This is a genomic window from Parabacteroides sp. KHUB-02 (assembly GCF_056640955.1).
The window spans coordinates 633,876-749,218 of sequence record NZ_JBWQEV010000001.1 but is presented as its reverse complement, the minus strand read 5'-3'; the positions used below and the strand labels follow the sequence as shown (position 1 = coordinate 749,218).

Below are 115,343 nucleotides of genomic sequence, written 5' to 3'. Positions count from 1 at the left end.
GCCTGCCGGGTGTAGGCTCGGTACAGGTGATGGGAGCCGGAAACTATAGCATGCGTATCTGGCTAGACCCGGAGGCGATGCGTATCCGTAACTTGACGCCGGACATGGTCTATCAAGCCATATCCACGCAAAACGCCCAAGTGTCCGCCGGCTACGTAGGCCAACCGATTCTACGGGCGGATAACCCCTATCAATATACCTTGACCGTGAAAGGACGGTTGACGACACCGGATGAGTTCGGCAATATTGTCCTTAAGACCGGGCAAGGTGGCAAGATCCTGCGATTGAAGGATATCGCCCGCATAGAGTTGGGCAGCTCCTCTTACAACGTGGTCTCTAAATTAAGCGGACAGCCGACTGCTGCGATAGCGATCTACCAGTTGCCGGGCTCCAACTCCTTGGATGTATCGAAGGTGGTAAAGGCCAAGATGAAAGAATTAGGCAGTTCCTTACCCGAAGGCGTGGAATACAAAGTGACCTTGGATACGACAGAGGTGATCGACGCCTCCATCCATGAGGTGCTTATCACATTCTTGGAGACAACCTTGCTGGTGGTCTTGGTTATCTTCTTATTCTTACAGAATTTCCGGGCGGTAGTCATCCCGTTCATTACGATTCCGGTCTCATTGATCGGTACGCTGGCGGTCATGGCGGCTTTAGGCTTCTCCATTAATACGTTGACCTTATTCGGCTTGATTCTGGCGATAGCGGTGGTGGTAGACGACGCCATCGTGGTGGTAGAGAACTCCACCCGGCTCCTCGATACCGGGAAATATACGGCCCACGAGGCGGTATCGAAGGCCATGGATGAGATCGTAGGGCCTATCGTGGGCGTGGTATTGGTATTATTGGCGGTATTTATCCCGACAACGTTTATCAGCGGTATCTCCGGGCAGCTCTATAAGCAATTCGCCTTGACAATCGCCGCCGCTACCGTATTAAGCGGATTTAACTCGCTTACGCTTACGCCCTCGCTTTGCGCCCTTTTCTTGGAGAAGAATACGGAAGAACCAAAATTCTTCCTCTTCAAAGGATTCAATAAGGTATACGGAAAGACTCAGAAGATGTACGACTCGATCGTGGAGCGGATGCTGAAACGACCGGGAGCGGCGATGATCGTTTACGGTATCATCACGGCGGTAGCGGTTATCTTGTTTATGCGCTGGCCGACAACCTTTATACCCGAAGAGGATGACGGCTATTTCCTAATCGTATCCCAATTACCCCCGGCGGCGAGCTTGAACCGGACGGAGGCGGTCACCAAGCAGATCGACGAGATCCTAAAGACATACCCCGAGGTGAAATCATTCATCAGCGTTAGCGGATTCTCCGTGATGGGTGGAGGGGAGCAATCCAATACGGCCACCTTCTTCGTGATCCTAAAGAACTGGAACGAACGTAAAGGTAAGGAGCATACGGCAGAGGCCGTGACCAACCGTTTCAACCGGGAGGCATCGGCTATCCAAGAAGCGCAGGTATTCGGTATGGTACCGCCAGCTATCCCGGGGTTGGGCGCTTCGGGCGGCTTGCAACTGCAATTGGAGGATCGTAAGAACCTAGGTCCGACGGAGATGCAGCATGCCGTGGAGACATTGCTGGCCAGCTACCGCTCGAAACCGCAATTGCTGAACCTTTCTTGTATGTATCAGGCCAATACCCCGCAGTATCTACTGAAGATAGACCGGGATAAGGTGCAGATGCTCGGTCTTCAGTTGAATCAAGTATTCTCCACGCTCAGCTATTATATGGGAGCGGCGTACGTGAACGATTTCGTGGAGTTCGGACGTATTTACCAAGTTAAGATCGAGGCGAACGGAGAGGCGCAGAAAGTGATCGATGATGTACTCCGTTTGAGTCTGGCGAATAGTAAAGGAGAGATGGTACCCTTCTCCTCTTTTATCGAATTAGACGAGCAATTGGGATTAGACCAGATCAACCTATATAATATGTATTCATCGGCGGCTATTACTTGTATCGCCAACCCGAAATATAGTTCCGGAGAAGCGATCCTAGCGATGGAGGAGCTGATACAGGAACAATTAGGTGATAATTTTGGATATGAATGGACCTCGGTCGCTTATCAAGAGACGAAAGCAGGATCTACGACGGTGATTATTTTCGCCATGGCGTTGCTAGTCGCTTTCTTGGTTCTCTCGGCTCAATATGAGAGCTGGACAAGTCCGTTGGCGGCTATCATGGGTTTGCCGATCGCCTTGTTGGGAGCTATTATCGGCTGCTGGGTGATGGGGGTTCCGGTAAGCGTATATACCCAGATCGGTATTATCTTATTGATCGCCTTGTCCGCCAAGAATGGTATCTTGATCGTAGAGTTCGCCCGGGATTTCCGAAAGGAAGGTAATCCGATACGGGATTCCGCCTTGGAAGCCGGACACGTTCGTTTACGTCCGATCCTGATGACCTCGTTCGCCTTTGTATTGGGTGTCATGCCTTTGCTTTTCGCTACCGGAGCGGGAGCGGCCAGCCGTATATCCTTAGGTGCGGCGGTAGTATTCGGTATGGCTATCAATACGATATTCGCCACGATGTTCATCCCTAACTTCTATGAACTGATGCAGACCATCCAAGAGAAATGGCTGGATAAAGGAAAGAAGACGGATGTTACGCCTAAACAATAGAAAGTTTCCAATCCTCTAATGAGGCAAAAAGAGAATAGCCATGGGTTTAGCCATGGCTATTCTTTTTTACTCCCTTCAAATACATTATTATATATTCTATGATTGGAATTAGGCGATTCCCAACAACTCTACCTCAAATATTAATGTGGAGAAAGCAGGGATCGGACCCGAGGCACGATTACCATAACCAAAATTGTAAGGGATATAGATTATCCATCTATCCCCTACCCGCATTTCTTGAAGAGCCAATTGCCAGCCTTCAATCACTTGGTTCAAGCGAAAGGCTTCCGGGCAACCCCGTTTCCATGAGTTATCAAATTCCCTTCCGTTAATCAACGTTCCTTTATAATGTACGGAAACGACGCTTTCCCGATTAGGAGAGACTTTGCCTGTACCCGCTTGTATTACCTTATATAATATACCACACGGTAATGTCCGGATTCCCTCTTCCGAAGCGATCTCGTCCAAATACAATAGATTCTTCTCTTTGTACTCCTCTTTTCTACTCATATATATTACATTATCTTACATTTAGCTCCGCAAATGTAGCAAATAGAAATAGAAACGCAATGGCATGGTAACACAATAGACATGCCAAACGTTCAAATACTATCATTATATGAATCTGATTCCCGCTTTTTTTATCATAGATCAAGAAAACATAGGAATCCGCAAAAAACATGCTATAAAACATACCACGTATGGAATAACGCCGTATATTTGTGTCGTAAAACATAATTGTAAAGCAAATATGGTAAAGAGATTGTTTAAACGTTACATCGATTTGCTAGGGTTTCAACCTTGGACAATTTGGGTTTACCGCATGTGGTAAACCTCACGATGAAAAAGAGGAAGGTTTAGGTTAAGGTTATCAGAAGTCCGGGATTAGGTTAGTAATAGGTTAAAAGGTTAAAGGTTTAGGTTTTCAATTCATTCGTTACTCGGACTTCAAAAGTTATGTGAGATTTAGAACGTGTCGAAAGGCACAGATTTATTAATTAAAAAGAAAATGAGCTATGAAAAGTTTTATTAGACATTTTTTGGATAGCTGCTTGAGATCACTCGCTGCTATCGGTCAGTCGGAGTTAACGAAATGGGGTTACAATAAATAAGTAACACCCCATTTTACCGGGAAGGTGAACATTTGATTTTTTCAAACCATACCGCGGTTGCTTGGCATCTTGCCAGACAACCGCTTTTTTGTATCCATACCTTTTAAACAAGGTATCTTAGTTTCATAGAGAAAGTATCCTAAGTTCATTGGCGAAGTATCTTAGGTGTATGGGGCGATGAAACTAAGATACTTTTATAACTCATGCGCCTATCCCCACTGAGTTTCTACTACCCGTCTATATATTTATAGATATTAACTATTTGACAACTGTCTAACAACATCTTATTTTTGTCAAGAAGTTAAAAACAATTGTTGTTTCTAAACAGTTTTATTTAAAGATTACTTTATCTAAAATTCTTTATTGCGACATAAAAACTAAAGTTATGGAAGACAAAAAACTAACTGCCGCCAACGGGCGCCCTGTTGCGGACAATCAGAACGTACAAACAGTGGGGCCACGTGGCCCGATGGTATTACAAGACCCTTGGTTCATTGAGAAGCTAGCGCACTTCGACCGTGAAGTGATCCCAGAAAGACGCATGCACGCCAAAGGTTCCGGCGCATTCGGTACCTTTACCGTTACACATGATATCACAAAGTATACGAAAGCGGCTATTTTCAGCGAGGTAGGCAAGAAAACTGACTGCTTTGTCCGTTTCTCCACCGTAGCCGGAGAGCGCGGAGCAGCCGACGCAGAGCGTGATATCCGTGGATTCGCCATGAAATTCTACACAGAGGAGGGTAACTGGGACTTGGTAGGCAACAACACCCCCGTATTCTTCTTGCGTGATCCCCTAAAGTTCCCGGACTTGAATCATGCGGTCAAACGTGACCCGAAAACGAATCTACGAAGCGAGGATAACAACTGGGATTTCTGGACTTTGCTTCCCGAGGCCCTGCATCAAGTAACGATTACGATGAGTTCTCGCGGCATTCCTTACTCTTATCGACATATGCATGGTTTCGGTAGCCATACGTACAGTTTTATCAACAATAAGAACGAACGTATCTGGGTGAAGTTCCATCTCAGAACCCTGCAAGGTATCAAGAACTTGAGTGACGAGGAAGCGGCTGCGATCATCGCCAAGGATCGTGAATCCCATCAGCGTGATTTGTTCGAGAGTATCGAGCGTGGGGACTTCCCGAAATGGAAATTCCAGATCCAATTGATGACTGAGGAGCAAGCCGAGACCTATCCGATCAACCCGTTCGACCTCACGAAAGTATGGCCGCATAAGGACTTCCCGTTAATGGATGTCGGTATCCTCGAGTTGAACCGTAATCCGGAGAATTATTTCCAAGACGTGGAGCAAGCCGCATTCAACCCGATGAATACTGTCGAAGGTATCGGCTTCTCCCCAGACAAGATGTTACAAGGTCGTCTATTCTCTTATGGCGACGCCCAGCGTTACCGCCTTGGCGTGAACCTAGAGCAGATCCCGGTGAACAAGCCCCGCTGTCCGTTCCATGCCTATCACCGTGACGGAGCGATGCGTGTAGACGGAAACTATGGAGCCGCAAAGGGTTACGAACCTAACAGCTTCGGCGAATGGAAAGACTCTCCCGAGAAGAAGGAACCGCCTTTGAAAGTACACGGGGATGTTTATAATTACAACGAGCGTGAGTATGATGATGATTATTACAGCCAACCGGGTGCCTTATTCCGTTTGATGCCGCCGGAAGAGCAACAGTTGTTATTCGGAAATACCGCCCGTGCGATGGGTAACGCCCAACTGTTCATCAAGCAACGCCACGTACGCAATTGCTACAAGGCAGACCCTGCTTACGGTAAGGGAGTAGCTGAAGCTCTAGGAATCAGCTTGGAAGAGGCCTTGAAAGAAGACCGATAAAGTAGTAAGGCTACGATAGAAAGCGATAAAAGAGGGATAACCCCAGTAATCCTATGGATGAACAGGTTATCTCATTCTTTTTTAGTAGGATAAGAGAGGATATGCCATGAGACCCCGATACTGATAAGCCCTAACAAAGCTTTCACCCACCAATAGCCGACTAGCAAAAGGGAAGTAATGATCGTAGATAGCCACATGATAGCGATCGTGATAATCTTGGAACGCAAAGGAATAGCCTTATCTTCCACAAAGCCCTTAATATGCGGCCCGAAATAACGATTGCTCATCACCCGGTTATAAAGTCTCTCCGAGCTACGGACATAAAACCAACAAGTCAGTAACCAAAAAGGAGTGGTCGGGAGCAAAGGGACAAAGATGCCGATCGCTCCCAATATGAGAAAAAACGTTCCTAACGTAATGTATATGATACGTCTCGTCCCGTTCATCAGCCAACCGTATATTCTGCGATTTGCTTGAAACCGTTCAAGAAGTCCGTTATATTCATCCGTTTCTTTCCGGCAAGTTGCAAGGAATGCAATCGAAGGAAACCATCCTTCACGGCCACATCGATATACGATTTATGATCTGTATGGATAGAACCTACCGGGAAGTTATGCGTTGCCGGACGCTTCTCCGTCTGGTAAACCTTCAAGACCATACGTTTGCCATCCGCTGAGATCAATTCCGTCCAAGCGGCAGGATAAGGAGAAAGCCCACGGACGAAATCATAGATCTTCTTCACCGGTTGGTTCCAGTCGATATGACAGGTATCCTTGAATATCTTCGGGGCCGGACGCAACTCGGCGGCATCCTTATAGAACTCCTCTTGAGGGATAGCGTCTGTTTTTCCATCCAACAGTAAGTCCACGGTCTCGGTAACCAACCCCGCCCCCATCGCCATCAAGGCATCGTGAACGGTTTCTACATCGTCGGTATCAGCGATCGGCAGATGTTTCTGACGGATGATCTTACCCGTATCAATCTCATGCGTAAGAAAGAAAGTAGTCACGCCGGTCTCCGTATCACCATTGATAACCGCCCAGTTGATCGGAGCGGCGCCCCGGTATTGCGGAAGCAAGGAGGCATGCAGATTAAAAGTTCCCAGACGGGGCATATTCCAGACCACCTCCGGCAACATACGAAACGCCACCACGATCTGCAAATCCGCCCGCAAGGCACGCAGTTCCTCTAAAAATGCCTCGTCCTTCAATTTCTCTGGCTGCAAGACCGGAAGACCCACCGATACGGCATATTGCTTCACAGCGCTCGGCTGAAGCACGCTACCATGACGGCCCATTGGCTTATCCGGCATCGTAATGACACCTACCACATTATATCCACCTTCTACCAAGGCACGCAGGCTCTCCACGGCGAAATCGGGAGTGCCCATATATACGATTCGTAAATCCTCTTTCTTCATATACAATAAATTGGATCTGTTTTTAACAAGTTAGTCCCCGGAAAAGTTATCGACCAATACCTCCCGATAGGAATTAAATATCTTCGATTTCGACATAAAGCCGATATAATGGCCATTCTCATCGACCACCGGAAGATTCCACGCTTTCGTATCATCAAACGTCTGCATGATCTGATCCATCGGCGTGTTGATTACGATCTTGGCCGGGGCGGAAACCATGAACTTCGATACATGGAAACGATTATACAACTCCGGACGGAACATGATATTCCGGATATTATCCAGCAAGACGATACCCAGCAACACGCCCCGCTCGTCCACGACAGGAAAGGTGTTACGTCCACTTCGGGAAATGACCTTTACCATATCGCCCAACGTCATCTCTGGAGACACCATCTGGAAATCTTTCTCGATCACGCTATCCGCCCGTAGCAAGGTAAGCACCGCCCTATCCTTATGGTGCGTCAACAACTCGCCTTTCTGCGCCAAACGCATGGAGTAGATGCTATGAGGCTCGAACATAAGGATCGTGATATAGGAACTGATCGAGACGATCATCAAGGGGAGGAACAAATCATACCCACCCGTCAGCTCGGCGATCAAGAAAACACCGGTCAAAGGAGCGTGCATCACCCCGGACATAATGCCCGCCATACCCAGCAAAGCGAAATTCTTCTCTGAGATATACATCGTGAACGGGAAATAATTAGACGTATGCGCAAAGATAAAACCGGCGATACAGCCCAGATACAAACTAGGAGCGAAGATACCACCGCAACCCCCTCCGGCATTCGTGGCGCTGGAAGCGAATACCTTCGTAAGCAAGATCAAGGTCAAGAAGATCAAGACCCCGAAATACGTATCGTTCAGATCGTAAAACAAACTCTTGTCCATGATATGCGAGAACTGCCCGTTCAGCAACGAGCCGATCGTATCATAGCCCTCACCATATAGCGGGGGGAACAAGAATATCAAGATACTCAGCATCACGCCGCCCAACATGAACTTCTTCCAATACGTACCCAACTTCCGGTACATCCCTTCCACCTTGTTCATCACACGGGTAAAATAAAGGGATACCAATCCGCAAAAAACACCCAGCAAGAGCACGTAAGGAATACGCTCGATCTCGAATGCCTCAGTCTGAGAGAACTTAAACATCGCCTCGGTACCGGTAAAGATATAAGACATCGTAGCCGCCGTCACCGACGAGATCAGCAAAGGAAGCACGGAAGTCATCGTAAGGTCCAGCATCAATACCTCGATCACGAACACCAACCCGGCGATAGGCGCCTTGAAGATACCGGCGATCGCTCCGGCGGCACCACATCCCACGAGCAACATCAACGTCTTCTGCTCCATCCTGAACACCCGTCCCAGATTAGAACCGATAGCCGCCCCTGTCAATACGATAGGAGCCTCCGCCCCGACCGATCCACCAAAGCCGATCGTCACGGAACTGGCTACGATAGACGTCCATGTATTATGCGGCTTGATACGGCTCTTTCGTTGCGAGATGGCATACAAGATCTTCGTCACCCCATGGCCGATATCGTCACGCACGATATATTTCACGAACAAGCCGGCCAACAAGATACCGATCACCGGATAAAGCAAATAGAGATAGTTCACGCCGTCAGCACTGAAATTACCCGTCAATACATGTTGTATGAAATGGATCAATTGTTTCAATATGATAGCGGCCGCAGCTGTGCAAATTCCCACGATAAAGCTGATAATAAGGATAAAATGCTTCTCCTTGATGCGCTTTTCCCGCCATAACAACAATCTATAGAATAACCCTTCGTTAGCCATTTTAAATACCTTTACCTGTAAACACTGTTTTAACTGTATAAATGAGAATCGTTATGTCCAGAATCAAGGACATATTCTCATAGTATAATATATCATATTCCAAGCGCTCGATCATCTCATCCACGCTGCCGGCATATCCATATTTCACCATACCCAACGAGGTGATTCCCGGACGTACATTATGCAGCAGATAGTAGAAGGGGGCTTTCCTCACGATCCGCTCGATGAAATATTTACGTTCCGGACGGGGGCCAACTAGCGACATATCCCCTTTCAGCACGTTCCAAAACTGCGGTAACTCGTCCAAGCGGTATTTCCGCATCACCCGTCCGAAGGGAGTGATACGGGAATCGTCCTCGGAAGAGAGCAACGGACCTTCTTCCTCGGCGTTCGTATACATCGTACGAAACTTATAGATCATGAAAGGCTCGCCCATGTATCCGATCCGTTCCTGACTGAAAAACACCGGGCCGGGGGAATCCCGCTTCACCCGCCAAGCGATATACAGGAACAAGGGAGATAAGAGCACCAAGAAAATCAGAGATAACATCTTATCCATAAAGAGCTTTACATTCTGCTCGATGGGCAAGAAGTTGTTATCCGTCACGTCCACCAGCGGAACGCCCTTTATCGCCTTGATCTTTACTTGCGATAATGAACTGGATTTATCCGCCAATATCTTGATCGGCCGTTTATAGCAATATAACGAATACAGGATATCCATCAAACGGCTATTATCCACCGTCTCCAAGGCGACAACCAGCTCATCCACCTTTTTCTCCTCTACGATCACCGGCAAAGATTCCAGCCTACCGATCACACGATCTCCGGTGACCCCGCCCTTTTTCTCCGTACCATCGGAGACAAAACCGACGATATTATAACCCAACCCATACAGGTCGTCGGCAATACACGCCGCCTTCTTCCCCGCCCCAATCATCAATACGTTCAACGCCCATTCCCTGCACTTTATCTTCCGTAACCCGGCCTGCGTAATCAATAACCGGGGAATATACGTCAAGACAAACTGCAATCCCCATAAAGAGAAAAACATATCATAATACACATGATAGGAACGGGGCAAGTCATTCAGCACCAAGGCAAAAAACAAGATCACGACACCGATCGACACGCTCCCAAGGGTAGAGAACAACTCAGTAAGCCTCGACTTACCGAACGGTTTATTATAATAACCGGAAAACCAATATAATACGAACCAAAAAAACGGGATCAATAGCTGCCCCTTCAACGAGGGGATATGCAGCAAAAAGGCCCCGACGGTATCAAACCCTTCATACACCGCCACCTCCTCATAGCGTATCAGGTTAAATAATAACCAGACTACCGACGACGCTATAAAATCCGAGACAATATATTTTCCGGCTTGTACGCTTTTCTTCATCCTTATCTAATTACCTGCACAAGCCCACCGGCTCCTAGCTTGATAATGCCGGACGGAGCGGCCTTGCTCATATCGTCCTGACGATAACTCACGATATAATCCACACCCTCCTTGATCACCTCCGATACCTCGCTGAAATTAGCGGGAGAAGGCTCGCCGCTTACGTTGGCGGAAGTAGAGACCAAGGGTTTACGGAAGCGCTCGCACAATTTCTTGGAGAACTCCTCGTTCGTGATGCGGATACCCACGCTACCATCGGCTCCCAATAGATTTGTCGCCAAGTTCTTGGCACTTGAGTAAATGATGGTCAACGGCTTATCAGACACGCTAATCAAATCCCAAGCGATATCGGGAACATCCGACACGTACCTATCCAATTTAGCCTCGCTGTCCATCAAGACCAACATAGCCTTATTGTCTGCCCTTCGCTTTAGCTCGTACACTCTTTGTACGGCTTTTTCATTGGTAGCGTCGCAACCAATTCCCCAGATAGTGTCTGTAGGATAAAGTATTATGCCGCCTGCGGCCATTACTTCGCAAGCTTTTTTAATATCTTCCGTCATTGTATTTTATAATATTTAGGCAAATGTACGAATCATTCTCCTACTTCAAAAAAATAATAACAAAAAAACTATTTTCTTTAAGCCATACCGGATATACCATATTTAATTTCTAACTTTACGGGTTGAAATATATTGCGGAAATCTCGCCTTTGTCATACGGTAGATTAAGGATGACAAGGTATCCGTAGTATCAGGCAAGCAAAAAAGAAAAAAACAATATATAATGATTAACAAATGGAACTTTCAAACCCCATCAGAAGAAGAGTTACATAAGAGAGACCAATTGGTGGCTGAATTAGGATTCAGCCCGGTGATCTGTCTCTTGCTCGTTCAACGAGGTATCACTTCGATCGAAGAGGCGAAGAAATTCTTTAAACCCAGCTTGAACGATTTGCACGACCCGTTCCTTATGCCGGATATGGATAAGGCGGTGAGGCGCTTGAACAAAGCCTTGGGGAATAAAGAAAAGATTTTGATCTACGGCGATTACGACGTGGATGGAACGACAGCGGTATCGCTCGTCTTCAAGTATTTAAGACCTTACTCGTCTACCTTGGATTTCTATATCCCGGACCGGTACGACGAGGGGTACGGTATCTCTTACAAGGGTATCGATTATGCCGCCGAGAACGGCGTGTCGCTGGTTATCTCGCTGGATTGCGGTATCAAAGCGATCGAGAAGATCGAGTACGCCAAGGAGAAAGGTATCGACTTTATTATTTGCGACCACCATATGCCGGACGCCACTTTGCCGGACGCTGTCGCCGTATTGGATGCCAAGCGCTCGGATTCTATCTATCCGTATGAGCATTTATCGGGTTGCGGAGTGGGATTCAAGTTCATGCAGGCGTTCGCCAAGAGTAATAATTTCCCGTTCTCGGATCTGGAGAAGTTGTTGGAACTGACGGCGGTCAGTATCGCCTCGGATATCGTCCCGATTACGGGAGAGAACCGCATCCTCGCCTATTACGGGCTGAAGCAATTGAACAGCAACCCCAGCCTCGGGCTGAAAGGGATCATCGATATCTGCGGATTGACCGGAAAGGAGATCACGATCAGTGATATCGTATTCAAGATCGGTCCCCGTATCAACGCTTCCGGCCGTATGATGAACGGGAAGGAGGCGGTGGAACTGCTACTGTCCAAAGATAGCGCCAGTGCCCGGGAGAAGAGCGAGAGCATCAACCAATATAATGAGGAACGCCGGGAATTGGACAAGAAGATCACCGACGAGGCGAACGCTGTCATCGACGAAGTAGAGAACATGGATGACCGGAAGGCGATCGTGGTGTATAACCCGGGATGGCACAAAGGCGTGATCGGTATCGTAGCGTCCCGTTTGACCGAGAAGTATTACCGTCCGGCGGTCGTTCTTACCAAATCGTCCGAGTTGATCACCGGATCGGCACGTTCCGTAACGGGTTTCGATATTTACAAGGCGATAGAGAGTTGCCGGGATTTATTGGAGAATTTCGGAGGACATACCTACGCCGCCGGGCTTTCCCTTCGGGAGGAGAACCTAGAGGCATTCACCGAGCGTTTCTTGAAGATCGCATCCGAGGAGATCATACCGGAACAGATGATCCCACAGATCGATATCGACGCTATCTTGGATTTGAAAGAGATCAACCAGAAGTTCGTGAACGACCTAAAGAAGATGAGCCCGTTCGGACCGGACAACCAGAAGCCTGTATTCTGCTCGCTTGGCGTAAAGGACTACGGCACCAGTAAGCTCGTGGGTAAGGAACTGGAGCATCTCAAGCTGGAATTGATCGACGGAAACTCAAGCATCCCCATGCACGCCATCGCTTTCGGCATGCACAGGCACAACGACCATATCAAGGGTATGAAGCCTTTCAACATCTGCTACACGGTGGAGGAGAACACCTACAACGGCAACACCTCTATCCAGCTGATGATCAAAGACATCAAACCCGACGATATATGAGGAGGACAGGTGGACGTCTACCATAAGATATTAGAGAAGTATTGGGGATACCCTGCTTTTCGCCCCTTGCAGGAGGATATTATCCATTCCGTCTGTGCCGGAAAAGATACGCTTGGGCTGATGCCTACAGGTGGTGGTAAATCCATCACCTTTCAGGTGCCGGCCTTGGCGATGGAAGGGATTTGCATCGTCGTCACTCCCTTGATCGCCTTGATGAAAGACCAAGTGGAGAACTTACGCCGGGTCGGCATCAAGGCTACGGCTATTTATTCGGGCATGAGCCGGCAAGAGATTATCACGCAACTGGAGAATTGCATCTTCGGAGGGTATAAGTTTTTGTATGTCTCCCCGGAGCGGCTTAGTACGGATATTTTCCGGATCAAGATGGAGGCCATGCAAGTTTGTCTGCTAGTGATCGACGAGAGTCACTGTATCTCGCAATGGGGATATGATTTCCGTCCTTCTTACCTCAATATCGCTGAGATCCGGGACTTATTGCCGCGTGTTCCGGTATTGGCCTTGACCGCCACGGCTACCCCGGAAGTGGTGAATGACATACAAGAGCGTCTGCGGTTCAAGGAGAAGAACGTATTTCAAAAGAGCTTCGCCCGCAAAAATCTGGCTTATATTGTCCGGAAGACGGAAGATAAGTTAAATACACTCGTTTATATATTGGGAAAAGTTCCGGGTACGGCCATCGTATATGTCCGCAATCGGAAACGCACCAAGGAGATCGCCGTCATGCTGCAACAGGCGGGTATCTCCGCCGATTTCTTCCATGCCGGATTAAACCGTGACGAGAAAGAACTGCGTCAGGCCCGTTGGAAAAACAACGAGTGCCGGGTAATCGTATCGACCAACGCTTTTGGTATGGGTATCGATAAGCCGGACGTACGATTGGTCGTGCATATGGATATGCCGGGATCGTTGGAGGAATATTATCAAGAGGCCGGACGCGGGGGGCGTGATGAGAAGAAAGCCTTCGCCGTGGCTCTTTGTTCCTCCACGGATAGCGCCAAGCTAAAGAAACGGCTGGCGGATGAGTTTCCGGACAAGGAGTTTATCTACCGGGTCTATGAGGCGTTGGGTAATTATTACCAGATCGCCGTAGGGTACGGGCTAGACACGGTACACGATTTCTCGTTAACGGATTTTTGTTCCGCTTATAAGTTCTCTTTATTGCAAGCGCATCATGCCTTGAAGATCCTTGGGCTATCGGGCTATATCGAGTATACGGAGGAGGTGGACAACGCTTCCCGCCTGATGTTCACGGCTACCCGTGACGAGCTTTACAGGTATTTAAGTGAGAACAAGCGAACGGATGAGGTGATTCAGACGATCTTGCGTTCTTACACCGGGTTATTTGCGGATTATGTTTATATAGATGAGAGCGTAATCGCTACCCGTGCGAGAGTAACGCCTCACGAGGTGTATGAGACCTTGGTAGGTTTATCCAGATACCGGATCGTAAACTACATCCCGCATAAGAAAACCCCGTTGATTATCTATACCCAGACCCGGGAGGAACAGCGGTATCTTTCCATACCCCGCTCGGCGTATGAGGAACGCAAGGAGCGTTTCGGGAAACGGATCGAGAAGGTGCTGGAATATATCAACGAGGAGCGGGTATGCCGTAGCCGCATGCTCCTATCCTATTTCGGCGAGGAAGATTCCGCCCCTTGTGGCTGTTGCGACGTATGCTTATCGAAGCATGAATCACAGCTTATGAATTGGGAATTCAGCGCTATCCGGGAAAGTCTCGTAAAGGTATTGGCCGAGGAATCCCCTATCCCCGTGAAAGAGCTTATTGAGAAATTACCTTTCCCTCAAGAGAAAAGCCTCACGGCCATCCGCTTTCTGGCGGATCAAGATCCCCGATTCACATTAAGCGACGGCTATCTATCGCACGAGGATTCAGCAAAATAGCACGATGCCCATCGTAAGCTCCTTAGAATGCCCATTGTTAGCTTGCTAGAATGCCCATCATAAGGAGCTTACAATGGGCATTCTAATAAACCAAGTATCACCGCTTATAATTACTCCGATTAGATACTTGTTTTTCCGTCGGGAAATCAGTGGGAACCTTTTGGGTTACCTTGCCGGTAGCGGCCCATTCCGCACCTCTTAACAAGGTGATCTGGAAGCCGGCGCATTGCATAGCCGGACAATTCTCTACCGTTTCCCCCGCATGCCCTAGCATCGTATGGAATATACGGGCATTCCCATAATCAACCGTAAAGATCAACGGCTCCTCACGACCGGAGCCTCCGGTCTCCTTGTCCGAATAAGCGGTATACAAGCAATCCTTTATATTTCCCGGGCCACGCATACGATCATATAACTCATCCTGCGCATGTTTCCATTTATTCGGCAGCCCCTTCATGATCGGATGCTCATGGTTCCGGGCATTCAGCACATACTCATGTTGCTTGCCATGAGAGCCACCCACGCCCGCCGAGCTATCCTTTATCAACTTACCATCGCTCCAATATACATAGGGTCCCGCTTTCTCATCCCGGTTCTCCCAACCGCCCAAGGCACAAATCTTATTGTATTCCGGCCAGTTCACGAAGGCGTTATCAGCGGCATGATAGATCACGACACCACCACCTCCTTGCACATATTCCAAGAAACGACGGTTTGTCTCTTCCGGCCAAGCATCCCCATTATAATCCAGCACCACCAGCTCGTAAGGACTAAAATCCAAGACAAAGCCGGACATATCCTTCCCCGCCTCCGGAGAGACCGCAAAATCCACGGAGAAGCGTCCCGAGTTCTCCAATATCTGTTTAAGCACCACATGGCTCACCTGCCAATTATGGTTATTCTGCCCCGTTATTAATAACGTCTTGATCGGCTTACGGGCCGACATGCCACATACAACCAGTAAAGCGGCCAAAAGGAAAACGATCTTCCTACAAAATACATGTCTCATGGTATGAATAAGATTTAAGTAAACTATAAATTATCCGTCTTTATTTAATAACAAAGGGAAGCGGCACCGAATAGCCCCGGATTCTCCAGCTTAGAGAAACGTATCTTCAAGTTCTTGATAGAGTTCGGATAAGCGAAATCCTTCAAGTCCTCATACATGCTCTCCTCAAACAACTCATGGGCGGAGGTCACCGAGCCTCCGAAGACGATCATCTCCGGATCTACCGTCAATACCACGATCTTGATAGCGGCGGCCACATGTACGCCCAACTGCCGATAAGCCTCCAGCGCCTGCTCGTCCTTCCGCATCGCACGGGTGTACATCTCCTTCCCATCCACGCCCCATACGTTCATGAAATAGGAACCGCTACAGAAATATTCCAAGATCTGTCCTTGGTAGGGAATCATGCCAAACTCTCCCGAGCCACAATTAGCGTCGGCCAGCAGCTTGCCTTTCTGGATAATTCCACCCCCCAAGCCTGTACCCAAGGTGAGGCCCACGAAGTTATCAACCGTCTTTCCGTCGCCAAAGATACGCTCACCCAAAGCGAAGCAATTCGCGTCGTTATCCACATAAACCGGCACGGAGAAGCGAGCCTCCAAGATCTCCTTCAAATGTACCTCTTCCCAATGCGGGATATTCACTACGTTATATACGATCCCCTTCTCACGATCCACCACGCTCGGCACACCGATACCGATAGCTACCACGCCCTCGTCCCACACGGAACGGATCACCTCTATCAAAGCCTCCAATGTCTCCACGCAATCCGCAGCGTCCTGGGGAGTCGGGGCGTTCCCCTGAGCCACTAATCGATCCCCTGCGATACGGCCGGCACGCATATTCGTCCCCCCTAAATCCACTCCGATATAAGCGTTTTTCTTCTCTACACTCATTCTTTCCACGATATTAAATTAGATTATACTCCCACAAAGCTAACAAAAAAGGCAATGCTACGAATAACATTGCCTTTTAAACTGGTAAATTTAATACATCTATGCTTTTTATTTTCCCCGGCGTCAACTCCATCCAGCACGTATACCGACATCGCCTCACGCCTACGTTCGCATAGGCCAACGTCGATATACGTGTGAGGCAATGCCGGTATACGTGTAAGACGGCACCATTATAACTACCGCATCAAGCGAAGAACAAGATCAATAATTGCGCCGTAAGCACCCGCAAAAACATGGTCAATGGGTATACCGTTGCGTAACCTACGGAAGGAGCGTCGTTTCCAGCCGTAGCGTTCGAGTAAGCCAAAGCGGGCGGATCCGTCGTACTACCGGCGATCAAGCCCATTAAGGTGAAATAATTGATCTTATAGAAATAGCGGCCTACACAACCGATGATCAGTAAAGGAACCGTCGTGATAATGAAACCGTAACCGATCCAAGCGAATCCACCGTTGTTCACGATCGTATCCACAAAACCATCGCCGGCGCTGATACCCACGCAAGCGAGGAAGAGGGTGATACCGATCTCACGCAACATCAAGTTAGCGCTCTGGGTCGTATAGGTAACCAGCTTATAACGGTAACCAAAACGGCTAATCAAGATAGCCACGATCAGCGGACCTCCCGCCAAACCTAACTTAACCGGTTGCGGAATGCCCGGGAACGTGATAGGAATACTACCCAAGACAATACCGAGGGCAATGCCGATAAAGATCGTGATCAAATTCGGCTCGTTCAAGCGTTTCATGGAGTTACCCAATACCTTCTCCACATTGGAGACAGCGGTTTCGGTACCCACCACATTCACACGATCACCCACTTGCAACGTCAGGCCCGGCGTAGCGACCAAGTCCACGCCCGCACGGTTGATACGGGTGATATTGATGCCATATAATTTACGCAGTTTCAACTGCCCCAGCTTCTTGCCGTTCAACTCCGGTTTCGTGATCAAGATACGGCGGTTGATAAACTGGCTCTCCATACGAATCCATTGCTTGCGCTCCATATCGATCTCCTCGCCGATGAATGTCTTTACGGACTCGGCATCTTGATCAGTCGTGATCACGAAAATCTTATCATCCTCATTCAAGATCGTACCGGCGGAAGCGATCTCGATCTGCTTGTTATCATTACGCCATACACGGGAAATCACGAAATCCAGATGATCCATCAAACCGGATAACTCCCCTACCGTCTTACCGAAAACCGCAGGGTTCTTTACGACCAGCGAGATCGGTTTCGCCTCATTCGTATGCGAGGCATCCTCCTTATTCAAATCGTCATTCTCCTTATCGAAATTCACACGGAATACGTAACGTACGAAAATGATCGAAAGAATAATACCGATCACGCCCAGCGGATAAGCCACGGCGTAACCCAAGGCGATCGTATTATCAGAAACCCCGTACATATCGGAATAAGCCTGCTGAGCCGCACCTAATCCGGGGGTATTCGTCACCGCCCCCGATAAAATACCCACCATCGTAGGCATCGGAATACCTGTCACGAAATGCAATACCAAAGCCGTAGCCACGCCAAGGAAGACAATTCCACAGGCAAGCATATTCAACGTGATTCCACCCTGCCTAAAAGACGAGAAGAAACCCGGCCCGACTTGCATACCTACCGAATAAACAAATAAGATCAATCCAAATTCCTTAAAGAAATGAATCACATTGTGGTTAACCGTAAACCCCAAATGCCCTAAAATAATACCTACAAACAACACCAAGGTAATCCCAAGCGAAATCCCAAACACCTTTATCTTTCCCAACTGAATGCCGGCGGCAATCACGAAAGATAGTAAAAGGATAGAATGCCCGATACCTTCTCCCCATAATAAGTCGTTTATCCAATCCATGCTAAAATCTTTAAAAATCTTATTACCTATTAATAAAGACGCGAAGTTAGGCATTTACTTTGTGTTTTACAACATAACACCTATATTTACCTTCCAAATTAAAATTACATGAAAAAGATATATTACATTTTATCAGCACTGTTCCTTTGCGTGGTAGCCACCTCGGCGCAAGAAGCTGGAAAAACGGTAGTTATTAAAACCAATGTAGGTACTATGAAGGCCATCCTGTACGATGATGTGCCTAATCACACCCGTACTTTTATCGAACGGGCGAAACGGGGAGATTTCAACGGGACCTTATTCACCCGTGTCCTGCCGGAGTTTATGATCCAAGGAGGAGCCCCGGATTCCAAGAATGCTCCCGCCGGTGCCAAATGCGGCTTTGGCGATCCCTCCGCCGAGATCCTGCCCGAGATCAACGAGAAATATTTCCATAAGAAAGGAGCCTTGGCCGCTCCCCGCCAACCGGACGATGTCAACCCGCAAAAGAAATCGGACATGTCGCAATTTTTTATCGTGCAGGGGAAGGTCTATAGGGAAACCGAACTGGATACGTTAGAGCGTACCGCCAACTATCCGGCCCGGCAAAAGGCCCTGAAGGAGTTTTACGCGCCGGTCCGTGCCGAGTTGAATATGATAAAGATGAGTAACAAACGGGAATACCAGAAGCGATTGAGAATGATCAACGCCCAGATAGACTCCGTTATTCAAGCAACTCCCGGGCATTTGCTATTTACGGATGAGCAACGGAAGGCTTATACCACCGTAGGCGGTTGCCATCATCTAGACGGCACCTATACGATCTTCGGGGAGCTGACGGAGGGGTTCGACGTTCTGGATCAGATCGCTACCCAGCCGAAAGACCAGAATGACCGTCCGAAGAAAGACATCCGCATCCAAAGTATAACGATCGAATAATTCACCACTCCTATGTTAAAGAGAGATTTCATCATGGTACAGATCGAGGAACTGGGCAAAGTGATCGCCCAGATCATCTTCAATCGTAATTCCAACGATGGGGCACGCAAGAACCCCGAGTTAATCCAATCCGTCTACACATCCTTAAAACTGGATAACGATTTCTTGCTGAACACGCCTATCGACGGCATCCGCACTTATCTGGACGGTGATGATTCGTGCGGCCTCCAACGCATGGAGCTAGCGACCAAGACCTTGCTGGAAGAAAGTTTCCTTTTGCCGGAGGCGCAAGGTAAAAAACTCCGGGCAAGAGCGAAAGAGCTATTGGAATATATCCAACGCAACGACACTACGTTCTCATTGGAACGAGTGGCGTTGCTGGAAGAGATAAATAACTATTGAACAGATTGCGGATCGGTGGTAGGGCCTTCCACGACTAGAAGGCCATTCTCATCGATTCGCATTTTATCGATGAATACGACCCGCTCATCCCCTGTCTTCTGGGTACGCCCGTGGTAAACGCAATACATTTGTTTTCCGTCCTTCGACCAAGTAACGCTATTATGTCCGGTACCCGTGACGATACCGCCTTTTTCCACGTTCTTCTCCAGCACCGGATTATTAGAAGCCTTCTCAAACGGTCCTAACGGATGTTCGGACACGGCATATCCCACCGCATAATTTGCCCCGCCAAAATAATTAGCGGAATACATCATATAATACAAGCCGTTGTGACGTAGCATGAAAGAGCCTTCCGTCCAACGACGTCCGACCTCCCCTTTGGTAACCGAGCGACTTTCCCATTCACTTTGCGCATCATCCAATTTTACGGGTGGACGCAGCAGAAGTACGGGTTCCCCAATTACGTGCGTAAGATCCGGAGCGACCTCCACCCCGTAAATCCAGCTTTCCTCAACGAAGTCGAACATGCCTTTCTTCTTTGCCTCATCGGCGATCTCGCTTTCTACCGGATGCTTATAGCAACAACGGGAATAATAGAGATAGGTACGGCCATCCTCATCCTCGATCAAGTTTCCGTCGATTACAGGATATCCCGGATCGAACAAAGGAGCATCGGCCAATTCCTTAAATGGTCCGGTCGGCTTATCCGACACAGCTACGCCGATACGGAAATTTTCCTCCTCGTTGGTCGGATTCTTCCGCCAATCCGCGCTGAAGAACATATAGAACTTCCCGTCACGCTCGTACACTTCCGGCGCCCAGAAATTAGCGATTGCCCAAGAATCGGGCGTATTGCCCCGATAAACCTGCCCTTCCAACTTCCAATGGATCAAATCATCGGAAGAATAGGCGCAAAAACCGTCTACAGCCCCGGCACCGGTACCATACATATAATAACGTCCGTCCGAGGCCAACAATACGTATGGATCGCCAAACTGGACCGACAAAGGATTACTGTACGTTAACTCGGGCTCTTCCGCGGCAGACTTCTTTCCCGTACAACCCGCATTCAAACACATAAGAACTCCCAGACAAAGGGATATTCCTATTTTCATACCACTTTTCATTTTTCTTATTTATTGGATTCTAAATTATACACTCCTTCCGCACAACGTTCCCCGTCGATGGCGGCGGATACGATTCCTCCCGCATACCCCGCTCCCTCACCGCAAGGGAAAAGACCTTTTACCGTGACGTGTTGATAGGTATCCCGATCACGGAGGATACGAACCGGAGCGGATGTACGGGTCTCTACGCCGATCATGGTTGCCTCGTTGGTCAAGAAGCCTCTAGAGACCTTACCGAAATAACGGAAACCTTCCCGCAGGCGACTGGTCACAAATTCCGGCATCCAAAAATGCAACGGAGAGGCCAGCAGACCCGGCGTATACGAGGAAACCGGTAAATCGAAAGAGTTCTTCTTCCGCATGAAATCATCCATGCGCTGGGCGGGTGCCGTTTGCTTCATGCCTCCGTTTAGCCAGCAGACCTCTTCCAGACGTTCTTGAAAGGCCATCAACGCTAATGGGGAATCCGCATCTACCTTCTCGCCATTCCGAAGATAAAGCTCCTCCTGCCCTACCAGTTCGGAATAATCTTCCGGACGGATCTCTACCACCATCCCTGAGTTAGACCAGCGGGAACCCCGGTTGGAAGGCGACATTCCATTTACCACGACCTGCTTAGGTCCGCTCGCCGCAGGAACTACGAAACCTCCCGGACACATACAGAAGGAATAGACGCCCCGGTTATTCGCTTGCGTCACAAAACTATACTCTGCCGCAGGAAGATATTTTCCACGACCTTCTTTCCGATGATACTGGATTTGGTCGATCAATTCCTGAGGATGTTCCAGACGAACACCGACCGCGATCCCTTTCGCCTCGATCTGGATCTGGCGTTCGTATAAATAGTTATAGACATCACGGGCCGAATGGCCGGTAGCTAAGATAACAGGCCCGTAAAAGCTCTTTCCCGTATTCGTCTCGATGCCGATCACCTCGTTCTCTTTCATGATAAAAGCATCCATACGGGTCTCGAAATGTACCTCACCTCCGCATCGCTTGATTTGCTCCCGGATATTCTCGATCACACGGGGGAGCTTATCGGTTCCGATATGCGGATGGGCATCCGCCAAGATAGAGGGACTTGCCCCAAACTGGCAAAAGATATTCAGTATCTTATCTACCGAACCTCTTTTCTTGCTACGGGTATACAGCTTTCCATCAGAATAAGCGCCGGCACCGCCCTCACCAAAACTATAATTTGATTCTCCGTTCACCTTATGCTCACGACTGATCAAGGCGATATCTTTCTTGCGTTCCCGCACGTCCTTACCTCGCTCGACGATGATGGGGCGCAAACCTAACTCTATCAAGCGCAAGGCGGCGAACAGACCTCCCGGACCGGCTCCTACGACGATCACAGGTTTCCCTGCCGAGACATCTTTATACTCTATCGATTGATATTCCGGCTCGCTAGGCATCTCGTTCATGAAAACACGCAGTTTCACGTTGACAAATATCGTTCGCTGGCGTGCGTCTATCGAACGTTTCAATACACGTACGGCCCGGATATTTTTCGGAGCCTCACCCGTCTCACGGGCTACTACTTGCCTTAGCGATTGCTCATTAACAGCCTCTTCCGGCAATATCCTGAGTTGTAATTCTTTTATCATTGTTTATTATATATTAACCGAATAGTTGCCGAAAGGCTTCCTCCACTTTCTTTACCTGTACGATTTGAATCTTGCTCTTCGCCGTATCGAAACCTTTTAGATTATTATGCGGAATGATAATCCGGGAGAAACCCAGCTTCTCCGCCTCCAAGATACGTTGCTCAATACGGTTGACCGGACGGATCTCTCCGGACAAGCCTACCTCTCCGGCCATACAAACACCCGGCTCGATGCTGATATCCAAGCTAGAGGAAAGGATGGAGCTAATTACCGCCAAATCGATAGCCGGATCATTCACTTTCAAACCTCCGGCGATATTCAGGAAAACATCTTTCTGGATCAACTTAAAACCCGCCCTTTTCTCCAATACCGCCAATAACATATTCATTCGGCGTAAATCGAATCCGGTGGCGCTACGTTGCGGCGTACCGTAAACCGCCGAGCTGACCAAGGCTTGCGTCTCGATCAAGAAAGGACGTACCCCCTCGATAGCGGCGGCGATGGCGACACCGCTCAGTCCCTCATGATTCTGGGTTAATAATAACTCGGATGGATTGCTGACCTCACGAAGCCCGTTCTGGCGCATCTCGTAAATCCCTAGTTCCGCCGTACTGCCGAAACGGTTCTTGATGCTCCGCAAGATACGATACATATAATGCTGATCGCCTTCAAACTGCAACACCGTATCCACGATATGCTCCAATACCTTCGGACCGGCGATACTGCCTTCCTTATTGATATGGCCGATCAATAAGACCGGGACACCGCTTTCCTTGGCGTATTTCAAGATAGCGGCGCTACACTCGCGTACTTGGGAAACACTGCCGGGGGAAGATTCCACGACTTCCGTAAAGATGGTTTGTATGGAATCTATGATCATCAAGTCCGGCTGGATATTGGCCGCTTGCGTAAAAATCTGTTCCAGATGTGTCTCGCATAAGATGAAACAGTTCGGATTATCATGCGATAATCGGTCCGCCCGGAGTTTCAACTGGCGACTGCTCTCCTCGCCCGAGACATATAGGGTTTTCAAGCCTGTCAAGCCCAACACGGTTTGCAAGACCAAGGTAGATTTTCCGATTCCCGGCTCTCCCCCGATCAAGACCAAAGAGCCTTTCACCAAGCCTCCGCCGAGGACCCTGTTTAATTCATCATCTTTTAAATCGATACGGGCCTCCTCTTCCGTCGTTATATCACGCAATAACACCGGACGGATCTTATTGCCCTCCATAATACCGGGAACTGGCCGCTTCACGGCAGGCTCCTTTGTTACGATCTCCTCTACATAGGTGTTCCACTCCCCACAATTCGGGCATTTACCCAGCCATTTCGGGGAATCAGCGCCACAGTTAGAGCAGACATATACGGTTTTTGTTTTCGCCATTCTATCTTGAATTTGGCGTAAAGATACAAAAAACTACTTTTCCCCTACTACAACGATCTTCTTTCCGATACCGCAGCCCTTCTTAATTTCCGGACGACCTTTCTCCTTATACAAGAATCCGCGGAACATGCCGCCACTGTTATAAGGCATGGCGATATTTCCTAGTTTATCCACGGCGATCAAGCCGCCGTTGCCGGCGTTCGTATTCAATTCCGTATGGATGATATAATCCGCCGCTTTCTCTACGCTTTCCTTAAGGTATTTATAGCGGGCACACACATCGAACGCTACCGCATGACGGATAAAATACTCGCCATGCCCCGTACAGGAGACAGCGCAACTGTTATTATCCGCATACGTTCCCGCCCCGATCACGGGCGAATCACCGATACGCCCCCAACGTTTCTTGAACATACCGCCGGTACTGGTCCCGGCCGTTAAGTTTCCTTGTTTATCCAGAACGACACAGCCTACCGTACCGTTCTTCTTACTTTCTTGCTTTAACTTCTCGATCCACCCCATCGTCTTGGGCGTAGCGAAATACATATTGTCTTCTACCATTTCCAAGCCTTGTTCCTTGGCGAACTCCTCGGCACCAGCTCCGCTCAGCATGACATGCGGAGATTTTGCCTTTACGGCATAGGCGGCATTGATCGGATGCTTCACGTGTTTTAAGCCAGCTACAGCGCCTGCGCTTAAATCCTTGCCTTCCATGATGGAAGCGTCCAACTCAAAAGTTCCCTCCGCCGTACAGGTAGCACCAATTCCGGCGTTAAACAACGGATTTCCCTCGAAGTAATTGATTACGGCCATCACCGCTTCCGGCCCCTCGCCTCCCGCAGAAAGGACCTTATCTCCAATCATTAAAGCGGAGTCCAATGCGGCGTAATATTGAGCCGACTTAACCGGATCTTCCTCCAATCCGGCCATCGCCCCCGCACCACCATGTACCACGATTACATACTCCCGGTCTTGCGCAAAAGCAATGGATGACACCATCAAAGCCGTCAAGGCTATCATTTGTTTTAACATGCTATTATATTTAATCATTTATACAATGTTCAAAAATAGAACAAATATCTGAATTATCTTAGAGACATAGACTTATTTCCCGATTTTTATCCGTACATTTACCTCGAACGGTAATCTCTTAAATAATAACATTATGGAAGAATACATCGATTCTATCATAAGAGTGGGAAAGATATTGATCGGAAGCATAATGGTAGTGTTCGTACTCTGGTACATCGTAAAGGATATTGTCAAGGCTTATGGGAAAGATTCGCATGAGCCGGATTAAAAAAAGTGCCATGGCGATATGACCACGGCACTTCTCTTCATTATATCATAGAGAGCTATTTCATTCGTTCGTATACCATACCGGTCCCGGCTGGCTACCCATGACGAACTCCAATGTCGCCCCGCTCATGATTTGCTCGTGGGTGATATAACTCTTATCATAAGGTTGTCCGTTCAGCTTCACGGATTGGATATAAATATTCTCCGCAGAGACCTCGGGAGCCAAAACCGTAAAGGTCTTGCCATTACCTACATGCATCTTCACTTCCGGGAACAACGGGGAGCCGATCTCATATTGGCCACTGATCGGATCAACCGGGTAGAATCCCATGGCGCTAAACACAAACCAAGCGGACATCTGCCCACAGTCCTCATTACCGCAAATACCGTCCGGGGCATTCAGATACAAATCATGTAATACCTGAGCCACGTATTTCTGAGTCTTCCAAGGCTGGCCGACCTTATTATATAAGTAGATCACATGATGGCTCGGCTCATTTCCATGCGCATATTGACCGATCATGCCTGTACTAAAGATAGGCAATTCCTCATCCGATTTGGGGACATAGGTAAACATACTATCCAATTTCTCGGCGAAACGTTCCTTACTTCCTACCAATCCGATCAAACCGTCCAGATCTTGCGGCACGGACCAGAAATATTGCCAACCATTGCTCTCGCAAATATCTTCCGTATAATCATCGGGGCTGAAATTAGCGGCAAAGTTTCCTTTCTCATCACGAGGCTGCATAAAGGAAGTTGCCGGATTGTACACATTATGATAATTCTGTGAACGTTTAAAGAATTTGTCGGCGATCTCTTTCTTACCCATCTTCTCGGCCATCTTAGCGATGCAATAATCATCGTAGGCATACTCCAAAGTCTTCGATAAAGACCAGTTCTCCCATTTTTTCGGATCGCTATAAGCCGGTACGTAGCCCAACTTCTTATAATCGCCGATACCCCGATAGTCATCCCGGTTGGCTGTCGCTATACAAGCCTCCAGCGCTTTCTCGGCATTGAAATCACCGATACCTTTCAGATAAGCGTCTACGATAACGGGCACCGCATGATAACCGATCATCATATTCGTTTCCCAGCCATAAAGGTTCCATAAAGGCAAAGCCCCGTTCTGCTCATAGAACTTCAAGAAACCCTTGATCATATCATTCGCCCGTTCCGGCTCCGTATACGTAAACAACGGATGGGAGGCACGGTAGGTATCCCATAAAGAGAAAGTAGAGTAATTCGTCCATCCGTCCGCTTTATGGATTTGCTGATCCGGGCCGTAATAAGAACCATCCACGTCGCTATAGATCGTCGGGGCGATCATGGAATGATACAAGGCCGTATAGAATTTCACCATATCGTCCGTATTCCGGCTCTTCACCTCAATCTTGGAAAGCTGTCGGTTCCAATTTGCGCTAGCCTGCGCTTGATAGTAATCGAAATCATCCTTCGGGGCTTCCGCACGCAAATTCTTTCCCGCTCCCTCCATGCTGACGCCAGAGATTCCGGTCGTGACAAGGATTTCCTCATCCTTCTTCGTATTGAAATCGAAACGGGCCACATAGGCCGTACCGATCCAACCTTTTTCCTTGGTCACGATAGAAGTCGTATCCATATGACAAGCCACGAAAGGCTTAGAGAAACGGGTCTCGAAATAAACATGCTGCAAGGGAGACCAGCCTTGGGATAGGCGGTATCCACGGATCGTCGTAGAGTCTACCACCTCGATCTTGGAATCCAAGGTAAAGTCCCAATTCATCGCCTTCTTCAAGTTCAAGAATACCGAAGCCTCGGCCTCCGGGAAGGTATACCGCTGGATACCGCAACGCTCGGTAGCCGTAAGCTCCACGTTAATGTTATAATCCTTCAGCAATACCCGGTAATATCCTGCGGAAGCCGCCTCGTCATTATGCGAGAACGTGGAGTAAATGCCTAACGGCGCAGGGGCCTCTTTATAAGGACGGGTCACGGGCATAAAAGAGATATCGTATAAATCGCCTGCCCCCGTACCGGAAAGGTGCGTATGGCTAAAGCCGGCGATCGTCGTATCCGGATAGAAATACCCCGAGATGCGATCCCAACCCGGCAAACCGTTATCCGGGCTCAATTGTACCATACCAAAAGGAACTTGGGCTCCCGGGTAGGTATTGCCGGTAAAATCCGTACCGATCATGGGGTTCACATACTGCGAGTAATCCGCCTCCTGTTTCTTTTCAGGCGTGCAGGCCACGAGTGCCAGCAAAGAGACCGCCAATATAGACATGTGCTTCATGTTATGCAATTCGTTTTGAGTTTGAGCAAACATACATAAATTATTTCGAAAGAGAAACAGTTTACGGGGAAAACTTTCTATTTTCATCGGGGTGAAAATCTTTTTTCATTATGATGAGAATCTTTTTTCATCAAGGAGAAAATCTTTTTTCATCAAGACGAGAATTCGGTGGAATCCTTTAACTTTGTACAAAAACTACGATAACATGGAAGATAAAACATCAACACTTCGTTTGATCTATCCCCAATGGCAAGGTGGGATCGTGAATCATTGGATGCCCGACCTTCCTGCGGACGACGCTTCCAGAGGGTATTACCTTGGTGCTCAATTACTCAATATCCTCGCTCCCCCAAGTCCCCAGAAAACCGTGGAAGTACCCATCTCACTAGATATAAACGATAGGGAAACGGATCTAGGGGTCAGCGCCCGTAAGATTATTCTGAAACAAACAAAAGCGGCCCTTGAATTATTACATGAAAACACTCCGGAAAAGATCGTCACTTTAGGGGGCGAATGTTCGGTGAGTGTCGTGCCCTTCACCTATCTGGCCGCTAAATACCCGGATGATATCGCAATTGTCTGGATAGACGCGCATCCGGATATAAACTTGCCGTATGACGAGTATAAGGGATATCATGCGATGGCCCTTACGGCCTGTCTAGGGATGGGTGATGAGGAGATTCTTCAATTATTACCGGGAAAGTTCAAGATCTCGAATAGTTTAATCGTAGGTTTACGCTCGTGGGACGAGGGTATGAAGGAACGGCAGAAAGAATTAGGTATAAAAGGTTTATCTCCGGAAGAAGTGGCGGCTGATAGCTCGCTTATCCTCGAATGGCTGAAAGGGACAGGTGCTTCCAAGGTTGTCATCCATTTCGATATGGATGTCATTGATCCGGCGGATATGATAGCCGGGGTCGGCGTAGAACCGAACGGGATGAAAATAAACGAGGTAGTACGTGTCATCAATGACATTGCGTCCGAATACGATCTAGTAGGGCTTACCGTCGCCGAACCTATGCCACGGATAGCGATTAAGCTTAGGAATATGTTGAGTCAATTACCACTGTTAAAAGCTTAAGTAATCAGATTGCCGTTCCGGTATTCTGATGGTGAGACTTTCAGCAATCGTTGCACGTAACGGCTGAAAAAGGACAAAGAAGAGAAATTCATATTGTCTGAGATTTCTTTCAATGTCAGGTTCTTGTCTGAAAGCAAGTGGGTAATCCGGGAGATGGTGAAACGGTCTATCCAGTAATTAGCTGTAAATCCGCTTGCTTTCTTACAAACTTCCGTAAGGTATTTAGGCGTAATGCAGAGCCGTGAAGCGTAATAGGATACTTCCCTGTGGTTTCGATAATCCCCCGCTTTTAGCAGATTTATAAATCGCTCCATCAACACGGCATTTTGTTCCGATACAGAAGGAGATTCATAAATTCGTGCATGGAAATCGTAAAGGTCGAGCACGAAAGTTTTAGCCAAACAACCGATTAGTTCGTCATGAAAACGATGCGTATGGTCCGTCAACCGCCTGCGGATAAGTTCAATATCTTCCATAAATATCCGCTGTTCTCGCTCTGTAAGCGACATGATCGGGTTACGGAGTAGTGTCAACTTTCCTATCACGTCATAATCATTTCGAGGGATATTCTTGAATGAAAAACTGTTCGAGATATAAAGTACCGTTACCTGAAAATCGTCGCTTATCTCTATCTTAGATATAAGTTCATTATGAGTAAATATAACGCAATCCCCTTTCCTCATCCGAAACCATTCGCCCGTCATCAGGAATGAAGCTTCACCCTCACGACAAAGCGCATGTGTACAATACCGGTCAAAACTCCCGGAAATCATATCATCGAGGTTGTCAGCAAATAGGATATCCGTATTCATAATCAGTTCTCTTGTTTACAGAGTAAAGATACAGAAAAACACGATATAAAAATAAAATCGAGACTCAACAACCGAAAAAAATGAAAATAGCACCGACTTTTATTTATCGTCATATCCGCTTATCAGACATAACTTTGCGACCACAATTTAAAATAACATTACGATGAACAAAACAGTAAAATTGAACAACGGCGTAGAAATGCCGATCTTGGGTTATGGTGTATATCAAATAGCCCCCGAGGAATGTGAACGTTGCGTATTGGATGCTATCAGCGTAGGCTATCGCTCCATCGACACGGCACAAGCGTACTATAACGAGGAAGGTGTAGGCAAAGCCATAAGTAAATGTGGCATACCTCGCGATGAATTGTTCATCACCACAAAAATATGGGTGACCAACGCCGGAGAGGAAAAGGCGAAAGCCTCCATCGATGAGTCTCTGCGCAAATTACAGACCGAATATATTGATCTTCTGCTCATTCACCAGCCTTTTGGCGACTATTATGGAACATATCGTGCCATGGAAGAGGCTTACCGTGCAGGAAAAGCCCGGGCCATCGGCGTAAGTAACTTTTACCCGGACCGTTTTATCGACCTAGCGGAACATGTAAAAATAAAACCCGCAGTGAATCAAGTGGAAACACACGTCTTCAATCAGCAAGTGAAAGCAGAGGAAATCATGCGGGAATATGGTACACAAATCATGTCATGGGCCTCTTTCGCAGAAGGGCGCAATAACTTTTTCACGAACGGGATATTGACGGGAATCGGACAGAAATATAATAAATCCGTGGCGCAAGTCGCCTTGCGCTTCCTCATCCAACGCAACATAGTCGTTATCCCCAAATCCACGCATAAAGAACGGATGGCAGAGAACTTCGACGTATTCAGTTTTGAACTTTCGGAACAGGACATGAATGAAATCGCGAAGTTAGACAAAGCCCAAAGCCTGTTTTTCTCACATTATGATCCGGAATTAGTACGGTTCATATTGAGCCTAGAGAAAAACAGATAAGCAAGGCCTACACAAAAAGAGGCGTAATCCGTTATGGATCACGCCTCTTTTATATTACATTATTATAACTTTCGGGATTTATTCCTCATTATTATCTTCCTCATCCTCATTCTCCTCGTCTTCTTCCTTCGGGGCTTTTTTCACGAAGAACGCACTCAACTCATACAAACCGTAGAGCGGTAAGAATACGATACTTAACGTAAACGGATCACTACTTGGAGTGATGAACGCCGCACCAACTAACAAGCCGACAACAGCATGCCGTCTGTACTTATGAAAGAACGAGCGGTTTAGCAACCCTATCTGAGATAATAGCCAAGATACCAATGGCATCTCAAATACGATTCCCATCACGAATATCAACATCAAGAAGTTATCCATGTAAGAATCAAGGGATACCTGTTCCGTAATGGCGGCACTCAACTCGTAAGTCGCCAAGAAACGTAGTGTCATCGGGAACACCAAGAAATAACCCACTGAGCATCCGATAAAGAACATTATCGTTCCGAACAAGAATACCCAACGTACATTTTTCTTCTCATTCTCGTAGAGAGCCGGACTTACGAACTTCCAGATCTCCCACATCAAATAGGGGAAAGTCAATAATAACGCCAGCCAGAAAGAACTTGTCATATGCGTGAAGAACTGGGAAGCCAGTTTGATATTGACAATGTTCACATGGAACGTATCATTACAAAAGTCCGGGAGAAAAGAAAAATGAGAACTAATCTTACACATTTCCCGATAGACGATGAAATCGGAGCTACACGGGGCCATCACGACATTATCGAACAGCCACGGCATTACCGAGAACCCGGCTATAGCAAAAACAAAGAGCGCTAAAACAGAACGAAATAAAGTCCAACGAAGTTCTTCTAGGTGATCCCAGAATGACATTTCTTCTTGTTGCATCTTCCTTTACTTCTTTTCCGTATCGTCTAATTTGATATCGTCTTCCAAACCTTTTACACCGTCCTTGAAATTCTTCACACCCTTACCGATACCTTTCATCAGCTCAGGAATTTTCTTTCCACCGAAAAGTAACAACACAACAATGGCGATGATCACGATCTCGCCAGTACCTAAGTTTCCTAAAAATAGTAATTCATTCATGATATTATAATATTAGTCATTAATATTCTCGTTTCTATGGGGGCAAAGATACAATTTGTAATGAATAGTAGCCTCATTATTCCAAATTTATTACCTTTGCACCGTCTTAAAAAACTGAAATTAGAAAAAAATTAGAAAGATGAAAGCGTACGTATTTCCCGGTCAGGGGGCACAGTTCGTAGGTATGGGCAAAGACCTCTACGATAATAATCCTCTTGCTAGAGAGATGTTTGAGAAGGCTAACGAGATCCTTGGTTTCCGTATCACGGATTTAATGTTTGCCGGAACAGACGAGGATCTGAGACAAACCAAGGTTACTCAACCAGCGATCTTCTTACACTCTGTTATTCTCGCGAAAACATTAGGTGATCAATTCCAACCGGATATGACCGCAGGTCACTCATTAGGAGAATTCTCTGCCTTGGTAGCTGCCGGAGCATTGTCTTTCGAGGACGGCTTGGTATTAGTTTCCAAACGTGCCATGGCTATGCAAAAGGCTTGCGAGGCAACTCCCTCTACAATGGCCGCCGTATTAGCCTTGCCGGACGCGACGGTTGAGGAAATTTGCGCAAGCATCAAGGACGAGGTAGTGGTTTGCGCTAACTATAATTGCCCGGGCCAATTGGTAATCTCCGGTTCTATCCCCGGTATCGATCAGGCTTGCGAGAAGTTATTGGCCGCAGGCGCTAAGCGTGCCTTGAAGTTGAAAGTAGGTGGAGCATTCCATTCTCCATTGATGGAACCGGCTCGTACGGAGTTGGCTGCCGCTATCGAGGCTACGACGATCAATAAACCTTCTTGCCCGGTTTACCAGAACGTAAGCACGAAAGCCGAGACTTGCCCGGAAACAATTAAGGCTAACTTGATCGCACAGTTAACCGCCCCGGTACGTTGGACCCAAAGCGTACAAAACATGATTGCCGACGGTGCCACTCATTTCATCGAGTTAGGCCCGGGTGCCGTTCTTCAGGGATTGGTTAAAAAGATTAATAAGGAAATGACTACGGAAGGTATGCAATAATTTACCTTTCAATGTAATAGGATAAAAGTCCGAAAAGGATGGAGGGTGATTTCCCTCGTCTTTTCCGGACTTTTTTATATACGATGATGATTCGAAAAGATCTTGAATGCTAAACTAATCAAAGGCCAACGTTGTTTTATACTATAAACACAATTCAGAATATAGAAAATGGAAACAGTACAACAGAAAAATAGGATTATCCTACTTTGGCCGGATGGAGCGCCCACTAGTAATGGATTGGCCGGCGTAGAATTGGAAGATGCCCCGAATGCCATATCCAATATATCGAATCCTTCCTTATTGGTTTATCCGGCGACGAAGCCAAATGGCAAGGCGATCTTGATGTGTCCGGGTGGCGGACTTTCCAAGATTTCGATCGGACATGAGGGGCGTGATATGGCCGCATGGTTTAATGCGCAAGGTATTACTTATGCCGTATTGAAATACCGGATGCCGAACGGACATAGGGAAGTCCCTCTGGACGATGTTCGCCAAGGTCTCCGCATCCTCCGTAATTACTCGGAAGAGTGGAAGATTACGAAGGTCGGTGTCATGGGTGCCTCCATTGGCGGTTATATCGCCGGGCATGCCGCAATATTCGGGGTAGACGACGCACGTCCGGATTTCCAAATACTCCTTTATCCGGTTATAAGTATGCTACCTCATTTAACGCACCTTAAATCGAGGGAACGGCTATTAGGAGCGAATCCCACGCATGAGGAAGAGGAAGCTTTCTCTCTGGAATTACACGTAAACTCACTGACACCTCCCGCTTTTATAGCGTTGGCTTCGGATGACGAGGCGATTAGCCCGGAGAATAGCGTGCTTTATTATCTTGCTTTACTAAAGAACAAGGTGTCCGCCTCCTTGCATATTTACCCAAAGGGCGGCCATAGTTTTGGGTTCCGGGACAACTTCGTATACAAACGTCAATGGACTGACGAACTGGAGAAATGGCTAAGCACGATTGAATAAATCTCAAAAAAACGGTGCCACACAAGTAAATGCGTGACACCGAAAAAGTATATATAAAACAGACCAAGTAGGTTCGCTATTTAGCGTTCCACCAAAGTGGAGTAGTCGTCAAGTCCGGGCCGCCCAAAAGCTGGAGAGCTTGCGCATAACCCGCTTGATTATTCGTTTGGATATTCGCCGGATAACGATAACGTTTCGGGTAGAAATCCCAACGGCATTCCTTAGAGGTAGCGACCGTCAAAGGAACTTGATTCAATGGGTTGTAATCCTTCTCTACCGCTTGGTTCTCGAAGAAAGGAAGACCTAAACGACGATGATCGCTCCAAGCCTCTTCCGGCAACCAAGGAACTTGCGCTATATATTTCTGGGTGATAATCTTCGTCAGAGCGTCATTATTATAAGCGCCATTCCGGTAGATCGAGTTATGGGGATATTCATACGTACGGCTTTTTACCTCCTTCGTATATGGGTCCGTATAACGGATCGTATACGATTTCGCCTCTGTCGTATGGTCGAAAGCGACGGAAGTACCTACACGGTTGTATTTCTGAGACGATAGGTAATCGCCGACTTGACTCAATAAGCCATGATACTCAAAACTAGCCGTAACACCAGACTCATAATTGGATTTAGCCGTTCCCGGAACTTTCCAGCCTTTCACCGCAGCCTCCGCCAATAAGAAGTAACTTTCCCACGGGCCGAAGAAGACACGCTTATTGGTGCTCATTCGATATTGTTTCGATATAGAGGGATAATTATAATTCTTACCTGTCAGCTCACTTACCAGACCGGCTTTCACGTCCCATTCTCCGGCGACCCAAGTGCCCCACGTATATTTCGGATCGATCGTCAACATATTCTGGGTATTATCCGCCGGATTCTTCAAGTGAACCGGCTTCACCTCGCTGGCCGCACCGATATAATCGGAATAAACCACACCATCATCCCAGCCCACTACACTAAACAACTTCGGGGCACGGGGATCTACATATTGAGGTATACCGTCGAAATAGAAACCGGCGCACGGATCATTCGTCGTCAGCGGGAAGTGCTGGTTCAAATATAAACCTTGATAATCGTATGGATTCTTCAAATGGCTTTTTAAGGAGTCCGGCAACGGAAATTCCTGTCCACCCAAACCAACTACCAAGTTCTTAAACGTCACGGACATCGCCTGCCCATTCCAAGGACGAGACATCACGCTCGTCAGCTCATCCCAACCCTCTTTCTCCTGCACGGAAGCGATATCGGTTGGCTCGGAAATAAATGTCTTAGAGGCGGCATCCTCAAATTCCGCTTTCGCTAAGACAGGATCGACAGCCGAGATACGCATCGCCAAACGCATACGCAAGGAGTTGGCGTACTTCTTCCATTTCGCAACATTTCCCGCATAGAAAGCATCCTCGTTAGCCATAGCGGACATATCCAAGGAGGGGTCCAACGCAGACTCAGCTTCCCGTAACTCTTTCAATATAAATTGATAGATAGCCTCTACACTATCGTACTCAGCCGGTACACCGGAGAAAGCGGCTAACGCTGGGATCGGCCCGAAACCGTCAGCGACTTCCGAGTTCAAGTAAGCACGCCAGATACGGGACATCTGGATTACGTTCTTATAATAGGGATAGGTATCCGCCTCCCCATTGGCAACCATCCGCTCTCCCAGCTGGATCGCTTTGGTCACTTGATTCAGCCAACCTACGGCGTAATCATTACTCAAGTAGATCGTACTATAATCATTGTTATCCGTACCGATCGTAAAACCACTTCCCCTATTGAAACGGGAAGCACGGTCCCAGTACAAGATAAAGATACGCTCGGCTATCTCTGGGTTCATCTGGTTTCCCATGATAGAGGCATTCAGGAACCATTGGGGCTTCACCTTATCCTCTCCCACAAGATTCGGGTCCTCATTGATCTCCTGAAAGTCATTACAGGAAGAAAGAAGAGCGGCCACCGATACCAGTCCGGTAAAAAGTATATTTCTTGTTTTCATCTTCATCATTTTTATCGTAATTCAAATTATCATGTATTCCATTAGAATCCCACGGTTACATTAAACGTATAGGAACGACTGGTCGGCGCGGCTCCATTCTCGAATCCGGTAGCGTTGGTATTCGTGGCGGCAACGGACTCGGGGTCGATACCCGGCAAGTTATAATGGATCATCCAAACATTGTTACAAGTAGCGGATAGACGTACACGCTGGAAAGGCGTTTTCTTCAACATCTGTCGATTGAACTCGTAGCCAAAGGTGATATTACGCAAACGGACATTGGTGGCGCTATAGGTATAAACCTCTGGTAAACCATAATTTCCGGTAGACCCAATACGCTCCCAATAGTTCTGGGGAGTGACGGCGACCGTATTCTCCGCATAACCACTGCCCTGTTGAACCACGGTATTCGGTACCACGAATTCGGCACGATCACCATTCACCACTGTTCCGGCGGCGTTACCCCGGGTATACAGGTTGGAGGCTGTCGCCGAATAGATGCTACCACCGATACGGAAGTCTATCAAGAAGCTCAGGTTAAAACCTTTATAAGAGAAATTATTGGTCCAACCCATCATCCAATCCGGACTCTGGTTTCCTACTTTCGACTTCTCGGTAGAGATCAAAGGCAAACCATCATCACCTACGACGATCTTTCCATAGTGAGGACTATTCTCATCGGTCACACGCATAAAGGTCTGCCCGTAGATCTCACCATAATAACCACCTACCGGAGCTACGATCTGGATAGCGTCGAACGTCTTTATATCATATAGATTCACGCCCTCGTATAATTCTTTGATCTTATTCCGGTTCAAGGAGAACTGCGCCGTAGAGCTCCAGCTCAATCCGGCGGGATTGTCTAGAATCGTACCGTTCAAGGAGATCTCCAAACCCTCGTTCTGAATGTTACCCGCGTTAATCTTACGGGAAGCATAGCCGGAGAACGGATCCATCGGTAAATCTAGTAACTGGCGGGTAGCGTTGGACTTATACCAAGCGGCATCCAAACCTAACCGGTTATTGAAGAAACGGATATCGAAACCGGCTTCCCATGACTTAATCAACTCACTACGTACGTCCGAGTCATAAAGTACCTTACCCGGTTTCGCCGTCGTATTCCCGTTGGGGTCCTTGCCTACAGAGTAGAAGTTATATAATTGATACGGGTCCAAGTCGTTACCTACCTCAGCGAAGGAGGCACGTACCTTAGCGAAAGAGAACCAATCCGGCATGCTTCCGCCAATCTTCGGCAACATATCAGAGATCACCGCGGAGAAGCTGACAGACGGATAGAAATAAGAGCGGTTGGCTTTCGACATCGTAGACGACCAATCGTTACGTGCCGTAACATCCAAGAACAGATAACCATCCCAGTTCAACTGCAACGACCCGTACAAGGAATTCATACGACGGCGGATCAACTCGGAAGTGACTGTTGGCTTATTCACGCCATTATTCAGCGAGAACAAGTTCGGTACCAACAACTCTCCGGCAGAAGCGTTCATCTTATTACGCTGCTGGAGCATCAAGTTACCACCGAAAGTAACGAAGCCTCCCAGCCGATCGATCAAGTTATCCTTCCGGGCCGTAGCCAAGAAACTGAAGTTATTCTCATAGAAGGTCTCCGATCCCTCGGTATACAGACCTCTCGGACTGGTATTACCACCGGCATATACTTTCTCGCTCTTCGTCGTGGTATAATAATCCGTACCACCTCTCAACTCAATATCGAACCAATCGGTCGGGGCATATTTCAAGGAGATATTTCCTAACAAACGGTTACGGGTATCCTCGTTCTGGCGATAACGGGTCACCCAATAAGGGTTCTCCTGCGGATTCTTGGAGGCGTCATACCAAATCATATTGCCTTGCTCATCCACGTCATCCTCAAACTCACGGATATTCAAGGAACGAGGCAGGTTATAGATCGTATTGAAAGCGTTCGAGGGATTCACGCCCTGAATCGGGCGGTTATGTGCGTTTTGATTGATATAATTCACCTTGGCATCTACTTTCCACTTTTCCGCCTCATCTAGGAAAGTAGTGGCACGCAAGGTAATATTCGTCTTGTTTAGTTTTGAGCGTGGGGTGATGCTAGCATCGTCGGAACGGTTTACGGAGGCGAATACCGCCGTACCCTTTATGTTCTGCTGGAAGCTGACACCCTCGTTAAAGGAGGTTCCGGTACGGAAAAAAGCGTCGATATTATCATATGTATGCAGAGGGATTTGGTTGCCTCTCCAATCGGTTACCATTTGTCCCGTGGCTTTCGGTCCCCAGCTAAGGCGGGATTGGTTATCGTAAACGCCCACGGAGCCTTGTCCGAAGTCGTTCTGTAAATCAGGTTTCAGGAAAATCGTCTCGGCGGTGATACCGGCGTTGATCGTAATACCGAGTCCCTCGTTCTTACGTCCGGACTTGGTAGTGATCAAGATCACGCCGTTACCGGCACGTGAGCCATAAAGGGCGGCGGCGGAAGCACCCTTCAATACCGTCATGGACTCGATATCTTCCGGGTTGATATCCGAAAGACCGTTACCCATATCCGCTCCGGAGTTACCCCATACATCATCCACGCCACCGGTGAAGTTATCCATCGGGGTACCGTCTACGACAATCAAGGGCTGGTTGCTACCCGTCAATGAGTTATTACCACGAAGTACGATCTTAGAAGACCCTCCTACGCCATTGCTTGAACGAACGATCTGCAAACCGGAAACCTTACCGGAAAGGGAGTTCGCCAAGTTCGGCTCACGGGAGGCCAAGAGGTCATCCCCTTTCAACTCCTGCATGGCATAACCCAAGGCTTTCTTATCCCGTTTCATACCCAAGGCGGTCACCACCACCTCATCGAGTTTCTGGGTATCTTCCACGAGTTTAACCGTAATCTCGGACTGGCCGGTATACGGGATGTCTTGCGAGGTATAACCGATAAACGATATCTGTATGATATCCCCTTTCTTCACGTTATCCAAAGTAAAATGCCCGTCCAAGTCGGTCATAGTACCATTGGTAGTTCCTTTCACGATTACGGACGCCCCGGTAACGGGTCCTAAGGCATCCTCAACTATTCCCGACACCTTTGCGTTTTGCTGTGAAATGTCAACCTTCGGAATCCCGGGCATAGGCGTGGCGTATAAGTTTCCCGAGAACCCAAGCGCCCCTACCAACAGGATTAAGCTGACTGGTCTGAATCTTTTCAACATAACTACTGTTTTTTGTTTATTTTGATAGACAATGTTTTAGTTTTTGCGTCAACGAATGTCATTTATCCTGTATAAACATAAAAAGGGCAGATATGTTTTGAGTTTAACATATACAAGAGTAACCGGAGAGAGATGAGTATCACTCCGGTATCTCAGTAAACCAGGAAGGTCGTGAGTTTAGTGACAAGTGATTTTAGGAATGGACAATATATATATACTGCGTTGCCCCAATAATATATACTGCGTTGGTCAAGTAAGATATACTACGTTTATTAGAATGCCCATCATAAGCACCTTTCGACCGCAGTCGGCAGGGGCTTACGATGGGCATTGTTAGATGCTTATAATAGCGGTCGGCACAAATACACAAAAACAGGGGCTTTTGACACACCCTCTTTCATATAAATCAATGTTTAGCCCACCATAGCGGAGTAGAAATTAAATCAGCTCCACCCAATAGCTCAACAGCTTTCATATAACTATCCTTACTATTGATTTCCATATTCGCTGGATAGCGCAGACGTTCTTGATAGAATTCCCACTTACATTCCTTACAGTTAGCACGAGTAAGAGGCAACTCGTTACTAGAAACGTTATAATCTATCTCAACAGCTTGATTCTCAAAGAAAGGCAAACCTAAACGACGATGATCAGACCATGCCTCTAAAGGTAACCAAGGAACCTGTGCCAAGTATTTTTGCGAGATTATCTTTGTCAGCTTATCATTATTGACCGTACCATTCTTATAAATAGAATTTTTCGGATAAGTATAAGTAGTAGTCTTTTTCTCACCAGTATAACCATCTACATATTCAGCCGTATAAGACTTTGCTTCCGCCGTATGATCAAAAGCGACAGAAGTACCTACACGGTTATATTCCGTAGAACTCAAATAATCATTTAAGAACTCAGATACACCGTGATATTCAAAGCTAGCTGCTATACCAGCCTCATAATGAGATTTCGCACTACCAGACACGTTCCAACCATACAACGCAGCTTCAGCCAATAAGAACTCCGTCTCCCACGGCCCAAACCATACACGCTTATTCGTACTTTCACGATATATCTTGGATAAAGAAGGATAAGTCTTACTTGCTCCTGTCAATTCGCTGGTTAGCGCTGAGTATTTATCCCATTTTCCAGCAACCCAAGTATTCCAAGTATATTTCACGTTCAACTCCAAATATGTCTTATTGTTATCCTCAACATTTCCAGTAGCAGGATCCGCTAAACGAGCCTTATCAGCCAAACCGATATTAGAGAAATAAACAGTACCATCATCATATCCCGGAATATGAAACAACTTAGTAGCACGAGGATCAATCTTTGAAGGAAGAGCATCAAAGAAATAGCCTGCAGCCGGATCATTCGTAGAAACCGGTAAGTGTTTTTCTAATCGAAGGCCTAGATAATTACGAGCATCTTTCAATACCACATCCTCTTTTATCGCCGCAGGAACTTGGAAATCGATTCCTCCTAGGCCAATCATCATATTATTAATGGTGACCGAAATGGGTTGGGCATTCCAAGGACGAGACATCACACCATCAAGATCAGTCCAACCGCCTTTTTCTTGCACCTGAGCAATTTCATCTTGCGTAGTAATAAAATTATTCGTCGAAGCGGCATCCTCAAAAGCAGCCTTTGCTTTAGCTTGATCTACAGCAGATAAACGCATAGCGTAGCGCAAGCGTAATGAGTTCGCATACTTTATCCATTTAGAGGCATCACCATCATAGAAAGCATCCGTTTTCTCTGATGTAATAGCGCTCATATCCGCATTTACATCTATCTTGCCAGCGGCATCTTTCAATTCAGAAATAATAAAATCATAAATATCTTCTATACTCTTATATTCTACGATACCATCAAAAGCGTTTGCCGGAGGCACAGGACCAAAGTTATCAGCCAATTCAGAGATGACATAAGCCCGCCAAATACGAGACATCTGTAGCAAATTGTTCTCATAAGGATACTCCGGATTGGCGGCACGTTCCGTACCAATTTTCACGGCCATATTAACATTGTTCAGCCATCCCACTCCATAATCAACGCCAAAGTAGTCCGTATTATAATCATTATAATTCGCACCTGTAGCTAAACCACTACGACGTTCAAAACGAGCCGCACTTTTCCATTGATACACGAACACACGCTCTGCGATATGCGGGTTCTGCTGTGCCCCCATGATTGATTTATTCAGTAGATAAGATACTTTGATCGCACTTTCATCTACGGCATTCGGGTCTTTATTTATTTCCTCAAAGTCGTTACATGCAGTAAATAAAACGGCTAATGAAGCTAACCCTATTATTGTTCTTTTTAATGTTTTCATACTTAAAATCATCTTTCTTATTAGAAACCAACTGTTACATTAAATGTGAAAGAGCGAGAAGTCGGAGCTGCCCCATTCTCAAAACCAGTAGCATTGGAATTTGTAGCCGAAATAGATTCCGGATCAATACCTTCCAAATGATTTACAATCATCCAAACGTTATTCGCCACGAATGATACACGTACTTTCTGTAATGGGGTTTTCTCTAACCATTTTTTCTCAAAATCATAACCAACGGTAATATTACGTAGACGAATATTAGTAGCATCATATAAAAATGCCTCACCCACACCGATATTACCTCCGGCAGCACGTCCCCAGTACAATTCAGGAGTAACAGCATTAGAATTTGCCGTATAACCACCATTTCCATCAGAAGTCACTGAATTCGGAACTACAAATTCCTCACGGGTTCCATTTATAACGGTACCTGCGGCATTACCTGCCTTGTACAAATTAGCAGTGGTCGCTGAGTAAATATTTCCACCAATACGAGCATCAATCAAAAAGCTCAAAGAAATATTTTTATAAGAGAACGAGTTAGTCCATCCCAACATACAATCAGGCTGTTGATTCCCCAGATAATAATCATCTGAAGTAACTAATGGTAAACCTTGAGCATCTACAATAATTTTACCAGCATGTTCCCCACTTTCAACACGTTGGAATTTTTTACCATAAATATCGCCATAATAACTACCCGTACGGGCTACAATCTTTAAATCATCAAAAGTCTTGATGCCATATTCATTTACTCCTTCATACAAATCTATGATTTTATTTTTATTGAAGGAAGCATTCAATGTTGTTTCCCAATTTAAGCCTCTAGGATTCTGCAAAATAGTACCATAAAGCATTAATTCCACACCTGAATTTTGAATATTACCTGCATTGATCTTACGTTTGGAATAACCAGAAAATGGATCCATTGCCAAATCTAGCAATTGGCGGGTAGCATTAGATTTGTACCAAGCCGCATCAATACCTAATCGATTATTGAAAAACTTCAAATCAATACCGGCTTCCCAAGATTTAATCAACTCTGAACGTACAGAAGAATCATATAAAGTAGTTCCTAGAGCTGCAGTTGGGTTACCATTTGGATCTTTATCAACCTTGAATACAGTATACAATTGATATGGATCAAGGTCATTACCTACTTCCGCATAAGAAGCACGAACCTTAGCGAAACTCATCCATTCCGGCATTGTACCGCCAACCTTTTCCACCATATCTGAAATAACACCAGATAAGCTAACCGAAGGATAAAAATAAGATTGGTTTTCTTTACTCATAGTGGAAGACCAGTCATTACGAGCCGTAATATCCATAAACAGCCAGCCATCCCAGTTCATTTGCAAAGAACCGTAAATAGAATTCATCTTGCGCTGTACATCCTCAGATGTATGCGTCATATTATTCTTGTCAGCGGCATTAGACATCGCAAATAGATTCGGGATCAATAAATCACCCGTACCAGCCTCTAATTTCTTACGGCGTTGCATCATCAAGTTTCCACCCACGGTCACAAAACCACCAAACTTGCTAAAAAGGTTATCTTTCTTAAAGGTAGTCAAGAAACTATAGTTGTTCTCATAAAAAGTCTCCGACTTCTCAGAGTAACGCCCTTTCGGATTCACATTACCACCAGAATATACCTTATTTGTAGTCGTAGTCGTATAATAGTCCGTACCGCCTTTTAGCTCGAGGTTCCACCAGTCCGTTATCTTATAAGAAAGAGAAATTGTACCTAACAAACGATTACGAGAGTCTTGATTCGTTCTATAATCTTTAATCCAATACGGATTTTCTTGGGGAGTACTCTCGGTATCCCACCAAATCATATTTCCATTTTCGTCCAAACAGTTCTCCAGATCCCTAATATCCAGCGATCGTGGTAAATTATAGATCGTACTAAAGGCATTCGATTGGTTAATACCTTGGATTGGACGATTCTTTGCGTTATTATTTAAATAGTTGGCTTTTGCATCTAATTTCCATCTTTTATCCGGACCGAACTCGCTTGTTCCACGCAAAGTAAGAGACGTTTTATTTAATGATGCACCCGGAACGATGCCCTTATCATCAGAGCGATTAATTGAGGCGAATACCGCCGTCCCATCATAGCTCTGCTGAAAAGATACACCTTCATTGAATGAAGTTCCTTTCTGGAAATAAGCATCTATATTATCATAAGTATACATCTGGACTTTCTGCCCATCCCAGCGATCAATTGTTACGGAACCATCGGCAACAGGCCCCCAGCTTGAACGGTCTTTCACATTATATATGCCATTTGTACCCTGACCATACGTATTCTGTAATTCTGGTTTCAAAAACATGCTTTCCACTGTAACTCCGGCATTTACAGTAATACCTAATCCACTTTGCTTTTTACCCGATTTCGTCGTAATCAAAATTACGCCATTACCTGCACGAGAACCATATAACGCGGCGGCTGAAGCTCCTTTCAACACGTTCATGGATTCGATATCTTCCGGGTTGATATCTGACAAACCATTACCCATATCCACGCCGCTATTACCCCAAGCATCATCAACTCCTCCAGTAAAGTTATCCATTGGAATACCATCGACAACAATCAACGGCTGATTAGATCCAGTTAATGAATTATTACCACGCAATACAATTTTTGAAGAACCGCCAGGGCCACTACTAGAACGAACTACCTGCAAACCCGATACTTTACCAGATAACGCATTCGCAATATTACTTTCCCGTGCATTTACAAGTTCGTCTCCTTTCAATTCTTGCGTAGCATATCCCAACGCTTTCTTCTCACGCTTGATACCCAAGGCCGTAACCACGACCTCATCCAATTTCTGGGTGTCTTCCGCTAATTTGATAACGCCTACCGGCTTACCGGTATACGTAAGCTCCATGGTGGAGTAACCAATGAATGAGATTTGGATTACATCACCATTCTTGACGCCATCCAAGGTGAAATTACCGTCCATATCGGTAATCGTTCCATTAGACGTTCCTTTCACGACAACAGACGCTCCGGTCACTGGGCCGAAATCATCTTCCACTGTACCTGTTACTTTCCCGTTTTGCTGGGAGATAGAGGTACCTTGCTCAACAGGTGCGATGTTGGCATACATGCTTCCCGAGAAGCATAACGCACCCGCACATAGAATTAAGCTGACAGGTTTAAAGTTTTTCAACATAACTGATGGTTTTATTGATAAATAATTAGACAATGTCTTGGCGAAACATTTGTCTTTTAAAATTATTCACATACATACACTCACTCCTGAGTTCTAGCGTAATTAAGTTCAAATAAAAAATGGGCTAACTATCGGAGTCCTACATGAACTTTTCTTAAGTAGAAGTTGTTTTATTTAGTTGGCGCCAAAATACCTAGCACATTTTATATCGGAGGCAAAGATATGAAATATTCATTACATTGTGTTATTATAATTAAATAAATCCTCCCTTATTTTTTATGTTTTACAATATAAAATTAGAAATATAAACGATTTTAAGTTAAAATCGACTTGAGTTCATGTAGAACTAAGTATCTGCGGTAAGATATGAAATTACAGTAATTCAAGCGTTTTTTCAGAATATAAAAGCAAGCCAGCTTCATCGGCAAAGTAAGTTAATTAAAATGCCAAAGTAAGTTAACTTACTTCGCCGATGAAGTTAACTTACTTTTATTAGATATCTTCTATTGAAAAAGACGTATAATCTCTAAAAATCTTTCTCATTCGCCATATACCACATATTAAGGAACGAGGCCTTCGTGATATTCACCACCTTGTCCCAATTAATCCGGTCGGCATGGTCGCTCGGTTGATGGTAATCCGGATGCCCGTCGGTATGATACCAGATAATAGGGATACCTATCTTAGCGAAGGAACCGTTATCACTCCCTCCTACCGGGTTATCCCACGGACGATAATCCGGTGCCAGATTCAAGTTGTATTTCTTGATATCGTTCTTCAGCCAATCGCCGAAAGCAGGGTGCGCCTCTGTATAGAAATAAACCACATGGGTAGGCTTCGCCTCGTTATTGTTACGGCCGATCATATCGAAATTCAAATATCCTTTCACGTTCTTTATCTCTGGAAAAGACTGAACGAAGGCTTTCGATCCGAGAAGCCCTTTCTCCTCACCGTCCCAGAAAGCGAATATAACGGTTCGCTCCGGTTGCTGGCCCGTGGCAAGGAAAGCCCTCGCTATCTGCAAAACGGCAGAGACTCCGGAGGCGTTATCGTCCGCCCCGTTATAGATCTGGTCGCCATCCAGCATCGGGTCGATACCCAGATGGTCATAGTGAGCGCCGACAATCACGATCTCGTTCGGGTTCTTGCCCTCTATCTTACCCAAGATATTATTCAAGGAAAGTTTCTGGAAAACACCGGTTTGCTTGATAGCCGCTATGGAATCCGGCTGCACCTGCCAGCGGGCCCCTCTCTTCTGGCGTTCCATATGGTAAGCCTCAAACGGATGGTAATAAGAGTCTCCTACAGGGTCGATACCCAATGATTTCAGGTTCGCCACGATATAATCGCCCGCTATACGGCCTCCACGGAAACCGGCCTCACGGCCCTCCAGATCATCATCGGCCAAGAAACCGATATGCGCCTCGGCGGTCGATCTATTTATCACGTCCAAACCTTTCTTCTCCGGACTTTCCGCCCAAAGAGCCGTACTTAATGCCAGCGACATTAAGAGTAATCCTGCTTTTTTCATCGTTTTTGTGTTCAAATGATTATTGTTTTAGCTTTTTCATCCACAAATATAAGTAATTTCCCTGATACGCGAAGGAGGAGGAAAGGAAAGGGCACAAAAAAAAGGCTCACCCGGCCGTATCGCCAAAGGTAATCCTCATTTCCTATCTCTCACCATTCCGTTTTGAACGGAGGTAAGAGATGACATCTAATTTATTTCTTACTTTAATTCTTTACTTAAAAAAGACGCGGTCTTTTAGTTCTTATCCGCATCTACACTCATTTCGCTCATAAGGCGACGGATCTCAGCGTTTAATCGCTGACTCATGGCACCATTGCCAGCTGACTGGTAACGATCTGCTTGATAACGCAACATCGCTAAAGCACGAAGGCTTTTCTCATTTTCTCTCATCATCATAATCTTTTTGTTTTACGCTTCCCACGCTTGGAAAGCCGTTAATAAATAATCCTAAAACGATCTTTCTTTCTTAATTCGTTACAAAGATAACCATTTTATCCGAAACAATGTTGTAGAACATAATAAAATATTTCATTTTTTCGATTATTTATGAATTGTGCAAATAAGTCTAAATACGCCGGGGATTACTCCACCGGCGTTAATTCACCTGTAACAGAGTCTATTACAAACCCTCTTACCGTTATATCCGACGGAATCAGCGGATGATTCCGAATTTGCTCCACGGTCTCGTGCACGGAAGCCTCGGAGGTCTCGAATCCCCGCAACCACGACTCGAAGTTTATACCGCAATATCGGATCATATCTATTCGTTCCTGCGGAATTCCCCGCTCTTTCATCTTTTCGATCATCTCGGAGCTATTCATGTGCTTGGCTCCGCAATCGGTATGCCCGATTATCATTACCTCTACAACCCCAAGCTCGTAAATCGCCACCATCAAGCTCCGGATAACGCTTCCGAAGGGGTGGGATATGATCGCCCCCGCGTTCTTTATAATTTTCACGTCTCCATTCTTGATGCCCAAGGAGGCGGGTAGCAACTCGGTCAGCCGGGTATCCATGCAAGACACGATGGCGATCTTCTTATCGGGATATTTATTCGTGATATACTTCTCATACCCCTTGTTCTTTACGAACTCACGATTATAGCTTACCAATTCATCAATCATAGCGTTTGTGATTTAGCGTTATTAAACTGTTTATTTATATAACATCGAAATGTCTTAAAGCGTTCATGACACCATCGTCATCTACGGAGTCGGTCACGTAATCCGCCGCCTCTTTCACCTCGTCGCCGGCGTTACCCATGGCTACCCCGATCCCGGCGTGGCGAAGCATGGCCATATCGTTGCCTCCATCGCCAAAAGCCATCGTCTCGTGGAGCGAGATCCCGTAATACTCGATGATCTTATCGATCCCTACCGCCTTACTGCTCCCCCGCGGCACGACATCCGCAAATAGCGGGTTCCAGCGAGTAGCCTCGCAATGCGGCAAGACGGACATGATACGTTCTTCATGGCCGGGAGAGAAAAAGGCTATCAGCTGGTATACTTCCTTACCCCCGTTGCCACGCAAAGGACGCAAGGGAGGATGAGGGAAGTCTAGCATGTCGTAAAGCTGTCGCACAGAATCATCCACGTAGTTCTGGTAAATCCCATCTTCCTCCACCAAGGCGCACGGGAACGCCTCCTCATTCTCTTGATAGCGGATCAACGCCTCTATATCCCCCGACGGGATATTATGTTTATAGATAACCTTATCTTTTCCGGCCAAGCAATATCCTCCGTTCAAGGTAACATAGCCATCGAACTCTTGCGTCCCGAGGTTATTGATAGATTGCAACTGGCGGCCGGTAGCGATGAAAACCTTGATTCCCTTTTCTCGCAACAGGTCCAAGGCCCGGACCGTGGAGTCCGGTAGTTTATGCGTCTTGAAACTTACCAACGTACCGTCAATGTCAAAAAATACTGCCTTAATCATACTTATACCTATTATCTTCTTTTAATGACAAAGATACACTTTATTTGTTACATTTGTATTTTCATTTCCTTCATCAAATAATAGATATAGTTTTTTATGGAATACAGACAACTAGGAGGTTCCGGATTATACGTTCCGGCACTTTGTTTAGGTACGGCTACTTTTGGTGGCACGAATGGTTTTGAAGGTTGGGGACATACCGAGGTGGAAGAGGCTACCCGTATGGTCAATCTTTGCTTGGACGCCGGGGTGAATCTATTCGATACGGCGGATGTCTACTCCAACGGTCTTTCCGAGGAAATCTTGGGAAAGGCGATCCACGGATTGAGGAATCGCCTCTTGATCTCCACGAAGGCGACTTTCAACCTAAGCCCGGAGAGCCGTAACGCCATCGGTTCTTCCCGTTTCCATCTGATACAGGCGTGCGAGGCGAGCCTGAGACGATTGAACACGGATCATATCGACATTTATCATATGCACGGTTTCGACGCGAATACCCCGGTAGAGGAGACACTCCGAGCCTTGGACGACTTGGTGACGAGCGGGAAGGTCCGTTATATCGCTTGCTCGAACTTCTCCGGCTGGCATTTAATGAAGTCGCTTTCCGTATCGGAGCGGTATGGATGGAGCCGGTACGTGGCCCAACAGGTTTATTACTCCTTGTTGAACCGGGATTTTGAGTGGGAACTTATGCCGCTAGGCATCGACCAGAAGGTGGGCGCCATTATCTGGAGCCCTTTATCCGCCGGACGTCTGGGCGGGAAGTACCGCCGGAATAACCCGATCCCGACGGATGGGCGTGTCGCTCGCGGAGGAAGCCCGATACCCGACGAGGCTACTTCTTACGAACGCCTATACGACATCGTGGAGGTATTGGAACAGGTAGCCGAGGAGACCGGGCATAGCGTAGCCCAATGCGCCTTGAACTGGTTATTGCAACGGCCTACCGTAAGCAGCCTTATCATAGGAGCCCGCACGGAAGAGCAGCTAAGGCAGAACCTAGAGGCCGTAGGCTGGAACCTCAGCCCGGAGCAGGTGAAGCGCCTCGATATGGCAAGCCAGACGACCCCGATCTACCCGTATTGGCATCAAGCGCAGTTCCCGGAATTGAATTCTCAATTGAGATTCTAGACGGACGCTGGCGAAAGCGTATACACCTCGGGATGCGGATAGCACGAAAGTCCGCATCCCCTACCCCCCCATTTTCATTCCCTTAAACGTATCTTGGTTAAGACGTTTTTTATACTTTTGTAGTCTGTTACCAACTAAATCTATCGTATGAAGAAACATTTTCTACTTTTCTTGCTTTGTCTAGCCACGAACGCCAGCCTGACGGCCCAAGAGACCCTTCGGGAGAATAACGGGGAACCTACACTCGTGGAACGATTATCGAACGGAGAGATCAAGATCAATAGCGCCGAGATGAACTTCCAGCTTTTCACCTCGGCCAACGCTGAGTTTGTCGGGAACGAGCTAGACGGCATGAACTTCAAGCTGAACCGTGTCCGGCTGGAGATCAAGGGGGATGTAGGCAAGTGGCTGGGGTATCATTACCGGCAGTCGTTCAACAAATACTCCGATCCCTATTCGCTCGACAACCTCTCCTCCTCGCTCGAGCTGGCTTACGTGAACCTAAAGGCACGGCATAATCTCAATTTCACGATCGGCAAGCAGTTCGTTAATTTCGGGGGATACGAGTATTACGTCAATTCCATCCGGGTACGAGAGTTTAGCGAGTTCAATAATTTACTGACCGCCTACCAAGCCGGTATCTCGGGCAACTGGCAAGTCAACCCGGACCACGAGCTTTGTTTCCAGATCGTGAATAACCGCAACGGTAACGATGAGGACATCTACCCTACCGGACTTCCCGAGGGTACTGCCAAGGCCAAGATACCCTTCATGTACACGGTCAACTGGAATAGCTATTATCTGGACAAGACCTTGCAACTGCGTTATGCCACCGCCGTCGGACAGCAGACCCGCAAGCGCTATTCCTACTATTTCACCTGTGGCAATACCTATGAGAAAGGCCCGTTGCTAACGTACCTCGACGTTATGTACACCCGCCAAGGGATCGACCAACATGGGGTCGTCAGCCGTCTGCCCGGCACGCCTCACACCGCCATGAACACCGAATACCTATCGATTATCGGCGACGTGGATTACCGTGTCCACCCCCAATGGAACGTTTACGTGAAAGGGGCGTACGAGACCGCCCGGGTGTATAAGAGCAACGGTGATTTCCGGAAAGGGATGTACCGCCGTTCGTGGAACGCGCAGAGTAGCGTGGAATTCTTCCCCTTCAAGCAACTCGACCTTTTCGTATTCGTCCTATACACCTACCGGGGCGTTATCCTAGAGAAAGCCGCCACGCGAATGGGAGCCATAGAGCCGGATACACACCGCATATCGCTGGGGCTGGTCTATTCGATCCCGGTCTTCTGACAAACCGCGCATGCGGTAGTACAAGCTTGTAGATACGTTAGTACATACTTGCAGATACGTTCGTGCAAACGTGTAGATACGTTAGTACGGATTTGTAGATACGGTAGCGCGGGCTGACACATAAGGAAGTACAGGCCGACACATACGGTAGTACAGGTCCGTATTGCCTTATGTGCAGCTTCCCCCATCCACCCCATAAAAAAAGCGGTGCCTTCCGTTTCCGGAGACACCGCCCTCATTCTATACTAAAGACCTGTTATATTAAGCCTCTACATCCCAATTCTCGGCAGCCATACGTTTGTAGCTACGCAGACGCCATTTAGCGTTCTCCTCGGCGGCGGCAAACAACTCAGCGGCCTCAGCCGGATATTGTTTAGCTACGGAAGCGAAACGAACCTCACCCTTCAAGAAGTCTTGGAACTTGCTCCAATCCGGCTCCTTGCTATCCAAGGTGAACGGATTCTTGCCCTCTGCCTCCAAAGCCGGGTTGTAACGCCACAAGTGCCAGTAACCGCATGCTACGGCTTCTTTCTCCTCAGCTTGCGACTTACCCATACCCTTCTTCAAACCGTGGTTGATACAAGGAGCGTAGGCGATGATCAATGAAGGACCGTCGTAAGCCTCGGCCTCGCGGATCGCCTTCAATGTCTGGGCTTGGTCGGCACCCATAGCGATCTGAGCCACATATACGTAACCGTAAGTAGTAGCCATCAAGCCAAGGTCTTTCTTACGTACCCTCTTACCGGAAGCGGCGAACTTAGCGATAGCGCCCACCGGAGTAGCCTTCGAGGACTGACCACCCGTGTTAGAGTAAACCTCCGTATCCAATACCAAGATATTTACGTTCTTGCCGGAAGCGATCACGTGATCCAAACCACCGTAACCGATATCGTAAGAAGCGCCGTCACCACCGATAATCCATTGAGAACGTTTTACCAAGAAGTGAGACAATTCCTTGATCTGAGCGCAAACCGGACAACCCTCCTTGATGCCTTGCTCAACGAATGCCATTACCTGCGGAGCCAATTCCTTCGTCTTCTCGGCATCGTTCTGGTTAGCGATCCAAGCGGCAGCTATCTCCTTGGCCTCAGCCGGAGCATGCTCGCCCACGGTGATCTGTTGCAACAAGCCTTCCAAACGTTTACGCATCTTCTCGTTCGCCAATTCCATACCCAAGCCGAACTCGCAGAAGTCCTCGAACAAAGAGTTTGCCCAAGCAGGACCTTGACCCTTCTCGTTCGTTGTATAAGGAGTGGAAGGAACAGAACCGGAGTAGATAGAAGAACATCCGGTAGCGTTAGCCACCATCTCGCGGTCGCCGAACAACTGGGTGATCAACTTCACGTACGGAGTCTCGCCACAACCGGAGCAAGCGCCTGAGAATTCAAACAACGGAGTAGCGAACTGTGAGTTCTTCACGTTAGACTTCACGTCTACCAAGTTTTGCTTAGAAGAAACGTTAGCCACGCAGTAGTTCCAGTTATCGGCCTCAGCCAACTGGCCTTCCAGCGGAACCATAGACAAAGCCTTGTTGCCCTTGAATCCCGGACAGATATCGGCGCAGTTACCGCAACCCAGACAGTCGAGAACGTCTACCTGCATACGGAACTTCATACCCTTCATAGCGGCCGGAGCCTTCACGTCCAACATAGCGAAGCTAGCGCCCTTCTGCTCCTCATCGTTCAATACGAACGGACGGATAGAAGCGTGAGGACAAACGTAAGCGCATTGGTTACACTGGATACAGTTCGCCTCATTCCAAACCGGAACGAAAGCGGCCACGCCACGTTTCTCGTATTTAGCGGTTCCTTGCGCCCAAGTACCATCCTCGATGCCCTTGAATGCGGAAACCTTCAATAAGTCGCCATCCTGAGCGTTGATCGGACGAACTACCTCGTTGATGAAAGCGGGATCGTTGTTTACGACAGCCTCATCATCCGGAAGGTTAGCCCAAGCGGGATCAACCGTCAATTGGTTGTACTCGCCACCACGGTCTACAGCCGCATAGTTCTTGTTAACTACGTCCTCTCCCTTCTTACCGTAAGACTTAACGATGAATTTCTTCATCTGCTCGATAGCCAAGTCTACAGGGATAACACCCGTGATACGGAAGAAAGCGGACTGAAGGATCGTATTGGTACGGTTACCTAAACCGATCTCCAAAGCGATCTGTGTAGCGTTGATATAATATACAGTGATATTCTTCTGAGCGAAGTAACGTTTTACCTTATTAGGCAAGTGCTTAGCCAACTCCTCAGCGCCCCAAACGGTATTCAACAAGAAGGTACCGTTCTCACGCAAACCACGAGTCACGTCGTACATGCGCAAATAAGCCTGAACGTGGCAAGCCACGAAGTTCGGGGTATTCACCAAATAAGTAGAACGGATCGGATGATCACCGAAACGTAAGTGAGAACAAGTGAAACCACCGGATTTCTTAGAGTCGTAAGAGAAATAAGCCTGACAGTATTTATCCGTGTTATCACCGATAATCTTCACCGAGTTCTTGTTAGCGCCTACCGTACCGTCGGCACCCAAACCGTAGAACTTAGCCTCGAACATACCCTCACCGCCCAAGGCGATCTCTTCCTTCTGAGGCAGAGAAGTGAAAGTAACGTCATCCACGATACCGATCGTGAACTGGTTCTTCGGCATCGGCAACGCCAAGTTCTCGAATACGGACAGGATCTGAGCCGGAGTCGTATCCTTAGAACCCAGACCATAACGGCCACCTACGATAACCGGAGCATCCTCCTGACCATAGAAGCAGTCTTTTACGTCCAGATACAACGGCTCACCGTTAGCACCCGGCTCTTTCGTGCGATCCAATACGGCGATACGCTTAGCGGTCTTAGGCACGGCAGCCAAGAAATGCTTAGCGGAGAACGGACGATACAAGTGAACGGATACCAAACCTACCTTCTCGCCCTTAGCGATCAAGTGATCGATAGCCTCACGAGCGGCCTCCGTAACAGAACCCATGGCGATGATCACGCGCTCAGCGTCCTCAGCTCCGTAATAATCGAACAAACCGTATTTACGGCCTGTGATCTTGGAAACCTCGTTCATATATTCTTCTACGATAGCGGGAACCGCCTCGTAGTACGTGTTGGAAGATTCTCTGTGTTGGAAGAAATGATCCGGGTTCTCGGCCATACCGCGAGCGACCGGTCTCTCCGGGTTCAAGGCACGGGCACGGAACTCAGCCAAGGCCTTCTGGTCGATAAGCGGAGCCAAGTCCTCATTCTCCAAAGCCTCGATCTTCTGGATCTCGTGAGAGGTACGGAAACCGTCGAAGAAGTTCACGAACGGCACACGAGACTTGATCGTAGCCAAGTGAGCGACACCGGCCAAGTCCATAACCTCCTGTACGGAACCCTCAGCCAACATGGCGAAACCTGTCTGACGGGCAGACATCACGTCTTGATGGTCACCGAAGATACACAACGCATGAGAAGCCAATGTACGAGCGGATACGTGGAAAACGCAAGGAAGCAATTCACCGGCGATCTTGTACATATTAGGGATCATAAGCAACAAACCTTGAGAAGCAGTGTAGGTTGTTGTCAAGGCACCAGCTTGCAATGAACCGTGAACAGCACCTGCGGCACCACCCTCTGATTGCATTTCCTGTACCATTACAGTCTCGCCGAAAATATTCTTACGTCCGGCTGCAGCCCATTCATCTACATATTCAGCCATTGTAGACGACGGAGTGATGGGGTAAATCGCGGCTACCTCGCTGAACATATACGAGATATGAGCAGCGGCCTGATTACCATCACAGGTTAAAAATTTCTTCTGTTTTGTCATAGACCTATAAAACTATTAGTATTAAAAAAGATTCTTACTTAATATAGAAAACCGAACAACCAAAGCGGGATCATGTTCCCCTCCCCGATCTCGGTCTTATCGACAGCATAGTACATATCCGGATTGTTCTTCACTTTCATGCTTTCCTCGATCCGGAAATTATACATCGTATTCACCAGAAAGTGGGCGTTCTTGTTTCCTTCATTCAGCTTATTGTCTTTCAATAGTTGGTTATAAAAGAACGACTCACGCACTGCCCCGGCATTTACCTCCATCGGACGGATGGGGTACATCAGGTTCGAGTTATACATATATACCTTGGAGGGTTTCTTCGGAAAGGATTCGCCCACCGGATACAGCATATTCATCAAACGGGCATCTGTCAAATACTTGATATAGTTCATCACGGTGGCCCGGGATGTCTCAATATCCTTGCTCAACTGACTCACGTTTGGGGTACAAGGAGCGCTCGTAGCCAATAAGTAGAGTAGTTTGCGTAGCTTTGGCAGGTAGCTTTGTTCGATTTGTTTTATGTATAACACGTCCACCTCTAGCATCATGTTCATGGTCTTCAGCAGGTTCTCGGAGAAGTTGCGCTTTTCCAAGAAGAACGGATAAAAACCATGATGTAGATAATCTTGGAAATAAGCCATCGGCCTTACGACCGAGCAAATACGTTTGGCGATTTCCTGATGATTCTCTAATACCTCATCGAACGTGTACGCGGGAAACTGGTTCCCCGACATCAAGTTCAAGAACTCACGGAACGAGAACCCCCTGAGGTTATACGATACCACCTTGCCGGACAGGTCCGGATTCTCCTCTTTCAGACGCATCACCGACGAGCCGGAGAAAACGATCTTCAAGTCCTCGAAATTATCATAGCAATACCGCAACTCTCTCGACCAGTTGGAATACTTAAATACTTGGTCTATCAACAACACCTTTCCGCCTTTAGCCCGAAACTCGGCGGCGAAATCAACGAGTGTACGCTCCGTAAAATAGAAATGATTTAAATTAATGTATAAGCATTCCTTATTATCGGCACCAAAATATTCACGGGCATAGTCTAACAAGAAAGTGGTCTTTCCGACTCCTCGCGAACCTTTAACACCGATCAACCGATCCTCCCAATTGATCTCATCCATCAATCCCCTTCGTACCGGAGAATACAGATGCTCTACCAGATATTTATGTGTTTTAAAGAATGCTTCCACCTACATAATTGGTAATTGAAAATTTGGAATTACCGATGCAAAGATAAACATCTTTTCTCATTTGCAATGCGGAGATTGCAATTTTATTGCAAAAAGTAAAGTTCAAACTAACAATTGCCTATCAACGTATTCTGTCTCGTAAAGACGGAGCGCACTCCAGTCCTTACGAAACAAAAGATATTATTCAATGATCGAGATCCATCCGTAAGTATCCGGCTCGTCGCCATACTGGATGGCACGTAGCTTATGATATAGTTTCTCGCAAACAGGACCCGGTTTGCCGTCTTTGGCGATAACAAAAGATTTGTTCTCATCCAAATCGTCGATTTGTGAGATCGGGGCGATAACCGCAGCGGTACCACACTCGGCAGCCTCGTCGAACGTAGCGATCTCCTCGAAAGGAACCGGACGACGCTCTACCGTCAAGCCCATATCCTCGGCCAATTGCTGCAAGCTCTTGTTCGTGATCGAAGGCAAGATCGAGTGGGATTGCGGAGTGATATAGCTATTGCCACGGATTCCGAAGAAGTTAGCCGGACCGCACTCATCCAGATATTTCTTTTCTTTCGGATCCAGATACAATACGGCGGCGTATCCCTTGGAATGAGCGATCTCGCCAGCTACCAAGCTAGCGGCATAGTTACCACCCACCTTGATCGTACCTGTCCCGTTAGGAGCCGCACGGTCGTACTCACGAAGCACGCACACCTTCGAGGGCTGGAATCCACCCTTGAAATACGGACCTACCGGAGTGACAAATATCATAAACATATATTCGGGAGCCGGCTTCACACCCACCTGAGCGCCCAAGCCGATCATCAACGGACGAATATATAAAGCGGCACCGCTCTCATAAGGAGGAACAAAACGCTCGTTCAATTTCACGACCTTACGTACAGCTTCCTCGAACATCTCTACAGGCAACTCAGCCATCTTGATACCCCGGCTGGAAGATTGCATACGTTTAGCGTTCTCATCCATACGGAATACACGGATCTTACCGTCTTTTCCACGGAAGGCCTTCAAACCCTCGAAAGACTCTTGTCCGTAATGCAAGCAAGTAGCGGCCATGTGAATATTGATAATCTCGGATGAAGAAACTTCCAACTCACCCCATTTGCCGTCACGATAGTAGCATCTTACATTGTAGTCTGTCTTGATATAACCAAATCCCAGCTCAGACCAATTTAAATTTTCCATATCTATACAATTTGCTGTAATTAGTTTAAAATTAACAAATTACACTGTTAATAATATCGCTCAAAAGCAAAAACGCCCATAGCCGTCGCTATGGGAGATTTTGTGTACCGCAAATATACGCTAATTTATATATAGTTCGGCCTATAAACTAAAAAAAGCAAACGGAAGGCCACGGCTTTTTCATTTAACATTTCGTTAAAGTGGGGTTTCTTGTAAATTTTAACATGCGCTTTTGTTTTCGGTGGAAGGATTCCGGAAAACTCGTACGACCTTTCCGGAAAACACGTACGACTTTTTCCAAAAACATGTACGTGTTTTCGCAGAAAGATTATCCTGTTTTTTAAATACTGATTATCAGATTCTTATACACAATTTTCTCTCGTAAACTTATTGTGCGGAATTTCACTTGAGATTCATGCATTCCGGCCTGCCGAAACGGATGGGTAAATGAAAGAGCCGTGGCATGGATATATACAAATAGCGGATTAAAATCTATGTTACCAAGATTTTTGCTACATTCGCGTCAAAAATAATTAAAATATGAAAGTCATTGATCTGATAAGGCATAGTAAGAGTACCGCTTTTTCTTTCGAGATATTACCGCCGCTGAAAGGTAACAGTATCCAGAAGGTGTATAATGTAATTGACAAGTTGAAGGAATTCGACCCTAAATACATAAATATCACCTCCCACCATAGCGAGTTCGTCTATAAAACCTTACCAGACGGAAGTTTCCAGAAAGTAAACATCCGTAAACGTCCGGGCTCCGTAGCGATCGCTTCGGCTATCCAGAATAAATACGGTATTCCTGCCGTACCCCATATTATATGTAAAGGCTTTACGAAAGACGAGACGGAATACGCTTTGATCGATTTGAACTTCCTTGGCGTAAACAACCTCTTAATATTAAGGGGAGATATAAAGACCTTAGAGGCCTCCCAGCAAAACCCGGAGTTATACCACGATCACGCGACTGATTTACAGCAGCAGGTAAATCATTTCAACGAAGGTATCGCGTTAGACGGTTCCAAGATAGACGGTATAGAGACTCCCTTCTCGTACGGCATGGCTTGCTATCCGGAGAAGCACGAGGAAGCGCCCAATATGGAATCTGATATCTATTACTTAAAGGAGAAAGTAAAAAATGGCGCTGAATATCTGGTAACCCAAATGTTCTTCGATAATGAAAAATATTATGCGTTCGTGGATCGTTGCCGTGCGGAAGGCATCACGGTTCCCATCATCCCCGGTATCAAACCGATCGTTTTCAAGAACCAATTAACGGTTCTTCCGAAGATATTCCGTGCAGATATCCCGGAGCCTTTCGCAACAGAATTACGTAAATGTAAAGATGATGCGGAAGCGAAAGAGGTGGGTGTGGAATGGTGTATACAGCAGTGCAAGGATCTGATCGTTCATGGTGTACCGAGCTTACATTTCTACACAATGATGGCCTCGGATAGCGTTTACAAAATAGCGAAAGAAATTTATTGAAATACAATAGGGGTTTTTGTACGCTGAGTTGTCTAATAGAAGTACACGATTGAACAATCATGTACTAAGTATGGTTATTTTTAAAATTCTAAGGTAATGAAATACATATTCTTTATTGGACTTGACTTGGTATTGTATCCGTTCTTAGTTTTACTCTACATATGTCAATTGATATTTACAAAACCTCGCGCTTTTTGATATCTGAATACTTTTCCGTAACTTCGTTCATTATTCTATAGAAAAGGAAATATCTCATGTATTTTAAAGATATCATCGGGCAAGAGGAAGTGAAGGAACGGTTGAGACAATCGGCTCGGACGGGGATCGTACCCCATGCACAGTTATTCACAGAGCAAGGGGGAGCCGGGGCGTTTCCGCTGGCTTTGGCTTACGCCCGTTATCTGAATTGTACGAACCGGACGGACACGGACGCTTGTGGACGTTGCCCGTCATGCCTCAAATATGACGAATTGGCACATCCCGATTTACATTTTGTATTCCCGATCGTAGCCAAGAAAGAGAAAAAGAAAGAGGTCTGCGATGATTATCTCAGTGAATGGCGTGGGTTCCTCAAAGAACATCCCTATTTCAATATGGATGAATGGCTGGATTATATCGAGGCCGGAAACTCACAAGCCATCATCTATTCCAAGGAAAGCGATGAGATTATCCATAAACTGAGCCTAAAGATTTATGAGGCGGAATATCGTATCTTGATAGTTTGGTTGCCGGAGAAACTGCATCCTACTTGTGCCAATAAGCTTCTGAAAATCATAGAGGAGCCTCCTATGAGAACGGTTATTCTTATGGTATCCGAGACACCGGACCTTATCCTCGGGACCATCCAATCCCGTGCGCAACGTATCCACATCCGTCCCATTGAGACCGATGCGATCATGAATGCCATGGTATCCCGTTTCGGGCTTTCGCCCGACGACGCTAAACACGTCGCTCACCTCTCCTCCGGAAGTTTTATCAAGGCGATGGAGGCGATTAGCTTGGGCGAGGAAAATAAATTCTTTCTGGAGCAATTCAAGGCCATGATGCGAAACTCATGGGCACGAAACGTAAAAGGCATGAAAGCGATGGCGGACGTCATGGCAGGGATCGGACGGGAACGACAGAAAAACTTCCTCTCCTATTGTCAGCATTTGATCCGGGAGAACTTCATGTACCGGTTCCAATCGCCGGAACTTAATTATATGAATCTGGACGAGGCTAGCTTCTCCGTTAAGTTCTCCCCTTTCGTCAACGAGCGAAACGTGATCGATTTGATGGAAGAATTGGCGAAAGCGGAACGCCATATCACACAGAACGTGAATGCCAAGATGGTCTTTTTTGATTTATCCTTACGAATTACCGTACTAATCAAAAGATAAGTCTTCAGATTTTCTTGTTACGCCAATTTCCTTTCCATAGATAGAAGAAAGAAGAAAGGATCATGATATTATATACATACTCCGTAGTCCAGCAAACCGCCACGTCCGCACGCAACCATACGGCGACATACAATATATATAATACGTACACGAATATGCTAGCCATATCGATTTCCAGCGCACGGCGGGTATTGCCTGTCCCCGATACGCTAAAGAAATAAATAAAACCGGGAACAGCGAAGAGATAAGAAGACAGCATCACCCACAACGAGGAGATCGAGCTAGCGATCAAGTCCGGGTTATCCGTATAAATACGCAATACGGTAGACGGGAACATAGCGATCAAGATACCGATCGGTAGCACGAACGCATAGCATAGCCCGATCATCCTCCGGCAAAGCGGAAGCACCCGGTCCGACTCCCCGGCACCGATCAAGTTACTTACCAGCGAGCTGTTCGTGGAGGCGAAAGCATTCACGAACATAAACAGGAACGAGGAGATGCTACGTACCACATTCGTAATCGCCAACGGCCGCTCACCCAGATGCTCCATAGCGATAAAGAAGATAAACCATCCTCCAAAAGCGATCCCATGCTGGATCATCACCCAGATAGAGACACTAAGTATTTGTCCCAGCATCCTAAAATCCACTCTCGTAAAACGGAACAGACCATATTTTTTATAATCTATCTTCTTCCAAGTATAAATCACGAAGAACAATACGGAAACAGCTTCCGAGATCGAGGAAGCGATAGCGGCACCCGCTATCCCCAAAGCGGGGAACCCGAACTTACCGAATATCAAGATATAGTTCAAGACCACGTTGGTAAGCACCATCACCACCGAATTGGCCGTCAAGATCTTCGTATTCGTCGTACTCACGTAAAACGCACGGAACATCACCGCTATAAAAGAGAAGAAGAACCCGTACACCCGCCAGTCCAGATAGCTCATCGTCGCTCGATACACCTCTTCCGAACCGATCATCCGGTGGAGCAGATGGGGCGTAAGCAGATTAGAGGCCGTAAACAACACCGCCGCCAGCAAAAAAAGGAATAGCCCGCCTTGCGTGAAAACCTCGCCGATCCGTTTATACTCCCCCTCACCGTTACGACGTGCCATCAGCACCTGAGCGCCTACACTGAAACCAAAGCCCAGCATATAAATCACAAGATAATAGACTCCTGCCAAGGCGGAGGCACCTAGCTCGACCTCGCCGACACGTCCCAGATAAGCGGTATCCGTCAATCCGATCATATGCTCCATGAGCAAGCTGATTAATACCGGATACGTGATCTTTAGAATTTGTTTGTTCGTATATCGCATGATGAATCTTAAATAAAAGGGAGGCAAAGGTAGTAATAAGATGCCAGTCACACAATATTACCCCATGCGATCCGTTTCTTATCATATTACATTATTATACGAAGAGATATGGTTACAAAACTCATCATGGCCTGTATTTTGTCCGCTACGCTATTGAGCTGCAACGGGCAAAACACAAATACGATCAACTACGCTACCGTCGAACCCCTGCATATCAATCGTTTTGACAAGGATTTATTCCGGCTGATCGATACGGAAGATACCACCTTGCAACCCGAACTAATCAAACAATACCCGGAAATGCTGGATATCATCGGGAAAGGCATATTAAACCTGCAAACCATCGAGACTCCCGGCTTCTTCGAGAAAATGCGGAATTATTACTCGGAGCCTACCTTGAAAGGCTTGTATCGTGACGCTATCACCCAATATGATTCCGTGGAGGATATCGAGAAATCCTTGGGATACGGATTCGCCTATCTAAAGGAGAATTTCCCCTCGATGCAGATCCCTGCTATCTATATGCATGTATCCGGTTTCAACCAGAACGTATTGGTAGGCGATAGCCTGCTTTCCCTTTCCATCGATAAGTATATGGGAAAGGACTATCCCTTGTACCAAGATTTCTTCTATGACTCCCAGAAATTGAAAATGCAACGTGGACTCGTAGTCCCGGATTATCTGGCGGGGTGGCTCATGTCCGAATATCCTTTCGCGGGAAAAGAGAACGTATTGCTGGACCGGATGATTTACGAGGGAAAAATCAAATACCTGCTCTCGCAAGCCCTAGGCGTTCCCGATGCCGCCGAGCTAATGGGATACACCGAACAGGCCTACAACTGGTGCAAGGACAACGAAGGAACAATCTGGAAAGCAATCATCGAGCGCAAGCATCTTTATACCCCGGATCAACTGACAACTTCCCAGTATTTCGAGGATACCCCGGCCATTTTCCCCGAGAACGACGCTCCCGGGAATATCGGGACTTGGATAGGCTGGCAGATCATCAACCAGTACATGAAGGAGACGGGATCTACCCCGGAGGCGTTGATGCAAAACAACGACGCCCAAGAAATCCTAACCGCCTCAAAGTACAAACCCCTATAAACAGGAAAACCGCCCTATTCTCACGAACAAGACGGATAACCTAATCTAACTTAATTCTAATACCATGAAAAACACTATATCTTAATAACAAGGCTTTTTAAAAAAGGTTCAATGGAATGAGATTTTAAACCTCTTATTTACCTTGGTTGTTGTAACAGGAAACGAAAACAAGGTGAGTCCGATGGATAATGATCTCTTAGATATAACAAAATTGAGGCGCTGGCGGATCTGGAAATTGAAACTTATTGACGCCAGACTTTATTTTGTAAGCATTTTCGTGGGATTGCTGACCGGGTTGGTAGCGGTACCTTATCACTATCTGCTCCAGCAGTTATTCAATAGCCGGAAACTTTTTTTCGACGGTCATTACCCTTGGTATTTCCATGTCTTGTTCTTCTTCACGCTATGGGGTATATTGCTTTGCGTGAATTGGATGGTCAAGAAGATGCCGCTGATTACCGGTGGGGGCATTCCCCAGACACGGGCGGTTATCAATGGCAGGATCACTTATAAAAACCCATTGACACAATTAATCGCCAAGTTCACGGGAGGGATATTAGCGATCAGCGCCGGCCTGTCCCTTGGTCGTGAGGGGCCGTGCGTACAGATCGGATCTTACGTGGGGAATATCATTTCCAAATGGGGACACGTATTGGCTGGAGAGCGCAAGCAACTTTTGGCCGCCGGCGCAGGTGCCGGATTGGCCGCCGCTTTCGCCGCTCCCCTCGCTTCCTCACTTTTGGTGATCGAGTCCATCGAACGGTTCGACGCTCCCAAGACCGCCATTACCACCTTGCTGGCAGGGGTCGTGGCGGGAGGCGTAGCGAGCTTGATTTTCCCCTTCAACCCCTACTCGCAGATTAGCGCTATTGCCCCGCAGGCTACTTTTATAGATCAACTGAAGTTGTTCTTATTTCTGGCCGTGGTTATTTCCGTCTTCGGGAAAATTTACTCGATGTTTACCCTTTGGTGCAAGGATTTCTTTACCAGACTGAAGCATCCTCCTTATATGAAGATGTTGTACCTGCTTATCATAGCGTATACGATCTCATTGACGGAGATCGACTTGACAGGAGGAGGCGAGCAATTCCTTATCATGCAAGCGATGCATGGATATCACCCCGTTTTATGGATAGCGGCGATGATGCTCATCCACTTGATATTCACGTCTCTCTCTTTCTCCTCCGGACTGCCGGGAGGGAATTTCATCCCTACACTAGTTACCGGGGGATTGTTCGGGCAGATCATCGCCTTATTATTGGTGAAGTATGGTTTCATTGAAACGGAGAGCATCAGCTATATCATGTTAATCAGCATGGTAGGTTTCTTGGTGGCGGTAGTCCGGACACCGCTGACGGGTATCGTCTTGATTACGGAGATAACCGGGCATCTGGACGTATTCTACCCCTCTATCATTGTCGGCGGGCTTACGTATTACTTCACGGAAATGCTACAGATAAAACCTTTTAACGTGGTTCTCTACGACGAGATGATCTCGACTCCAGCCTTCCGTACCGAAGGGCGTTCCAGCCTGTTCGTAGAGATCATGACAGGTGCCTATTTCGACGGGAAGGAGGTAGATCACCTCACCCTCCCCCAACGTTGTATCATCAAGACTATTCACCGGGATCGCAAGGACTTGGCTCCCGCCGGACAGACTCTTATCCCCGGTGATCAAGTAGAAATCGAGATCGATTCGCAGGATATCGAGAAGCTGTATGAGCCGCTGATTAGCATGGCGAACATCTATTAATCGCAGACCTGCCAATCGCCTCGAAAAGAAATGCCACACCAAGAATCCCCCGGTGTGGCACATCAACAAAACGCTACATTATCAGAAGTTATATTGAGCGGAAACATTAAGTCGGTTGGCGTGGCGGGTCATATCGTTGAAATCGGTACGCCAGCCTCTCAAGTACTCGGCGCCGACTTGCAGATTAGCGTTCACGTTCCAGAAAATGTTGGCTACCAAGTATTGACCGTAGCGGTATTGATCCGACGGGGTAACCGGGTAATCATTCTCGCTGTATAAACGAGTCTGGCTATAGGTGCTGGAGACGAATACCTTCGGCGTGATATTATACTGCAAGCCAGCGTACCAACCCATCATCGGAAGCACTTGCATCTTGCCTTTGGCCTCGGGGTCCGGAACCAGATCCACGTCCAGATTACTGATATCATTCAAGAACTGGCTGATCCCCCGGCCGTAAGTAGCCTGACCGTAGAAGTTCAGCTTGCTCGTCACATTGAACGTAGAGGCGGCAAACACGCCCCATCCGGCCTTAGACTCGGCCCGTTGCGCCACCAAGTTCTCGTACGTCATATTACGTACGATACCAGCTACACGGATATGGCTGCTCTTATTCCAAGCGTATTGGATATAGGCAGGGAAGTTCGGCATACGTTGGTTACTGATATTCACGCTTTGGTTCGTGATGCCATCCACCACTGGCATCTCGATACCTACACCCGCTTTCCATCCCTTACCGAAAGCACGCTCATAGCGTAACAGGGTGGCACGGCTGAAAACCTGTCCGGCAGGCCCCGCATAATCGATCGAGGGCGGAAGAGCGGCCAGATCCATGAAGGTACTATAATCGTAACCCATCGTGAAACCAAGGAAAGACACATAGGCGTTCTGAAGCTCGAAGACCTTGCTGCCTCCCCGGAAGTTACCCGCCGTATACACGACAAAATCCCCGAGGTGTTTGGTACGACCCACTAATTTCAAGAATATCGTACTGGTAGTAGCGTCCATCTGGAACTGGTTACGGACGTAGTTCTGCCCACCATTCGGGATCATGGACGGATAGAAATCGACATCATCCGAAATCCCGCCGAAATCATACTCCGCCGTAGCCTTCACGTAACCGCCGATACCCAAGGCGAAACGTCCCTTACGATCGGTCAATACGAAGCGGGGGGCTTTCGGGTCGTGGAAACGAGGGCTCTGCGTCTCATTCATTATCCTCACGATTTCATCACCTGCCTTGTCTTGGCTGACAAGGACTATCGAATTTGGCACGTCATCCTCGATGACCACCTTTTGAGCCTTAGCGGGAGCCGATAAGAATCCCATACCTAGCAGTAATACTGCCCCTTGTACAAATAGTCTCATAAATGTGTTTTGTTTAGATTAATTACCTACCTTGAACAAGGCTATAAAGAAAAGGTTCTGATTTTAACAACCCTACGAGCACTTTTTCCACCCTATTGCCCGTTCAAAAAATATTCATATATTTGCGGAATATATTACTTGGGATGAGAAGATTTTTATTGTTCATACTCGCTGTTTTTTACCTCGGGGTTTCCTCCGGGTTTGCGCTGAATTACCATTATTGTATGGGTAAGTTGGCGGAGGTGAGTTTGCAGTATCTTGACACTTGCCCCAGTTGTGGTGAGGCGGGCACGTCCCATAAGTGCTGCTCTACCGAGACGGAATATGTTAAGTTATCCGTCGATCAGGATGTGGCGAATACGCTCGTGCAATTGTCCGCTCCTGTCGCTGTAGTTTTGTTGTTCGATCTACTCGACTCCTATAAGATCGCCGGGCGAGACGAGACAACACGTTCCAATCCCTTTATTAATCCACCCAAGGAGAATAGCGCTATCCCGTTATTCGTCCATCATTGTACTTTTTTGATTTAGCGTATAGGCTTCCTTTTTAAAAGGCGATTTACGTCTGTTTACGCACGAGTACCGGCGTAATCTATTGCGAGTACTGGAGTAATCCACCGCAAGTACTGGAGTAATCCATTGCAAATACTGGAGTAATCCATTGCGAGTACTGGCGTAAAGCATCACGAGTACTCATGTGATCGCTTGCCTTCAAAGACGAACAAATAAGCGTTCTCATATGTTTTCAAATCATAAAAGCTCATTCAAATGTTAAACAGAATCATTTGTTACTTCCTTGAGAACAGGGTGGTAACCTTACTTTTACTAGTGCTGATTATCGTATGGGGCATCTCCACGTCCCCCTTCAATTGGCACGGGGGGATCATTCCCCGGAATCCGATTCCGGTAGACGCCATCCCCGATATCGGCGATAACCAGCAGATCGTGGCCACGGAATGGATGGGCCGCTCGCCGAAGGATATACAGGACCAGATCACTTATCCGCTGACCACCTCTCTTTTAGGTATCCCGGGAGTGAAGACGATCCGTAGTTCCTCCATGTTCGGGATGTCCTTCATATACATTATCTTCGATGACGATATAGAGTTCTACTGGAGCCGTTCCCGTATATTGGAGAAGCTGAACTCCCTGCCTCCGGGAACCTTGCCGGAAGGCGTACAGCCTACCTTGGGACCGGACGCTACCGCCCTCGGGCAGATCTATTGGTATACGCTGGAAGGACGGGACCCCAAGACCGGTAAACCTACCGGAGGCTGGAACGCCGAGGAGTTGCGTACGATACAGGATTTCTACGTCAAGTACACCTTATCCTCCGCCGAGGGGGTATCCGAGGTTGCCTCGGCGGGCGGTTTCGTGAAGGAGTACCAGATCGAGTTGAACCCGGATGCCATGTACGCCTTCAACGTCTCCGTGATGGATATCATGAGCGCCATCAAGAAGAGCAACCTCGATATCGGCGCCGAGACAATGGAGATCAATAAGGTGGAGTACCTGATCCGGGGCTTGGGGTATATCAAGAATGTAAAGGATATAGAGAATGCTGTCATCACCGTGCGGGAAGGCGTGCCGGTTCGCATATCGGACGTGGCGTTCGTGAATATCGGTCCGGGAACCCGACGGGGAGGGCTGGACAAGGAGGGTGTGGAGGCCGTGGGCGGAGTGGTCGTAGCCCGCTATGGCTCCAACCCCTTGGAGGTTATCAATAACGTAAAGGCGAAGATCAAGGAGATGGAACCGGGATTGCCCCAGAAGGTACTGGCGGACGGGACGGTCTCCAAGGTAACCGTCGTGCCGTTCTACGACCGTACGGGGCTTATCAAGGAGACGATCGGGACGTTGGAGACCGCCCTCTCCCACGAGATATTGATCTGCGTGATCGTTATCATCGTGCTGGTGCTCAACCTAAGGGCCTCTATCGTTATCGCCAGCATGTTACCGATAGCGGTGCTCGCCACGTTCATCATCATGCGTTATACGGGGATAGCGGCGAATATCGTGGCTTTATCGGGTATAGCGATCGCCATTGGCGTGATGGTGGATGTAGGGGTCGTCTTCGTGGAAAGTATCATCCGTTACCGGGAGATGCCCGAGAACAGGCATATACAGGGGGGAAAGGCGTTTGTCAACCTTATTTATAAGGCGGTAAGCGAGGTGTCCGGGGCGATCAGCACGGCGATGATCACGACGATCGTCAGCTTCCTCCCCGTCTTCACCATGGAGGCGCAGGAAGGGAAGATGTTCTCGCCCTTGGCCTACACCAAGACGTATGCTTTGGCTTCCGCCTTCGTGCTGGGATTGATCTTGCTTCCTTCCCTATCGTATTGGTTGTTCTCGATAAAGATCCATTCAAGGCAGATACGGAAAATACTGAATTACCTGTTGATCGTGGCCGGAATCGCCTTACTTATTATCTATGGCAGTATTCCCGCTATCGGGCTAACGGCAGTCGGGTTGAATAATCTATTGTCCGGGTATTGGAAGAAGCCTCAGATGAGCACTTATATCAATATCGGTATCACCCTCTTTGTCTCGATCTATTACCTGTCCGAGGAATGGTTGCCGATGGGGCCGCAAAAAGGGATGCTCGCCAATATCCTGTTCGTGGCGGGTTGCGTAGCCATCATCCTAAGCATCCTGTGGCTGCTCGTTATGTATTATGAGAGGATATTGCGCTGGTGCTTGGATAACCGCTGGAAATTCATGTTGATTCCGGGAGCTACCATCGTATTCGGTTTCTGGATATGGAGAGGCATCGGACAGGAGTTTATGCCTAGCCTGAACGAAGGTTCTTTCCTACTGATGCCGACTAGCATGCCGCATTCCGGTATCGAGCAAAACCTTGATTATATAGAGGCGCTCGACAAACGGCTGGCCTCTATCCCCGAGGTGGAGACCGCCATCGGTAAATGGGGCCGTGTAAACTCCGCCCTCGATCCAGCGCCGGTACAGATGTTCGAGAATACGATCAACTACCGTCCGGAATATATCCTGAATGAGGACGGGAAAAGGGAACGTTTCAAGGTAAACCGGCAAGGGGAGTATCTCCTAAAAGATGGAGGCGTATATAACCCCAAAGACGGTTTCCGGCTGATTCCCTCAGACAGCCTGATCCCAGACGCTAAAGGCGATTACTTCCGCCAATGGCGACCGGAGATCAAGAACACGAACGATATCTGGCAACAGATCGTGAACGTCACCCATCTTCCGGGATTGACTTCCGCCCCGAAGCTGCAGCCTATCGAGGCCCGTCTCGTCATGTTATCCACCGGTATGCGTGCCCCGATGGGTATCAAGGTGTATGGCCCGGATCTGGAGACGATCGAGAAAGCCGGAAAGGCGATCGAGAAGGCATTGAAAGAGGTACCCTCCGTTATCCCCTCTTCCGTATTTTACGACCGTGCGGTAGGCGCCCCTTATCTGGAGATCGAACTGAACCGTGAGAATATGGCCCGTTACGGCGTAAACGTGGAGGACTTGCAAGAGATATTAAGTGCCGCTGTCGGTGGCATGGTACTGACCCGCACCGTGGAAGGCAGGGAACGTTTCCCGGTGCGCCTACGCTACGCTCGTGAGCTTCGAGATAATCCAGAGGCGCTAGGTATGATCCTCGTACCGACCGCCACTGGGGCGCAAGTCCCGCTTAAAGAGCTTGCCGATATCAACTATACCCGTGGAGCGCAGATGATCCAAAGCGAGAACACTTTCTTGGTAGGCTACGTCATCTTCGACAAACTGGCGGGGAAGGCGGAAGTGGATGTCGTGAAAGAGGCTTCCCGCATCCTTGAGCAACAAATAAAGGAGGGAGGGTTGAACCTTGATCCCGGCGTATCCTATAAGTTCGCCGGCAATTACGAGCAGCAGGAGCGTGCCACCAGCCGGCTGATGATCGTCGTTCCCCTCGCCTTGTTGATCGTCCTGCTGGTTCTATACTTTCAATTCAAGACGGTCACTGCCTCACTGATCCATTTCTCCGGGGTGTTCGTGGCCTTCGCCGGAGGTTTTATCTTGCTATGGCTTTACGGACAGGATTGGTTCATGAACTTCTCCATCGCCGGAGAGAATATGCGGGATCTTTTCCAGATGCACACGATCAATCTGAGCGTGGCAGTCTGGGTCGGTTTCATCGCCTTGTTCGGTGTGGCTACGGATGATGGGGTATTGATGGGAACCTACATCCATCATGTATTCCTCGAGCGAGACCCCCGCACCAAGCACGATATCCGGGAAGCGGTAGTAGCCGCCGGACTGAAACGGGTACGCCCTGCGGCCATGACTACAGCCACTACCCTGATCGCTTTGCTCCCCGTACTTACCTCTACCGGTAAGGGGGCGGATATCATGGTACCGATGGCTATCCCTACGTTCGGAGGAATGCTGATCCAGAGTATGACCATGTTTGTCGTTCCCGTCCTGCAATGCTGGTGGCGGGAGAACGCTATAAAGAAAGAACAAAAGAATAAAATTCAAGAGGAGGTAACGACTTATGAGATATAAAAGAATCAGATCAATCATCATGGCAGGTGTACTGGGGATGCTAAACGTCCTTTTCGCTTACTCCCAGCCGGCCGATAGTTTAGGCTATTATCTGGAACTGGCGGCACGTAACAATCCGCAGATCAACGCCGACTTCTCCCTGTATAAGGCATCTTTGGAGAAAGTCCCGCAAGCCGGAGCCTATCCGGACCCGGAACTGGAGATCGGTTTCTTCCTGAAACCGATGGAGATCTTGTCCGGAAAGCAAATAGCGGATTTCACCTTGATGCAAATGTTCCCTTGGTTCGGTACCCGGAAGGCGGCCCGCAACGAGGCGACCGAGATGGCCCGGATGGCTTACGAACAATTCCGTAACAGTCGCAACAACCTGTATTACGAGGTGAAGAGTCAATGGTACCAGCTTTGCAATATCAGCGAGCAATATAAAAATACGCAGGCGAACCTTCGTCTGCTAGACCAGTTGGAACAGTTGGCATTGAACCGCTTCTCCGCTCCGTCGGCGAAGGCGGGCGGTTCCTCCGTCCTACCCTCCCCCGTATCTTCTGCTCCATCGACTCCTCCCGCCGTATCCGGTGGAGGTATGTCGGGTATGGGAGGCAGTAGCATGGGAAGCCCTACGGTACAAAGCACGGGAGCATCCGGTAGTACGATGTCCGGAATGTCCGGCGGTAGCCCTATGGGTGGAGGCTCTATGGGAAGTGGCAACTCTATGGGCGGAATGTCGGACGTACTGCGAATCCAGATGGAGAAGGTAGAACTGGAGAATACGCTAGCCTCCTTGTTATCGCAACGGAAAACGGCCGAGGCTGCTTTTAATACGTTGCTCAATCAGTCGCTAGCTACCCCGATTTCCGTCCCCGACTCGTTGGAACGGCTTCCTCTCTCATGGAGTGAGTCGATGGCTCTTGACAACGTCATCTCCAACAACCCCATGCTTACCATGCTGGAGGCGGAAGGAAACGCTTACCGAGCCAAGGCGGAGATGGACAAGAAAATGAGTTACCCCATGCTAGGTATCGGCCTCCAGTATTCCTTGATCGGGAAGAAACCAGAGGATATGTCTATGGGCTCTATGTCCGGTATGAACGGAAAGGATATGTTCATGCCCATGCTAAAGATCAGCCTTCCTATCTTCCGTAAGAAATATAACGCACAGCAACGGGAAAGCAAGCATTATTGGAAATCCAGCGAGTTGAAGTACGAGAACACGATGAACCAACTGCAAGCCGAGTATATCCGTATTACCCAGCAATTGGAAGATGCCGCACGGAAAATCGATTTGTACCAGAAACAATACGATCTATCGTTGGCCACCTACCAACTGATCGTCCGGGAATTCTCGACAGGAAGTACGACCTTGACCGACGTGATCCAAGTGGAGCGACAAATGTTGGACTATCACTTGAAGAAAAGCGAAGCGATAGCGGAATATAATACCCAAATCGCCGGAATCGAGAAATTAATATCCACCTCTGTAAACGAATAAGAAAATGAAAAATATAAATGAAACCGTAAAATCCAAGTACCTGATATATATCCTGTTCCTAGCGGGCGGCCTCTTGTTGGGCTGGCTTCTGTTCCATAACTCCGATACCGACAGCCATACGTCACAAGCGAGCGAGACCGGCACGGAAGTTCACGACCCTACGCATGGCCACGACCTCCAACAGAACGAGGCCGGCGAGTGGACTTGTTCCATGCATCCCCAAATTCGCCAAGACAAGCCGGGTAAATGCCCTATCTGCGCCATGGATTTGATCCCCGTACGTAAGAGCTCCTTCTCCGACAAGGCCATCGATCCCAACGCCATTCAGCTTTCGGAAGAAGCAGCAGCCTTAGCGGACGTACAAACCTCCAAGGTATCCCGCCAGAATCCGGTCAAGCAAGTCCGTTTATACGGCAAGATCGTACCGGACGAGCGTAGCCTGCAATCTCAAACAGCCCATGTAAGCGGACGCATCGAGAGCTTGAACGTTGATTTCACGGGTGAGACGGTGCGTGCCGGACAGACCCTCGCTACCCTCTACTCCCCAGAGCTTTTCACCGCCCAGCAAGAATTGTTGGAAGCGATCCGCATGGGACAATCTCAATTGATACAGGCCGCCCGTGAAAAACTATATTTATGGAAGATGACAGATGCCCAGATCGCCGCTATCGAGAAGTCCGGCTCTATCTCCCCGGTTGTAGAGATCAAGTCGAACACGAGCGGTATCGTCCTGTCCAAGCGGGTAAGCCAAGGTGATTATGTATCCCAAGGAGCTATCCTTTTCGACGTGGCGAACCTCACGAAGGTATGGGCCTTGTTCGACGCTTTCGAGGTGGATCTCCCTTTCCTTAGCAAAGGTGATCCGGTGGAATTTACCTTGCAAGCGCTACCCGGCAAGAAGTTCTCGGGTAAGATCTCTTTCATCGACCCGATCTTGAACACGACGACCCGTACCGCCAAGGTCCGTGTAGAGGTACCGAACGCCTCTTTGGAGCTCAAGCCCGAGATGTACGCCACGGCAAACGTAAGCGCCCCGCTCCGCAACTATAAGAACGAGATCGTCGTACCGCAAACCGCTGTGCTCTGGACGGGTAAACGTGCTATCGTGTACGTAAAGCAACCGGATACGAATACCCCCGCTTTCTTGATGCGTGAGGTGGAGCTAAGCCCTTCCCTTGGTAACTCTTATGTTATCTTGAATGGCTTGCGAGAAGGTGAGGAAATCGTAACCAACGGAGTCTTCGCCATAGACGCCAGCGCACAGCTGGAGGGAAAAACTTCCATGATGAATAACGGCGACGAGCCCGCCAAGCCTATGACTGGGCATGAGGGGCATATGATGCATGCGCAAAGCGCCACGGGGGTAGCCTCCGAGCATGCCATGTTCGGTGTCAAAGGCTCTTGCAATATGTGCAAGGAACGTATCGAGAAAGCGGCAAAAGGGGTAAATGGTGTGTTATCCGCTCATTGGGACAAAATTATATAGAAAAATCGAGTTTTTCTACACCGGCACAATAAAAACCGAGGCCAGCGCGCAAATTCTGCTTCATACTTCGTTTAATTGTTACGAATGTCCTATATTTAAGGAGTGTAATAAAAAATTTCAAATATGGACAAAGACAGAATTGTGGCCGGCCTTGATGTCCACAAAGATACAATTTATCTCTGTGTGATTGATAATACCGAGGTCGTTATTTTTGCAAAAGTTTATGGTACATTGACTCCTGATTTAGAACTTATGTGTTCCGAGATGGTTTCTCATGGGGTGACAGAGGCAGCAATGGAAAGCACTTCGACCTATTGGGTCCCTGTGTGGAATGCCTTGTGCGAGAGCATGTCTCTCAAATTGGTAAATCCTTATTTTATAAAGCAGCTTCCCGGTCGCAAGAGTGATGTGAAGGATGCCCACTGGATAGCGGAATGCTTGTTGAAGAATCTGATTCGTGGAAGTTTTGTGCCGGATAAGAGAGTGCAGGACATGCGCAAGTATAACCGTCGCATCTTCGACCTGAATGAAGACCTGACGTATAACAGCAATAAACAGGACGCTGCTTTACAGCGATGTGGTTTTCGGTTAAGTAACTATGTATCCCGAGTCAATGGAAAAAGCTATCAGAAATGCGTCCGTGCAATAATAACCGGGATAACCGACCCTGAGGAGCTGGTGAAACTCATTCATGGAAAAACTCTACGGAAATACGGACGCAACATCATAAAGGATGCCGTAACGGGTGACTTTCATCAGGCAGACATCTGTTTGTTAAAGCAATACGCAGAGCTTATAGAGGTAATCGAGCGACAAATCGAAGAATGCAGGAATGCTCTCATTGCCATGTGCCAGGAACACTTCCCGAAACAATTCAAACGTCTACAGAGTATCCCCGGTGTTAAAGAACGCGCCGCTTCGGCTATAATTGCGGAGACCGGGGCTGATATGAAATCGTTTGAAAAAGCAACAAACCTTGTGGGATGGTGTGGATTGAAACCACGTAATGATATAAGCAACAATAAAGTCAAAAGCAACAGGACGACGCATGGGAACCGATTCCTGCGTCAGATATTGATTGAAATATCCTGGGTCGCATCAAGAACCCGAAACTGCTTTTTCTCAAATTTCAGCTACGTGCAATGCACCCAACGCCATAAGAACAAGATGAAGATACAAGTGGCCATCGCCCGAAAGCTATTGGTTGCAGTATGGCACATGCTGACAAAAGACGAGGATTTTATAGATGTTTACCTCAAGCGGCTTGAAAAGCAGGCGGAATGGCAAAATGATATTCAAGCATTAGAATCGTTATTGGTCGGATAGACCTTTCCGATATACCTCTATCGACAACATAATTATCTTTGTGCTGCCACATGAGCGCGTTTACAAAATTATTGTATCCATAGAGGGATTGGACACCGGCGTAGTCCTTTCAGGCTGAAGAGGAAAGTAACAAACTTTACTAGTTCAGACGACAAAATACTTGTCGCCTTAGGCGTTTTGTGGGAAAATGTACGGACTATAAGTATAATTAATTAGATACAAGTAAGTTACATACGAATAGAAGAGCGGGGGATTTTTCTTTTTAGAGGAAAGATACCCAGATGATCCATCTCCAGTACGATCCCCAAAAGACCTCCACGAAAGCGATCAGCAAGGCGATCGCTAAAGTAGGCCATGACACGGATATGGATAAGGCGGATAAAGCCGTATATGATAAGCTACCGGCTTGTTGCCACTATAGATAAAGTATTGGACACTCGGAGGTGTGTCAAAAGTGTGAACATGGCACGCAGATAACGCTGATTGAGCAGATGACCGCAGATTTATGATATGAAAATCAATATATTATCTGCGCAAATCTGCTAAATCTGCGTGCCATAATACCAACTTTTAACACACCCTCCTTATTAGTAAAGATTCCAACGAAAAGAAGCGACTGCTTTAGCGGGAACCTCGTAGGTAAACAAACGTTCGCCGCTGTTTACCGTTATATTTTTAGTCCCGTCCGTATTATTTAGTAATACGAGCGCTTCCGTTCCATCTAAATTCTCGAAGGCGGAATACATAATCCCATCAGCCGTATACCCTTTAGAGCCGATCCGTACTGCCCCCGGTTTCACCACAGAGGATAAATGACCGATAATATAATAATGAGAATTCCGGGTAATCGTCTTATAATCCGAGCGATCGATATCCACGGCACCATAACAAGTCTGGCAACCACCCTCTCGGTTCGGTCCCCGCTCGTTGTCCAGCATCAAGTTCCATACGATAACTGCCTTACACCAGTTATTCACCGTACCCAAGGCCGTCTCCTCCATATCTTCCATCAAGCGTTTCTCTAAGTTACGTCCATCATTCCACATGCCGATAGAAGTTTCCGTAAATATTAATTCTTTATCGGGGAACTTGCCGTTTACGTTATTCAACTCTTCCCGGTCGCCCCCGTAATTATGGTAAGCGGCACCTGTCAGGAAAGAAGCGGCATTCTCATCCTCGTAGATTTTCATCGGATAGCCTTGCTGCTCCAACATATTATCGTAATTGTAATTATGGTCGAAAGCGTAGATCTTCGTCTTGAGGCCAGTCTCTTTCAGTTTAGGGCCTAGAGCGTCACGCACGAAAGAGAGTTGCTCCTCCCATCCCATAAATAAGGAAGCGGAATTTCCTCGGTTCAAAGGTTCGTTTTGGGGAGTTATCGCCTCGATAGGAATCCCCTCGGCCTCCATCGCCTGTATCCATTTCACGAAATAGGTAGCGTAATCTTGATAATAGGCGGGATTCAGCTGTCCGCTAGTCCACGACTCGAACGGGCGCAAATCCTTTAAGTTATCCACCTTCATCCATCTTGGACAAGTCCAAGGCGATCCCAAGATTTTTATAGAAGGGCTGATCGCCAAGATCTCCTTCAAGATCGGTATCACATACTCCTTCTCCTCGCTCTGCAAGGCGAAATTCTCGACACCCTTCGTGTCACAACAAGTATACTCACTTAAAGAAAAGTCCGAGCAGCCAATCGAGATACGGATATAGCTATACCCCATCCCCTCCGTATCAGAGAAAGTCTCTTTCAGGAAAGCTGTCCGATCCTCGGGAGCCATCCGCATCAAGTTATAGCAGGTAGAGCCTGTCACGGCGGCGCCAAAGCCATCCATCGTCTGATAGCGCACCGAAGGGTCTATCGTTATCACGGAAGGCGAGGCGGCTTGTTTGTCCCCCAAGGCGATCTCACTTCTCACGAAATCTTTCGCACGATCGTTTGTCGTGACATACACCGTTACATTGTCCGAGGTCTTCGCTCCAGAACATGCGTTCAAGCAAATCAAGACCATTAATAAAGAAAAGAGAACCATACGTATTAAATTAAATAGTTTATCGAATTACCGGGTTTCTGAACCTTTCAAGATCGCATTCACGTGATTCTTTAAGATGTGGAAGGCAGGAGCGGCCATCGATCCATGATCATATCCGTCCAACTCATAGATATAAGTATTCTTATGTCCGGCCACTTTCATCATACGCCAAAAATAGGCGTTCTCCTCATAGCGGCCCAGCATCTCCATCTCCCGGTCGCCCGAGACGATAATCAATGGAGGAGCGTCAGGACGTACGTAAAACAAAGGGGCGAACTCGTCGATACTCGGTTGGGTATCTTTTATCCCCTTCGCCTGCCGATAAGCGAAATGGCTGATCGCATGACCGCTGAAAGGGATTAATGCGGCGATGGAATCAGCATCTATCCGGTACTTAGTCAACCACTTCTTATCCAGTCCGACCATATTTGTTAAATAACCTCCAGCGGAATGACCTGAGACAAAGATTTTACGCCTATCCCCACCATACTTCTCAATTTCGCTGAATGTCCAAGCGACAGCGGCGGCGGCATCATCGATACAATCGCTCAACGTGGCTTTGGGTAGCAGACGGTAATTTACGGCGATAACGGCTAATCCGCAGTTCTTCAATTCCTTCGGGATGAATTTGCTACCTCCCGACAAGCCGCCTCCGTGAAACCAGACTACCGTAGGGAAGTCTTTTGCGTTCTCGGGATAATAAAGATCCAATTTACAACGTTCCACCGCATATGGATTTTTCGATTGGGTATAAGAGATATCTCTGACTATTTTATAGTCTTGATCTTGCGCCGCAAGGATATTACAGATAAACAGACTAAATAGAAATAAATAGATTTTCTTCATGATATTAGATAATAGATTTAATACATCAAATTTAATATAAAAAAAGGAGTCACCCCTTACGGACTGACTCCTCTCCATCGGCTATCGCCTTCTTCAAGACGGCGGCTACCTACTCTTCCACTGTTACGCAGTACCATCGGCGTGACGAGGCTTAACTTCTCTGTTCGGAATGGGAAGAGGTGGATCCCTCGTGCTATAGCCACCTTAATTTCATTATCAAGATTTTGACCGGACATCAATCCGAAGAGACCAGCTTCGCCTTATCGCCTTAAAATATATCAACCCTCACGTGAGGAAAGTCCCGGGCTATTAGTACCACTCGGCTCGGACGTCGCCGCCCTTACACCTGTGGCCTATCAAGGTCATCGTCTATAACCACCCTTCAGGGAGATCTAATCTTGAGGCCGGCTTCGTACTTAGATGCTTTCAGCACTTATCCGATCCGTACTTAGATACCCGGCGGTGCCCCTGGCGGGACAACCGGTAAACCAGTGGTACGTCCGACACGGTCCTCTCGTACTAGTGTCAGAGCCCCTCAAATCTCCTGCGCCCACGATAGATAGAGACCGAACTGTCTCACGACGTTCTGAACCCAGCTCGCGTGCCACTTTAATGGGCGAACAGCCCAACCCTTGGGACCTTCTCCAGCCCCAGGATGTGACGAGCCGACATCGAGGTGCCAAACCATTCCGTCGATATGAGCTCTTGGGAATGATCAGCCTGTTATCCCCGGAGTACCTTTTATCCTTTGAGCGATGGCCCTTCCATGCGGAACCACCGGATCACTATGCTCTAGTTTCCTACCTGATCGAGTTGTATCTCTCCCAGTCAAGCGCCCTTATGCCATTACACTCTACGACCGGTTACCAATCGGTCTGAGGGCACCTTTAGAAGCCTCCGTTACGCTTTTGGAGGCGACCACCCCAGTCAAACTACCCACCATACAGTGTCCTCCCGTCCGGGAGTTAGAACTCAAACAACCGAAGGGCCGTATTTCAACGGCGGCTCCAAGGATACTGGCGTACCCCCTTCAAAGCCTCCGGCCTATCCTACACATCGTCTGCCCAAATTCAATGTAAAGCTATAGTAAAGGTTCACGGGGTCTTTTCGTCCCATCGCGGGTAATCGGCATCTTCACCGATACTACAATTTCACCGAGCTCACGGTTGAGACAGTGTCCAGATCATTACACCATTCGTGCAGGTCGGAACTTACCCGACAAGGAATTTCGCTACCTTAGGACCGTTATAGTTACGGCCGCCGTTTACTGGGGCTTCAATTCAACGCTTCTCTCGCGATGACATCTCCTCTTAACCTTCCAGCACCGGGCAGGTGTCAGGCTGTATACGTCATGTTTCCATTTAGCACAGCCATGTGTTTTTGTTAAACAGTTGCCTGGACCTATTCTCTGCGCCTCGCCTTACGACGAGGACCCTTTATCCCGAAGTTACAGGGTCAATTTGCCTAGTTCCTTAACCGTGAGTCACTCGAGCGCCTCAGTATTCTCAACCCGACCACGTGTGTCCGTTTACGGTACGGGTGCCGCATGGATAAGTTTAGCGGATTTTCTTGGGAGCATGGTTACGTCCATATTACGTTGCGCAAGCGCTCCGTATACTCTCAGGTTCGACTCTCCCCGCGGATTTGCCTACGGGAATCAATATCTACACCCTTCAACCGGCTATTCCGTCAGCCGGCAGGACTGTCACTTCTCCGTCTCCACGTCACTCCATGAGGCAGTATGGGAATATTAACCCATTCTTCCATCGGCGTCGCCGTTCGGCTTTGCCTTAGGTCCCGACTCACCCTGATCCGATTAGCGTTGATCAGGAAACCTTGGTCTTTCGGCGGGGGGGTTTCTCGCCCCCCTTATCGTTACTCATACCTACATTTGCTTTTCCATGCGCTCCAACAAGGGTCATCCCTCATCTTCGACGCCGCATGGAATGCTCCCCTACCATGTCTTACGACATCCACGGCTTCGGCAGATCGTTTATGCCCGATTATTATCCACGCCAGATCGCTCGACTAGTGAGCTGTTACGCACTCTTTAAATGAATGGCTGCTTCCAAGCCAACATCCTAGCTGTCTCTGCGATCCGACCTCGTTAGTTCAACTCAACGATCATTTGGGGGCCTTAGCCGGTGGTCTGGATTCTTCTCCTCTCGGACACGGACCTTAGCACCCGCGCCCTCACTCCCTGTAAATATATATCGCGCATTCGGAGTTTATCTGGACTTGATAGGCGGTGAAGCCCTCGCATCCAATCAGTCGCTCTACCTCACGATATACTATAAAGAGGCTGCACCTAAATGCATTTCGGGGAGTACGAGCTATCTCCGAGTTTGATTAGCCTTTCACCCCTACCCTCAGCTCATTGGAAAGCTTTTCAACGCTTACCCATCCGGTCCTCCAGTTGGTGTTACCCAACCTTCAACCTGGCCAAGGGTAGATCACTCGGTTTCGCGTCTACCCCCCCCGACTGGCCGCCCTCTTCAGACTCGCTTTCGCTTCGGCTCCGTACCTTAGGTACTTAACCTTGCCGGGGAAGGTAACTCGTAGGTTCATTATGCAAAAGGCACGCCGTCACATATTGCTATGCTCCGACCGCTTGTAGGCAGACGGGTTCAGGGTCTATTTCACTCCCCTGCTCGGGGTTCTTTTCACCTTTCCCTCACGGTACTGGTTCGCTATCGGTCTCTCGGGAGTATTTAGCCTTACGGGATGGGCCCCGCTGTTTCACGCAAGATTTCTCGTGCCCCGCGCTACTCAGGATGCCACTAGGCTTCAATCGTCAGTCGTGTACGGGGTTTTCACCCTCTATGACCGCCTTTTCCAAGGCGTTCCACTTGACTCTATCTTGCCACGTCGTGGTCCTACAACCCCCGTGTCGCCTAGACGACATGGGTTTGGGCTCTTCCGTGTTCGCTCGCCACTACTTACGGAATCATTGTTTATTTTCTCCTCCTATGGGTACTTAGATGTTTCAGTTCCCCACGTTCGCCTCCCTTACGGGATGGCAGGCCTTCAGCCTGCCGGGTTGCCCCATTCGGATATCCCGGGATCAAGGGCTATTTGCGCCTCCCCCGGGCTTTTCGCAGCTTATCACGTCCTTCGTCGCCTCCGAGAGCCAAGGCATCCACCGTCTGCCCTTGCTTACTTTCTCTCACCTCGTACATACGTACGGGTTGATATATCTTAAGCTCGCTCTACTTGTTTCTTCTTTTTGATGTCCAATATGTCAAAGATCCTCTTTCCCTCGCGGGATGCGTGGAGAATAACGGATTCGAACCGTTGACCCTCTGCGTGCAAGGCAGATGCTCTAGCCAGCTGAGCTAATCCCCCTCATTCGGAGTAGTCCCAGGCAGAGTTGAACTGCCGACCTCTACATTATCAGTGTAGCGCTCTAACCAACTGAGCTATAGGACTGTCAACTTTGCCAAGACTTACGTCCCAGCTTCATCTTTTTCTCTCCGACCGGCCTTCCGGTCATTGATCTATATAATAAACATAATCTCAACAGCAGCACAAGGCGATCGATACCTCGCATGACCTCGGTACGGAATCCTTCGCTCCAGAAAGGAGGTGTTCCAGCCGCACCTTCCGGTACGGCTACCTTGTTACGACTTAGCCCCAGTCACCAGTTTTACCCTAGGCCGATCCTCGCGGTTACGGACTTCAGGTACCCCCGGCTCCCATGGCTTGACGGGCGGTGTGTACAAGGCCCGGGAACGTATTCACCGCGCCATGGCTGATGCGCGATTACTAGCGAATCCAGCTTCACGGAGTCGGGTTGCAGACTCCGATCCGAACTGAGACGTGGTTTGGGGATTCGCTCCCTGTCGCCAGGTGGCCTCCCTTTGTCCACGCCATTGTAACACGTGTGTCGCCCCGGATGTAAGGGCCGTGCTGATTTGACGTCATCCCCGCCTTCCTCGCAGCTTACGCTGGCAGTCCCACCAGAGTCCTCAGCTTTACCTGTTAGTAACTAGTGGCAAGGGTTGCGCTCGTTATGGCACTTAAGCCGACACCTCACGGCACGAGCTGACGACAACCATGCAGCACCTCGCAAATCGCTATTGCTAGAGGCTCTGTTTCCAGAGCGGTCGAAATGCGTTCAAACCCGGGTAAGGTTCCTCGCGTATCATCGAATTAAACCACATGTTCCTCCGCTTGTGCGGGCCCCCGTCAATTCCTTTGAGTTTCACCGTTGCCGGCGTACTCCCCAGGTGGATCACTTAACGCTTTCGCTGTGCCGCTTACACTGTATCGCAAACAGCTAGTGATCATCGTTTACTGCGTGGACTACCAGGGTATCTAATCCTGTTTGATCCCCACGCTTTCGTGCATCAGCGTCAGTCATGGCTTGGCAGGCTGCCTTCGCAATCGGGGTTCTGCGTGATATCTAAGCATTTCACCGCTACACCACGCATTCCGCCTGCCTCAAACATACTCAAGCCTCCCAGTTTCAACGGCAATTCTATGGTTGAGCCACAGACTTTCACCGCTGACTTAAAAGGCCGCCTACGCACCCTTTAAACCCAATAAATCCGGATAACGCTCGGATCCTCCGTATTACCGCGGCTGCTGGCACGGAGTTAGCCGATCCTTATTCATAAGGTACATACAAAACAGGACACGTCCCGCACTTTATTCCCTTATAAAAGAGGTTTACGATCCATAGAACCTTCATCCCTCACGCGACTTGGCTGGTTCAGGCTTACGCCCATTGACCAATATTCCTCACTGCTGCCTCCCGTAGGAGTTTGGTCCGTGTCTCAGTACCAATGTGGGGGACCTTCCTCTCAGAACCCCTATCCATCGTCGGTTTGGTGGGCCGTTACCCCGCCAACTGCCTAATGGAACGCATGCCTATCTATCAGCGATGAATCTTTAGCAAATATCCCCATGCGGGGCCCCTGCTTCATGCGGTATTAGTCCGACTTTCGCCGGGTTATCCCCCTCTGATAGGCAAGTTGCATACGCGTTACTCACCCGTGCGCCGGTCGCCACCCGGTATTGCTACCTGTGCTGCCCCTCGACTTGCATGTGTTAAGCCTGTCGCTAGCGTTCATCCTGAGCCAGGATCAAACTCTTCGTTGTTTAAATTGTTTTATTATCCTCGCTCCGGAATCCGTTATTGTAGTCCAAAGTCATACTTCTTTGACGGTATCAATCCGGAAAATTAATTTTCCTAATACTTGTACTACTTGTTGAATTATGTAAATCTCTCAAAGGACTCTTTTGTCGCTTTCGTTTTGCGAACGTGGATGCAAAGATAAGTGTTTTTCTTTTAAACTTCCAAATTATTTCAGAACTTTTTTCAAGAAAAATTTGTTTCATTATTTCGGTATCGCCGTTCTCTCTCGAATGCGGGTGCAAAAGTAACGCTATAAAACATAACCTCCAAACATTTTCGGCATTATTTTTCAAGTTTTTTCTCATGGCTCAACAATCCTTACTTTTAATGTACGCACACGATAAAGGCACATATATTTATCTGTACTGATGTTGACAATATCTGGATGGGCATGGAAATAGGTTTCAAGTTTCAAGGTTTCACGAACCCCTTTTCCTCACACACGCACAAGTACATATAATACAGTTCCTCATGATCGCTCCGTCCGCCTCGGGTAAAAACATCATGTCGTGGCTACGCAAGTTCTTCGAGGCTATCCATCCCGCATAACAAACATAAAGGGATTTATTTGAAACCTATATAATGTACGCATCGTGTGTGTGAAGAAAAAGGTTTCATGAAACCTTGAAACTTGAAACCTGCCTATAGTCATTTTTTAATTCGATACACGCATAAGCAAAGAAGAGCCATACGATAGACTTAATTCCTTCAAGCCAATGACTTAAATCAAAGAGCGCAAAGAGCTAAGTCATCAAGCGCAAAGACTCAACTTCTCATCCCCCAAGTTCCAAGTCCTTTATGCACCTTAATCCACAACTAATTAAAAAATCTGATAACAGAACACGAATGTCCGCTCTCATCAGTCCGACACATTGAAGCGTATTCCCACAGGGTCATCATATTGTTTTTGCAGCTTATAAAGCTCGTCTCGCATGCGTTTCGTCACTGCCTCGTAGCTGGGCTTACCGTAAAGGTTATTCATCTCGTGGGGATCTTCTTGGAGGTCGTAAAGCTCCCATACGTCGATGTCGTTGTAGAAATGGATCAATTTATAACGATCGTCACGTACGCCGTAATGACGCTTCACGGAATGCTCGGCGGGATACTCGTAGTAATGATAGTAAAGGGAGTTACGCCAGTTCTCCGGCCGCTCGCCTTTCAGCAAGGGAAGCAAGGACTCGCCTTGGATGTCGGCTGGGATGGGGGCTCCGGCCAGTTCCAAAAAAGTGGGGGCGTAATCAATATTCTGCACGAGCTGCGGGATATCACCCTTCTTGCCACCCGGCAGACGCATCAGCAACGGGGTGCGGAAGGATTCCTCATACATGAAGCGCTTGTCGAACCAGCCATGCTCGCCCATGTAGAATCCTTGGTCGGAGGTGTAGACGATCAACGTATTATCCAGCAAATCGTTCTTCTCCAGATAATCGAGCACGATACCGATGTTCCGATCCACGGAATGGATCACCCGAAGGTAATCGTGCATATAACGCTGGTATTTCCACTCAGCCAGCTCCTTACCCGTGCGTTTCTTCGCCTTGAAGTCTTGGATGATCGGATCGTAATAGGCGTCCCAAGCGGCTTTCTGGTCCGGATTCATGCGGTTATAAAGCTCACGGCCGTACTTCTCCAGATCGGCGTTGGAGGAATGGATCTCGTTCTCCTTATCGGCCATTTTCAAGTCGTATACGATATCCATATCCTTGATGATGCTCATCTCCTGCTCCGAGGCGGCGATGCGGCCGGCGTAATCGTCGTAGAAGTTCTCGGGCAGCGGGAAGGTCACATCATCGTAAAGACGCAGGTCGCAGGTATCGGGCATCCAAGTACGGTGCGGGGCCTTATGGTGCAGCAGGAGGCAGAAAGGCTTGCTCTTGTCTCGTTTATTGTCCAGCCAATCAAGAGCCAGATCGGTCGTGATGTTCGTGGCGTACCCTTCGATCTGACGCTTCTCGCCGTTATCGATGAAGATGGGGTTATAGTAATCGCCTTGGCCTACGAGGATGTTCCAGTAATCGAAACCGGTGGGATCGGAGGTGAGGTGCCATTTGCCGATCATGGCGGTTTGGTAGCCAGCTTTACGCAATAGCTTCGGGAAGGTCTGCTGCGAGCCGTCGAAGGTATGGGCGTTATCGATGAAGCCGTTCTTGTGGCTGTGCTTGCCGGTCAGCATGCAGGCACGGCTGGGGCCACTGATGGAGTTGGCTACGAAGCTATTGGTGAAACGTACGCCCTCATTTGCGATGCGGTCGATGTTGGGGGTTTGGATGTATCGCTTGTCGTAGGCGCTGATGGTTTGGAAGGAGTGATCGTCCGTCATGATGTAAAGGATATTCATGGGCTTGGCGGGCTGCCCGGACGTATTCTCTTTTTGGCTACAGGAGGTGGAGGCTATCGCCGCCAGACCTGTCAGAATGAATAGTTTATTTGTTTTCATGTATTCCGCTTAGATTTATGTTGTTTTGATTGATTTTGCCTAAATACACTCAGTTACAGACTTGTAGAGACAGGGCATGTCCCGTCTCTACAATTGGTGATATTAACCTTGGTGGTATTAGCCGAGGAGGTCTTTCAGCTTGCCTTCGGATTGCAGCTTCACGATCAACTCGCCAAACAGAGTATTCGTCCAAGCGAACCACGAGCGGGTGTAATCGGAAGGATTGTCCTTATGGAAAGACTCGTGCATGAAGCCCGTGCCTCCGTCCGTATCACGAAGCGTCTCTATGCAATACCGGATCTCCTTCTCGTCGTTGGAAGTCGTAGCACGCATGATCAAGCTCATCGGCCAGATATAGTTGAAACCGATATGCGGACCGCCGATGCCCTCGCCGGCCTTTCCCTTGAAGAAGTAAGGGTTGGAAGGGCTCAGCACCAAGCGACGGGTATTCTGGTAAACCGGGTCGTTCACGTCCACGCAACCCAAGAACGGCAAAGCCAGCAAGCTCGGTACGTTAGCGTCGTCCATGAAAACACGGCTGCCGTAGCCATCCACCTCGAAGGCGTATACCTTACCGAATTCCGGATGCTCCACGATGGCGTATTTCTTCACGGCCTCCTCTACCTCGTTGGCCAACGCCTCGCAACGGCCGGCCAAGTCCGTGTTATTTCTTACGACACGAAGAATCTCAGCCACCTGACGAAGCGAGGTGATAGCGAACAAGTTCGATGGTACCAAGAAGCCGAACAGCGTAGCGTCGTCGGAAGGACGGAAAGAAGAGACGATTAGGCCCACCGGGTTCACCGGGCTACCCCAACCATCGTTCAAGAGGGTATCGCCTTGGCGGTCCGTCACACGGGAGAAACGGTACGGCCCGAGGCTATCCTTGCGCTGTTGCTCACGGAAGGTACGGTAAACGGCCTCCATTGCCTGCTCCCATTTGCTGTCGAATACGGAGGTATCGCCAATCTCTTTCCAATAATGATACGCCAAGCGGATCGGGTAGCAAAGCGAGTCGATCTCCCATTTACGCTCGTGAAGCTCTTTCTTCATCTCCGTGCGGTCGCTCTCCCACTCGCTCCCGGTAGGGCCTTCGTTGAAGCCGTTAGCGTAGGGATCGATCAGGATGCAGGCGGTCTGGCGATTGATAGCTCCGACCAGCATTTGCCGCAAGTCCTTATCCTTCTTCGCCAAGGTGACGAAGGGGTAAACCTGCGCCGAGGAGTCACGCAACCACATGGCGTGAATATCTCCGGTGATCACGAACGTATCCGGCTTGCCGTCTACCATCTTGAACTCACAGGTCGTGTCCAAGGTATTCGGGTAGCAGTTCTCGAACATCCAAGCCAGCTTCGGGTCCTTGATACGGGCCTTGGAAGCCTTCAGTTGCTCCTCTACCGCCTTGGAGGTAAACTTACGGGCCTCGGGAGCCGGGCGCTTGCTGGCGTAATCGCCGGTCACCTTAGAGGCGATCGTGCTAAAACTCTTTTTATTGTCGGGCGTACTCACGGCGGAGTATACCTTCTCGCCAACCAACAGGCCGGCCAAGGAAATAGATCCTGTTTTCAGGAAATTACGTCTTGTAGTCATTTATATAGTTTTTATGGTATTATATTCCAGTGGCAAAGTTAAGAAAAAAAATAAAGGCTCCCAATCCTTTTCGGACCGGAGCCTTCGCCAACTCAATAATTCCTTAAATTAGCCTAAATACGATTTTAGAAGCTTGCTACGAGTTCCTTGTCTTAATCTTCTGATTGCTTTTTCCTTGATCTGGCGGACACGCTCTCTAGTGAGGCCAAATTTGTCGCCAATCTCTTCCAATGTCATTTCCTGACAGCCAATACCGAAAAACATCTTGATTATCTCACATTCTCTTTCGGTCAGTGTAGCAAGCGCTCTATCAATTTCCTTAGCCAATGACTCGTTCATTAACGACCGGTCCGCGATAGGAGCGTCATCGTTCACAAGCACATCCAAAAGGCTGTTGTCTTCGCCTTCCACGAACGGGGCATCCACGGAAATATGACGTCCGGACACCTTCAAGGTATCGGAAATCTTATCCACCGGGATATCCAACTCATCAGCAAGTTCCTCTGGAGACGGTCTGCGCTCGTTTTCCTGCTCGAACTTGGAGAAGGCCTTGCTGATCTTGTTCAGCGAGCCTACTTGGTTCAACGGAAGACGCACGATTCTTGACTGCTCTGCCAAAGCTTGCAGAATAGATTGGCGAATCCACCATACAGCATAGGAAATAAACTTGAAACCTCTCGTCTCATCGAATTTCTCGGCAGCCTTGATCAAGCCTAAGTTACCCTCATTAATAAGGTCGGGCAAACTCAAACCTTGGTTCTGATATTGCTTAGCCACAGAAACGACGAAACGGAGATTCGCACGGGTCAATTTCTCTAACGCCCTACGGTCTCCTCTTTTGATAGCCTGTGCCAATTCCACTTCCTCTTCTACCGTGATAAGATCTTCTCGACCAATCTCTTGAAGATATTTATCCAGCGAAGCGCTTTCGCGGTTGGTAATGGACTTTGTGATCTTTAATTGTCTCATTCAATTTGTTTAATTGAGAATACGGGGTGCAAAGATAACCATTTTTGTTGAAAGAATTGGCTGGATGCACCCCACATCCAGCCAATTAAAAACCTTTAACAATCTTTTCACACCTATAAGACTACAGTCCTTGTTTATCTTATTCGGCAAGATCTATCGCATAGTACTTCGTACGTCCGTTCGGGTAGAAGCCTTTAATGAAGAGGCCTTGATCTTCCGTACGTCCTTGAAGTATGCTTTCCACAATCTTTTCCAAGTCTTCCGGAGCAGAGATCTTCTGGTTGTTTACAATCATGATAATGAAGCCTTTCTTTATACCGGCGTCTTTCAGTTTGCCGCTGGTCAGACCGCTGACCTCGATACCATAACTTACACCTAACTTACGTTTCTGCTCGTCGTTCAAAGCCTTGAACGCTGCGCCCATAACCTCTGCGCTGTCACCACCCTTCACGACCTTGGTGCTACCTTGCGCATTACGGAGTTCTACCGTGAATTTCTTCGTGCTACCGTTGCGGTTGATCGTCAACTCTACCTTGTCGCCCGGACGGTATTTGCTGATCTGCTCTTGCAAAGCGCTAGACGATTTGATCTTCACGCCGTTCACAGCTACAATCACGTCACCCTTCTCGATTCCGGCTTCCTTAGCGGAGCTGCGCTCGGCGAAACCACCTACGTAAGCGCCCTCGAATACTTTCACTTTCTCTTTCTCAGCGTCGGGCACGTATTGCGGGTCTTGTATCAATACACCTAATACAGCACGCTGCACGGTTCCGAATTGCTTCAAGTCGTTAGCCACCTTACCGGCGATGCTGATAGGCACGGCGAAAGAGTATCCGGCGAAGTTACCGGTCTCGGAGTAGATAGCGGTATTGATACCGACTAACTCGCCTTTCGTGTTCACTAGCGCCCCACCACTGTTACCCGGGTTCACGGCGGCGTCTGTCTGTATAAACGACTCGATCTTGCTACGATCCTTGCCGCCGGCGCCGATGTTACCACGGCTCTTAGCGCTCACGATACCTGCCGTAACGGTAGAGGTCAAGTTGAACGGGTTACCTACCGCCAACACCCACTCACCTACTTTCAACTTCTCAGAATCACCAAAGGGGATCGTAGGTAAGTCGGTTGCCTCGATCTTGATCAAGGCGATATCTGTTGTCGGATCAGCCCCTATAATCTTTGCCGGGAATTTCCGGTTATCGTTCAAGGTAACCTCCAGCTCATCGGCTCCGTCGATCACGTGGTTGTTCGTGATGATATAACCATCCGTAGAGATAATGACACCCGAGCCGGCGCCCACACGAGGTTGCTGTTGCGGACGTTGGAACCCTCCACGGCCACCGAAGCCGAAGAAATACTCGAACGGGTCCATATACTGCTGACCGCCGTCCCCGTTAGAGGCTTGCGCGTTAGCCGTGGCCTTGATATGGACAACCCCGTGGATGGCGCTCTCGGCGGCCGTAGTGAAATCGATATTCTCGGCGGCCACGGTTCCATAATTCGTCAATCGATACGGTTGCTTGAAGGTATTCTCAACTCCGGAGGCCAACTCCACCGGACGTTGATTCTTATTCATCAGGTAAGTACTCGTTCCGATCGCGGCACCAGAACTAATGGCTGCTATCAGAGCAACACCAAGCACATTCTTCCAGATATTTTTCATACTTTTCTTATTTAATTAAACACTTAAATTTAACAGTTTCTTTACGGCAAAGAAAACTCAAAAATTGTGCGGATATTCCATTTCCATCGTATTTTTTATCACTTTTAACGAGGCATCACAGGGGCTTAACCGCACTTAACAGTACTGTGTATTGCAAAGTACCTTTTTAACAATTAAACAGCAGACGAATTGACAGTTGACACGCGATAACTGACAGTCGGCAATCGATAAATGACAGTCGGTTACTGGCAATCTACAATCCTTGTTCGTATAAAAAACACCTAGGAGACAGAATATGTTTACGGCTGAAAAAGAAAATGTTATCCTATCTCTCCTATGCGTCTCCAAAATAATTGTCAACCGCCGACCGCCAACTGTCAACTAAAATACCTATCTTTGTCCTATCGCAGTCTGCCGGTCTGTCGCTCACCTTCGGGTGTGAGGAAAGTCCGGGCAACACAGAGCACCATACTTCTTAACGGGAAGCTGTCCGTGAGGGTAGAGTAACGTAACAGAGAATAACCGCCGGACTCGTCCGGTAAGGGTGAAAAGGTGAGGTAAGAGCTCACCGGGTCCCGTAGCGATACGGGATGCCGTACGTCTTATGGGTTGTAAGGTCATGTATACCGGCGCATGTAGGATGGCTCGTCCGATGCCGGGGGGTAGACCGCTAAAGCTTACCGGCGACGGTAAGACAAGATAAATGGCAGGCGCCTCTTTCCAAAGAGGTACAGGACCCGGCTTATAGGCAGACTGCTTTTTTTATTTGCCAATTAAATCATGTGCCGATATGCCCAAAAACAAGCCACGGGAAGAAAAGAAACCTATTGGAGAACGGATCAGCGCATTATTAGCACGAACCATCCGTTTCGTTACCTACGACATTTGGCGGATTACCGAGAATGAAGTTAGTGGGCTGAAGGAGATTTATATCAATATCATCAAGACGGTCATACTCGCCGTGCGGGGTTTCCAGAGCGAGAACCTGCAAACCAAGGCGTCGGCGCTTACCTACAGTACCTTGTTATCTATCGTACCTTTGCTGGCCGTATTATTAGGTATAGCTAAGGGCTTCGGTTTCCAAGGGACGGTACGGCAGGAGTTGTTCGATTATTTCCCCGGGCACGAGATGGAGCTGAACAAGGCGTTCGAGTTCGTGGAGAGCTATCTGGCGCAGGCGCAGGGGGGAGTGATCATCGGGGTCGGTTTGATTTTATTGTTTTATACGGTGATCAACTTGATCTCGTCCGTAGAGGATACGTTCAACGATATCTGGCAGATCCAGAAATCCCGGCCGTGGTACCGGAAGATATCCGATTATCTGGCCTTATTCCTCGTGCTGCCGGTGCTGATGACGGCATCCAGCGGTTTATCCATCTTCATGTCTACTTTGCAGAACTCGTTCTTGGGGCAATACTTATTTTTTACACCGCTCATGGAGTTGTTCTTGCATATAGCGCCCTATATTATCACGACATTGGCTTTCACGGGGCTGTACGTCTCCCTGCCGAATACGAAAGTGAGGTTCGTGAACGGGTTGGTGGCAGGCTTTATCGCTGGTTGCGCCTTCCAGTTGTTCCAATTTATTTATATCAGCGGGCAGATTTGGGTGAGCAAGTACAACGCTATTTACGGTAGTTTCGCCGCACTGCCTTTGTTGTTGCTCTGGTTGCAGCTTTCTTGGTTGATTTGCTTGTTTGGCGCAGAGCTGTCGTACGCCTCCCAGAACGTGAAGAAATTCAGCTTTGAGAGGGACAGCAAAAGTATCAGCCGCCGGTACAAGGATTTCCTGACCCTGCTGATCGCCTCGCTGATCATCAAACGATTCGTGAAAGGCGAGAAACCCTATACGGCCGACGAGCTATCCGACGCTTACCGCATCCCTATCCGCATAACGACACAGATCTTATACCTGCTCACGGAGTTGAACATCATCATCGAGGTGAATTACGGGAATGACGACCGTGTGGCATACTACCAGCCGGCGATCGATGTCAATAAGATCACGGTCAGCTACCTGCTGACCCGCATGGACGAGTATGGCTCCGAGAACTTCAAGATTGACACGAGCAAGCTTTTCAGCAAGGAATGGAAAGCCCTGCTGAAGACACGTGAGGATATGATAAAGGCAAACGACAATATCCTGCTGAAAGACCTATAGGGAATTGAGAATTGAGAATTGAAAATTAATACAGGAAATAGGGATTTGACGAGTGGGGCGGTATGGAAGGTGATCCTGCGTTTCGCTTTCCCTTTGCTGATCGGCAATCTGCTGCAACAACTCTATAACGTGACCGACAGCGTCATTGTCGGGCAGTTTCTAGGGAAAGAGTCGTTGGCGGCGGTATCGGCTTCCTTCTTCATCTATTACTTTATTATCTCGCTGGTGATCGGTATCGGGAGCGGTACGTCGGTGGTGATCTCGCAGTTTTTCGGGGCGAAGGAGTTCGATAAGGTGCAAAAAGCCTTCTCATCTTTCTTTATCTTCATGTTGGTCGCAGGGGTATTGCTGTCCATAGCGGGGATTATTTTTGCCGAGCCGATGTTCAGGCTGACGAACACGCCGGAGGACGTGATCCCGCAGGCGGTCGCTTATTTCAGGATTTATGTAGGGGGTACGTTCTTGTTCGTCACTTTCAATAGCATTATCTCCATATTGCGGGGTGTCGGGGAGTCCGTGCGCCCCATGCTGTTTATCCTGCTTACCACGATCTTGAATATCGCCTTGGATTTACTCTTCATTGTCGTTTTCAAATGGGGGATCGAAGGGGCGGCACGGGCTACGGTGATCGCCCAAGGGATCGGCATGTGCGTGGCCCTAGGCTACGTGAACAACACCCATCCCCTGCTCTCTATCAAGAAACAGGATTTATTGTTCGATATGGGACTGTTCAAGGAAGGGCTCCGCATCGGGCTTCCCTCCAGCGTACAGCAATGTGCCATCTCGCTCGGATTGATTGCCTTGCTGGGGATCGTGAACAGTTTCGGCACGGATACGCTCACCGCTTACGGGGCAGCGGGAAAGATCGACACGATCATCATCCAAGCGGTATTGACCCTCTCTGGGGCGCTAGCTGCTTTCTGCGGGCAAAACATCGGAGCTGGGCACTTGGACCGGGTACGTGACGGGGTACGATTCGCCATGCTTGTCAACCTATTGCTGGGTCTAGCAACCTTCACGGCCATCTATTTCTTCGGGGACAAGATGATGCTGGCTTTCACCAAGGACCCGGAGGTGATCCGGATTGGCAAGGAATATTTATTGATCATGGGAGGATTCTTTGTCGTGCACGGCGGCTTGAACGTCTTCAACGGGGCATTACGGGGAGCTGGCGATACCCTGTTCCCGATGGCAGTAAGCATCACTTGTCTTTGGCTGATACGCATTCCCCTCGCCTATTGGTTTAGCTCTATCTGGGGACGGAGCGGTATCTGGTGGGCCATCGGCGCCAGCCTTTGCATCGGGCTTACAATCACCTATATCTATTATAAATTGGGATTCTGGAAGAACAAAGGGCCTTTACGGAAGAAATAAGCATAGCTTATTATTCGTTTCCGTCGGGGTCGCATGGCTCACCCGATAAACCTGGGGGATTAAGCATACAGCTTTGTAAGTCTGAAAAGAAAGAATTTTATATCCGTTACTCCTCTTAAAGCAGCTCTAAACGCCTTAATTTTAGCATTAAAAGACTCTGCAAATGCATTAGTTGCCCTGTTTACAAAGAAGTTCAAGACTTCATCATAGTGCTCGTAAAGTGTGGCGGCAATAACATTGAAACTCTTAAAGCCAGAGTCGTCCACTTTGTTGTACCATCGTGCAAGCGAGAGTCTTGCTGCATCTTTGACGGTATTCTTGGAAAATATCATTCTTAGGGAATGTGTAAGCGAATAGGCTTCTTTAAGATCAGGATACGTTTCAAAGAGCACCTCAGCTCTTTGTCTCTGACTTTCCGTCCATTTGTCGGCAGATTTAAAAAGCAGATATCTGCTGCGAGCCAACAACTGCTTGTGGGTATCACCATTTGCAAGCACAATTGGAGTGTATGCTTCGCCCAGGCATTTGGCTTCTTCCCTGGCATCCGTGTCTGCTTGAATGGCATCCCATCTATGCGCGATACGCATCTCCTGCAAGGCATCACATGCAAGTTTCTGTATATGAAAGCGGTCTATGGTACGCATTGCATTCGGGAAACAGCGTCTGGCTATAAGTCGCATGGAATTCGACATATCCATTGTTATCTCCTTAACCAACAGTCTCTTGTCCTCGTCAATGCGCATAAGTGCTTCCGTGACAGCATCTGCCGCCACACCCTTTACAATAGCAATGATGGTACCTTTACCTCCACGTGAAGATCTGTTGCTTACTATAGTGTACAGCTCACCGTTGCTTGGAGCCGTTTCGTCAATGCAGATGCTTTCACCAATGTTCTCTGGAAAGACAAGCCAGTCTTCTGCATGTGAGAGTTCTGACCATTCACGATAGCCGCTGAGCACTTCCTTGTATTGCTTTTCAAACGTATCCCCGTTTATGTGATAATAGCGGTCAAGCGAACGGGAGGTCGTAGGAATCGTCTCCATACACTCCTTTTAAAAAAGCCGCAAACTCCTTGGAGTAGCGGGTTTCTTCAGCCTTCAGGTCGTAAGAGTCGGAGAAGTATCGGTTATTCTGCTTGTCATACCATTTGCGTCTTCTGACAATTAGGTCAACACCTTTATCGCGGATTGGAAAGTCACGTATAGTTACGGCTTCACAGAACCCTTTGGATTCAATCTCTGGGTTCTCTTTATATTCAGCCTTAACCGATTCATCAAGATAGATGCGGATAAGGGATGCCTCTTCTTCTACACGTACTACTTCAAAATTTGAAAGTATCTCTGATGGCAGAATCAACTGTGCCAATGCTAATAGTCCTTGATTGTTCATGGTACAAAGGTGCAAATTTTCTATAGAATTAAAGAATTTTCCCCCTGATTTATCGGGTGAGCCGGTCGCATCGCCCGATCGCTTGATTGAATAGAGAAAAAGTCCTCAAGTCAATGACTTGAAGACTTTTTAGTTGCGGAGGCAAGACTCGAACTTACGACCTTTGGGTTATGAGCCCAACGAGCTACCACTGCTCCACTCCGCGATATAGTCGCTATCATTTCCTGATTGCGAGTGCAAAGGTATATATTACATTCCAAACTTCCAAACATTTTCAAGAAATATTTTCAATTTGTTTGCATACGCCCTTCGCTATCGGGCAGTGAAGCCTTGTTTAGCAGCAATTTGACACTAGAAATTCTCGATCGTATCAAAACCGAATGGTTCATATAAATGCAGACGGTTTCTCAACGATTGTATCTCCGCCTGCAAATTCCGCATCCGGTTCAGCATATGATGAATGGCCTCGATTCCCTCGATGTTAATAGACAAGTCGTAATACATACGTGTGTATTGTTCCAGATCACGGAGCTGGGAAGAGAAGAGATACCTCTCTCCATCCGTGATATTAATGTCTATCAAACCTCCCTCTTCCAGCAAAATGATGAACGAAGGGTCTATATGGCATTTCTGGCAGTATTCACTGACAATAACTAAATCTGTTTGCATAATACACCTGTTTTTAATTTAGACTTTGTATTTCCCGGAACAATTCCTTCTGTTTCTCTGTCAAGTTGGTCGGCACCTCGATCGAGTACGTGACGATCAAGTCACCAAACTGCCCCTCCTTCTTGTAAACAGGGAATCCCTTACCTTTCAACCGGACTTTCGTATTGTTTTGCGTGCCCGTTTTTACTTTCAGTTTCACCTTGCTATCCAAGGTATCGATAATCTGCTCGCCACCCAAGACCGCCGTATAGAGGTTCAAGGGGACGGTCAGGTACAGATCGTCTCCCACCCGTTTGAAACGGCTGTCGTCCGGGATAATGAACGTGATGTACAAATCACCGGCAGGGCCTCCATTCATGCCCGGCCCACCTTGGCCTTTCAGCTTAATGGTTTGCCCGTTGGCTACGCCGGCGGGAACCGTGATACGCAGGTTCTTGCCGTTCACGGTGATCACCTGCTTATGTGTCTTGGCCGCATCCATCAAGGATAAGTGCAATTCAGCCGTGTAATCCTGTCCACGGAACCCATGATTAGAACGGCCACCGCCCCCCCGGCGGGAACCAAACATAGACTCAAAGAAATCCGAGAACTCTCCATCATCGCCGGAGGAAGACCAATACGTACCTCCACCGTTCGAGAAGCCGCCGCCAAAGCCGCCACCTTGCTGGCCGTACTGCTTCCGTTGAGCCTCGAACTCATCCGCATGTTTCCAATTCTCCCCGTACTGGTCGTATTTCTTACGCTTTTCCGGATCGCTAAGCACCTCGTTCGCCTCATTGATCTCCTGAAACTTACGATGAGCGTCGGGATCGTTCGGATTCAAGTCAGGGTGATATTGCCGAGCCAACTTCTTATAGGCTTTCTTGATATCATCCTGAGAAGCGTCCTTGTTCACCCCCAAAATTTTGTAATAATCGATATAGGCCATAATCTGATATGTTTAGTCTATTTTTCTCATATAATTATATAACAATAAACATACCAAGGATAGTTTTGGTTAGTGAAAATTTACTTAAAACGTTTTTAATCGTACACGCACGGAATTAAGATTGTCTGTAGATAGAAAAGGCTCTAGCCGGGATCATCAGATACCGCTAAAGCCTTTTATGGATAGGAAATTCTTCGAACCTTATTTAAACTGCATCATCTTGCTAATATACTTCCCGACAATATCGAACTCTAGGTTCACTACCGTACCTTTCTCGATCTGGCAAAAGTTCGTGTTATCGTGCGTATAAGGGATGATAGCGACTTGGAAACTGTTTTGCTGGGAGTTGCATACCGTCAGGCTGACGCCGTTCACGCAAACGGAGCCTTTCTCCACGGTCATATACCCCTGCCGGGCCATCTCCTTATCAAAAGCGTACTCGAACGTATAGTACCAGCTGCCGTCCGCCTCCTTCACCTCCGCACAAACGGCGGTCTGGTCCACGTGCCCCTGTACGATATGCCCGTCCAGACGGCCGTTCATCAACATGCTACGCTCCAAGTTCACCTTATCGCCCACTTTCAGGTTCCCGAGGTTCGAACGTTCCAAGGTCTCCTTGATAGCGGTAACCGTATACGTATCTTCCGTCATGCTTACCACCGTAAGGCAAACGCCGTTGTGAGCCACGCTCTGATCTATTTTCAGCTCATTCACGAATGAGCACTTCATCGTCAGATGAAGGTTTCCTTTATCGGATTGGAGGGCTACTACCTGAGCCGCTTCTTCTACAATACCTGAGAACATAATCAAATTGTTTTTAGTTTGTACTCCCAAAACTGTTATTTATTCATGGGCAAAGATAACGCCTTTAAGGTAATAAGCCCGATAAAAAGGATGTTATTAAATGTTTTTATCACAGTAGAAACCGCACTTATTTATCGTCCAAGGAGATCAAATCGTATCGTTGGCTTCCCATACCCAACGCTTCCGCATCCTCAACGATATGAAAGCCTAAAAATGAAATTGGGGCTACTCACACGGCTCCGTATCTCGTATATCATTCTAAACCATCCCTAAACATTCCTTAAAGCCACTTGTTTCATAAATAGATTATCCTAATAATATAGATCTTATGAAATCAAAGAATTTAACACTGGCCTCTCTTTTCGCCGGCTTGCTCATGTTCATGAACCCTACGGGAAGCGAGGCGTGTACAAGGGCCGTTTACCTCGGGCCGGACAATATGGTCGTAACCGGACGTACCATGGATTGGAAAGAGGACCCGCAATCCAACCTTTACCTCTTCCCCCGGGGCGTGCAAAGAAGGGGGGCGATATCCGATAATACCATCCAATGGACCTCGAAATACGGAAGCGTGGTGACCGCCGGGTATGATATCGGTACGTGCGACGGCATGAACGAGAAGGGACTTGTAGCCAACCTATTGTTCCTCACCGAGTCATCTTATTTCCGACCGGACGATAACCGCCCGGTTATGGGGCTTAGCATCTGGACGCAGTATGTACTCGATAATTTCGCCACGGTAGATGAGGCGGTTGCCGAGTTAAGCAAGGAGGTCTTCCGCATCGACGATCCGGATCTCCCGAACGGGGCGAAATCGACCTTGCATCTCTCGATCTCGGACGCTTCAGGAAATAGCGCTATCTTCGAATACCTGAACGGGAACTTGGTTATCCACGAGGGACGGGAATGCCAAGTCATGACGAATTCCCCTACATACGATAAGCAACTAACCTTAAACGATTACTGGCAACAGATAGGCGGCTTGGTCATGTTGCCGGGTACGAACCGAGCTTCCGATCGTTTCGTGCGTGCCTCTTTCTATATCCACGCCATCCCGCAGACAAGTAATTTCCGGGAAGCGGTAGCCGGGGTATTCAGCGTAATGCGTAACGTATCGGTACCTCTGGGAATCACGACCCCGGATCAACCGAATATCTCCTCTACCCGCTGGCGTACGGTAGCCGACCAGAAGAATAAGGTATATTACTTCGAGTCTACTTTAAGCCCGGATATCTTTTGGGTAGATTTCAAGAGCTTGGACTTCAAGGCAGGTACACCTATCAAGAAACTAACGCTCACAGACGGCGAGATTTACGCCGGAAACACCGCCAAAGATTTCAAGGACAGCAAACCGTTACCGTTCTTGTTCGGGATCTGAAGGGCCGATATCAACATCCCTGCCGGATGCTGTCCACGGGATTCGTGCTGGCAGCCCGGTAGTTCTGGATCGTAACCGTGAGCAACGTGATGATCGTAATGGCAAGGAAAGCCAAGAGGAAAATCCACCAATGGAGCGGAGCCTTCAAGGCGAAATTCTCTTGCCAGCGCTCAATGCCGTACCAAGCGATCGGCGAGGCGATCACGAAACAGATCATGACGATCCATAGATACGATAGGTTATGCTTCCGCAACAAGTCCATCACGGTAGCGCCAAATACCTTCCGGATACCGATCTCTTTCCGTTTATATTCGCTCTCAAACAAGACAACACCAAATACGCCTACCAAAGACACAAATACGGCAATCAAGCTGAAGAACAAGATTTGTTTGCCAAGTAGCAGCTCTTTCTGGTACAAGTTCTCTTGGATATTGTTGAACAAATGGATATCGAGAGGATAATCAGGATCTAGTTCCCGCAAGGAGCTCTCTATGTCTAGCGAGAGTTGACGGTAGTCCGTCCCCGGGCGAACAAGGATCATCAGGTTCATCAAGGTCCCAGCCATAATATCTTTTCCGACAAAGATGGCGAACGGCTCCAGCTTATCCCGGAACGAGTTATATTTCAGGTCAGGCACGAAACCGGCGATCTTCTCCCTACGATGTAAATCTCCCCAGTCCAACCGGATTGGATCTCCCGCTTTCAGCCCATAGGTCCGTTTCGCTTCCTCATTGAACAAATAAGTGCCATCGCTCAACTGGTCTTCCGGCAGGAATCCCCGACCCTCCAGAATAGGAAGGGCCAATACCCGCTCAATCTCCGAGTCTGCCTGCACCACCTTGAATTGGATATCCTCATCCACGTAGGTACGTCCCCAGCCGGAGTAATTATCCTCAGCGCCAAGCACTCTTGAGGTAAACGACAAGGCCTCGACAGAGGAGAGTTGCCCCAACCGCTGACGCACGCTCTCCGGTTGCCTGCTCAGATTACGGTTTAGCTTTACGGTGACAATCCGCTCGCTATCGAATCCAAGCGGCGTATGAAGCATATTGTAATTCTGCCACGTGATAAACAAAGCCGCTATAACCAAAATAAAAGAGGCCACGAACTGAAATCCTACTAACACATTGCGGAACGAGCGCCCCTTGGGAGATAAGCCAAAATTTCCTTTCAGCACCAGTGCCGGAGAGAAAGAGGTGATATACCAAGCCGGCCAGCAACCAGCGATAAGTCCGATCAGCAACACAAAGCCTCCACAGGCGATCAACAAGGGCATCTGCCCCTCCAAGGAAATGCCTCCACTGACCAAATCCACAAACCCGGTCTTCGACAACAGGCGAACCAGCAGCAAAGCGATCAGGTAAGACAACAGGCACATCCCCACCGCCTCCGAAGCCACGGCCATCCGGAGCGCCGATACCGGACTCCCCAATACCTTCCTCGTGTTGATGCCCCGCAGACGGACCGGCACCAAAGCATTGCTGAAGTTCATGAAATTAATGACCGCTATCAATACGATCAAGATAGCGATAGCAGATAGCGCTTGAAGCTGGGCATAGCTCCCCTTTTGCTTCTGTGAATCGTAGCTCGTGTCCGTCTTAAAATAGATATCCGGCAGAGAAGTCAAGCGCAATTGTCTCGTTTTCCAATTCCATTCGTCGTGGCGGAAATTTTTCTCGAAACCAGCCAAGACATCCGGAGCGGAGGCCGGATTATCCAGACGGAGATAACACTCAAAATTATTTTGCATCCAAGCGCCTGCGCCTTCCTTGTCCGATATGCGCCGATAGACCGCATTACTGACGATCGAGTTGGAGGGAAAGTCCCGGTAGACACCTCCCACCTCGGACGTCCACCCCTCTCCGATCAAGACTTGCCCGACCGCCGGATGATCGCCAAAGAAACGATGAGCCATACTTGCCGGTATCAATACCCGGCCCTTCTCCTCCAACGCCGCCGCCTCACCTTCCACCATATCAAAGTTGAAAACACGGGCATAGGAGGGATAGCAGGCATAGAGCTCCTCATGGAAAGTCATCCGCTCACCATCCCGATCCACCGTGATATACTTCTTATCGCCCCACCGATTGATTAGCGCCCCCTCCTCAATATGTGGAGAGGAGGCCAAGAACCGATCGATAAGCGGGCGGTTCAATACGACTTGCGCCCCTTTATTATTGTGAACGATCTCCAAGCGATACAACCGGTCGGCATGCTTATGGAAACGATCGTATCCCCACTCGTAACGAACTTGCATGAACAAGATCAAGAAAGCTGTGAAAGCCACAGATAATCCTGCTACATTCAAGAAACTAGCCATTTTAAAACGACTGATCACAAAAACGAAATTTCGTACGATTGAGTTCATGATATTTCCTTTTAAAAGTTACTAAAGCCTATGCCTAAAGCTATCCACCGGATTCGATGTGGCAGCCCGGTAGCTCTGGAAAAAGACAGAGACAAACGAGATCACGAGGCAGAATAAGCCGGCAGCGATAAATATCAGCGGGCTTAAACCGATACGATACGAATAGTCGGACAGCCAATCTTTCATAAAGTACATAATAATAGGTATGGCAATCACGAAAGCGATCAGCACATAGTTCAAGAACGTGAATACGAGCTTAACCAATATCTGCCGGTTGCTGGAACCAAATACCTTTCGTACGGATACTTCTTGCAAACGCTGTTGGATAAAATAAGTGGACATCGCCAATAAGCCTAGCAAAGAAATAAGGATGGCGATTATCGAGAATACGATTACGATCTTTGCCAAACGGATTTGCGAGTCGAATGAGTTTTGTAAACTCTCATCCATGAAGAAAGCCTCAAACTCAAGTCCGGTCACTTTCTCATATACTTTACCGATAGCCTCCTTTGCGGCGAAAGGATCACCTTGTGTCTCGATCAAAATCATCCAAGGAGCTTCATTATCTTTCAAGAAACGGAACATGACAGGGTTCATCCCTGTCGTCACATTTCCAAAGCAATAGAAATCCCGGACGATACCCGCTATCGCTATCGGCCTTTCGTGCCTATCCAACATAAAAGAGGTCGCATCCTCCGATAAGTTCATCTCACGCATCGCTTGCTCGTTTAGGAACCAGCCCTCTGTCGTTAAATGGTTATCACGCAAAATCTCCAATCCCAGCATATCGTAACAATCCTTATCCATAACGAATTGCTGAAAAGATATATTTTGCCCCTGATAAGTAGAAGTCCAATTATTACTACCGAATAAAGGCAATCCTTGAGTCTTCCCGACCCTATCTACGCATGACAAACCTTTCAACTCACCGACAAAAGCGGATAACTGCCTTTCATCCACCGATCGCATAGCCAATAAATTCTTCGTTTTATATCCGACAGGAGCGTTGATCATATGAACGATCTGGCAAACCATCGTGATAGAGGCGGCGATCATCGTGATCGTGATCACATTTTGGAATACGATAAAGAACTTACTGAATACCATTTTCGTCTTAGCCCGGAACGTACCCCTTACCACCTCGATCGGTTTAGAAGAAGAAATAATGATAGCAGGCAGTAAGCCGGATAAAACTCCCACGACAACCGTTAATGAAACCAAAGCCAATAGCCAGACAGGTCTACCCAATACATTCATATCGACACGTGTCTGCAATAAATCATTGACAAACGGCACGACTGCCAAGGCAAGGAGAACCCCGATAACCAAAGAAATAAACGTAAGCAAAGTAGACTCCAGCATCAAGCGCATGAATAACTCGCCCCGTGAAGAACCCAAAAGGCGCCGGGTAGCCATCTCCTTCGCCCTGAAACCCGCTTGGGCAACCGTCAAGTTTATATAATTAATGACCGCGAAAATCAAGATAAGGAAACCTACGGACATCAGCACGATCACGAAACGCCAATCTCCCTTTCGCAAAGAAGAGTAAGAAGCGGCTTTCGCAAAATACTGCTCACTAAGCGGCAATATGCGTACCTCCTTTGCCGTCCCATATTGATACGGCCAATAAAACTCCTTGAACCAATGGGCCATATCCTCCGCCCGAGAAGGGAAATCACTACCCTCACGCACCAAGACAAAAGCCGATGTACTTCCGGCATTCCCCAACTGATCCGGGGCTAAGCTGGGGTTAAAACAGCTAACCTGCTCCCAACGCACGATCACATCCGCTTCGGGAATAGAGGAATGAAGTAAATCCTCCACCACCCCGTTTATAGTAGCCGATATGGTATCTCCCACCACTAACTGCCGTCCCATCGGATCATCCGTTCCGAACATCTTACGGGCGAACGAAGAAGAGACCACCGCATAGTTCCCGGCGGCCAACGCTTGCTCACGAGTGCCTTGTAACAGCCGGAAATCAAAGAAATCGAAGAACGTGGAGTCCGCAAACATCACGTTCGCCTTTAGTTTCCGATCACCGGAAACTACAACTATATTGCTTGAATTATCTGCCACTACCGGGCAAACTTTCTCTACCTCCGGATAGCGTTCCTTTATCTTATAAGGAATGGCGGCTCCGGTGGCCATCCAATTTTCATTCCCGACCAGATAGATACGATCCGCCTTGGTATGGAATTTATCTGTAGACATCTCCTGTACCGTATAGACCGCTATCAATAACACAAACATCAACGATACAGACAGACCAAACACGTCTATCAGCGTATAAGCCTTATTCCTTCCGAGGAACTTGAAAAAGGACTTAAAGTTCAATAAATTATTCATGAATTATAAATTTTCAATTACTCAGATTTCAAGCAGTTCACCGGATTATCATTAGCCGTCTTGCGGGCATCCAGACAAACCACGGAATATATAATCAATAATACACATACGCCGCAACCCAAGAATATGTACCATGACAAAGGAACCTTCTCCGTGAATTGCTCTTGCCACTTTTGCAAGACAAAGTATGCTATACCACCGCCTAATATGACCGCATAGATACAGATATATCCGATATCCTTTATGAACAACCTCAATATATCCCATAAGGTAGCCCCATTCACCCGGCGGACGGCGATCTCCTTACGACGACGGCTCACCTCATCATTCGTATAGCCTATAAGTCCTATCAACGTAACAAGAAGCGTGACCAAACCTCCGATCATCACGGAATCACGGAATTGACGGGAGTCCTTATATAGATCCATGATCTCGGAACGGAAAGAGATAGCGTTCAGTTCACGATCCGGAAATGTCTCGGATATCTTCTGCTGTAAACGAGCCATACTATCGTTGCTCAGCTCATGGAACTTCACCTGCAAGGTATACATGGGCTTATGCGCATAGAATAATACGGAAGGCCGCATATCTTGGTTCGAGATTCCTCCCAGACGGATATTCTCATAAACACCGCAAATCGTGAATGGCTCCTCATTCCATTTGCTATGCTCGGTGACGCAAATATCCTTCCCAACAACATCATCCGTCCAGCCCGCTACCAATTTCATTTTCTCCACGAAACGGCGGTCTACCATCACCTCTCTTGAATTGGTCACATTTTCCGTGAACGAGCGGCCTTGGATCACGGGAATCTCCATCATGTCCAAATATCCGTTACCTACCCAATAGAGATCGGCGATATTAAAAAGCTCTTGAGTCTCACCCGGTAAAAGAATATTATTACCGGAAGCATGCTCGAAAGGCAATTGATAGACGGTGGTAGCCGCAACGACCCCCGGAAGCCGCATCACCTCATCCAGAATCTTGGCACAAGAGGTAGAGTCCACGCCAGCTAACCCGCAGTAGGCAAGGTTCTCATAGGCATATCCCGGACGATCGTTCACCATAAACGTATATTGACGGGCAACGAAAACAAGCATCGTCACCAAAAAGCCCGTGGCTACAAACTGGACAAGCAACAAGGCTTTCTTCCAGATACGCTTATTCTCCCGGTAATTACGGAAAGCGGAGGCCACCGGAATCCGAGCGTATAATGATCCCGGCATAAAACCAGATACGAAAAACACCAAGATACATATCCCTAGCAAGACCAAGCTACCATTAGACAAGAGCAAGGAATCTAACGAAGTCGCCAACAACTCCTCTACCGTACCTCTAAACGCAAGGATCAACAATAAGGCCAAGATCAGTGAAAGCACTATATGTACCAACGCCTCACCAAACATCATACCATGAATATTATTCTCGCTTGCCCCATAACATTTATGGACAGCCACCTCCTTCGAACGATTTACGATAGAGGATATCACGATCAAGATATAGTTCATCACCGCCGTGAAGATCAAAGCGAAGGCCAGTAAGGAAAGTATCCATGTCATTCGCTTGACTTGCGGCAACTCCTTGTGTAAGCCATCCAGCTCATGAAACGAGAAACCAATGTTAAACCCTGTCTTTTGCTGTTCCTCCGGAGGGAAATAAGAATTCACGAACGTATGCACCTGTTCCTCCAAAGCTAAAGGATTCACCCCCTTGTGTAATTTCACGTAGCTTATGTAACGATCATTTCCCAACATATTAGTAGGCGAACCCTCCCACATGAACCGACCCGCCGAAGCCATAGAAACAATCACATCGTAACGGGAATGAGAATTTTCCGGAACTTCCTCAAAAACGCCACCAATAGTCATAGTACGTCCCGGCGAACTGTCTACCGTGAAGTTTTTCCCGATAACATCGCCCCCGATATTTTTCGCTATACGACTTGATACCAACACGTACATCGGGGTGGAAAGAACCTCTTTCGCATTTCCGATCAGCATAGGACGAGGAAGAATATCAAAGAAACAACTATCCGCTATGATACAACGACCGGAGTATTTCATCTTGGTGTCGGTCATCGTAAAGGTCCAGTCTCCAAAACTCGTGTATCGGGTGACGGTCTCAATCTCGGGTATCTGTTGTTGCATAGTTGGAGCGATGCCACCGCTTGTTTGCGGATAATCCTTCAACTCCCCTCCATTTTGCTGGTATTTCGCCCATACTTGATAGACCCGGTCTCTATCCGGATAAAAATCATCATACGATTGTTCGAAATAGACTTTAGCGATCAATACCAAACCTACCGCTAAACCGATTCCCAACGATACGATTTTCATCACGTTATGCCGCCCTTTCTTAAAAATGGAACGAATGGCGATTAGTATGTTTTTCATATTATATCGATTTTATTCCAGCACCAGCACTTCATTATCCTTATAACTCTCATAACTGGACACAATCACCTTCTCACCGGCTTCCAGACCTTCAAGAACCTCATAATATTGCGGGTTCTGACGACCGATCTTGATAGAACGCCTGTAAGCTTTCTTTCCATCCGGATCAAGAACAAATATCCAACTTCCACCCGTACTCTGGAAGAAAGTTCCCTTCGGGATAATGATACTCTCGGTAGGTTGTCCCAGCTCCAAGTTGATATAGTAGGTCTGTCCGCTACGGATATTATCCGGACGCTCACCCGTGAAAACGAAATCCGTACGGAACTTACCATCACGAACCTCGGGATAAACTTTGCGCACCGTTAACTCGAAAGACGAGCCTTGACGTTCGAAAGCGGCGCTTAAGCCCGGTTTCACACGGTCTATGTAATGCTCGTCGATCATGGCCTCGATCTTATAATCGGAAAGGTCGTTAATCTGGCCGATCTTTTGTCCCGGATTGATACTTTGCCCCAATACGACATCCAACAGTCCCAACTCACCGTCGATCTGGGAACGGACATTCAAGTTTTCCTTACGCTCACGGATCAACAGGATATTCTTCCGCATGTTCGCCAAGCTGGCCTCCATCTCATCCATCTGGATCGTGCGGGAGATAGAGTCTTGGCGCAAGCGCTCGGTAATCAAGGCGTGCTTTTGAGAGGCTAACTCGAAGTCCTCCTTCGCTTTCAGATAATCCTCCTTGGCGATCAAGTTCTCTTTATACAACTGTTCTTGTTGGTTGAACGAGCGGCGGGCCCGGTTCATGTCCATATCGTATTGAAGTTTCTCCATCTGATTGGTCAGCTTATCCTGCTCCATGGTAACCTGCGTATTACGAAGGAAGTTCTGCTTCTCCGCCAACTCGGCCTCAGCGTTCAATATCTGCAAATCCAGATTTGAGTTGCTCAGACGAACAATGATATCGCCTTTCTTCACTTGGGCACCCTCTTCCACGACTTTCTCCTGTACGATACCGCCCTCCTCGGGGCTAAGCTGCACGACCGTGATAGGTTGCACCTGACCATCCATACGAAAGAAGTCATTGAATTGCTCACGGGTCACATTACCGATACTAATCCCTCTCGCATCCACTTTCAACGTAGAAGCATGATCACCAAAGATAATCCATCCCAACAAGATAACGAACAACACGCCACCCGCTACATAAGGAATATGCTTCTTCTGAAGACCTTTCTTTTTCTCTAATTGTATATCCATCGTATTCTATATTTTTTATTATCATCTAAATTCTATGTTCTCAATTCTTATTCATTGATAAGAGGCTTGCCCTTATAATAATCTACCAACTTGCTTTTCAATAAGTACATCAATCGCTTTTGAAGCAGATTGGCCTTGGACTCCAACAGCGTATTCGCGCTTGTCTGTACATCCAGCGTGCTCATCAGGCCTTCCTCGTACTTCCGTAGGGTAACACGATAAGCCAACTCATCCGATCTCACCTTCTTATCCATCTGTATGGCCTCTTTAGCGTATCCCTCACGATCCAAGACGGATTGCTCTACCGCTGTCTGCAACTGGCGAAAGACCTCTGTTCTTGTCTCCCGTGCGATCCGCATATTGTTACGGTAGCGACGAGCGTTCGTTAATCTGCTCAAACCATCGAATAAGGGGAAGCTAAGGCTAAAAGAGACATATTCACCACGGTTATTTTTAAACTGATCCTTGAAAACTTCCGGGGCCTTATCAGATTTCAAGTTCTCGAAATAACTCGTAGAGATTCCGGCATTCAAATAAATACTCGGCAGCAACTTTCCTTTATAAATACGATATTGGTATTTACTTTGCGTTAATTGATACTCGGCTTGCAAGGCGGTAGGGTTATTCCCGGACGCAAAAGCGAAAATCTCCGCCACGTTCTCTACTTCCGGGACATAATTGATATCAGGTAATAAAGTATCCACCTCCAGTTCTAAATCAGATGGATAATTCATACATTCCCTCAAGGTAAGCAAGGCCGTATTGAAAAGATTCTGCTGGTGGGTCAATGTATAATCATCGGCCGCTACTTGAGCCTCGAATTGAGCTACATCCGCTTTCCCTTTCAAACCCAACTCTTCTTGCCGGCGAGTCTTATATAAGGTACGGTTACTCTCCTCCAATTTCTCGGCCGCCATACGAATCGTTCCTTTATAATATACCACATCCATATAAGCCTGCATAGCTTTCATCGCTAAATCATCTTTCGCTTTCTGGATGTCATTAACTCCCATACGGCGATTGGATTTTGCCATCAACCATTGATTGATCAGCTGTCCGCCCGTAAAAATAGGAATAGAAGCGTCGAGACCATAGTTATTATTAAACGTAGAAGTATTCTCATAGGTATTGGTCGCAGGGTCAATCGAACGGCCAAAACTATATTGCGCTCCGACCTTAGCCGATGCCGCCGGGAAAAAAGAAGCTACGGCGGCATTCCGTTCCGCCTTATACGTATCTGATGTATAAACTTGCTTTTTAACCGATGGGCTGTTTTCCACGGCATAGCGCATACATTCATCCAAAGTCCAAAGTTTCTCTTGGGCCACCGTCGCGGTAGCGAAACTGAGAGAAAGAACTGTTGTAAGTAATATTTGTTTCATTGCTCTATTATTTTCTACTTAAAATAATAGCAAAGAACGTGCCAAAACACATAAACAGCTAAACAACAACCAGATAACAAAAAGCCATTCTTTTAGAACTGTCCAATATTTTGACAACGCTGTCTAATTGTTTGACACTATTCCCACTTTGACACGTAAGAGCGTCTCCTCTTCTCCATAAGCAAAAAACGCTCCGCTCCTATATGAATTCTTGCTCGATAGCCTATGAATTCTTATGCGCATACTGTATAATTCTACAAACCACGACGTGGTCTGTACAGATCAAGACGTGGAATATACAAATCACGACGTGGTCTATATATTCCACGGCGATAATCTGGAAATAGATGAGATAGTAATTATATTTGTATATAGTAAGAAGAATGTTTTTTACTTGAAGATACGAACAATTGTTTTGATTACAATCGTTGACTATCCTTTAGATTTAAGGGCAGGACACAAAAAAAGGGAAACAGTTGAATACCAACCATTTCCCTTTTTCTAAGTCGGGGTACCAAGATTCGAACTTGGGACCCCCTGCTCCCAAAGCAGGTGCGCTAACCGGACTGCGCTACACCCCGTTTTGCAATTCATAGTGTTTATCTCTGATTGCGGTGCAAAGGTACGCCTTTATTTTAAACTACAAAACTTTTTGGTAACTTTTTTCATGAAAAATATCATTTTCTTGTTGAGTGGATAGAATGGAACTTTGCGTCAGATAGTTCTTATCGTTGGCGTAAATAAATAAAAGGGTTCCATTCTTTATCGTATTAATAATTGGCTTACTGACAGATACAGGCAACGCAGGGCAACCAAAGCTACGTCCTAACCGACCCGAGGAAGCTGCCACAGAAGGATCGGAATAAGAGGCGCCATGAATTACAATCGCCCTTTGCTTAGCCAAATCATTTATTCCTTTTTCCAATCCATTTAGGATAAGCGAATAGCCATTCCGGCCTTGGTACGTATTTTCCGTCAGATAAAATCCTAAAGAGCTTTTATGGGAACCGTTCTCGTTCGAGAAAGAGGTCGCATAATTCCCTCCGCTATTCTTACCGTGAGAAACCAAAGAGGTGTAAAGTATTCTCTTTTGCCGTATATCCAATACAACCATACGCTCCGCCGTAGAAGGTTTAGAGAAATCGATCAATGTAAGGATATCCTTATTTTTCCGATCAATCTTCTCGGAACCTCTAAGCCCCTGCATAAACGCATCGAAACAAACCCATTGATCCAATCGCATCTCCTCATATAATTGGCGCCCCATAACCGCCACAGACGTTGATCCCGTTTCCGGAGATAGGGCACGCAAAACGCCACCGGTTGAAATTGAACCTACAGACAAGACAATAAAAAACAAATACAAGAAAATCCTTCGCATACTAAAAAACAATAACGCCGCAAAGTTATGATTTTTATTCTAATACAAAAACAATCGTCTTATTAACAGGCGCCCAATCGTAAACAAATTGCGCATGCGAAGTCGCGTTTCTCACACACATATGAGACCGGGGTGTCGTTCCCAACGAAGGACTATATTCGATCAACGATTTACGAGGAGCGTTGACCGGTACGCCATGGATATACGCCCCATTCGTAAAACGGTTGGCATAAGGAGCGAATCCGCCAGTCTCCTTGGAACCGTCTACCAAATAGATCATGCGAGACTTTTTTTCTTGGAGAACATACATTCCCAACGGGGTTTCCTGCGCATAAGGAGGACGATGCTGTCCGGTAGTCGCAGGGTTCATGCTACGAACCAACCATTTCGAGCCGACGTGCTCCAAGGTCGCGATATTCTGGTTATGACGATCCACGAAGATCGCCTTATCGAAGACTACCGTATCCCCTATTTGCTTGATATATTTCTTCGGAGCATACCACTCCTCCTCCCCATCATACACGGTTTGTATACGAGCGAATTTAGAATCCTCATCCATCGCCTTGATACGAACCAAGCTACCGTCACGTCCATAAATCTCGGGAATCACGGTATCAGTCAGCAAATAAAGCGGGACGGATTGATAGCGTTCTACACCAAGCGTATCGGAAACCCTCTTATAGGCATCTCTCTTGAAGACTTTTACAAGAGGAGCCTCTCCATTCCTGTTTTTATAGTTCTGCAAGATCGCCCATTGAGACGGCTCCCTTTGGATCGACTCCAATAAGGATAATCTTTCTTTCATTTTCTCCCACTGGAACTCCCGTGTCGTATCTTTATAGGGGTAAGTATCTTCTAAAGTATGCTTATCGTAAAGCAGCTCTTTCTCTATTTCGATACGGGGAGGCAAAGTCTCCACGATCACAGCGGAATCCTTCGATATAGAATCCACAGGAGTTAAGACCTCGGTTTGAGCAGGCTCGGTCCTCGGCGTACAATAACTTAGCGTACAAAGGCTCGATATCAAAAGTATAAAAACTGTTCTCGTCATCATTATTACCCGGGATTTATTTGAATATCGTAAATATACGATTTTTTCCAAATAACAGGTAATCTTATCATCTTGTTTACAAAGTAACTGCGCCAAATGACAGAGCTATCCTATATTCATCCTATAATCCATTTACTGCCCGGTATTAATGAGATAATCTTTGTCGTCACATAACAGCAGATAAATGTACTTACCGCAATGCATGGTATGGCGGCGACAGTAGGCAAGGCTAAGTCGTGCTTAAACACCGTTACCCACAATCCGAGCCAAAATATATGCATAAGGTACATACCGTAGCTGAGTTTAGACATCTCTGTTATGAGTCGTGGAGATTTCGAATTGCCTATGCAGGTAAAAGCGAGGAACGTACCCGCCGTAAGAAGCACACAGTTGATCGTACAGAAAGCCCATCCGATCTCTATCTCAGGTGTGACAAGAGTTACTCCGGGTATCGCTTGGACATAGAAGGAATAAATCGTCAGCAAGGCACCGACGACCATCGAGGCGATTCCGATAACCAGACGTTTAGAACGGTTCCATGTAAGATGGACATGTATATAATGTGCCAGTACGAGGTATCCTAAATAACCGGAGAAGTACCACAGTATATGGTATTCGTTCCAAAAACATTGTCCCCACACCTCGCCGAAGCAACGATTGAGATAGGGCATACAGGTCGACAACAGAAACAAGCCGATGAAAAAACGCTCTTCTTTCGCCGTGGCTTTATTCAACCATGGCGATATTACGGGTATAAATAAATAGAGGCTGATCAAAGGGTACATGAACCACAAATGTCCGGCCTGTGAAGGAAAGTTCAAGAATATTCTCGATATATCTTTCAATGATGTCTCGGCATCTATCTGCCCCCACAGCAAGGGTAAAGTGCTGTATAGTATCATAAATATGAAAAACGGCGGTAAGATGCGGATACAACGCTGACGGTAGAATTGCCAAGAGGTCAGCCCTGCCTTCATCGGCGCAAGAAGAAAGGCGGAGACAATTATAAACAATGGCACCGCCATGCGTGAGAAACCATCGTATACGGCTACCCACAACCGATCAGCCTCATTGGCCAGATAAGATTGCGGTCCCACCATATCCGTGGAGCCCTCAGCTCCATAAAAGTTTTCACTGGCGTGGACAACCATGACAAGGAAGCACGCAAACACACGCACGTAATCCAAAAAACTATACGCTTCATTTTTTGTTTTAGTATTATTATTCGTTAGATGATTTCAAGTTTGTCTTTTTACGCGAAGCATGCATTCAAGAGGGATATATTTCGATGTTTTTCCTGATACTGCTTTATGGCGCACAAAGATAAAAAAAGTCGGAAAGAATATATACCTTTGTCATATTATAAATGAAATCTAAAATAAAAACATATGAGATCTATTAATAGCGCGGTTTTACGTAGCGCATTTGCGATGGTATTAGGGTTTGTTTTGGTATTATGGCCGGAAGCAGCCATAACCTATCTGGTTATCACGATCGGTATACTATTCATTTTACCGGGATTATTCGCTATCCTCAGCTATTTCACCCGACCGAAGAACGAGAACGGGGAGAAACCGATGTTTCCTATCGAGGCAGCGGGAAGCGTACTGTTCGGAGCGTGGTTGGTGATCATGCCCGAGTTCTTCGTGAATATATTAATGTACGTACTCGGAGCCTTATTGGTAATTGCCGGTGTACAGCAATTGGTTTCATTGATATCCGCAAGGAAATGGAGCAATGTACCGTTGGGCTTCTACCTGATGCCGGCTTTGATCTTGATAACCGGAGTAATGATTCTTGCCTACCCGTTCGGGGCGGCGGCAAATACATTCGTAATCTTCGGTGTAGCCAGCATTTTCTACGGGGCTTGTGAGTTGATCAACTGGTATAAGTTCCGCAAGCGTATAGAAAATACCGGATTATGATTTCCGGTATTCCATGGGTGATATACCCATATGCTTCTTGAAAAACTTACCGAAAGTGGATTGATCGGAGAAGTGGAGTATATCCGCTACTTGCTGAACCGTGGCTTGCGGGGCCTTCAACAGCATCTTAGCCTCGACGATCAAGGCGTCGTCAATCCATTTATTCGCTGATTTACCCGTTAGCTCCTTCAAGATAAGCGAAAGATACTGTGGGGTAATAAATAATTTCTCGGCATAGAAAGTAACGACGTGCTGCTCCTTGCAATGCTCGAAAAGCAATTGCAGGAACTGCTCGAAAAGCTCCTCCTTCCGGGAGAGTGTAGGTGCCGTCATCAGCTCCTTCTTACCCATAAAGATATTAGCCAACTCGATAAAGAAACCGATTAAGGCGTTCTGGAGAGCCTCCTTCTGGAAAAAATGGGTACGCAACTTCATCTTTTCCCGTAAGATGGAGAATTGGCCGGATATATGCTCAGTCTCCTCGGCGCTAATCGTAGCACATGGATTCTTACGGATCTGCATATAATGCACCATGGAGTTCTTTTTCCCTGCCGGGGTAGTATATCCATCCAGAAAAGATCTGGACACGATCAACAAACGCCCTCTCAAATCTTTGCTCACTTTCGATACCTGTATGATATGAGTCGGCATCAAGGTTATAAACGTATTCTTCTCTATCTTATATGGAATATAGTCTACCGAAATATCAGCAGTACCTTCCTGTACCAAGATCATCAACAAGGCATTTAAACGCATCGGGGTGGAATGCTCCAGCCTTTTTTCCTCGTAATTAATCAAATCTCCGTTCAGATCCGCTATCGATAAATCATCTTGAAAGTTGTCGCTGGACTCAATTCCCTTGATTAACTCAGTGACTTCAATTAAAGGTAAATTTTTCATATCTATCTGTAGATTTTTATTATCACCTCGGACAAAGATAGAAATAAAAAGCCAAAGACCACCCACTATTTCGTTTTTAACCAATTTTCATCCAAAATTGAACGAATAACAAGAATTTTTGACAATATCCTGTTTCATTCCATACCAATACCGTAACAGTATAAACCTTTCTGGTTTTCTAAATATATCAGACCTTTGCGAATAGATTCGACGGGAATATCCGGTCATTGGTCGATTCCAACGGACGAGTCAGCGCTTTTTACTTGTATACGGGGATTGCCCCGGCTACTTTTGACGTAACAAAAACGAATATGATAAAAGAACAGATTATTAATACGGCGTTCGATCTTTTTTCTCAATATGGCATCAAGAGTGTGAGTATGGATGATGTAGCGAAAGCGGCTGGTATCTCCAAGCGCACACTTTACGAGTCGTTCGAGGACAAGGAAACCTTGCTGATCGAGGGGATCGATCACAATTCCGAATCGCTCGGACAATATCTGACGGGACTGGAAAAAGAACCTTTCAATGCCTTGGAAGTAATCCTGCTTTTCTATGAGGAGATGATGAAAAACCCGAGATGGTTCAACGAGAAGTTTTACGAGGACTTGAAGAAATATCCGAAAGCCCAACAAAAAATAGAGATGAATAAAGCGAGAATGGGTAAGAGGTGTATGGACTTGTTCACACGGGGCGTTAAAGAGGGCGTGTTCCAAGAGGGGATCAACTTCGAGATCATGGCCTTACTGGTGAAAGAGCAGACGAAGATGTTGCGGCCTTCCAATGTCTTCTGCAAGCATTCCATCACCGAGGTATACAACACGATCCTCCTCACATTCCTGAAAGGGATCAGTACCGAGAAGGGAAGAGCGATCCTAGACCGATTCGATCTCAAACAATCCTATGATTTATAGCGAACACTTAATGAGTTTAATCACAGACAAAATCTATCCTAAATGAAACGATTATTGATGAGTAGAAAAATGATGTTGGTCACATTTATGGTATTGCCTTTTCTGGCGGCGAGACCGGTTCTGGCTCAAGACACCCTGAAACTGGATCTTGGGAAAGCGCTAGAGATCGCCCTTAGCGAGAACCCGACCGTAAAAGTTGCCGATAAAGAAATACAGAAGAAAAAGTACGCACGTAAAGGCTCGTACGCTTCTCTATTTCCGCAGATCAGTTTTGCGGGGGACTACAACCGTACCTTGAAGAAACAGGTGATGTATATGGATTTCGACATGGGTGACATGGGAGGCGGCAGCTTGCCCGAAGGCACGGACATGTCGAGTATGGACGAGGGTTTCGAGGTAGGGCGTAGCAACAACTGGAGCTTGGGCTTCAACGCTTCCATGCCACTGGTGAACGCCTCCTTATGGAAAAGCTTGAGTATCTCGGCCTTAGACGTGGAATTGGCGGTGGAGCAAGCTCGCTCTTCTAAGATAGCGATGGTGAACCAAGTGAAAAAGAGCTTTTACGCCGTCCTTCTGGCAAGCGACTCTTACCGGGTATTCAAGCAAAGTTACGACAATGCCATGGAGAATTATCTGGATATCAAACGGAAGTATGAACAGGGAACCGTAGCTGAATACGACTTGATACGTGCCGATGTGACGGTAAAGAATACAGAGCCTAATCTGTTGCAGGCAGAGAACTCCCTTACCTTGGCTAAATGGCAGTTAAAAGCGTTATTGGGTATGGATCTGGATTTAAATATCGATTGCGACGGGCAACTGACGGATTTCAAGTCCAGCCTCTTCGCCGACTATCTATCCACGGATACAACCTTATCCGAGAATACCGACTTGAAACAATTAGACCTTCAGGCGGAACAGCTAAAAAAGACGCTGGTCATGCAGAAATTCGATTATCTGCCGACCTTGTCGCTGACCGGTCTATATCAATGGAGTGCCATGAACAATGACTTCAAGTTCAAGAATTACAGATGGAACCCCTATTCGATGATCGGTATCACGTTATCGGTTCCTATCTTCTCCGGAGGTAGTAAATTTTATAAGGTAAAGCAGACGAAAGTCTCCATCGACCAATTAAACCTGCAACGGGACGATACCAAGCGTAATTTGCAGTTGGCCGTTAAACAGTACATAGATAATATGAATACCTGTATCAAGAAGTTCGACGCCGCCCAAAAGGGAGTCGAGCAAGCGGAACGGGGATATATGATCTCGCAAAAACGGTACGACACCGGAGCCGGTACATGGCTGGAGATGAACGATGCCGAACTTGCCTTGACGCAGGCCCGGTTGAACTTCAACCAATCTATCTACGACTATATGGTAGCGAAGGCAGATCTGGAGAAAGTATTGGGTAACGGACAGATGAATTGAAAATTAAAAATTGAAAGTTTAATAGATAATAATTAGGAACAATTATATGAAGACAAGTCAAATGCTGAAAGTAATACCGATAGCTACATTGGCCCTGCTGATGTCTTGCTCGGGTAATAAGAGTGAGGAAGCCACGGAAACACAGAATGAGAAAGTAAAGGTGAAAGTGGAGACGGTCTCTGTTCAAGACGTGGAGCAACTCAGTGAATTTACCGCTACGGTGGAAGCGAATATCAAAAATAATATCGCTCCCCAAACCCCATTCCGTATCGAGAAAATCTTCGCCGAGGTAGGCGACCATGTAAAAGCCGGGCAGTTATTGGCCAAGATGGACGCTACAAGCCTAAAGCAAGCGAAGATACAATTGGATAACCAAGAGATCGAGTTCAAACGTATCGACGAGTTGTATAAGGTAGGCGGTGCTTCCAAATCCGCTTGGGATGCCCAAAAGACTTCCTTGGAAGTGGCTCGCGAGACGTATAAAAACTTGGTAGAGAACACCCAATTGCTAAGCCCGATCAGCGGAGTCGTAACCGCCCGTAACTACGATAGCGGCGATATGTACAGCGGCGGAAACCCCATCTATACGGTAGAGGAAATCCGTCCGGTCAAATTAATGGTGAATGTCTCCGAGAGTCTTTTTACGAAAGTGAAGAAAGGCCATGAGGTAGACATCCGGCTGGATGTGTACGGAGACGAGGTTTTCAAGGGTAAAGTCAACTTAGTTTACCCGACGATCGATCCCGCTACCCGCACGTTCCCCGTGGAGATCAAGATCGCCAACTCGGATGAGCGAGTGCGACCGGGTATGTTCGCCCGGGTGACGATGAGTTTCGGCCATATGGATCACGTGGTGGCTCCGGATCGCTCTATCGTAAAACAATCAGGTGCCGGCGACCGGTATATCTATGTATGCAAAGACGGCAAGGTATCCTACCAGAAGGTGGAG

The 115,343-nt window shown here is 47.5% G+C and carries 77 protein-coding genes, 4 tRNA genes, 3 rRNA genes, 1 other RNA gene and 3 pseudogenes (2 of these 88 cut by a window edge); 31 read left to right on the top strand and 57 right to left on the bottom strand.

Going from position 1 to position 115,343, the window contains the following annotated elements:
- On the top strand, positions 1-2,636 hold the 3' portion of the coding sequence (locus tag ACYIA1_RS03375) for an efflux RND transporter permease subunit (protein ID WP_048928372.1). 502 nt of this gene lie to the left of the window's left edge; the window shows 2,636 of its 3,138 coding nt (coding positions 503-3,138); the start codon falls outside the window, past its left edge; it ends in the stop codon at positions 2,634-2,636.
- A gap of 108 nt (positions 2,637-2,744) precedes the next feature.
- Here the strand turns inward: ACYIA1_RS03375 and bamJ are convergent, their stop codons facing one another.
- Complete coding sequence (bamJ, locus tag ACYIA1_RS03370) at positions 2,745-3,146, bottom strand: BamJ family beta-barrel-assembly machinery protein (protein WP_005866204.1); 402 nt, start codon at positions 3,144-3,146, stop codon at positions 2,745-2,747.
- A gap of 987 nt (positions 3,147-4,133) precedes the next feature.
- On the opposite strand from bamJ, the gene ACYIA1_RS03365 reads away from it, so the two are divergent.
- A complete protein-coding gene (locus tag ACYIA1_RS03365; RefSeq protein ID WP_005858216.1) occupies positions 4,134-5,600 on the top strand; it encodes a catalase in 1,467 nt (488 codons plus the stop codon).
- A gap of 71 nt (positions 5,601-5,671) precedes the next feature.
- On the opposite strand, the gene ACYIA1_RS03360 is transcribed toward ACYIA1_RS03365, so the two are convergent.
- The 5 genes from ACYIA1_RS03360 to ACYIA1_RS03340 are packed head-to-tail and all read right to left on the bottom strand — an operon-like array spanning position 5,672 to position 10,800.
- Positions 5,672-6,046 carry a YbaN family protein gene (locus ACYIA1_RS03360; protein WP_005866200.1) on the bottom strand — a complete coding sequence of 125 codons (375 nt, stop codon included), beginning with the start codon at positions 6,044-6,046 and terminating at the stop codon, positions 5,672-5,674.
- Positions 6,046-7,020, bottom strand: coding sequence for a methionyl-tRNA formyltransferase (gene fmt / locus ACYIA1_RS03355; RefSeq protein ID WP_005866196.1), 975 nt, complete (start codon positions 7,018-7,020; stop codon positions 6,046-6,048). Before fmt ends, ACYIA1_RS03360 begins: the two co-directional genes overlap by 1 nt.
- A gap of 30 nt (positions 7,021-7,050) precedes the next feature.
- Complete coding sequence (locus ACYIA1_RS03350; RefSeq protein ID WP_480334369.1) at positions 7,051-8,835, bottom strand: chloride channel protein; 1,785 nt, start codon at positions 8,833-8,835, stop codon at positions 7,051-7,053.
- Between the two features lies 1 nt (position 8,836).
- The gene (locus ACYIA1_RS03345) at positions 8,837-10,237 is read right to left on the bottom strand and encodes a sugar transferase (RefSeq protein WP_480334367.1); all 1,401 of its coding nucleotides are present in this window, start codon (positions 10,235-10,237) and stop codon (positions 8,837-8,839) included.
- Between the two features lie 2 nt (positions 10,238-10,239).
- Positions 10,240-10,800 (bottom strand): L-threonylcarbamoyladenylate synthase, encoded by a 561-nt coding sequence (locus ACYIA1_RS03340; protein WP_008774182.1) that lies wholly within the window; start codon positions 10,798-10,800, stop codon positions 10,240-10,242.
- Between the two features lie 223 nt (positions 10,801-11,023).
- Between ACYIA1_RS03340 and recJ the strand changes: the two genes are divergently transcribed.
- On the top strand, positions 11,024-12,748 hold the full coding sequence (gene recJ / locus ACYIA1_RS03335) for a single-stranded-DNA-specific exonuclease RecJ (RefSeq protein ID WP_480334364.1): 1,725 nt from the start codon (positions 11,024-11,026) through the stop codon (positions 12,746-12,748).
- A gap of 9 nt (positions 12,749-12,757) precedes the next feature.
- Positions 12,758-14,674, top strand: a complete 1,917-nt coding sequence (locus tag ACYIA1_RS03330) for a RecQ family ATP-dependent DNA helicase (protein WP_480334362.1) — start codon at positions 12,758-12,760, stop codon at positions 14,672-14,674.
- Positions 14,675-14,771: 97 nt separating this feature from the next.
- Here the strand turns inward: ACYIA1_RS03330 and ACYIA1_RS03325 are convergent, their stop codons facing one another.
- The 3 genes from ACYIA1_RS03325 to ACYIA1_RS03315 form a co-directional block, all read right to left on the bottom strand.
- The gene (locus ACYIA1_RS03325; RefSeq protein WP_121773359.1) at positions 14,772-15,683 is read right to left on the bottom strand and encodes a ThuA domain-containing protein; all 912 of its coding nucleotides are present in this window, start codon (positions 15,681-15,683) and stop codon (positions 14,772-14,774) included.
- Positions 15,684-15,727: 44 nt separating this feature from the next.
- On the bottom strand, positions 15,728-16,579 hold the full coding sequence (locus ACYIA1_RS03320; protein ID WP_480336310.1) for an ROK family protein: 852 nt from the start codon (positions 16,577-16,579) through the stop codon (positions 15,728-15,730).
- 244 nt (positions 16,580-16,823) lie between these two features.
- Positions 16,824-18,500: a putative transporter gene (locus ACYIA1_RS03315; protein WP_008774178.1), complete on the bottom strand. Its 1,677-nt coding sequence runs from the start codon at positions 18,498-18,500 to the stop codon at positions 16,824-16,826.
- Between the two features lie 108 nt (positions 18,501-18,608).
- On the opposite strand from ACYIA1_RS03315, the gene ACYIA1_RS03310 reads away from it, so the two are divergent.
- Both ACYIA1_RS03310 and ACYIA1_RS03305 read left to right on the top strand, forming a co-directional pair.
- A complete protein-coding gene (locus ACYIA1_RS03310; RefSeq protein ID WP_008779516.1) occupies positions 18,609-19,418 on the top strand; it encodes a peptidylprolyl isomerase in 810 nt (269 codons plus the stop codon).
- Positions 19,419-19,430: 12 nt separating this feature from the next.
- Positions 19,431-19,820: a hypothetical protein gene (locus tag ACYIA1_RS03305; RefSeq protein WP_005866180.1), complete on the top strand. Its 390-nt coding sequence runs from the start codon at positions 19,431-19,433 to the stop codon at positions 19,818-19,820.
- On the opposite strand, the gene ACYIA1_RS03300 is transcribed toward ACYIA1_RS03305, so the two are convergent.
- Genes ACYIA1_RS03300 through ACYIA1_RS03285 form a run of 4 tightly spaced genes read right to left on the bottom strand, consistent with a single transcriptional unit; the run spans position 19,814 to position 24,973 of the window.
- Positions 19,814-20,935 carry a glycoside hydrolase family 43 protein gene (locus ACYIA1_RS03300; protein WP_480334359.1) on the bottom strand — a complete coding sequence of 374 codons (1,122 nt, stop codon included), beginning with the start codon at positions 20,933-20,935 and terminating at the stop codon, positions 19,814-19,816. The genes ACYIA1_RS03305 and ACYIA1_RS03300 overlap by 7 nt on opposite strands.
- Before the next feature lie 17 nt (positions 20,936-20,952).
- Positions 20,953-22,557 carry an NAD(P)/FAD-dependent oxidoreductase gene (locus ACYIA1_RS03295; protein WP_008774174.1) on the bottom strand — a complete coding sequence of 535 codons (1,605 nt, stop codon included), beginning with the start codon at positions 22,555-22,557 and terminating at the stop codon, positions 20,953-20,955.
- A gap of 13 nt (positions 22,558-22,570) precedes the next feature.
- On the bottom strand, positions 22,571-23,941 hold the full coding sequence (gene radA, locus ACYIA1_RS03290) for a DNA repair protein RadA (protein WP_005858247.1): 1,371 nt from the start codon (positions 23,939-23,941) through the stop codon (positions 22,571-22,573).
- A 33-nt stretch (positions 23,942-23,974) separates the two neighbouring features.
- Positions 23,975-24,973 carry an isoaspartyl peptidase/L-asparaginase family protein gene (locus tag ACYIA1_RS03285; RefSeq protein WP_057325977.1) on the bottom strand — a complete coding sequence of 333 codons (999 nt, stop codon included), beginning with the start codon at positions 24,971-24,973 and terminating at the stop codon, positions 23,975-23,977.
- Positions 24,974-25,106: 133 nt separating this feature from the next.
- Here ACYIA1_RS03285 and ACYIA1_RS03280 point away from each other — a divergent pair, with 133 nt between their 5' ends.
- Positions 25,107-25,241, top strand: coding sequence for a hypothetical protein (locus ACYIA1_RS03280; RefSeq protein WP_005858250.1), 135 nt, complete (start codon positions 25,107-25,109; stop codon positions 25,239-25,241).
- Between the two features lie 60 nt (positions 25,242-25,301).
- On the opposite strand, the gene ACYIA1_RS03275 is transcribed toward ACYIA1_RS03280, so the two are convergent.
- Complete coding sequence (locus ACYIA1_RS03275; RefSeq protein ID WP_480334355.1) at positions 25,302-27,554, bottom strand: GH92 family glycosyl hydrolase; 2,253 nt, start codon at positions 27,552-27,554, stop codon at positions 25,302-25,304.
- Between the two features lie 172 nt (positions 27,555-27,726).
- Here ACYIA1_RS03275 and ACYIA1_RS03270 point away from each other — a divergent pair, with 172 nt between their 5' ends.
- Positions 27,727-28,602: an arginase family protein gene (locus ACYIA1_RS03270; protein ID WP_413639431.1), complete on the top strand. Its 876-nt coding sequence runs from the start codon at positions 27,727-27,729 to the stop codon at positions 28,600-28,602.
- Here ACYIA1_RS03270 and ACYIA1_RS03265 read toward each other — a convergent pair.
- Complete coding sequence (locus tag ACYIA1_RS03265; protein WP_034532280.1) at positions 28,599-29,414, bottom strand: helix-turn-helix domain-containing protein; 816 nt, start codon at positions 29,412-29,414, stop codon at positions 28,599-28,601. The two genes, ACYIA1_RS03270 and ACYIA1_RS03265, sit on opposite strands and share 4 nt — an antisense overlap.
- 163 nt (positions 29,415-29,577) lie before the next feature.
- Between ACYIA1_RS03265 and ACYIA1_RS03260 the strand changes: the two genes are divergently transcribed.
- Positions 29,578-30,429 (top strand): aldo/keto reductase, encoded by an 852-nt coding sequence (locus ACYIA1_RS03260; RefSeq protein WP_413639430.1) that lies wholly within the window; start codon positions 29,578-29,580, stop codon positions 30,427-30,429.
- A gap of 78 nt (positions 30,430-30,507) precedes the next feature.
- On the opposite strand, the gene tatC is transcribed toward ACYIA1_RS03260, so the two are convergent.
- Complete coding sequence (gene tatC / locus ACYIA1_RS03255; RefSeq protein ID WP_036610364.1) at positions 30,508-31,341, bottom strand: twin-arginine translocase subunit TatC; 834 nt, start codon at positions 31,339-31,341, stop codon at positions 30,508-30,510.
- Positions 31,342-31,347: 6 nt separating this feature from the next.
- The gene (locus ACYIA1_RS03250; protein WP_005858259.1) at positions 31,348-31,542 is read right to left on the bottom strand and encodes a Sec-independent protein translocase subunit TatA/TatB; all 195 of its coding nucleotides are present in this window, start codon (positions 31,540-31,542) and stop codon (positions 31,348-31,350) included.
- A 139-nt stretch (positions 31,543-31,681) separates the two neighbouring features.
- Between ACYIA1_RS03250 and fabD the strand changes: the two genes are divergently transcribed.
- Positions 31,682-32,563 (top strand): ACP S-malonyltransferase, encoded by an 882-nt coding sequence (gene fabD, locus ACYIA1_RS03245; RefSeq protein WP_480334351.1) that lies wholly within the window; start codon positions 31,682-31,684, stop codon positions 32,561-32,563.
- Between the two features lie 168 nt (positions 32,564-32,731).
- Positions 32,732-33,538: an alpha/beta hydrolase gene (locus tag ACYIA1_RS03240; RefSeq protein ID WP_044545812.1), complete on the top strand. Its 807-nt coding sequence runs from the start codon at positions 32,732-32,734 to the stop codon at positions 33,536-33,538.
- Positions 33,539-33,614: 76 nt separating this feature from the next.
- Here the strand turns inward: ACYIA1_RS03240 and ACYIA1_RS03235 are convergent, their stop codons facing one another.
- The 8 genes from ACYIA1_RS03235 to ACYIA1_RS03200 all read right to left on the bottom strand — a co-directional run bounded on the left by ACYIA1_RS03235 (position 33,615) and on the right by ACYIA1_RS03200 (position 47,738).
- Positions 33,615-35,534 carry a SusD/RagB family nutrient-binding outer membrane lipoprotein gene (locus tag ACYIA1_RS03235; RefSeq protein WP_480334349.1) on the bottom strand — a complete coding sequence of 640 codons (1,920 nt, stop codon included), beginning with the start codon at positions 35,532-35,534 and terminating at the stop codon, positions 33,615-33,617.
- 41 nt (positions 35,535-35,575) lie between these two features.
- Positions 35,576-38,743, bottom strand: a complete 3,168-nt coding sequence (locus ACYIA1_RS03230) for a SusC/RagA family TonB-linked outer membrane protein (RefSeq protein ID WP_005866149.1) — start codon at positions 38,741-38,743, stop codon at positions 35,576-35,578.
- A 406-nt stretch (positions 38,744-39,149) separates the two neighbouring features.
- On the bottom strand, positions 39,150-41,081 hold the full coding sequence (locus ACYIA1_RS03225) for a SusD/RagB family nutrient-binding outer membrane lipoprotein (RefSeq protein ID WP_008774163.1): 1,932 nt from the start codon (positions 41,079-41,081) through the stop codon (positions 39,150-39,152).
- Between the two features lie 20 nt (positions 41,082-41,101).
- Positions 41,102-44,272 carry a SusC/RagA family TonB-linked outer membrane protein gene (locus ACYIA1_RS03220; protein ID WP_005866145.1) on the bottom strand — a complete coding sequence of 1,057 codons (3,171 nt, stop codon included), beginning with the start codon at positions 44,270-44,272 and terminating at the stop codon, positions 41,102-41,104.
- Positions 44,273-44,798: 526 nt separating this feature from the next.
- A complete protein-coding gene (locus tag ACYIA1_RS03215; RefSeq protein WP_122144167.1) occupies positions 44,799-45,803 on the bottom strand; it encodes a M28 family metallopeptidase in 1,005 nt (334 codons plus the stop codon).
- A gap of 234 nt (positions 45,804-46,037) precedes the next feature.
- Positions 46,038-46,199, bottom strand: coding sequence for a hypothetical protein (locus ACYIA1_RS03210; RefSeq protein WP_005858277.1), 162 nt, complete (start codon positions 46,197-46,199; stop codon positions 46,038-46,040).
- Between the two features lie 185 nt (positions 46,200-46,384).
- The gene (locus tag ACYIA1_RS03205; RefSeq protein WP_005858279.1) at positions 46,385-46,927 is read right to left on the bottom strand and encodes a beta-class carbonic anhydrase; all 543 of its coding nucleotides are present in this window, start codon (positions 46,925-46,927) and stop codon (positions 46,385-46,387) included.
- A gap of 34 nt (positions 46,928-46,961) precedes the next feature.
- Positions 46,962-47,738 carry a Cof-type HAD-IIB family hydrolase gene (locus tag ACYIA1_RS03200; RefSeq protein ID WP_005858281.1) on the bottom strand — a complete coding sequence of 259 codons (777 nt, stop codon included), beginning with the start codon at positions 47,736-47,738 and terminating at the stop codon, positions 46,962-46,964.
- Between the two features lie 96 nt (positions 47,739-47,834).
- Here ACYIA1_RS03200 and ACYIA1_RS03195 point away from each other — a divergent pair, with 96 nt between their 5' ends.
- Both ACYIA1_RS03195 and ACYIA1_RS03190 read left to right on the top strand, forming a co-directional pair.
- A complete protein-coding gene (locus ACYIA1_RS03195) occupies positions 47,835-48,869 on the top strand; it encodes an aldo/keto reductase (RefSeq protein WP_122144168.1) in 1,035 nt (344 codons plus the stop codon).
- 147 nt (positions 48,870-49,016) lie between these two features.
- On the top strand, positions 49,017-50,186 hold the full coding sequence (locus ACYIA1_RS03190) for a porin (protein ID WP_195283756.1): 1,170 nt from the start codon (positions 49,017-49,019) through the stop codon (positions 50,184-50,186).
- 261 nt (positions 50,187-50,447) lie between these two features.
- Here the strand turns inward: ACYIA1_RS03190 and nifJ are convergent, their stop codons facing one another.
- The 3 genes from nifJ to ACYIA1_RS03175 form a co-directional block, all read right to left on the bottom strand.
- Positions 50,448-53,999: a pyruvate:ferredoxin (flavodoxin) oxidoreductase gene (gene nifJ, locus ACYIA1_RS03185; RefSeq protein WP_122379126.1), complete on the bottom strand. Its 3,552-nt coding sequence runs from the start codon at positions 53,997-53,999 to the stop codon at positions 50,448-50,450.
- 38 nt (positions 54,000-54,037) lie between these two features.
- Complete coding sequence (locus ACYIA1_RS03180) at positions 54,038-55,216, bottom strand: ATP-binding protein (RefSeq protein WP_009017098.1); 1,179 nt, start codon at positions 55,214-55,216, stop codon at positions 54,038-54,040.
- Between the two features lie 180 nt (positions 55,217-55,396).
- Positions 55,397-56,416 (bottom strand): branched-chain amino acid aminotransferase, encoded by a 1,020-nt coding sequence (locus tag ACYIA1_RS03175; RefSeq protein WP_005858291.1) that lies wholly within the window; start codon positions 56,414-56,416, stop codon positions 55,397-55,399.
- A 540-nt stretch (positions 56,417-56,956) separates the two neighbouring features.
- Between ACYIA1_RS03175 and metF the strand changes: the two genes are divergently transcribed.
- Positions 56,957-57,910 (top strand): methylenetetrahydrofolate reductase [NAD(P)H], encoded by a 954-nt coding sequence (gene metF, locus ACYIA1_RS03170; RefSeq protein ID WP_288655730.1) that lies wholly within the window; start codon positions 56,957-56,959, stop codon positions 57,908-57,910.
- A gap of 254 nt (positions 57,911-58,164) precedes the next feature.
- Positions 58,165-59,289 carry a DNA polymerase III subunit gene (locus ACYIA1_RS03165; RefSeq protein WP_122369338.1) on the top strand — a complete coding sequence of 375 codons (1,125 nt, stop codon included), beginning with the start codon at positions 58,165-58,167 and terminating at the stop codon, positions 59,287-59,289.
- Between the two features lie 4 nt (positions 59,290-59,293).
- On the opposite strand, the gene ACYIA1_RS03160 is transcribed toward ACYIA1_RS03165, so the two are convergent.
- Positions 59,294-60,616 carry an MATE family efflux transporter gene (locus ACYIA1_RS03160; protein WP_122369339.1) on the bottom strand — a complete coding sequence of 441 codons (1,323 nt, stop codon included), beginning with the start codon at positions 60,614-60,616 and terminating at the stop codon, positions 59,294-59,296.
- A gap of 108 nt (positions 60,617-60,724) precedes the next feature.
- On the opposite strand from ACYIA1_RS03160, the gene ACYIA1_RS03155 reads away from it, so the two are divergent.
- Together ACYIA1_RS03155 and ACYIA1_RS03150 are read left to right on the top strand one after the other, a co-directional pair.
- Entirely contained in the window at positions 60,725-61,723 is a 999-nt protein-coding gene (locus tag ACYIA1_RS03155; protein WP_008778107.1) for a gliding motility protein GldB-related protein, read from the top strand.
- A 181-nt stretch (positions 61,724-61,904) separates the two neighbouring features.
- Positions 61,905-63,476, top strand: a complete 1,572-nt coding sequence (locus ACYIA1_RS03150; protein WP_005866120.1) for a ClC family H(+)/Cl(-) exchange transporter — start codon at positions 61,905-61,907, stop codon at positions 63,474-63,476.
- A gap of 81 nt (positions 63,477-63,557) precedes the next feature.
- Here the strand turns inward: ACYIA1_RS03150 and ACYIA1_RS03145 are convergent, their stop codons facing one another.
- Positions 63,558-64,841: a DcaP family trimeric outer membrane transporter gene (locus ACYIA1_RS03145; protein WP_005866118.1), complete on the bottom strand. Its 1,284-nt coding sequence runs from the start codon at positions 64,839-64,841 to the stop codon at positions 63,558-63,560.
- 143 nt (positions 64,842-64,984) lie between these two features.
- On the opposite strand from ACYIA1_RS03145, the gene ACYIA1_RS03140 reads away from it, so the two are divergent.
- From ACYIA1_RS03140 to ACYIA1_RS03115, 6 genes and pseudogenes are all read left to right on the top strand, one after another.
- Entirely contained in the window at positions 64,985-65,371 is a 387-nt protein-coding gene (locus ACYIA1_RS03140; RefSeq protein ID WP_041525575.1) for an HYC_CC_PP family protein, read from the top strand.
- 237 nt (positions 65,372-65,608) lie between these two features.
- Positions 65,609-69,355: an efflux RND transporter permease subunit gene (locus ACYIA1_RS03135; protein WP_217773514.1), complete on the top strand. Its 3,747-nt coding sequence runs from the start codon at positions 65,609-65,611 to the stop codon at positions 69,353-69,355.
- A 19-nt stretch (positions 69,356-69,374) separates the two neighbouring features.
- Positions 69,375-70,841, top strand: coding sequence for a TolC family protein (locus ACYIA1_RS03130; RefSeq protein WP_232284059.1), 1,467 nt, complete (start codon positions 69,375-69,377; stop codon positions 70,839-70,841).
- 4 nt (positions 70,842-70,845) lie between these two features.
- Positions 70,846-72,318: pseudogene (locus tag ACYIA1_RS03125) on the top strand (efflux RND transporter periplasmic adaptor subunit); the annotation flags it as partial.
- Positions 72,319-72,450: 132 nt separating this feature from the next.
- Positions 72,451-73,653 (top strand): IS110 family RNA-guided transposase, encoded by a 1,203-nt coding sequence (locus tag ACYIA1_RS03120; protein ID WP_480334055.1) that lies wholly within the window; start codon positions 72,451-72,453, stop codon positions 73,651-73,653.
- 269 nt (positions 73,654-73,922) lie between these two features.
- Positions 73,923-74,078 (top strand): annotated as a pseudogene (locus tag ACYIA1_RS03115) (heavy-metal-associated domain-containing protein); the annotation flags it as partial.
- 162 nt (positions 74,079-74,240) lie between these two features.
- On the opposite strand, the gene ACYIA1_RS03110 reads toward ACYIA1_RS03115, so the two are convergent.
- The 11 genes from ACYIA1_RS03110 to ACYIA1_RS03060 all read right to left on the bottom strand — a co-directional run bounded on the left by ACYIA1_RS03110 (position 74,241) and on the right by ACYIA1_RS03060 (position 88,331).
- Entirely contained in the window at positions 74,241-75,686 is a 1,446-nt protein-coding gene (locus ACYIA1_RS03110; protein ID WP_480334340.1) for a glycoside hydrolase family 30 protein, read from the bottom strand.
- A 27-nt stretch (positions 75,687-75,713) separates the two neighbouring features.
- Entirely contained in the window at positions 75,714-76,532 is an 819-nt protein-coding gene (locus ACYIA1_RS03105; protein WP_121961066.1) for an alpha/beta hydrolase, read from the bottom strand.
- 96 nt (positions 76,533-76,628) lie between these two features.
- Positions 76,629-76,739: ribosomal RNA gene (gene rrf, locus ACYIA1_RS03100) — 5S ribosomal RNA — on the bottom strand.
- Between the two features lie 83 nt (positions 76,740-76,822).
- Positions 76,823-79,698, bottom strand: a 23S ribosomal RNA gene (locus ACYIA1_RS03095).
- A gap of 105 nt (positions 79,699-79,803) precedes the next feature.
- Positions 79,804-79,877 (bottom strand) — tRNA-Ala (locus ACYIA1_RS03090).
- A gap of 10 nt (positions 79,878-79,887) precedes the next feature.
- A tRNA-Ile gene (locus tag ACYIA1_RS03085) sits at positions 79,888-79,961 on the bottom strand.
- Positions 79,962-80,110: 149 nt separating this feature from the next.
- A 16S ribosomal RNA gene (locus ACYIA1_RS03080) occupies positions 80,111-81,635 on the bottom strand.
- Together the 16S, 23S and 5S rRNA genes with 2 tRNA genes alongside form the textbook arrangement of a ribosomal RNA operon.
- A gap of 896 nt (positions 81,636-82,531) precedes the next feature.
- Positions 82,532-84,109, bottom strand: a complete 1,578-nt coding sequence (locus tag ACYIA1_RS03075) for a sulfatase family protein (RefSeq protein ID WP_154397467.1) — start codon at positions 84,107-84,109, stop codon at positions 82,532-82,534.
- A gap of 117 nt (positions 84,110-84,226) precedes the next feature.
- Positions 84,227-85,699, bottom strand: coding sequence for a glycoside hydrolase family 125 protein (locus tag ACYIA1_RS03070; protein WP_195318974.1), 1,473 nt, complete (start codon positions 85,697-85,699; stop codon positions 84,227-84,229).
- Between the two features lie 108 nt (positions 85,700-85,807).
- Entirely contained in the window at positions 85,808-86,668 is an 861-nt protein-coding gene (locus ACYIA1_RS03065) for a sigma-70 family RNA polymerase sigma factor (protein ID WP_005641668.1), read from the bottom strand.
- Between the two features lie 139 nt (positions 86,669-86,807).
- The gene (locus ACYIA1_RS03060; RefSeq protein WP_480334337.1) at positions 86,808-88,331 is read right to left on the bottom strand and encodes a Do family serine endopeptidase; all 1,524 of its coding nucleotides are present in this window, start codon (positions 88,329-88,331) and stop codon (positions 86,808-86,810) included.
- A 406-nt stretch (positions 88,332-88,737) separates the two neighbouring features.
- Here ACYIA1_RS03060 and rnpB point away from each other — a divergent pair.
- The 3 genes from rnpB (at position 88,738) to ACYIA1_RS03045 (ending at position 91,866) form a co-directional block, all read left to right on the top strand.
- Positions 88,738-89,092, top strand: an RNA gene (gene rnpB / locus ACYIA1_RS03055) — RNase P RNA component class A.
- 29 nt (positions 89,093-89,121) lie between these two features.
- Positions 89,122-90,492, top strand: a complete 1,371-nt coding sequence (locus ACYIA1_RS03050; protein ID WP_036612322.1) for a YihY/virulence factor BrkB family protein — start codon at positions 89,122-89,124, stop codon at positions 90,490-90,492.
- 18 nt (positions 90,493-90,510) lie between these two features.
- Positions 90,511-91,866, top strand: a complete 1,356-nt coding sequence (locus ACYIA1_RS03045; protein WP_057326426.1) for an MATE family efflux transporter — start codon at positions 90,511-90,513, stop codon at positions 91,864-91,866.
- Positions 91,867-91,925: 59 nt separating this feature from the next.
- Here the strand turns inward: ACYIA1_RS03045 and ACYIA1_RS03040 are convergent, their stop codons facing one another.
- The 6 genes from ACYIA1_RS03040 to ACYIA1_RS03015 form a co-directional block, all read right to left on the bottom strand.
- Positions 91,926-92,909, bottom strand: a complete 984-nt coding sequence (locus ACYIA1_RS03040) for an ISAon1 family transposase (RefSeq protein WP_016270043.1) — start codon at positions 92,907-92,909, stop codon at positions 91,926-91,928.
- Positions 92,875-93,255: an ISAon1 family transposase N-terminal region protein gene (locus ACYIA1_RS03035; protein ID WP_016270338.1), complete on the bottom strand. Its 381-nt coding sequence runs from the start codon at positions 93,253-93,255 to the stop codon at positions 92,875-92,877. Before ACYIA1_RS03035 ends, ACYIA1_RS03040 begins: the two co-directional genes overlap by 35 nt.
- Positions 93,256-93,388: 133 nt before the next feature.
- A tRNA-Met gene (locus ACYIA1_RS03030) sits at positions 93,389-93,460 on the bottom strand.
- 146 nt (positions 93,461-93,606) lie between these two features.
- Positions 93,607-93,924, bottom strand: coding sequence for a chaperone modulator CbpM (locus tag ACYIA1_RS03025; RefSeq protein WP_048928110.1), 318 nt, complete (start codon positions 93,922-93,924; stop codon positions 93,607-93,609).
- Positions 93,925-93,937: 13 nt separating this feature from the next.
- Positions 93,938-94,852: a DnaJ C-terminal domain-containing protein gene (locus ACYIA1_RS03020; RefSeq protein ID WP_048928109.1), complete on the bottom strand. Its 915-nt coding sequence runs from the start codon at positions 94,850-94,852 to the stop codon at positions 93,938-93,940.
- 201 nt (positions 94,853-95,053) lie between these two features.
- A complete protein-coding gene (locus ACYIA1_RS03015) occupies positions 95,054-95,656 on the bottom strand; it encodes a riboflavin synthase (protein ID WP_005862004.1) in 603 nt (200 codons plus the stop codon).
- A 376-nt stretch (positions 95,657-96,032) separates the two neighbouring features.
- On the opposite strand from ACYIA1_RS03015, the gene ACYIA1_RS03010 reads away from it, so the two are divergent.
- Entirely contained in the window at positions 96,033-97,034 is a 1,002-nt protein-coding gene (locus ACYIA1_RS03010; RefSeq protein ID WP_369799703.1) for a linear amide C-N hydrolase, read from the top strand.
- Positions 97,035-97,044: 10 nt separating this feature from the next.
- On the opposite strand, the gene ACYIA1_RS03005 is transcribed toward ACYIA1_RS03010, so the two are convergent.
- The 9 genes and pseudogenes from ACYIA1_RS03005 to ACYIA1_RS02965 form a co-directional block, all read right to left on the bottom strand.
- On the bottom strand, positions 97,045-99,402 hold the full coding sequence (locus tag ACYIA1_RS03005) for an ABC transporter permease (RefSeq protein ID WP_480334333.1): 2,358 nt from the start codon (positions 99,400-99,402) through the stop codon (positions 97,045-97,047).
- A 21-nt stretch (positions 99,403-99,423) separates the two neighbouring features.
- Positions 99,424-101,751 carry an ABC transporter permease gene (locus ACYIA1_RS03000; RefSeq protein WP_121772773.1) on the bottom strand — a complete coding sequence of 776 codons (2,328 nt, stop codon included), beginning with the start codon at positions 101,749-101,751 and terminating at the stop codon, positions 99,424-99,426.
- A 17-nt stretch (positions 101,752-101,768) separates the two neighbouring features.
- Positions 101,769-104,144, bottom strand: a complete 2,376-nt coding sequence (locus tag ACYIA1_RS02995) for an ABC transporter permease (protein WP_480334331.1) — start codon at positions 104,142-104,144, stop codon at positions 101,769-101,771.
- A 12-nt stretch (positions 104,145-104,156) separates the two neighbouring features.
- Positions 104,157-105,407 carry an efflux RND transporter periplasmic adaptor subunit gene (locus ACYIA1_RS02990; protein WP_258920169.1) on the bottom strand — a complete coding sequence of 417 codons (1,251 nt, stop codon included), beginning with the start codon at positions 105,405-105,407 and terminating at the stop codon, positions 104,157-104,159.
- A gap of 47 nt (positions 105,408-105,454) precedes the next feature.
- Positions 105,455-106,789, bottom strand: coding sequence for a TolC family protein (locus tag ACYIA1_RS02985; protein ID WP_272059994.1), 1,335 nt, complete (start codon positions 106,787-106,789; stop codon positions 105,455-105,457).
- Positions 106,790-107,295: 506 nt separating this feature from the next.
- Positions 107,296-107,370, bottom strand: a tRNA-Pro gene (locus tag ACYIA1_RS02980).
- A 59-nt stretch (positions 107,371-107,429) separates the two neighbouring features.
- A complete protein-coding gene (locus tag ACYIA1_RS02975) occupies positions 107,430-108,170 on the bottom strand; it encodes a murein L,D-transpeptidase catalytic domain family protein (RefSeq protein ID WP_005866080.1) in 741 nt (246 codons plus the stop codon).
- A gap of 34 nt (positions 108,171-108,204) precedes the next feature.
- Positions 108,205-109,224, bottom strand: coding sequence for a L,D-transpeptidase (locus tag ACYIA1_RS02970; RefSeq protein WP_413639678.1), 1,020 nt, complete (start codon positions 109,222-109,224; stop codon positions 108,205-108,207).
- A gap of 113 nt (positions 109,225-109,337) precedes the next feature.
- Positions 109,338-110,425: pseudogene (locus ACYIA1_RS02965) on the bottom strand (acyltransferase).
- Between the two features lie 184 nt (positions 110,426-110,609).
- Here ACYIA1_RS02965 and ACYIA1_RS02960 point away from each other — a divergent pair.
- Positions 110,610-111,146: an HdeD family acid-resistance protein gene (locus tag ACYIA1_RS02960; protein ID WP_413639677.1), complete on the top strand. Its 537-nt coding sequence runs from the start codon at positions 110,610-110,612 to the stop codon at positions 111,144-111,146.
- Here ACYIA1_RS02960 and ACYIA1_RS02955 read toward each other — a convergent pair.
- Positions 111,141-112,046, bottom strand: coding sequence for a helix-turn-helix domain-containing protein (locus ACYIA1_RS02955; RefSeq protein WP_413639676.1), 906 nt, complete (start codon positions 112,044-112,046; stop codon positions 111,141-111,143). The genes ACYIA1_RS02960 and ACYIA1_RS02955 overlap by 6 nt on opposite strands.
- Positions 112,047-112,357: 311 nt before the next feature.
- Here ACYIA1_RS02955 and ACYIA1_RS02950 point away from each other — a divergent pair, with 311 nt between their 5' ends.
- The 3 genes in view from ACYIA1_RS02950 to ACYIA1_RS02940 are tightly spaced (at most 46 nt apart) and all read left to right on the top strand, a layout consistent with a single transcriptional unit that may run on beyond the window.
- Positions 112,358-112,960: a TetR/AcrR family transcriptional regulator gene (locus tag ACYIA1_RS02950; protein WP_005866074.1), complete on the top strand. Its 603-nt coding sequence runs from the start codon at positions 112,358-112,360 to the stop codon at positions 112,958-112,960.
- Positions 112,961-113,002: 42 nt separating this feature from the next.
- Complete coding sequence (locus ACYIA1_RS02945) at positions 113,003-114,394, top strand: TolC family protein (protein WP_008778062.1); 1,392 nt, start codon at positions 113,003-113,005, stop codon at positions 114,392-114,394.
- Positions 114,395-114,440: 46 nt separating this feature from the next.
- Positions 114,441-115,343, top strand: the 5' portion of a protein-coding gene (locus ACYIA1_RS02940) for an efflux RND transporter periplasmic adaptor subunit (RefSeq protein WP_008774010.1). 123 nt of this gene lie beyond the right edge of the window; the window shows 903 of its 1,026 coding nt (coding positions 1-903); the start codon lies at positions 114,441-114,443; its stop codon lies off the right edge, out of view.

What these genes read in the sequence shown, in the direction of transcription:
- bamJ (WP_005866204.1), bottom strand. Translation starts at nt 3,146, where the DNA reads ATGAGTAGAAAAGAGGAGTACAAAGAGAAGAATCTATTGTATTTGGAC.
- ACYIA1_RS03365 (WP_005858216.1), top strand. Translation starts at nt 4,134, where the DNA reads ATGGAAGACAAAAAACTAACTGCCGCCAACGGGCGCCCTGTTGCGGAC.
- ACYIA1_RS03360 (WP_005866200.1), bottom strand. Translation starts at nt 6,046, where the DNA reads ATGAACGGGACGAGACGTATCATATACATTACGTTAGGAACGTTTTTT.
- fmt (WP_005866196.1), bottom strand. Translation starts at nt 7,020, where the DNA reads ATGAAGAAAGAGGATTTACGAATCGTATATATGGGCACTCCCGATTTC.
- ACYIA1_RS03350 (WP_480334369.1), bottom strand. Translation starts at nt 8,835, where the DNA reads ATGGCTAACGAAGGGTTATTCTATAGATTGTTGTTATGGCGGGAAAAG.
- ACYIA1_RS03345 (WP_480334367.1), bottom strand. Translation starts at nt 10,237, where the DNA reads ATGAAGAAAAGCGTACAAGCCGGAAAATATATTGTCTCGGATTTTATA.
- ACYIA1_RS03340 (WP_008774182.1), bottom strand. Translation starts at nt 10,800, where the DNA reads ATGACGGAAGATATTAAAAAAGCTTGCGAAGTAATGGCCGCAGGCGGC.
- recJ (WP_480334364.1), top strand. Translation starts at nt 11,024, where the DNA reads ATGATTAACAAATGGAACTTTCAAACCCCATCAGAAGAAGAGTTACAT.
- ACYIA1_RS03325 (WP_121773359.1), bottom strand. Translation starts at nt 15,683, where the DNA reads ATGAGACATGTATTTTGTAGGAAGATCGTTTTCCTTTTGGCCGCTTTA.
- ACYIA1_RS03320 (WP_480336310.1), bottom strand. Translation starts at nt 16,579, where the DNA reads ATGAGTGTAGAGAAGAAAAACGCTTATATCGGAGTGGATTTAGGGGGG.
- ACYIA1_RS03315 (WP_008774178.1), bottom strand. Translation starts at nt 18,500, where the DNA reads ATGGATTGGATAAACGACTTATTATGGGGAGAAGGTATCGGGCATTCT.
- ACYIA1_RS03310 (WP_008779516.1), top strand. Translation starts at nt 18,609, where the DNA reads ATGAAAAAGATATATTACATTTTATCAGCACTGTTCCTTTGCGTGGTA.
- ACYIA1_RS03305 (WP_005866180.1), top strand. Translation starts at nt 19,431, where the DNA reads ATGTTAAAGAGAGATTTCATCATGGTACAGATCGAGGAACTGGGCAAA.
- ACYIA1_RS03300 (WP_480334359.1), bottom strand. Translation starts at nt 20,935, where the DNA reads ATGAAAATAGGAATATCCCTTTGTCTGGGAGTTCTTATGTGTTTGAAT.
- ACYIA1_RS03295 (WP_008774174.1), bottom strand. Translation starts at nt 22,557, where the DNA reads ATGATAAAAGAATTACAACTCAGGATATTGCCGGAAGAGGCTGTTAAT.
- radA (WP_005858247.1), bottom strand. Translation starts at nt 23,941, where the DNA reads ATGGCGAAAACAAAAACCGTATATGTCTGCTCTAACTGTGGCGCTGAT.
- ACYIA1_RS03285 (WP_057325977.1), bottom strand. Translation starts at nt 24,973, where the DNA reads ATGTTAAAACAAATGATAGCCTTGACGGCTTTGATGGTGTCATCCATT.
- ACYIA1_RS03280 (WP_005858250.1), top strand. Translation starts at nt 25,107, where the DNA reads ATGGAAGAATACATCGATTCTATCATAAGAGTGGGAAAGATATTGATC.
- ACYIA1_RS03275 (WP_480334355.1), bottom strand. Translation starts at nt 27,554, where the DNA reads ATGTTTGCTCAAACTCAAAACGAATTGCATAACATGAAGCACATGTCT.
- ACYIA1_RS03270 (WP_413639431.1), top strand. Translation starts at nt 27,727, where the DNA reads ATGGAAGATAAAACATCAACACTTCGTTTGATCTATCCCCAATGGCAA.
- ACYIA1_RS03265 (WP_034532280.1), bottom strand. Translation starts at nt 29,414, where the DNA reads ATGAATACGGATATCCTATTTGCTGACAACCTCGATGATATGATTTCC.
- ACYIA1_RS03260 (WP_413639430.1), top strand. Translation starts at nt 29,578, where the DNA reads ATGAACAAAACAGTAAAATTGAACAACGGCGTAGAAATGCCGATCTTG.
- tatC (WP_036610364.1), bottom strand. Translation starts at nt 31,341, where the DNA reads ATGCAACAAGAAGAAATGTCATTCTGGGATCACCTAGAAGAACTTCGT.
- ACYIA1_RS03250 (WP_005858259.1), bottom strand. Translation starts at nt 31,542, where the DNA reads ATGAATGAATTACTATTTTTAGGAAACTTAGGTACTGGCGAGATCGTG.
- fabD (WP_480334351.1), top strand. Translation starts at nt 31,682, where the DNA reads ATGAAAGCGTACGTATTTCCCGGTCAGGGGGCACAGTTCGTAGGTATG.
- ACYIA1_RS03240 (WP_044545812.1), top strand. Translation starts at nt 32,732, where the DNA reads ATGGAAACAGTACAACAGAAAAATAGGATTATCCTACTTTGGCCGGAT.
- ACYIA1_RS03235 (WP_480334349.1), bottom strand. Translation starts at nt 35,534, where the DNA reads ATGAAAACAAGAAATATACTTTTTACCGGACTGGTATCGGTGGCCGCT.
- ACYIA1_RS03230 (WP_005866149.1), bottom strand. Translation starts at nt 38,743, where the DNA reads ATGTTGAAAAGATTCAGACCAGTCAGCTTAATCCTGTTGGTAGGGGCG.
- ACYIA1_RS03225 (WP_008774163.1), bottom strand. Translation starts at nt 41,081, where the DNA reads ATGAAAACATTAAAAAGAACAATAATAGGGTTAGCTTCATTAGCCGTT.
- ACYIA1_RS03220 (WP_005866145.1), bottom strand. Translation starts at nt 44,272, where the DNA reads ATGTTGAAAAACTTTAAACCTGTCAGCTTAATTCTATGTGCGGGTGCG.
- ACYIA1_RS03215 (WP_122144167.1), bottom strand. Translation starts at nt 45,803, where the DNA reads ATGAAAAAAGCAGGATTACTCTTAATGTCGCTGGCATTAAGTACGGCT.
- ACYIA1_RS03210 (WP_005858277.1), bottom strand. Translation starts at nt 46,199, where the DNA reads ATGATGATGAGAGAAAATGAGAAAAGCCTTCGTGCTTTAGCGATGTTG.
- ACYIA1_RS03205 (WP_005858279.1), bottom strand. Translation starts at nt 46,927, where the DNA reads ATGATTGATGAATTGGTAAGCTATAATCGTGAGTTCGTAAAGAACAAG.
- ACYIA1_RS03200 (WP_005858281.1), bottom strand. Translation starts at nt 47,738, where the DNA reads ATGATTAAGGCAGTATTTTTTGACATTGACGGTACGTTGGTAAGTTTC.
- ACYIA1_RS03195 (WP_122144168.1), top strand. Translation starts at nt 47,835, where the DNA reads ATGGAATACAGACAACTAGGAGGTTCCGGATTATACGTTCCGGCACTT.
- ACYIA1_RS03190 (WP_195283756.1), top strand. Translation starts at nt 49,017, where the DNA reads ATGAAGAAACATTTTCTACTTTTCTTGCTTTGTCTAGCCACGAACGCC.
- nifJ (WP_122379126.1), bottom strand. Translation starts at nt 53,999, where the DNA reads ATGACAAAACAGAAGAAATTTTTAACCTGTGATGGTAATCAGGCCGCT.
- ACYIA1_RS03175 (WP_005858291.1), bottom strand. Translation starts at nt 56,416, where the DNA reads ATGGAAAATTTAAATTGGTCTGAGCTGGGATTTGGTTATATCAAGACA.
- metF (WP_288655730.1), top strand. Translation starts at nt 56,957, where the DNA reads ATGAAAGTCATTGATCTGATAAGGCATAGTAAGAGTACCGCTTTTTCT.
- ACYIA1_RS03165 (WP_122369338.1), top strand. Translation starts at nt 58,165, where the DNA reads ATGTATTTTAAAGATATCATCGGGCAAGAGGAAGTGAAGGAACGGTTG.
- ACYIA1_RS03160 (WP_122369339.1), bottom strand. Translation starts at nt 60,616, where the DNA reads ATGCGATATACGAACAAACAAATTCTAAAGATCACGTATCCGGTATTA.
- ACYIA1_RS03155 (WP_008778107.1), top strand. Translation starts at nt 60,725, where the DNA reads ATGGTTACAAAACTCATCATGGCCTGTATTTTGTCCGCTACGCTATTG.
- ACYIA1_RS03150 (WP_005866120.1), top strand. Translation starts at nt 61,905, where the DNA reads ATGGATAATGATCTCTTAGATATAACAAAATTGAGGCGCTGGCGGATC.
- ACYIA1_RS03145 (WP_005866118.1), bottom strand. Translation starts at nt 64,841, where the DNA reads ATGAGACTATTTGTACAAGGGGCAGTATTACTGCTAGGTATGGGATTC.
- ACYIA1_RS03140 (WP_041525575.1), top strand. Translation starts at nt 64,985, where the DNA reads ATGAGAAGATTTTTATTGTTCATACTCGCTGTTTTTTACCTCGGGGTT.
- ACYIA1_RS03135 (WP_217773514.1), top strand. Translation starts at nt 65,609, where the DNA reads ATGTTAAACAGAATCATTTGTTACTTCCTTGAGAACAGGGTGGTAACC.
- ACYIA1_RS03130 (WP_232284059.1), top strand. Translation starts at nt 69,375, where the DNA reads ATGGCAGGTGTACTGGGGATGCTAAACGTCCTTTTCGCTTACTCCCAG.
- ACYIA1_RS03120 (WP_480334055.1), top strand. Translation starts at nt 72,451, where the DNA reads ATGGACAAAGACAGAATTGTGGCCGGCCTTGATGTCCACAAAGATACA.
- ACYIA1_RS03110 (WP_480334340.1), bottom strand. Translation starts at nt 75,686, where the DNA reads ATGGTTCTCTTTTCTTTATTAATGGTCTTGATTTGCTTGAACGCATGT.
- ACYIA1_RS03105 (WP_121961066.1), bottom strand. Translation starts at nt 76,532, where the DNA reads ATGAAGAAAATCTATTTATTTCTATTTAGTCTGTTTATCTGTAATATC.
- ACYIA1_RS03075 (WP_154397467.1), bottom strand. Translation starts at nt 84,109, where the DNA reads ATGAAAACAAATAAACTATTCATTCTGACAGGTCTGGCGGCGATAGCC.
- ACYIA1_RS03070 (WP_195318974.1), bottom strand. Translation starts at nt 85,699, where the DNA reads ATGACTACAAGACGTAATTTCCTGAAAACAGGATCTATTTCCTTGGCC.
- ACYIA1_RS03065 (WP_005641668.1), bottom strand. Translation starts at nt 86,668, where the DNA reads ATGAGACAATTAAAGATCACAAAGTCCATTACCAACCGCGAAAGCGCT.
- ACYIA1_RS03060 (WP_480334337.1), bottom strand. Translation starts at nt 88,331, where the DNA reads ATGAAAAATATCTGGAAGAATGTGCTTGGTGTTGCTCTGATAGCAGCC.
- ACYIA1_RS03050 (WP_036612322.1), top strand. Translation starts at nt 89,122, where the DNA reads ATGCCCAAAAACAAGCCACGGGAAGAAAAGAAACCTATTGGAGAACGG.
- ACYIA1_RS03040 (WP_016270043.1), bottom strand. Translation starts at nt 92,909, where the DNA reads ATGGAGACGATTCCTACGACCTCCCGTTCGCTTGACCGCTATTATCAC.
- ACYIA1_RS03035 (WP_016270338.1), bottom strand. Translation starts at nt 93,255, where the DNA reads ATGAACAATCAAGGACTATTAGCATTGGCACAGTTGATTCTGCCATCA.
- ACYIA1_RS03025 (WP_048928110.1), bottom strand. Translation starts at nt 93,924, where the DNA reads ATGCAAACAGATTTAGTTATTGTCAGTGAATACTGCCAGAAATGCCAT.
- ACYIA1_RS03020 (WP_048928109.1), bottom strand. Translation starts at nt 94,852, where the DNA reads ATGGCCTATATCGATTATTACAAAATTTTGGGGGTGAACAAGGACGCT.
- ACYIA1_RS03015 (WP_005862004.1), bottom strand. Translation starts at nt 95,656, where the DNA reads ATGTTCTCAGGTATTGTAGAAGAAGCGGCTCAGGTAGTAGCCCTCCAA.
- ACYIA1_RS03010 (WP_369799703.1), top strand. Translation starts at nt 96,033, where the DNA reads ATGTTCATGAACCCTACGGGAAGCGAGGCGTGTACAAGGGCCGTTTAC.
- ACYIA1_RS03005 (WP_480334333.1), bottom strand. Translation starts at nt 99,402, where the DNA reads ATGAACTCAATCGTACGAAATTTCGTTTTTGTGATCAGTCGTTTTAAA.
- ACYIA1_RS03000 (WP_121772773.1), bottom strand. Translation starts at nt 101,751, where the DNA reads ATGAATAATTTATTGAACTTTAAGTCCTTTTTCAAGTTCCTCGGAAGG.
- ACYIA1_RS02995 (WP_480334331.1), bottom strand. Translation starts at nt 104,144, where the DNA reads ATGAAAAACATACTAATCGCCATTCGTTCCATTTTTAAGAAAGGGCGG.
- ACYIA1_RS02990 (WP_258920169.1), bottom strand. Translation starts at nt 105,407, where the DNA reads ATGGATATACAATTAGAGAAAAAGAAAGGTCTTCAGAAGAAGCATATT.
- ACYIA1_RS02985 (WP_272059994.1), bottom strand. Translation starts at nt 106,789, where the DNA reads ATGAAACAAATATTACTTACAACAGTTCTTTCTCTCAGTTTCGCTACC.
- ACYIA1_RS02975 (WP_005866080.1), bottom strand. Translation starts at nt 108,170, where the DNA reads ATGCGAAGGATTTTCTTGTATTTGTTTTTTATTGTCTTGTCTGTAGGT.
- ACYIA1_RS02970 (WP_413639678.1), bottom strand. Translation starts at nt 109,224, where the DNA reads ATGATGACGAGAACAGTTTTTATACTTTTGATATCGAGCCTTTGTACG.
- ACYIA1_RS02960 (WP_413639677.1), top strand. Translation starts at nt 110,610, where the DNA reads ATGAGATCTATTAATAGCGCGGTTTTACGTAGCGCATTTGCGATGGTA.
- ACYIA1_RS02955 (WP_413639676.1), bottom strand. Translation starts at nt 112,046, where the DNA reads ATGAAAAATTTACCTTTAATTGAAGTCACTGAGTTAATCAAGGGAATT.
- ACYIA1_RS02950 (WP_005866074.1), top strand. Translation starts at nt 112,358, where the DNA reads ATGATAAAAGAACAGATTATTAATACGGCGTTCGATCTTTTTTCTCAA.
- ACYIA1_RS02945 (WP_008778062.1), top strand. Translation starts at nt 113,003, where the DNA reads ATGAAACGATTATTGATGAGTAGAAAAATGATGTTGGTCACATTTATG.